The following is a 98,179-nucleotide window of genomic DNA, read 5'->3' as shown; positions in this document are numbered from 1 at the left end:
CTTCAAAAGTTTCAAAGTCTTTTCTGCTTGATGTTATCGAATGTTTCGCCGACAACTTCATTAGTTTATCAGGTTTGTTGTTATTTGTCAACAAGTATTTTCCTGATTTCTCAAGATATTTTAGCTGTTTTGAATTAACAACTTTGTTATTCTATCATGATTGCAATACATTCGTCAAGAAGAAAAATAAGATATTTTTTTGTTAGTTCATTTCACCAAAAAACAATCATCAGAACATTTATAAATATAACAATACTTATCATAAAATGCAACTATAAAATAACTAATTTTGATTCTTTTTTTTCATTGCGAACAAATTACTTATACTTCATTTTAGTATTCGTTTTTTCTATATCATTTTTCGCTATAGCAAACAGATTATTCGTTTAAATATCAAAAAAAGAATAGGAGTCTTTTGCTCCTACTCTACTATTTCATTTTTTTCTACTATTGGGATATAAATTCTAAAAATCGTCCCCTGATGAACAACACTTTCAGCATCTATTCTTCCTTTATAGTTTTCTACTAATTGTTTAGCAATCGATAACCCTAAACCATTTCCGCCTTTATTGCGGGCACGTGCTTTATCTACTCGATAAAAACGATTAAAAATTTTATCTAAATCTTCTTCTGGAATTCCTTCACCGAAGTCTTGAATAGCAATTTCAAATTCATTTAATGTTTTTGAAATAGAAATATGAACTTCTTTTCGACTGGTTGAATATTTTACTGCATTATCTAAGATAACGATCAATAGTTGCTCAAAGTGATTGCGATAAATTCCAAGCGTTACTTCATGTAAAAGATCATCATCTAATGTAATAACAAAATCTGGATATAAGATTTTAAAGTTATTAAATACTTGATAAACAACTTGCTTCGCATTTGTTGTATGATTTGAATATTGAACATCTACCTGTTCTGCTCGAGAGAGGTCCAGCATTTCTTGAACAAGGCTCTTCATACGTACAATCTCTTGTAAACTTGCTTCCAAAGATTCATCTAGTACTTCTGGATCTTCTTTCCCCCAGCGATTCAGCAAGTTCAAGTGTCCTTCTATAATCGCAACTGGCGTACGAAGTTCATGAGAAACATCTTCCACAAATTGCTCTTGCTGCTCAATATATCGTCTCATCCGATCCAACATTTCATTAAAGATTTCCGCAAGATCTGCTAACTCATCATTAGAATGAATATTCGGCATATGAATGTCGGACTGCGGATCTTTTCTAATCGTATCCATTGTATCACGTAAAACTTTTAATGGTTTTAAAAAGTATGATGACAAAATAAAGCCTAATATACTACTTAAGATCAATGAAATGACCTCTAAAACAATTAGTGTGAGTAAAAGTCGATTTCTAATTTCATAAAATGATGACAATTCATAAAAGCCTTGTATATATCCGACCTTTTCTCTATTTTCTTTCGAGTAGACCGGTTGAATAATCAAAAAACCTGTCTTATCATCAAGTGTTCTGATTTCAGCATCTTGCTTTTCCTTTTTTATTAGTTGACTTTGTACCCTTTGCGTCTCGAAGATCAACGTTCCTTTTGTATCATAAATGGATAAAAATAAAGCCGGCTGTCCTAATTCAGAAATCATACTATCCATTTCCATCAACGAACCTTCTACAGTAAGTTTTTTACTGTTCAAATCATTTTCGTCCACACTAGGTGATTTCAATTTGTCATAGACATCTGAAACTGTTAAATTCTCTTTTGCATTAGCTAAACGATTACCAACTTCAGCAACGGTTCGTTCTGCATTCTCACGTTCTTTTTCAACAATAAGATTAACGGAGGATTTATATGTAATCACTGCAAAAATTGTGAATACCACAAATATGAAGAAAGAACTTGCAGAGGCCCACTTGATTGTCAAGGAAGGCCCCTTCAGTTCTTTTTGTGCTACTTTTTTCATTTTTATTGTTTTCACGAGCGCATCACATAACCTGTTCCACGAACAGTTTGGATGTAGCTCTCTTCACCTGGAACATCGATTTTATTACGTAAGTAGCGGATATAAACATCAACAACGTTGGTTTCAACTTCTGTCTCATAACCCCAAACTTTATTAAGTAACACATCACGAGCCAACACAACATTTACATTTTCCATTAACGTTAATAATAATTCATATTCACGTTTCGTTAGTTCAATCATCTCAGAATTACGACGAACAACTCGATTTTCTTTCTCAATCGTTAAATCACGATATGTAATAGTTGTTTGTTTCGCTACATTTTTATCCCCTTCGATATCAATTCGACGAAGTAATGCACGCAAACGTGCTAGTAACTCTTCTATTGCAAATGGTTTAACAATATAATCGTCTGCCCCATGATCCAAGCCAGAAACTCGATCGATCACAGAATCACGTGCAGTCATCATAATGATTGGTGTGTTTTTCACTTGACGTACACGTCGACAAACTTCAAGCCCATTCAACTCAGGCAACATCAAATCTAAAAGGATAGCATCCCAATCATTATTTAAAGCCGCTTCCAAACCAGTGCGTCCGTTGTAGTGAACTTCCGTAGTATAGCCCTCATGTTTCAGTTCCAGTTCTACAAAACGCGCTAAGTTTTTTTCATCTTCAATAATTAGAATATTACTCATTGGTTATTTGTCCTTTCTCTTTAAAAGCTATCTTAAAGCTTACCTATTATACCCACTTTCACTCCAAAAAGCTAGTAACAACCTATATTTCACAATAGCAGAGAGAAAACCATGAGAATTTATTTGAATCTCATGGTTTTCCAACATATTATTCTTCGTTATACCAACTATAGTGGTAAGTTCCTTCTTTATCAACACGTTGATATGTGTGGGCGCCAAAGTAATCTCTTTGAGCCTGAATTAGATTTGCTGGCAAACGCTCTGAACGGTATGAATCATAATAAGCAATCGCTGAAGCAAATGTTGGAACTGGAACACCTGCTTGAACAGCAATGGATACAACATCACGGACAGATTGTTGATATTTTTTTGTAATATCAATGAAGTACTCATCTAATAGTAAGTTCTCGATGGTTGGATTTTTATCGTATGCGTCTGTGATTTTTTGTAAGAACTGAGCACGAATGATACAACCTGCACGCCAAATTTTAGCGATTTGACCAAACGGTAAGTCCCACTCATAATCTTCTGAAGCGACACGTAGTTGAGCGAATCCTTGCGCATAACTCATGATTTTACTGAAGTAAAGGGCTTCTCGAATTTTTTCGATCAATTCTTTTTTATCCCCTTGATAGGCTGGTGCTTCAGGTTTCGCTAAAACTTTGCTTGCTTTCACACGTTCATCTTTATACGCAGAAATAAAACGAGCAAATACAGATTCTGTGATCAATGGTAATGGTACACCTAAATCCAAAGCACTTTGACTTGTCCATTTACCTGTTCCTTTATTACCAGCAGCGTCCATAATAACATCAACGATGGGTTTCCCCGTTCCTTCATCATCTTTACGAGTTAAGATATCCGCTGTAATTTCTACAAGATAACTATCAAGTTCGCCATGATTCCATTCTTTGAAAATTTCAGCCATTTCATCAACTGAAACGCCTAGAATATTTTTCATTAAGTCATACGACTCAGCAATTAGTTGCATGTCTCCATATTCGATTCCATTATGCACCATTTTAACATAGTGACCCGCACCATTTGGACCAATATAGGTAACACAAGATTCGCCATCCTCAGCCTTAGCTGAAATTTTCTCTAAAATTGGCGCAACTAATTCATAGGCTTCTTTTTGACCACCAGGCATGATTGAAGGTCCTTTTAATGCGCCTTCTTCACCACCGGAAACACCTGTTCCAATAAAGTTGATGCCTGAGTTAGCTAACTCTTCATTTCTACGAATCGTATCTTTAAAGAAAGTATTCCCACCATCGATCAAGATATCTCCTTTATCTAAATGAGGCAATAACTCTTGAATCGTTGCATCTGTAGCAAAACCAGCTTGAACCATCAGCATAATGCGGCGTGGTTTTTCAATAGAGGCTACAAACTCTTCAATTGTATAAGTCGCTTTAAAATTTTTATTTGGATGTTCTTCAACAACATCCGTTGTTTTTGAACCCGTACGATTGAATAAAGCTACTGTGTACCCTCTGCTTTCGATATTTAAGGCTAAATTTTTTCCCATTACGGCCATTCCGACTACGCCAAATTGTTGTTTTGTCATCTTGTATCCTCCCACTAACTTTGAAAAGAAGTTCATTAGAAATTCCTTATAATCTACATCATTATAACGTAGAATGCTTGATATGAAAACAAAATAGTTCCATTAATTTTATTTATTCTTGTTTATTTGATTGAATTTAGACAATTGCAGATAGTTGTCACTCTAATTAGAGAATCCTAACAAAAAATAAATCCCCTAGGCTCCATGGTTAGCCTAGGGGATTTTAACATTTTCAAAAAATGTTTTATGCTTCTTTAGAGATTACGTCTTTTCCATCGTAATGTCCACATGCTGGACATACGTGATGGCTCTTTCTCATTTCACCACAATTTGAACATGCATTCAAACCTTTGATTGTTAATTTGTAATGAGTACGGCGTTTGCCCTTTTTAGCTTTTGAAGTTCTTCTAGCTGGTACTGCCATTGGTGTTCCACCTCCTTGTAAAGATGTGTGCATAAAATGCACGATATATTCCAATCTTACTGCTTATCTTCCTCTTCAGTCGTTTCACCGAATAATTCAGATAGTTTAGCAAGACGAGGATCCATTGTTTGTTGTGCTTCTATTTGTCTTTTCTGTTCGTATTCTTCTTCTGATAAAACTTCCCAATCATGCCCTTTTGGCATATCTTGATTGGCTTGTTCTTCGTCTGACAGTACTTGGATCGGAATTGACAAAAGAATGTTATCTTCGACTGACTCATCTAAATCAATTGTTGGTTTTTCCAACAAGATGATCTCTTCATCCGCCAAACGTCCATCTTTTTGCTGATACTGTTCAGGAGTCATGAAAACTTCATCAACATCAATCATTAGCTTTAATGGAACAGGTGTTAAGGAACGTGAAGATGGGACTGTTACAATAACATCAATTCTATAATGAAGCAAATACTCTTCTTTACCAACTGTTAAAATCCCTGTTGCTTTTACAGGACTAACATCTAGAATCAGATTATCTCTTTTAATCAAGGACGCTTTTAAATCCAGTGTCTCTGAAAATTCACATGGTTCATCTTTGTATTTGTTTAACTCTAGTAAAGACCATTTCATATTCATCACCTCATAACGTAACAAAAGCAATTATACAAGGCTTTGAAAGCTTTGTCAATGAAATTTTCTTGACAGTGTTTTCTTCTTTCATTTTTTTAAGCCTCACTATTCTATTCTTGTTTATTAATGGTAAAATAAAGCAAAGGAGGAGTTAGTATGAAAGCTTTTGAATTTAATAATGTTTCTTTTATTCGAGATAAAAAAAGCCTGTTAAATAACGTAAGTTGGACAGTAGAATCTTCTGAAAACTGGGCAATTCTTGGATTAAATGGTGCTGGGAAAACATTACTTTTACAATTGATTTGTGGCTATCTTTGGCCATCGAAAGGTCGTTTGGCAGTTTTAGACCAAGTGTTTGGTCAGGCTTCTATTCCAGAGTTGCAAAAACGAATCGGTTGGGTCAGTACTGCTTTACAGTACCGTATGAAAAATTGGGAATCGGCAGAAAAAATTGTTCTTTCAGGAAAATTTGCAAGTATCGGCATCTATCAACACTATACCCAAGAAGAACTAGATCAAGCCAAAGCAATTCTAAAAAATGCTGGCGGCGAATCCTTGATCGGTAAAAAATATGAAGTTTTATCTCAAGGGGAACGTCAATTGGTTTTGATTTCTAGAGCTTTGATGGCGAATCCAGAACTATTAATTTTAGATGAACCTTGCAACGGTTTGGATTTATTTGCTAGAGAAAAATTATTGACTCAAATCCAGCAGATTGCCGAACAAGACAATCACCCAACATTGCTTTATGTTACTCATCATACTGAGGAAATTCTGCCGTGTTTCAATCATTTGATGCTGCTAAAAGAGGGTGAAATTTTCGCGAAAGGAACACAGTCTGAACTTTTTAACGAAGAGACATTTGCAGATTTTTATGCTGAACCAATTCAAATCATCCCATTGAAGGATGGACGTTTTGCCGTTTATCCTAAATAAAGTAATCCTGACAAAAGTACCTTGCTTCGAGAATTTTAGGCTTATTCCAAAGTAACTGCTTTATCACTACCATTTATTCGGATTTAAGGGGCTGGGATATAACTCTTTGAGTTATATCCCAGCCCCTTAAATCCATCTGTATTGAATACCTTCTAAGTAATAGCCTTTTTTTCTTCTTCATTGTATTCAAATTTTTCAATGGCTGCTAAGAATTTTTCACCATACTTATCTAATTTGTTTTGTCCGACACCTTTCACTTGTAATAATTGAATAGAATTTTTCGGAAGTTTTTCACACATTTCCTTTAAAGTACTATCTGAGAAGATCAAGTATGGCGGTACACCTGCTTCTTGAGCTAAGTCCATTCGTAGTTCTCGCAATGTTTCAAAAAGAATATCATTGACAACAACTTTACGAACTCGTTGATCTTCTTTTCTAAATACCGTCTGTTTCCCTAATAACACTTGAACACCCGTGGGCGAAACAGATAACAATGGATATTGTCCATCTGAAGGATTTAAATATCTTTCAGCCGTTAGGTAATCAATCAATTGATTGACTTCCTTTTGTGTGCGATCTTTCATCAAGCCGTAGGTCGGCAAGCGATGGAAATGCCATTGATCAATCTTTTGATCTTTTGAACCTGTTAATACTTTACCAACTAAGCCTTTACCAAATTTTTCTCCCATCCGTTTGACACACGATAAAACTTTCTGAACATCTACTGTGATATCTACCAGTTCCCGCTCATCTAAACAATTAGAACATCGTCCACACTCAGAACCGTTTTCACCAAAATAGCGCAAAATAAATTTTTGTAAACACATTTGGGCACTTGCATATTGTGACATTTCTCTTAATTTCATATATTCTTTTTGCTTGTAATCAATCGTCATTTCTGACTGATCAATAAAAAATTGTTGAATTTGAAGATCTTGAGGTGCATATAGTAAAACAGCATCACTTGGCAGTCCATCTCGTCCCGCACGTCCTGCTTCTTGATAATACGACTCAATATTCCCAGGAATCTGTGCATGGATAACAAATCGAACATTACTTTTATTAATGCCCATGCCAAATGCATTGGTCGCAACCATTACTTGAAGCTTATCGAATAAAAACTCTTCTTGATTATGATTGCGATCCTTCTCATTCATGCCGCCATGATACATACCGACATTGATTTTTTTACTCTGTAATAAATGATAAATCCGCTCAACTTCTTTTCTAGTACTGGCATAAACAATACCAGATTGTCCTTGATTCAACTTTAAATACTCTAGAAGGAAAACATCTCGATTTTGGTCTTTAACAACTTGAAAAGACAAATTCTCCCGAGCAAAACCAGTCTGTACTTGATTTTCTTTTGGGATATGCAACTGTTTCAGGATGTCTTCTGCTACTTGTGGAGTCGCAGTGGCTGTAAGCGCAATAACTGAAGGCTGCTGATGAAAGTGTTCAATAATCTCAGCTAAACGTAAATAACTTGGGCGAAAATCGTGCCCCCATTGAGAAATACAGTGGGCTTCATCAACTGCTAATAAATCAATCGGTACATGTAATAGCAATTGCTGAAAATCAAAAGATTCCAAGCGTTCTGGTGCAATGTACAGTAGCTTTACCTCACGATTAACAGCCATTTGAACACGTTTATTCATTTCTAATTGTGAAATTGTACTATTGATGAATGTAGCTGGAATCCCCATCATATTAAGTGCATCAACCTGATCTTTCATTAAAGAAATCAAAGGAGAAATCACTAAAGTCAGATTTTCTAACAGAAGGGCTGGTAACTGATAACAAATCGACTTACCTCCACCTGTCGGCATGATACCTAAAACATTTTCTTTATGTAAAACATGATTGATAATTTCTTCTTGTCCTTGACGAAATTCATCGTATCCAAATTTTTCTTTTAGTAAACCTTTGATGTCAATCATGAAATTCTCTCCGTTCTTTGTGTATGCTTGTTATTTTAGCATGCGTCATAGGGCAATTCAAGGGAGGATTTTTTCCTGCCCGTGAAACAATTTGATTTATGTGAAACATACAACTCTTTATATTAATAATTAAAAACTCTATTTACCAAGGTTTCTATAATAAGATACGCATTTTTTTAACAGATTCTGCAAAAGTTATCCACATTAAATAAAAAAACTGGCACATAACTCTGTGAGTTACATCCCAGTTTAATTGTTTATTCGGCTACTTTTCTCTTTTTACTTGCTTTTTCACGTTCGTTTTTATTAAGAATTTGCTTTCTTAAACGAATGCTTTCCGGTGTTACTTCACAATATTCATCATCATTCAAGAATTCTAAGGATTCTTCTAATGTAAGGATTTTTGCTTTTTTGATTACTGAAGTTTGATCTTTGTTAGCAGAACGAACGTTAGTCATTTGTTTTGCTCTTGTGATATTTACAGTTAAATCATTATCTCGGTTATTTTCACCGATGATCATGCCTTCATAAACGTCAGTTGTAGGTTCTACAAAGACAGTTCCACGTTCTTCAATACTCATGATACTGTAAGTTGTGGCTTTACCTGTATCGATTGAAACCAACGCACCTTGATGACGTCCGCCGATTGTTCCTTGGATCATTGGTAGATATTGGTCAAAGGTATGGTGCATGATACCATATCCGCGAGTCATTGATAAGAATTCAGTTGTATAACCGATCAAACCACGAGCGGGTGCTAAGAAGATCAAACGGATTTGACCATTACCAGTGTGGATCATATCTTGCATTTCACCTTTGCGCAAGCTTAATGATTCGATCACGCTACCCATATATTCTTCTGGCGTATCAATTTGAACACGTTCAAACGGTTCACATTTTACACCTTCTATCTCACGTTCGATAACTTCAGGACGAGAAACTTGTAATTCGTACCCTTCACGACGCATATTTTCAATCAAGATTGATAAATGTAATTCGCCACGACCAGATACCGTCCAAGAATCCGGACCAATTGGTTCAACCCGTAAGGAGACATCGGTTTGTAATTCAGACATCAAACGCTCTTCGATTTTACGAGAAGTGACATATTTCCCTTCACGACCAGCAAATGGAGAGTTATTTACTAAAAATGTCATTTGTAATGTTGGTTCATCGATGTGCAAAATCGGCAAAGCTTCTTGGTTTGCCACGTCAGCAACAGTTTCACCAACGAAGATATCTTCCATACCGGAAACAGCAATCAAATCGCCTGCTTTTGCTTCATTGATTTCAACACGTTGTAAGCCAAAGAAACCAAAGATTTTCGTGACACGGAAATTCTTCACGCTGCCATCTAATTTCATTAAGGCAACTTGGTCGCCGACTTTCATTGTTCCGCGGAACACACGGCCAATACCAATACGGCCAACGTAATCATTGTAATCTAACAATGATACTTGGAATTGTAATGGTTCGTCTGAGTTATCAACTGGTGCTGGTACATGTTCAATGATTTGATCAAAAATAGGTGCCATTGTTGGTTCTTGATCTTCAGGGTTATCTGAATCACTTGACGTTCCGTTTAATGCTGATGCATAAATAACTGGGAAGTCTAATTGATCATCATCTGCACCTAATTCGATAAATAATTCTAATACTTCATCAACAACGTGCTCAGGACGTGCTGATGGTTTATCAATTTTATTTACAACAACAATCGGTGTTACTTTTTGTTCCAATGCTTTTTTCAGTACGAAACGTGTTTGAGGCATTGTTCCTTCATACGCATCCACAACTAAAACGACACCGTCTACCATTTTCATGATACGCTCAACTTCACCACCGAAATCGGCATGTCCAGGTGTATCTAAAATATTGATACGAGTGCCCTTGTAATCAACTGCTGTATTTTTAGCTAAGATCGTGATTCCACGTTCGCTTTCAATCGCATTTGAATCCATCGCACGTTCTTGTAATTGTGTGTGGCCATCTAAAGTATCTGATTGTTTTAAAAGTTCATCTACTAATGTTGTTTTACCGTGATCGACGTGGGCGATGATTGCCACGTTTCTAATATCTTCTCTGTATTTCAATGTAATTGCTCCTTATCCTTTTGCCTTACGTCACTTGTTCATTAAATCCGACTTTTTATTATAACAAATTTTTTTCATGAAATATAGTCTAAAGCTTTCAAAAGTTGTGAAAACTTCATATTTTATTGCCTTTTTTTGAAAAAATAACATATTTACAGAAAAAAAGCAATGGTTTCTTTTAGCCATTGTTCATTTTATTAGGTAAATTTTAGCTTCCTACACTACTATAAAGAACCACTACTTGCTGTTTTGGATAAAATGTTCTTGAATTTCAGTATATGCTTTTGGCGTGGCTGCTAAAAAATATTCGCGCTTGGAAAATGCTAAGGGTTTTCCTTCTATATTAGAATATCTAAAACCAAACTCATCCATTAAGACTAAGCCTGCGGCGTAGTCCCAAGGACTTAAATTCGAAATATAGCCAATATGATTGCCTTTGAGCATCGCAATTAGTTCTACCCCGGCACAGCCGCTCACTCTAATCCCCATACTGGCGTGACCAATTTCTCCTGCAGAATGAATATTTTTTCCGTACATATAAGCATTCATTCCTAGTAACCCTTCAGATAAAGAAGCATCTTTTGGCCGCACCATCGGTTGATCATTAAGAAAAACACCCCGATTTTTACCGCCCCAATATAACTCCTCTTTCATTACATCATAAATAAAGCCAAGTTGACCGATTCCATCTTCAAAAACAGCTAGCATAATACAAAAATTCTCTTGCTCAAGTACAAAATTCATCGTACCGTCGATTGGGTCAATGATCCAGACCCGGCCATTTAAAGACTCAATCTTGTCAAAGCCTCTTTCTTCTGCTAAAATTCGATCATCTGGATAGTGTTGCTTAATTTTTTTAACAAGAAATGATTGCGTTTCTTCATCGATATTTGTGACTAAATCAGTTCGGCCTGACTTTTGTGAAACTCTAAGTTTCTGCGTTAGGCTTACTTGTATAAATCCAGCGGCTTCTTTAAGCCATTCTTTGATTTCAATAATCATTTTTTCTGAAGTCATTTTAGACAACTCCTAGTTTTAATTTACCTGAGCCTTGTTTTTTGGCTTGCTGAACAGTGCGGTATAGTGAATAACCTGACGCCTTTTCGAACTCATTTCCTAAACGTTTTTCTTCCCCAATACTTTTCACTACCGTTTTAAACTCTTTATGGGTATTTAAAAAACGTACGGTATCGATTCCTGATTCGTATGCTTCTTCAACGGCAGACCACATATCGGTAACGATCACCATTTCATCTGTTGTCCAATCTAAATCCAACGGATACTGATACTCTTTCATGTCTTCACCTCATTTAATTAGTTTATCATAGGTTAAGAATATTGTTCTATAAAACGTTATTCCTTATGTTCTTTTTGCCACTTATTCCAAATCGGTAAAAATAACACCCCTTTTTCTATCTCTACTTTTTGAGCAGAATAAATACCAGCATTTCCCGAGCACATATAGCTGATCAAACAAATCATAAAGAAAAATAAAGCTGCTTCACTACCAAATAATTCGATGCCCATAATGAAGCAGGCAATCGGTGTATTCGTCGCACCAGAAAATACACCAATAAAGCCTAATCCAGCTAAAAACGGAACAGACAGCTGAAGAATCACGGCTAAACTACTTCCCAGCGTTGCACCAATTTCAAATAGAGGCGTTACTTCCCCACCTTGAAAGCCTGCGCCTAATGATAACACCGTAAAAAAAAGTTTTCCAATAAAATCAAACCTATAGCTATCGCCATTAAAGGCATCCTTTAATAGCGACAGGCTTAAGCCTAAATAACGTTGTGTTTGCAAAATAAATACGGCAGCTACTACAACTACTCCACCAATAAAATTACGTAAGACAACATTTTCAAACCAACGCGCATATATTTTCTTAAGCAACACAATTGAACGACTAAAAAGCCAGCCAACTAAACCAAAACAAATGCCAGCCAACAGTAATTTAGCAAATAATGACAGGCTCCAATTTGGGATGGACCCCATATTATAATGTGTATGTGTCACACCAAGTAACTCCGTTACACTATTAGCAAAAAAAGCGGCAAAGAAACTTGGAAAAAGCCCCTCTGATCTTAGTCGACCGACTATAAGCACTTCCAATCCGAAAATCGTACCTGCCAAAGGTGTGCCAAAAACAGAACTAAACCCAGCACTGATTCCACTAATGATCACGATTTCTCGTTCGATTTTGTCTAATCGGAAGAGGCGACCAATTGCATTTGCAACTGTTCCACCCATCTGAACCGCTGTTCCTTCACGACCAACTGAACCACCGAACAAATGTGTCGTGATAGTCCCAAACAAGGTCAACGGAATCAAACGTAATGGAATATTTTCCTGCTCTCCATTGGCCTGCTCGATCACAAGATTATTACCTCGGATTGCGTTCTTCCCATATTTTTTATATAAAAAAGCAAAAACAGCTCCACTAATCGGTAATAAAAAGAGCAACCATGAGTGTTCCAATCTAATTCGTGTCACTGCGTCCAAACTTTTTAGAAAAAAAGCAGAGAGCACTCCCATGACTAATCCAATCAATGAAGTAATCAACAGCCATTTGATCATATAAATGCTGATTTTCACTGGCCTATTTAGTTTACTCTCCATTTAGTCAACTCCTTATAAACATCTCAACTATTCCATAATACCACTTCTCAAAACCATGTTGCTCCATTATATCAATTTTTCCTAAAAGAAACGAGAAATAAAAATAATTCTATCGTAGTAAAGCACTTGCAAAACCCTAATAATGTGCTACTATAAATAGGAAATTTTTATTATAATTGCTCTATTTATTCCATTTGACGTTAAATTTTAGAGAAAATCTGCCTATCGATTATTCTCTCCTAATGAAAGGATGTTTTCATTGAAAGAATTAACACATGGCAATCCCGCAAAATTGATTTTTTTCTTTACGATCCCTTTATTAATCGGCAATATTTTTCAACAATTTTATAATATGGCTGATATGATCATCGTTGGACAAACTTTAGGAAAGGATGCACTAGCAGCTGTTGGTTCTACTGGAAGTATTACCTTTTTAATCATTGGTTTTGCTCAAGGTTTGACGGCTGGTCTTTCGATTCTAACATCCCAACGCTTTGGTGGACAAGATTATCGTGGTGTCAAGAAAAGTTTTGCGACAGGCATTCTCATCAGTGGTGGTGTGACGATTATCTTAACGGCCGTAAGCTTATTATTTGTTCGTCCGATGTTGAAACTTATGCAAACACCACCAGAAATCATTGACGATGCTCAGACGTTTATCTCAATTATCTTTATCGGTATTTTTGCAGCTATGGCTTTTAATCTGTTATCCAATGTCATCCGCGCACTAGGAGATAGTCGGACGCCTTTGTTGTTTTTGATCATTGCAAGTATTATCAATGTTGTACTTGATTTAATTTTGATCATCAACTTTCATATGGGGGTTGCCGGAGCTGGTATTGCGACTGTTACAGCGCAAATCGTATCCAGTCTATTGTGTGTGATATACATTCGCTTAAAGATTCCTAATCTTCAATTGCGTAAAAAAGATTTTTTAATTGATAAAGATGAATTTCGTGTCCATCTTAATATCGCACTGCCCATGGCCTTTCAATCGTCAATTATTGCAATTGGTGCGATTATCTTACAAGCGGCTTTAAATAGTTTGGGAACGGATGTTGTTGCGGCGCAAGCGGCTTCTGGAAAAATTGAACAGTTTGCAACACAACCTATGATGTCCTTTGGGATTGCTATGGCAACTTTTACTGCTCAAAATTATGGGGCAAAAAAATACAAACGAATTCTTCAAGGTGTAAATCAATGTCTTGGGATGAGCATTGGTTTTAGCTTATTAGCCGGAGGAATCGTGATTCTTTTTGGTCAGAATCTGGTTACTCTTTTCGTTAGTGGAAAAGAAACGGAAGTGCTTAATTTGTCTCAAACTTACTTTAATGTGAACGGTAGTATGTACTGGTTATTAGCAATCTTATTTATTTTGCGTTATACCTTGCAAGGTCTTGGTCAAAGTATGATTCCAACACTCGCTGGAATCATGGAATTGATCATGCGTTCATTTGCGGCAATTATTTTGACCGCTTCTTTAGGATTTGTCGGTGCTGCATTGGCTTCACCACTTGCTTGGGCTGGTTCTGTTATCGTTTTATTGGCTTCTTATTTTAAATCAATCAAGCGATTGAAAAAATTAGAGCACGAACAGATAATTGAAACACAACAACTTTCCCATTAACTTAAATACAAAAAAACGACCGATTTTCTTTTTGAAAATCGGTCGTTTTTTTATACAGATTGTTTTCTTGGAAAATATTGACGCCATTTTGCTTTCACCGAATTCGTCATCGGTTCAGATGCTTCTTTAACGGCACAATATTTGTCAACCATTGTCACAATATAGCTTTCTTTGTATTTGGGCGGAGCAATTGTTGCACCCCACATATGTTTAATGATAATATCACGTTCTAAGTCTGAAAGTTCTGTTAGTTTTTCAGCATTTTTCACAGCAATTCTCGGATGCATATACGCATGCGACCCTTCATCGAATTTCGTTGTCCGCCAATCGTAATAGAATAAATCATGTAAAAGCCCAGCACGAGCCGTTGCTCTAGCATCACCATTCCACTTTTTAGCTAACTTATAACTAAAGTAAGAAACGCTGATTGAATGATCTAAACGAGTTGAGTGAACATGCTGTGTATAGTTACCTAAACGCTGTACTTCTTCGGTTTCCAACAAATCTTCCACATAAGACATATATTCTTGATCTTCACGCCATTTTTCAGTCATTAATTCTGGTTCCACCTTTTTAGAGACTTAATGTTTGTTAGTGTTTATTTTGAGAAAAGTCTTTTTTTGAACTTGATGAAAGTATAGCACCTTGATTTTATAAATACTAGGATTTTTAAATTCCGTAACTAAACTTTAATATTTGCTTTATAAATGACGAATAGACTGTTCCGTTCTTCATTGCTATTTTTCATTTTGATGCTTAGCAAATTCTGCTTTAATCTCTATGAATGTTTGAAATACTTGTAAAAACTGAAATAACTGTGCTCGATTTTCAAACTCATCTCTTGTTTTGGGTAATTCTTTGTTGCGATAAATTTCATACACTTGTGTGATTTTATCTAAGATATCTTTGCCATCGTTATTTTCAGCAAATGTTTCAGCAGTATATTGCAATAGTTCTTGAATATTGCCTACTTGTTCTGGTTCAACGGTAATATTTTCTAAAATTCGCAGCATATCTTTTAAACGATTGCTTTGTAGCCGTCTCATGGTAAAGTATTCAATATAATAGTGATTAGATGCAATCAATTGGTTTTCCGCATGATTTTTTGCCCAATTTTCTCCTGTTTGAATAAACGCTTTTAAATCATCACATTTTTCAAACAGATTGCGCTCTTTACCATGCTGATTTAGATAGGCAGCCATATTGTTTAAAATTTTACGAAACATGGTTTCAATGACTTCTTGATCTTCTTTTAAACGCTTTTCAGTATCTGGCATATAAAGATTCATCAATAAAGCAAAACCAACTCCGATCGCCATCAATAAAAACTCATTGCCAATGATTGACCAAGATAAATCCTTTTCTACTAAATACTGGGACACTAAAACTGAACTTACAACGATCCCGTCTGAAAGCTTGAAGTAAACGGCTCCAGGGATAAATAACAGTAAGTAAACCCCAAATGCAATCGCATTAAAACCTAAAATCGAAAAACAAAGAAACGCAATAATTGTAGCCAAAGCTAAAGAAAGCAGACGATAAAATCCTGTTAATAAAGAAGTTTTTTTTGTATTTGTCACACTCAATACAGAAATGATTCCCGCTGAAGCAGGGTATAATAACCCCAAGCTACTTGCCACGATCATGGACAACGTCGCACTTACCGCGGTTTTTACTGTTCGTAATCCAATTTTCATTTGTTTGCTCCTCATAAAATGTTTAATTCTTTGTATTAATACTAGTAATTTTACCTCTATTTCGGTTATCATGAAATAGAAAACTGATTAAATCTTGATTATAGGAGAGAAAGCTCATGGAAGTCGGTCCTTTTCGTTTGGGTATGCGGACATTGAAAACGGCATTAGCTGTTATGATATGTATTATTTTATTTAAAGTATTGGATAGAGGGGCACCGATGATTGCAGCTCTAGCCGCTGTTTTTTCGCTTCGGCAAGATTTAACAACTAGTCTGACTTTTGGTAAATCCAGGATTCTAGGAAATACCCTAGGTGGCGGTTTAGCTATTGTGTATTTTTTAGTGAAGGATCTTTTTTCTAATGATTTTATGGTAGAATTATTTTTTCTGCCTTTTTTGGTGATAATCGTGATCGTCGTCTCTGATGGTATGAACAATAATTCTGGAATCATTTCTGCGATTGCAACATTGTTATTGATTTCTTTAAGTATACCACAGGGTGAGTCCTTTTATTTTGCTCTATCTAGAGTAATCGATACGTTCATTGGTACGTTTATTGGTATTGGCCTAAATTTCTTTTTCAAACCAAAACCAATCGAAGAAAAACATGAAATCGAGGAAGATCTTGCTGAGCTGGCAAAGAAGGAAAAAGAATTAGAAGAGCTTAAAAAGAAAGTCCAGGAACGTGTTAAAGTCGAAAAAAAAACTGATGAAAATAAAAAATAGAAAAAGCGAGTCTGGGACATAACTCTACGAGTTATCTCTCAGACTCAAGGAATTCGTATAAACGGTGGGAGCAGAAGCAATCACTACGCTTCGATCACATCAAATTCTAAGTGCTAAAGCACTAAGATTTGAAGGCTTCGGAAATAAGCCGAAATTCACAAAAATTTGAAGAGCAGTTTTCGTGAATTCCTTCTTATTTCTCGGGATTAAACACTCCTGTCCCAGCCTCGCTTTTTATTATTCTTTTTCGCTAGATGAATCTTCGCCATAGAAATTCACATTGCTGTTCGTTCCTTTTTTAGAGAAGTTTTCAATCAATTCTTTCACATCTAAGCCGGTTGTTTCTTTTAAAGTTTCTTGTGTTCCCGCTAATAAATTCGTTGCGTAATTGGTAATGCGGTTCGCTCCTGCATTTTCACCGCCGCCTCCTGTATCGACAACAGAGATTTTATCAATGTTGCTAAGTGGTTGGGCAGCTTCTTTCATCAATTGCGGTAACATTTCCATCACCATGCTTAAGACAGCCGCTTCGCCATATTCCTTGAAGGCGTCCGCAATTTTTTGTTTCGCTTCCGCTTCTGCTGCACCGCGAGCTAAAATTGATTCAGCTTCGGCTTGACCTGCTAGTCGAGTTTGGTTTGCTTCCGCTTCTGCTAAGGATTCCACACGGAAACGTTCGGCTTCGGCTTCGGCTACTTCGCGAGCTTTTTGTGCTAACGCTTCTTGTTCTTTCGCATAACGATCAGCATCGGCTTTTTTCTTCACTTCCGAATCGTATTGTTTCTCACGACGAACGATTTCTTTTTCTTCTAATTCAATTTGTTTTTGACGCTCGATGACTTTAACTTCCATCTCTTGGGCAATAACTTCTTGTTGGGCTTTAGCCGTTTCTAGATTGTAAGCTTGGTCGGCTTTGGCTTTAGCGATATCTTGCGCTTCTTTATACGTAGCCAACTTCAATTCTTTTTCTTTAGACGCTTCAGCAATTTCTGTTTGACGTTGTAATTCAGCTTGTTGCGATTCTTTTTCTGCTTCGGCTTTCTTGATACGTGTTTCCTTCCAAGCCTCGGCTTCAGCAATATCTGCATCACGTTTTACTTGTGCAATTCTAGGTTTACCTAAAGAATCCAAATAACCATTTTTATCGCGAACTTCTTTGATAGTGAACGATACGATGATCAAACCCATTTTCGCTAAATCTACACTAGCAACTTCTTGGACGCTTTGGCTAAATTTATCACGATTTTGATAAATTTCTTCTACAGTCATTGAACCTAAGATCGAACGTAAATGCCCCTCTAGTACTTCGCGGGCCTCATTCTCCAATTCTTCACGTGTTTTACCTAAGAATTGTTCTGCAGCTGTTGCTATTTCTTCTACTGAAGAACCGATTTTAATGATCGATGTTCCATCACACATTACAGGAACCCCTTGTTCTGTGTACACCTCGGGAGTTGATACATCCAGCTTACTTGATAGTAGGCTGATCCGGTTTGATCGCTGGAAAACAGGAAGTACAAAAGCTCCTCCACCACGAACAATCTTGATTTTATTACCACTCTCATCTGCATGAACATTTTTACTGCCTAAGTAACTCCCACTAATAATCAATGCTTCATCTGGTTTAGCTGTTTGATATTTTGAAATAAAAACGATCAATAACATCAATAAGATAAATACAACCAGAGCAATTGGTCCCAAAATTCCTAACTCCATTCTCTTCTACCCCTTCTTTTTTATAATTGTAAACTTCCCTTGTAAGGAACCACATAACACACACGCTCTCTGATTTCGATGATCAGCACTTGTTCCCCTTGTTCAATCGGTTGATCTTGAGCCGAATAGAAAGCCGCTGGTCGACTTATCGAACCTGTGACACTCTTTAATTGAATCTCACCCATTCCACCAACTGGAATCGGAGTGATAACAGTTGCTGTATTGCCTTCCATATCTTTTTCAGAAATCGAAATTGTTGCTTCGGCATTTTTCATCGGCATCAGCACATAAAAATTCAAGAAAAAAACTAGTATTGAAGCAATCACACCACTTGCTAAAAATAATAGCAAATGATCCCACTCAAACAATCGTTCTCCTAGATAACCAAATAGCGAAGTAAAAGCCAACCAAGGAATCAACAACATAGGATCGATTGGTCCATCAAAATCAAATATATCTCCAAAAATGACAAGTAAAACAGCAATTACAGCACAAACAATCAAAACATAAAGATAAATCGTTTCAATTGGAATACCTTGGATCATGTTCTCACTTCCTTTCACTTATAGGTCCGTCCTTCAACTCTTAGTGCTTTAGCACTTAGAATTTGTTACGATCGAAACATTCGTGTAGCGTTCGCTATTTCTACATCACTTTGTATCTAGATTTAGTGTCACTTCCCAACTTATTCCACTATCTCCCGAATTTTTTTTGAACGTACTTATATTTTACCAATACTTTGTACAAAATGACAGCAAATCTTAAAATATTAACCGAATGATAGCTCTGTTCTCGCAAAAAAATAAAACGAAACAGCCACAAAGTAAAAGGCTTGTTCGTTTTATTTTTCAAACTATTTATTCATTGGATTTCAACGCTTCGATCATATCAACCTTCATCAGTTTTCGATGCATAAAGATCATCACCAGCAAAGTAAAGAACAATGTGATCAAAGCTGAATAAAGATAACTTAGCCAATGGATCGTTGGTGAAAACATCAGCATATCTACTTCCACTGTTGTTAGCACATAGCTGTGAACAATTTTTCCAAAGAAACAACCAAAAAAGATACCAATTATTGTCAAAATTATATTTTCACGATACACATACATTGTAACCTCTTTATCATAAAAGCCTAAAACTTTGATTGTTGAAAGTTCTCTGATCCGTTCTGAAATATTGATATTTGTTAAATTATATAACACAATAAAAGCCAATAAACCAGAAACCGTGATCAAGACCCACACCACAATATTCAAACTATGAATCGTGTCATCTAAAGCATCACTCGATAGAGATAGAAACGAAACATTTAAAACGTTTTGGTTTTCCATCAATTCTTTTCCAATTTTGTTTTCTACTTTTTCACTAGGCGCTTTGTCAAAAAGTAAAAAGTCTGTATTGTAGCTAGGGGCTTTTTTAAAGATTTTTTCATAATAATCCGGAGACATGTACGCAAAGTGTCCTGTATAATTTTCAGCAATAGCATTGATTTTAAGCTTGTATTCCTGATTTTCACTATTTTTCAAAACAAGTGTGTCACCCGTTTTATAGTGGAATAGATTCGCTAATTTTTCGTTAATGATCACACCATCATTGGTTAGCTGGTACTTTTCACCTGATTGTCGATCATTGAATAAAATAAATTGGTCGATTTCTTTTGGCTTTTCAGGTACATAGATAGAAACATCTTGTTTAGCATTAGACTTTTTCGTAGTTTTTAAAGATTCAGTGTATAACGGCATCGTCTCTTTCAAACCATCGACTTTATCCAATACAGCTTGGTAGTTTTGCTCATTTTTTTCGGATTTATCTTCTTTAAACGTCACGATTGCCTGATAGTGCCAAATTTTATTAAATTGGACATCTACGATATCTGAAATAGAATCTTTTAAACCAAAACCTGTGATGATCAAAGCCATACAGCCTGCTATACCTAAAACGGTCATTAACATTCGTTGTTTATAACGGAACAAATTTCGTGCCGTAACTTTTTGTATAAAACTTAATCGATTCCATATCGGTTTAATCCGCTCCAGCCAGATTCTTTGTCCGGCTTTAGGTGCCTTAGGACGGAGTAAGATCGCAGGTGTACTGAATAAGTCAATTCGTAAAACCACCATCGCAGCGCCTGCCGTACAGATAACCGACACGACTATTCCGATCAGACTATAACTTAAATACCATGGCGTAACAAAATCTGGCACATTGTATAATTGTCCGTACGCATCAAAGATGATCGTTGGGAATAAATAATAGCCAACGAATAATCCTAAAACGGCACCACATAGACTTGCGAATGCTGCATAAACTAAAAATTTAAACGCAATTTCTCCATTTCTATACCCTAATGCTTTGAGGCTACCGATTTCCATCCGTTTTTCCTCAACCATTCGCGTCATTGTTGTTAAACTCACTAATGCTGCAATCAAGAAAAAGAAAATTGGGAAAACAGTTGATAAGGAAGAAATTCGATTGGCATTATCTTCATATTCAGAATAACCAGGATTGTCATCTCTTGTAAAATAATAATAATCAGCCGCTTTTAGGTCTGCTAATTCTTTTTGTTTTTTTTCTAATTCTGTTTTTGCGTCATTTAGTTTTGTTGACGTTTCTGCCTTTTTCTTTTGAAACTCTGCCAACCCTTCTTCGTAGGCTTTTTGCCCTTCATCTATTTTTGCTTGCGCCTCGTTTAATTTTGCTTGACCGTCAATTTTGGACTGTTCCAATTGCGCCCGCCCAGCTGCTAGTTGTTCTTTCCCAGAAGTTAACTGCGCTTCGGCTTGATTGATTTGCGTTTCAGCCACTGCAAGTTGTTGTTGCCCTTCTGTATATTGTGCAATCGATTGATTGATCGTATTGATATTTTGATCAAGGGTTTGTAGACCTTGAGCAACCTGAGCTTGTTGCGACGCTAGATTGGCTAAAGCACCATTGATTGTTCCCATAACAACAGCAATATTGGCTCTTTCAGGTTGAGAGATTAACTGATTAGTCGCGGCAGTGATCTCTCCTGGCGATCCTAAAGCTTGTACAGCTGCTTGTATTTGTGGTGCTGCATCTGCAATACTTTCTGCTAATGTATCATCTGGTACTCGATCTAAAAGAGCAACAGTGGCGGCTAAACTTTGGTAACCATTGACTAACTGATTTAATGATTCGCTCGATCCTGCTAACTCATTCCGTTGTTGTTGTAATCCTGGTAAAGCATTTTGACCTTGCGCAACTTGAGTTTGGGCTTGCGTTAATTCATTTTGCTTTTGTTCAAGTACACTTTTTTGTGTAGCAAGTTCATTTTCACCCGTTATGATTGTTGCTTGATTTGCTACGAGTTCGTTCTCTGCCGCTGCGATTTGTTCCGTGTAGGTCGCTTGTGCTTGTGTTAGTTCTTGCTTGCCTGCTGCTAATTCCTGTTCGCTCGTGTTAAGGTTATTTTCAGCATCTTTCAGCGCGTTTTCCCCATCTGAAATCTCTTTTTGCGCTTTTTCAAATGACGCTTTTGATTCTTGACGAATTTCTTCTGCTCGTTGCTCTGGACGATTTTTTAGTGTTTGTTTGACTGACGTGAGTGCTTTTTGTCGTTTGTCTTTGTACTCTTTGGAATAGCTGTCTAAATCATTTAGACCTTTAAACGATAAAAGAATCTCTGTATAAGCGGAAAGAGCCATATCTTCTTTAGGCACTACAGCAAAAAAATCTAGTGATCCTTTGCCAATTGTCGTATTTCCTCGAGAGGTATTCTCGATATATTCCGGTGATTGCACAAAGCCAACGATTTTAAAGGTTTGTTTTTTTAGTGACTTGTCTTTGTCATCTTCCTTTGAAAGGGTCAGTGTTTCACCTAGTTTATAGTGTCCTCGCGATTGAGCTAAATCATCTAGAACGATTTCGCCACTCTTTTTAGGCATCCGACCTTCAATCACTCGATAATCAATCATTGGCTGCTTTTCATCTAAGTCATAACTAACAAATTTTACTGCTACATTTCGCTCACTGATGGCAATATCCTTTGTGTATCTAGGAAAAACGGTCGCCACATCTTTATCCTGTTTAGCTTGTTCAACATCTTTTTCCGTTAAACCCTGTGTAGAGACAATTCGTGCATCCGGTAGTTTTTGGTTTTGATAATAGTTTGATGCAGTTTGGGTCATGTCCGGTCCTGTTGCTTTTAGTCCGACAAAAACCATGACACCAAGAAAAATGATCCCCATAATTGATATAAACCGGGTTTTTGATTGTTTGATTTCACGAAAACTTGTTTTAAGTAACGCTGTTTTTTTCAATGTAGCCACCTACCATTCTATCTCAGATACAGGTTTTGGTTCATCGTTGATCGTCACACTTCGAACTTTGGCATCATTGATACGGATTACGCGGTCAGCCATTGGGGCAATGGCTGAATTATGTGTGATTATGATGACAGTTGTTCCTGTTTTACGAGCAGTATCTTGTAAGATCGTTAGGATTTGTTTCCCTGTTTCATAGTCTAATGCTCCCGTAGGTTCATCACACAATAATAATTTAGGTCGTTTAGCAATCGCTCTAGCAATCGTTACTCGTTGCTGTTCACCTCCAGATAATTGTGCTGGAAAGTTATCTAGTCGAGCTCCTAAACCAACTGATTGCAGTACTTCTTCTGGATTCAAGGCATTAGAAACGATTTGAGATGCTAGTTCAACATTTTCTTTAGTCGTTAGATTAGGTACTAAGTTGTAGAATTGAAAAACAAAGCCAACGTCATTTCTACGATAGGTAGTCAATTGTTTTTCGTTGAATTTTGCAATATCAGTTCCATCGATTACGATTTGTCCTTCGTCACAAGAATCCATTCCACCTAAAATATTCAACACAGTGGATTTCCCTGCACCACTTGGTCCTAGAATAACAGCAACTTCGCCTTTTTCTACTGAAAAACTGATCCCATCATTTGCAGCGATTGTGGTATCTCCCATATGATATCGTTTATATTCATTTATTACATCTATATAAGCCATTTTTTTCAATCCCCTCTCAAAAGAATTTTATCATAAGAAGACAAACAAGTCCTCTTACAAGTCAAAAGCGTTTTGATTTTTGCTTTTTTTTTCGTATAATAGAGAAATGAGCGTAATCTTAAAGAGGCGCAAAATAAATACTAAATTGTTTTGATTAAATTGATTCCTCTACCATAGTTACTAGTTAGGAGAAAAAATATGGCAAGAAAAAAACAAAAACCGCCTTTTAGTCCGGCAATTATGCTTGTGGCAGTTTTACTTATTTTAGTTTTAGGTGTATTTGGTGTTCAAGTTCCAGACACTATTCAAGAAATGTTTGGTGTTCATACCCAACAGCAATCAAAACCGACCACAACAACGTCTGTCTCTTCAACGAATCCAGGTCCAAAAGAATTGGGACCAGCTACTTTTTCAACAAATGAATTGACAGATAGCAAATCAGGCTGGATTGACTACCACTCTCTAGACTCACTTGGCCGAGCAACAGGCGCTGAAGCTCTATTAAAACCCGCAATGGTGAATACTGGTACCTCTGCAAATAAGGATATTCGGCCACCTGGTTTTATTTCCGGCTTAGATCCGACGAACCATTCTCGAGGACATTTGATTGGACGCCAATTAGGTGGTTCAGGTGATGATGCCAGAAATCTTACCACCCTCTATCAAACACCGGTCAATACACCTTTCATGACAAAATATGAAAATCAAGTTCGTCAAGCTCTCGACAAAGGTGAAACAATTCGTTATCGCGTTACACCGGTTTATGAGGGAACAGAATTGTTATGTAAGCAAATTGATATAGAAGCAAAGGGTTTGAACAAAAATACAACAGTTGATTTTCGCGTGACAATTTTAAATGAAAAATAGCAATTGGCTATGAAGGAGGCAAAATGATGGATTTTCAAAAAGTGAAAAATCAACTAACTATGTATACTCCGCAAAAGTTTTTAACAGCCGTGTTAACGAATGAGCAAGATGAAGATAGTTCAATAATTTTCAGTCAACAATTAGAAAAACAGTTTGAGCAAAATATTCAATACCTTGCCTCTGAAGAAACAATTTCTTCAGAGGATGTCGCTACTTGGAAAAAATCCGAATTCTTAGTCATAGCACAAACAATCGATGGTGATTATATTGCAGGAACTATTCACCAAACATTAGTCATCCCGGCGTCCCTTTATAAAACGGATATAGAAGTTTTCGATTTAAAATTGCCTGATTTTTTCATTGAATACACTAATAATACGTTGAAATCGGCACTGTTACCAAAATAAGCAGAATAAAAAAGATTTCAGCAAAGTTTGCTGAAATCTTTTTTATTAAACACGATAACGTTCTACGCCATCTAAATAAGTTGCTTCTAAGTCCATATTTGGATTCAATACGATAAAATCAGCATCTCGTCCATTCGCTATCAGCCCACACTTATCATCGATTTTACAGCTAATAGCAGGAACCAAAGTTGCCATCATGATTGCTTGTTCAGGTGTCGCAATTTCCCAATCCACAACATTTTTGATAGCTTCTTTTAATTTTAGAATACTACCAGCTAGATTGCCAGACTCTAAGCGAGCAGTCCCATCTTTTACGACCACCGGAAATTCACCCAAGTTATAATCACCGTCTGGCATACCACCAGCCATCATACAATCAGTGATCAATGCTACATGATCATGGCCTGCTTTTTCCATTAAAATATCTGCTGCGTTTGGATGAACATGATGACCATCACAAATCAATTCAGAAAAAACATGCTTTAATGACATCAAAGCACCAACCATGCCCGGCTCACGATGATTTAATCCGCGCATTCCATTGTAAGCATGAACAAAGACACTAGCTCCTGCTTCAACAGCATCCGTTGCTTGCTCTAAAGTTGCATCACTATGTCCTAAAGCAACAACAACGCCTTCATCTGTGACAGCTTTTACAAATTCTTTTACTCCATTACGTTCTGGCGCTAAGGCTATTTTTTTGATCAAGCCGCCGGATGCTTCTTGCCATTCGTTAAAAGTCGCCAAATCTGGATCACCAAAATAACTTGGATTTTGTGCACCTTTATGCTCTTCTGTAAAAAATGGTCCTTCAAAATAAATTCCTTGGACTTTTGCTCCTGGAACTTCTTGATACACACCACCAATGGTCTTAGCAACATCCTTCAAACGTTCCTTACTTGAAGTTAGAGTCGTAGGTAAAAATGAGGTAACACCACAAGAGAGCAGCCCTTCAGACATAACTTTTAATCCGTCTGCATCACTGTCCATCACATCATGATTCATATAACCATGAATATGCGTATCTACTAAACCAGGTGCGATCCATTTTCCTTCTTCTTTAATTATTTTAGCCTCATTGTCGGGAACCTCTTTATAAAAATCCCCAAATAGACCATCTGTGATTTCTAAATAGCCAGGTCCTTTTACATCACTTTTTAAAAAGAACTTTTCAGCAAAGATAAACGTTCTCATCTTCATCCTTCTTTCTTTAATTTTCTACTTTAAACGTACTCTTAAAATCAGTCAAAGTCAAGAATGGTGTAGACCTTTTCTAAAAAAATTTACTTAACTTTCTTTAGATTCTAATCGTCTCAATGCGACGGATTTGTTCGGATAAAGTTTGGTATTCTTCTGCTTTTTCTGTACTTCCTTTAACATGCATCAACTGACTTTTCAGCTGAAATAACTCACTTAAATAGTAGTAACTATTTTTATGCCTCGACCAAACAATTCCTTGATCGATATAAATTTGCGCTTCTTCTAAACGATTTTGATCAGTTAGAAATTTGGAATAGTTATAAAATATCTTTGTCAATTCAGCTGTTACGCGTCCGTTAGGTAATTTATGAAAATAATGAATGCTCAATTTTAAGTATTTTTCTGCTTCGGTGATTTTCCCAATACTGCTATAGGTACTTCCAATACAGCTAATCACTTGAATTTCAAAATCTGATAAATTAACTTTATTGGCTTGATAAGTATAAGAAAGTCCTTTTTTCAAGTCGATGATTGCCTGCTCATAATCATTACAAAGATAAAATTTGCAGCTACCTAAATAATAATAGTAGCGTTGCCAATCTGTATCTAAATGTAATCGCTCTTCGATTTGAGTGTCTTTCATATACGTCATGATTTTTTTATATTCTTTATGGCGAAAATAATCAGCTATCTTTTCAAATATCTGCGTGATCAATCGAACTTCATCCGATTTGAACTGCATAATTTGATCCATCGTCACACCTAAGCGCTGACAAATCTGCTGCATCACTACTACATTTGGTAACTCTTCATTATTTTCGATTCTGCTCAATACACTTTGTGAACAAATGTCTTCTGATAACATTTTTTGTGTTAATTTTCTATTCTTACGAATTTCCTTAATAACTGCTCCAAAAGAATCCATGCCTTCACTCCTAAACCGATTTCATTTATCTTTCAATAGTAAAAAGTCGTGTTCTATGAAAAAATCAAAATATGCGAATTCGCATTATGCATTTATTGTACTTTAATGCATAATATACTGCAAGAACATTACCTACTACTAGACCGAAACGATTTAAAATAATTTTACTTTACAAATAAGGGGTGTTACTCATGACACAGGAGAAACGAATTAGCTTTAGTTGGGATAAAAATAGTTACATGGGCTATGTCGAAAAAGAATATGAAAATGCTTATTTGGTTGTTGTTTCGGACCCCAGTCCGGATATGGAAGAAAAATATACAAATCGTATGGTAATTAGTAAAAAAGATTGTCAAACGACAGAATAATCTAATTTTTTAGACTTATTTTGATTATTGCATTCTTACAAAAAGAGTGACTCAAATGTAGTGACCCCAAAAAGTTAGACTTTTTTCGGAGTAGAGAAATCTACTCCGTTTTTTATTCGTTATTAAGCTGCTTTACTTTCGGCTATTCGAAACTGTACAGGACTTTTCCAGTTCAGTTTCTTTTTCATTCGTTCGTTGTTGTAATAATAGATATAGTTATCAATTGCCATTTTTAGTTCTTCAAAACCAGAATAGGTTTTCCCGTGATAAATTTCTTGTTTTAAAAGACTAAAGAAGTTCTCCATGATTGAGTTATCTAGACAATTGCCTTTTCGAGACATACTTTGAAAAATGTTCTGTTTCTTCAGTTTATAGCTGTAAGCTTTCATTTGATACGCCCAACCTTGATCTGAGTGAAAGGTGCGACGATAAGGACAATCATTCGTCAGTCTGATTGCTTCTTCTAATCCTTCCATTATTGCCAGTGCATTTGGTTTTTCTGAGATACGATAAGAAAGAATTTCACTATTATACATATCCATAAAAGGATCTAAGTATAACTTTCTTTGACGAATGATTCCTTTGGGATCACAATCAAAATACTTTAATTCTGTTGTATCTGTCGTTATTTTTTGATGACAAACACTCGTGTAAAAGCGACGTTGGATTCGGTTCTTGGCAATCGTTCCAACTTTTCCACGATACGAGCTATAGCGACGGGATTTCCGTGTATAAGAGCGGACTTCAATCCTTAGCTTTCGAATTAAGCGTTGAACTTTCTTTTTATTCACGTGGAATCCTCGGCTCCTTAGTTCGTTCGTCATTCGTAAACAGCCGTAATCTTTATGCTTTTGACGAATATGAAGCATCTCTGTTTCAATTTCCTGATTTGGATTTTTTCGGTCAAATCGTTTTTGCCAATATATAAAGGTTGATTTAGAAAAATTCAATGCTTCAAGAAGCTCAACTAATTTGAACTGTCCTCGGAGGCTTGCGATGATTCGCGCGATTGATTCACTCGTCGTTGTTGAGCTTCCTGTTTTCGCAGCTTCCTCAGTTCTTTTAAAAAGGCATTTTCAATTTGAAGAGTACGAACCTGCTTTTCTAATTCTTTGATGCGATTCTGTTCTTCTAGCGTTTCTTTCATTAAATGCTTCTTTGTCTGTTCTTCTTTTTTTTGCACGGTAGATAGACGCCCTTTCTCTTTTGAGAGCCCATCGATTCCTTCTTTTCGGAATTTTCGCATCCAGTTGGCAATAAGAGTTGGATTATTCATTTCAAGAATATTGGCAACTTCACGATAGGAGAGCTCACTTGTTTGATATAACTCTATCGCATTTAGCTTGAATTGAACAGAATAATTCTGATTTTGACGTTTTCGTAAAAGACCTTCTTCACCAAATTCTTGATAAGCATTGATCCACCTATGGACTTGTTCCGCCGCTTTAACCCCATGCTTATTTGCTAAAGCTTGTATTCCTCCTTTCCCTACCAGATATTCTTGAACAATTTTTAGTTTAAGTTCAAAGCTATATTTAGACATAAAAATACCGACCTCCAAAAAATTAGATTTTTGGTCTAACTTTTTGGGGTCGGTTCAAAAGCTTTCCAGTTTTGAGTCACTCTTTTTCTATTCAAATGTCATCCGTTTTATTTTTGCTTATACGTACTTAAAAACTCTCGCATTTTTTTCGTTGTAAATTTCAAGTCTTCCATTTTTGGTAAATAGACGATTCTAAAATGATCTGGCTGTGTCCAGTTAAATCCACCACCATGTACCAGCAAGATATGATGCTCATGAAGAAAATCTAAAACAAATTTTTCGTCGTCATAGATATTAAATCGAGCGGTATCGATTTTAGGAAATATATAAAAAGCGGCTTTTGGTTTTACAGCTGAAAGTCCTGGAATATCATTGATCGCATTGTAGATATACTCCCGTTGCTCATAAATCCTTCCACCTGGCAGTAATAGATCATCGACACTTTGGTAACCGCCTAAAGCTGTTTGAATAATTTGTTGTGACAATACATTAGAGCATAAACGCATCGAAGCTAACATATTCAATCCTTCGATATATCCTTTGACATGTTTCTTATTGCCGCTCATTACCATCCAACCACAACGGAACCCAGCAACTCTATGTGATTTAGATAACCCATTTAGTGTAACTACAAACAAATCAGGAGCGAGTGTAGCAATTGGAATATGTGTTAAGCCATCCATCACTAAACGATCATAAATTTCATCTGAGAAGATGATCAAATCATTTTGTCTTGCCACTTCAACGATTTGTTCCAAGATTTCTTTCGGATACAATGCTCCTGTTGGATTATTTGGATTAATCAAAACAATTGCTTTTGTATTAGTTGTCACTTTCTCTTTGATATCTGCGATATCTGGATACCATTCTGATTGTTCATCACAAATATAATGAACAGGATTTCCACCAGCTAATGAAACCGAAGCCGTCCATAAAGGGTAATCTGGCATTGGTACTAGCACTTCATCCCCATTGTTCAACAGTCCTTGCATGCACATTGAAATTAGTTCACTTACGCCGTTGCCTGTATAAATATCATTGATTGTCACATTAGGAAATCCTTTGACTTGGCAATACTGCTCAATTGCTTTACGGGCCGAGAAAATTCCTTTTGAATCCGAATACCCTTCTGAATTACGAACATTCATGATCATATCGCGGACTACTTCATTTGGTGCATCAAAACCAAACGGAGCGGGATTACCGGTATTAAGTTTCAAAATACGAATGCCCTCTTCATGCATTCTGTCCGCTTCTTCTAAAACCGGACCACGCACATCATAACTGACACCATCAAGTTTATTAGATTTCTCAAAATTTCTCATACAGTATCCCTCATTTTCAAAATTTATATCTTTAAAGTTACGCTACGTACAAAAAAAAAGCAATGAAAAATTAGCAATTTTCTAAAAATTTTTTCCCATTTTCTTTCAGCTCGATTTTTCAACTGAAATTTATGCTATGATAAATAGGAAAAAGTTATTAAAGGAGCGTACTATGAAAGAAGAATTTGTTGTGTATCGAAGTAAAGGAAAACAGTTTTTATTGGTTATGTTAGCGATTATGATGACTATTGTATCTATTTTCTTGATTTTTACTAAGGATTTTGAAATCGATTTTTTAGGCTCAAGTTCTACTTATATTATTACGTTGATTGGCATAATCGGCGTTACTTTATTTGGTTTTTTTTCTATCTATTCTATAAAGCAATTATTTTCGGAAAAGCCAGTTGTCGTCTTAACAAAACAAGGTTTTTATGATTATTCTAGTGCTATGGCTACAAAAGATCATTTGATTCCTTGGGACGACGTCTCTGATATCGGTATTTTTACTATTTCTGGTCAAAATTTCATCACGATTAGACTTAAAAATAGAGAAGCATTCTTAGCGTCGTTAAGTCCAATCGCACGAAAAGCCACCCAAGCAAACTTAAAGTTAGGTTCATATGAAATCAACATCACAATGCAAAGTGCTAAGGACGTTTCTTTAGAGGAATTACTTGAACGAATGTTTACGTTTCTTGAAGCAACTGAATAAAAGCGAGTGTAAAACAAAAATAAAATTCACTTTTGTTTTACACTCGCTTTTTATTTGTGTTTATATACCCTTGCTTCATATGGAGCAAACATTGTGTGTTGGTGAATCGGATGATCATCTAAATTACACAATTGCAGCACCCAGTCTTCAATCTGAACATTGTCTGGTAAATCAGCCGAAGCAAATTCATTGGATAAATTGATGATGACAACATATCGTTCATCAGCTAAATAACGACCATACACAAAAAGCTGAGGGTGGTCAGGCAAATATAATGTATATCCACCATAAATTAATGCGTCGCTATGATTTCTCAGCTGAATTACTTCTTTATAAAAATTTATAACAGATGCTGGATCTGTTAATTCATCCAACACATTGATCACTTGCTTATTTGGGTTGATCACCATCCATGGCTCTCTTTTTGAGAAACCAGCGTATTCTTCTGCTGTCCACTGCATGGGTGTTCTTGCATTATCTCTAGCCGTTTTACGAATCACATTCATCGCTTTTTGCGGTGTAACCCCAGCTTGAATCATTTCATGATAAAAGTTTTTAGTATCAACTGCATCGATATCATCGATCGAAGCAAATGGCATATTGGTCATTCCAATTTCTTGCCCTTGATAAATAAACGGGGTTCCCTGCAACAAAAGAAACGTTAAAGCTAACGCTTTAGCAGACGCTTGCCAGAAAACGGCCTCCTCACTGCCAAAACTAGATACTGAGCGTGGAATATCATGATTTTCCATATAAAGAGCGTTCCAGCCTTTTCCATCTGCTAAGGCATTTTGCCAAGCAGTGAGCGCTTGTTTAAACTGGATAACATCTAAGCCTTCTTGTTCCTCTTTGTTCCAGAGAGAAATGTGGTCAAATTCAAAAAGCATATTGAAATACCCTTCTGACTCGCCTACCCAGTTATGCGCTTCAGCCGCACTTACGCCATTGGCTTCTCCTACTGTTAGAATGTCCCTTTTTTTAAAAATATTCCTTAACTCTTCTAAATGTGTTTCAATTCCTGGAACATTTTTAAATACCGCAAAAGGATCTTCCGTTAAGCTTGTTGTAAATGGCGCCTTTTTAATATGAGAAATAGCATCGACACGAAATCCATCGATTCCTTTATCTAACCACCAATTGACCATAGTAAATAAATCTCTTTTGACACGAGGATTTTCCCAATTCAGATCGGGCTGTTCCTTGGCAAAAACATGGAGATAATACTGCTTAGTTGTTTCATCATATTCCCAAGCAGATCCTCCAAAAATAGATAACCAATCATTTGGCGGTCCATCTATTGTACCATCTGCCCAAATATAGTAGTCTCGATAATCATCTTTTACAGAAGATCTTGATTCAATAAACCAAGAGTGTTGATTAGAAGTATGATTAATCACTAAATCCATGATTACCTTGATTCCATATTCGTGGGCTTCTGATAACAATAAATCAAATTCTTCCATTTTACCAAATAGTCCCATAATGTTTTGATAGTCACTGATATCATAGCCATTGTCCACATTAGGAGATTCGTAAATAGGGGTAATCCAGATAAAACCAATGCCCAAATCCTTGAGATAATCTAGTTTTGAACGAATCCCATTTAAATCACCGATCCCATCGTTATTTGTATCCATAAAACTAGCCGGATAGATCTGATATCCAACAGCTTCCTTCCACCATGTTCGTTTGATTACCATATCATACCCTCCTAACTATATTTTCTTCATTATATAAGATGTATAGAAAAAACGTATCTGAAATGCACACAACGGCAATGCCTTTAGATAAATTTATAGTTCACTCTTTTAAAGAAAAAACTTGAGTCTGGGAAATAACTCTACGAGTTATCTCTCAGACTCAAGGAATCCGAATAACCGGTGGGAGCAGGAAGCAACTCCTTCGGAAATATGTTGATATTGTACAGTACTTACTTGGTCACAAAAATTTGAAGAACAACAATTAGGAATCAGCTCGCATCGAAATTGAAAATTCCGTGTTCTTGTCATTTTCGTAAATTTCCTCTTATTTCTTGGAGTTAAACACTTCTGTCTAAGCCTCAAGTTACAATTGAATAAAATCTAATGATTAAGCTAAAATCCCACCATCTGCTATAAATTCACTGCCTGTTGAATAGGAAGAATCATCCGAAGCTAAAAATAAAACTAATTTTGAAATTTCCTTTGGCTCTGCCATTCTTTTCATAGGAATTGTTTGTTCGAATTGTTCAATAGCTTTTTTTTGTTCTCCAGTCGCTTGGGTCACCATTGGTGTGATAACGCCGCCTGGATGAACAGAATTTACTCGAATATTCTTATCTGCAAATTCTAACGCAGCACATTTTGTTAGTCCCCTAACTGCAAATTTCGAACTGACGTAACCGTAACCGCCAATACTCCCTTCAAATCCTTCAATCGAAGATATATCAATAATCGAAGCAGAACGACTTTTTTCCATAAGTGATACAGCTGTCTTCATTCCTAAAAAGACAGATAATTGATTAATCTCTATCGTTCTCATAAATTCTTCTTGACTGGTATTGATCAATTCATTAAATACACTAATTCCTGCATTATTAACAAGAATATCTAAAACACCTTTTTCTTTTTCAATTTGCTCTATTGCAGCTTGCCATTGCTCTTCTTTGGTAACATCTAAATGCAGAAAATGGGCCTTGTCTCCTAACGCAGCAGCGGTCTTACTTCCTTTTTCGTCATCAATGTCTGCAATATAAACGGTCGCACCTTCCTTGCTGAATAAGGTAGCATGTTCTTTCCCCATCCCCATTGAAGCACCAGTGATCAACGCAATTTTGCCTTCTAATCTCATTAAATAATCCTCCAATCCTAAAATAGAATAAAACTAAAAATGTCAAAAAACATTTACACTCATTATAACGCTAAATATACTTTTGTAAATGGTTCTTAGCTACTATTAGACAAAATAAAAAATACTCTTTAGCCAAGACTATTTTAATCTGTAATCATTTTAATTGGAATGACATACTGTGTAATCTTTCTACTATATAAAAAAGAGTATAATGTAATTAATTGATGAAAAATATTTAGTTTTTTAACTATACGTCGTATTTGGAGGATCAGAAATGTATCACTTACTCTACTCTATTGAAAATGCTATAAAAAATTTAGTTCGAACAAAAGAATTACTTTTTACTATACTTATCATTTTTTTAATTGGTTCTTTTACTTTTACAAGTTACTACTTATTCAGTCTTTTTAATTCTTGGAAAAACATGCTGATGAATGAAGATAATTTTATTACATTGATTCCTGTTAATATTTTTCATTTTTTAATTGCTATTATCTTTTTTACGTCATTTCTTTTTTTGATTTTCTATACCAGAAATGCTTTTCGTTCATTTTTCTTCATGCAAAAAGATGATATTCGCACTATGAGTTTTATTGGGCTTCCTTTTTCTATCCTGAGTTTTGAATTTGCCATTCAACCTGTCATTTGTTTAAGTATACTTTTACCACTATCTGCTGTTGTTGGAAAAATAATCGTTAATCAATTTATTTCAGATTTTATGAGTACTCTTGAGTTAAATTTAACTCAATTAAATGATTTGTTTTTTATTATTTTACTAATCTTCTTCTCTTGTGTGGTTATATTTTTTTCAACATTCTTCTTTATTCGACGAATGATAGAGCAGGTGTAGTATTAGTTGTAGCACACTATGTTACCTTGTCTTATTTCTTAATGGATAAAAAAGAACCTTGATCTTGATTATCTGGTTGTTGCGTATTACATCACACTCTTTTCTAAACGATACAAAAAAATGATGAACTTTTAGAAGCTCATCGTTTTCCTTCTTCTGTGATAGTTGTTAGTTTTTTTGAGGTATTTTCAAACGTTGTCTTTACTTTTGTTACCCACGCCCCTTTAGCTGAGGATTGAAAGTTTGAAATATAGTTTGCACTACTATTTTTTAATCGTTCTACTCTAGCTTGTCCCATGCTTTTAACTAGTTGCTTTTTCGTTTCTGCCGTTTGAACACATGGCGGAGCAACCATGCCACGTATCAGTGCTTTTTCCAATTCTTTTCTTAATCTTTTTAACTCCATTTTCATTTTTTCACTACTCATTTTCTTTTTTTCTCTCCTTCTCTTTTAAAAGAGTAAGTTCATCTTCTATTAATCGGGTTTGTTTCTTATAATGAATCGTATTTTCTTCTTGTTTATCTTCTAATTCTTTCATTGTTTGATTAACAACCCTATCCCCATCATCTTTGCATTGTTCTAACAGATGGTATACTCTACTCATATTTACTGGTTCACTATATTCTGCTTGCTGATAATGATAGCAATAATTTTCTGAAAGATTTTCTAACTCACGACCAAACTTTTGTTTTTCATAGAACACTTCTTCTAACTCATCTTCAATCTTTCTTTGGCTCTTTTCATACTCTGATTCTAAATCTGCTAGTTGATTTATATATGTTCTTTCCATAAATATTTATCCCCTTATTTGTTGGGCTAACTCTTGGTCTGTTTCTACTTGTTTGTTGATAGATGTTTGTATTTGCCCGATTAATTCATGATATTCTTGTTGAATTGCAGTGAGTTCTGAAATCTTTTGTTCAAATTCTTCTTTTGGTTCTATTCGGACAAATGGTTCTGTTGCTCCACCTGCATTTAAAGAATCAACTACTTCGCCTTGAACTAATGTGGCCCCCACAGAATCTCCCATTTTGACTGTATTCGTCCATAACTTATCAAAATCTTTCTTTGCTTCTTGATACATTTTTTTGATATCATCTATCTCAATTTGCAGTGTATCTCTCATTCCTTTAGTTAAAATCAATGCTTCAGATGCATCTAAATAAATTTCCTCTGAGGCAGATAATCCTCCTCCACTTTTCAAGAATTTTAAACGTAAATTTACTAGGTCATTCAATTGTTTGCTTGTATTATCATGAACTTTTTTTATAGCAATATTGATTTTGTTTAAGTTTGGTGTATGTTGACGAATAAATTCTTGTTCTTTTTTTGTCAAAAATCCCGTAATATCATGCGGTTTTCCGTTTTTTAACACGTAAATTTTCCCAGGATACAAACTTGAGTTTCCTATCCCAGCAATGTTATTTAAAATATCTTTTTCTGAAACAAAATAGATAACTTCTCCTTTATATCCTTTTAATAAATTTTCTAGCTCATTTACATTGGCTAGCGCCCTCGGTGTAGGTATTCCTACTAACATATTCATTAGAGGTGCAGAGTTATAAAGGACAATATGGGGTACTCCATGAGACATTCCCATAATTGCTCCATTTCGACCGCCCAGAGAATGACCTGTAACTGTTCCTACATCATACCCAGCTGCCTTTAAGTCATTCATAAATGTATGACTTGCGTTAAAATATGAAGAAGAGGGGCCATCCCCTTCTAAAGCAATATTAACCCACTGCGCTCTATCTTTGTTTTCATCTTGTTTTCCATTTTCCCCATTTGTTCCTGCAAAACCTACAACTACCTTTCCAGTATTGTTATCTAGAAAAGCTACACCACTTGAACTTGTTTTAGGGTCGTAGAATGAGTCTACATAGTCTAAATTTGATGGAAATTTCCCCTTCTTTTTTAAATTTTTAATTTGCGTTTTAATTTTTTTAGGTGGCACTTTATGGAAGTGTGCATTCTCAACTTCATAAGCTATCGTGGATATCGCACTAGTATTTTCACTATTACTATTTAACTTTTCTATTTTATCCTTATTAAATTCATAACTATCCATTTATGATGTCCTCCTGTGATAGCGGTTGAAAATCAATTGAATCACTAAAAAATATATCAATTTTCTTATCAAAAGTGAACTCTATTTCCTTATATCCTACAGAACTTCCATCTAAATCTCCTCTTCCCTTTAATAATAGAGTTGGAGCTTTTTCTGTTGAAATATCATATCTTTCTCGTAATGATTCAACATTTTTATCAGTATTTGTTAATTGATATTCTAATTCGTACATTGGTACTTCTGAATTATACATTTTCCGCAGATTTTTATAAGTATCTAACTTAGAAAAATTTCCATATTGAACAAAGAATTGAAAATTATAGATTTTTTCTTTCAAATTGGCATCATTAGTATCTTTTACTAGATGGAAACCTCGTCCATCATACATAACTGGATATCTTTTTTCTTCTGTATTTTTACTTAACTCATTCCATGTTGTATCGGTATAATAATATCCCTTCGCTGTTTTAGTATTGCGATTCATTCGTAAAACCATTCCTTCTGTAACTAATCCTGAATCTTCCGATTCACTAATAGACATACTGGAATGCAGTAACCAAACGCCCATATCATCCTTAGCGAATTCATCATCTCGATAGCCTTCCATATCATAAAAACTCTCTAAATTCGGTGTTGGATACATTGCTAATACTTTATCAAAACTTTGTTCAATTTCTGCTTTATTTTTTGTTTCACATCCAGTTAATCCACTCATTATAATTAGTCCTCCTATAAATAAATATAATTTTTTCAAAATATTTTCTCCTCCTTGACAGGATGAAATTTATTTACACCTTAATCAATATTTATTTTACCAAAACTAGACTGTAATAGATAGTTATATATTACATTTTCGTTATTTAATTTTAAATAATGTTACTGATTTATGGATAAAAAAGAGAAAGTTTGTTTTGCAACTGATTATCTCCTATATTAATATTTTGATATTATACTAACTTATTAACTACTTCTTGCACTGCAATAGTGCATTATCAATAGCCAACTGATTAGCATATACTAAATTATAGACTTCTAGCAGTTAGCTTTTATTTACTGTTGCAATTTCTGCTACTTGCTCTTCAACTTCTTGTTTTGTTTCAGTATCAAAGGTTATTGACATACCTACATTTTCGGCAAATGAATTTGAATTTATAATCACTCATTTATGATATCCTCCTGCGAGACAGGTTGGAAATCTATAGAATCTGTGAAAAATATGCTTAACTTCTTATCAAATCTAAATTCTAACTGTTTATAGCCAATTGAATTACCTTCTAAGTCCCCAGTTCCTTTCAGCAATAAAGTAGGAGATTTATCCGTAACAATATCGTACTTACTTCTCAATGCTTGAACATTTGAATCTTCATTCATTAATTGATATTCTAATTCATAAAATGGAACTTCTGGATTATACATTTTTTTTATATTTTTATATTTATCTAATTTATCAAAGTTTCCATACTGAACAAAGAACTTGAATTTTTCAACCTTCTTTTTAGTTTCTTCTCCTTGGACATCTCCTAATAAATGAAAACCACTATCATCATATATAACTGGATACTTTTCTTTCTCAATAGGCTTACTTAAATCATTAGAAGTTTTTCTAGTATAATAAAATCCTTTTGCTTTTCTTGTATTTCTATTGATTCTTAGTAACATGCCTTCTGTGAATAAACCTCCTTCTTCTGTTTTACTCAATGAAAAGTCAGAATTTAACACCCAAACTCCCTTATCAACTTTATCAAATTCATCATCTCGGTACCCTTCCATATCGTAGAAACTTTCCAGATTTGGTGTTGGATATATTGCTAATATTTTATCAAAACTTTGTTCAATTTCCGCTTTATTTTTTGTTTCACAACCAGTTAATCCACTCATTATAATTAGTTCTCCTAAAAATAAATATAATTTTTTCAAAATATTATCTCCTTCTGAACAGGATGAAACTTATTTAAACCTTAATCAATATTTATTTTACCAAAAGCAGATATATATAGATAGTTATATATGATATTTTCGTTATTTAATTTTATATAATGTTACTGATTTATGAATAAAAAAGAGATAGTATGCTTTTAAACTTACTATCTCTTACATCAATATTATACTAGCTTATTAATTGCTTATTTTCAGGCGATAATGACATTATTAATAGCCTACTGATTAACATATACTAAATTATAGACTTCTAGCAGTTGGCTTCTATTTACTTGCTACTTACTCCTCAACTTCTTATTTTGTTTCAGTATCAAAGGTTATTGACATACCTATATTTTCTATAAATCATTGTTTCACTAGGTGCATCAGAACTTTTATACAGTTGTAAAAAAAGTGGTAAACCTTATTATAACAAGGTTTACCACTGAACTATGCGGCCAAGAAGACTCGAACTTCCACGGGGTTGCCCCCACCAGCCCCTCAAGCTGGCGCGTCTGCCATTCCGCCATGACCGCATAAGATACTTCATAATAGCTATCTTAATCTATGATAAAATAGGTCCTTCATTTTGTCAATATTTCAATAAGGAGATGATGCTTTTTCTTTTAAATGACTGCTTAATAAGCTTTGATCGCCTATCTCTGATATTCATAATCATAAACTTGACATAATTTTTCGTAGGACTGATTGACGCTTTCTGGGATTTCAATTGCATCAATATAGTTAGCCCCGTTAGGTCCATAACCAAATTCGTCATTTCTTAGTCGAGGAATCTCACCTAAAACTAAAGACAGAAAATACTCTTTACTCCACAATCCGTTCAGCTGATCGTCTTCGAATAGAAGCGGATCAGAAAATGATTGAATGAATGGTACGATCGGCACATAATTGGTAAAGAGCGTATCAGTGTTTTGCCATTCTTTTTCAAAAGTTGCTTTGATTCTTCTTTGTAATAATGGATCTTGCAACAGCAAAACCTTCTTAGGATTTAAACCAGCAGCTTTTATTATATTTAGTGAAAAAACAGCATTTTCACCTGAATTGGTTGATGTCTGCTCTGTTAAAAATAACATCTTATCTAAACCGTACTTTAACTTAAAGTATTCTAAGTACATCTCAGTTTCACTAGCAGCCGCTAACTTAATTCCCTTACGTTGGAAATTGTGACGCAAAAATGGCGTAGCATGACCAATGCCTCCAACTAACATAACAGCAGACACCATTTCTTGTTTATATAAATGGATCAGCTCATCTGCTAAATAAGGTAAACTATTTCCAGCTAGAATGGCCAAATCATATTTCCCAGTTACTTTTTCTTTAGCTGACAGAAAGTTGATAACCGTATTCCAATGTGTGATCATCTCAATTCCCTACCTTTTTTACTTGTTTCTATAGTAATACCGCCTTATCTGCTAAAAGAAAAGACGGTATAGTCTAGCTACATTTTCTAATTCAATTCCACTAATTTTCCGCTACATTTTCCGCAAACATAACGTTGCGTGTTGATTCTTCTTTTGCGTAAAATCAATGTTTGACATTTTTTACACTGATATTGATGATACGATTGCGCTTTTTGGTCTACCAAAGGGCGAACATAACGACTACCACCTGTTTTTTTTAACAGCGATTTAAACTCTGCATCTTTATGTTGGTACCCTTTACCTTCTAAGTGAAGGTGATAGTGACACAATTCGTGTTTGATAACATTGATCAATTCGATTTCACCATAACGTTCAAACACTTTCGGATTAAAATCAATGTTATGGGATCCTAAATGATAACGTCCTCCAGTTGTTCTCAGACGTCGGTTAAAAAAAGCTTTGTGCTGAAACTTTTTCCTGAAAAAGCTCAATGAAATTTCTTCTACCAATACTTGTAATTGATCATCTGTCAACACTTGTTTGGTTGGTTTTTCTTCTTTAGAAAAACTGCTCAAGACTATTCTTTCCTTTCAGCTTGTGGCAGCATCGTTAAACTGATGCGCCCTTTCTTCGTATCAAGATCTTCCACCCAAACGGTCACAACGTCTCCTACCGCAACAATGTCTGTCGGATGTTTCACAAATTTTGTGCTAAGTTTTGAGATATGCACTAAACCATCTTGCTTCACACCGATATCAACAAACGCGCCAAAATCGATTACATTACGTACGGTTCCTTGTAGCTCCATACCCGATTTAAGGTCTTCCATAGATAAAACATCTTTTCTTAAAAGAGGTGCAGGCATTTCATCACGCATATCTCTTCCTGGTTGCACTAGCGCGGCAATAATATCTTTTAGTGTTTCACGACCGACGGCAAACTCAGTTTCTAACTCGGTTAAGGGTAATGCCTTCATCTTTTGGATTGCTTCATTTGTTCCAAGCTCTGCTAATTGAACGTTTGCTTTTTCTAAAATTCCTTTTGCTACGTCATAACTTTCAGGGTGAATACCGGTATTGTCCAAAATATTCTTTCCATTTGGAATTCGTAAGAAACCAATCGCTTGCTCATAGGCTTTTGGTCCTAAACGCGGTACTTTTTTTACTTGATTACGAGCAGTAAAAGCGCCATTTTCATCACGATAAGCCATTAAATTTTGGGCTGTCGTTTTGTTTAACCCAGAGATGTGTTGCAATAATTGTGGGCTAGCGGTATTTACGTTGACGCCAACTTGGTTAACCGCCGTTTCTACAACGAAATCTAATTGTTCTGCTAAACGTTTTTGTGACACATCATGTTGATATTGACCTACACCAACGGCTTTAGGATCGATTTTTACTAATTCAGCTAGAGGATCTTGCAAACGACGAGCGATGCTGACGGCACTTCTTTCTTCGACTTGTAGTTCTGGAAATTCAGCTCTTGCTACATCACTTGCCGAATAAACAGAAGCTCCGGCTTCATTGACGATCACATAAAAAACTTCTCGTTTGATTTGTTTAAGCTGTTCAGCAACAAATAATTCTGATTCACGACTAGCGGTTCCATTTCCGATTGCTACCATTTCAACTTGATGCTCTTCGATCAATTTATTGAAAGCAGGTCCTGCTGCGGCACGTTTTTCTCCAGATGCTGGTTTATGCGGATAAATCACTTGAATGGCTAAAACTTTTCCAGTCGCATCGACGATTGCTAATTTACAGCCTGTACGATAGGCTGGGTCAAATCCTAAAACCACTTTGCCTTTCAATGGTGGTTGCAGTAATAGATTACGTAAGTTTTCTCCAAAAATATTGATGGCTTGTTCATCTGCTTTTTCAGTTAATTCATTACGAATTTCGCGTTCGATGGCTGGACCGATAAAGCGTTTATAGCTATCTAAATAGGCAGCTTCAACATAAGGAACAGTAGTCGATTGTTTATTGTTCCCAATCAATTGACGTTCCAAATAAGAGCTGATTTTTTCCTCGTCGACTAAAATTGCTACCTTTAAAATATCTTCTTTTTCACCGCGATTTGTGGCCAATACTCTGTGGGAAACCATTTTGCTGACCGGTTCGGAAAAATCATAATACATTTCATAAACTGATTTTTCATCTTTTTCTTCATTTTTTACTGTGCTGATGTATTGTCCTTGTTTGAACGTAAAATCACGAATCCAACTTCTAAATTTAGGCTCATCGCTCACACGCTCAGCGATGATTTCATGTGCCCCTTGGAGTGCAGCCTCAGCGGAAGCGACTTCTTTTTCCAAATCGATATATTTTTCCGCTTCTAACAAAACATCTGCTTCTACAGGAAAACTTTGTAGCCAATCTGCCAAAGGTTCAAGTCCTTTTTCTTTTGCAATGGTTGCTTTGGTCCGGCGTTTTTGTTTGTAAGGACGATATAAATCTTCTACTTGCTGCATTTTTGTGGCTTTTTGAATAGATTTGGCTAAGTCTTCTGTTAGTTTATCTTGTTCTTCGATCAAACGTAAAACTTCTTCTTTACGTTTTTCTAGATTGCCTAAATACGTATACCGTTCTTCGATTTCACGAATTTGTACCTCATCTAAACTACCTGTCATTTCTTTACGATAACGTGCAATAAAAGGAACAGTGTTTCCTTCATTTAATAAAGTCAGCACTGTCGTTAGTTGTTTTGAACGATATTCCGTCAATTCTTTTTGAAGTAAATCAACTACTTCTTGACTATAAGCTTCTGCCATATATAGATACCTCTTTTCATTAACATACCTTTTCATTTTAGCATATTTTTGACTTGAAATATAGGACGAGGAAAAGCTTAAACAAGGTTTTACATTCCTGTGATACAAATAAAATTCACATCAGTTTAAAAATCTGGCTGCCATGGCCCAGTTAAATTTTGATATTCAATATCCTGTACAATACCATTTTGATCAAAAATCACGCCATGAACAGAGCCACCAAACACGGCACCGCCATCAATCCCAATTTTATTATCTGAAAGCCACAGATTAGTTGTCTCCATATCACCATGAAGCATCGGTGTGATCGTATGACCAAAAACGATTGTTTTGCCTGTATTATTTTTTTCTTGATGAAATGCTTCTCTAATCCAAATAAAATCATGAGGACTTGTTTGATGCCAATCCTTCTTGGTTAAATCCACTCCAGCATGAACAAATACGTATTTCCCCCATTCAAAATACAATGGACGTTCGACTAAAAAATCAATCAACTCTTTGTATCGACTACGGATCATCATGCTCATTTCAGTAGGGGAATACTCCTCTAATGCCCCCTTATGTAATAAACTTTCAAGCGTTTCTTTCCCTCCATTACGAATATAACTAGGAAACCAATCTTCTGGACTTTGCAAAAATCGCAGAAAGTATTCTTCATGATTTCCTCTTAAATACACAGCACCATATTTTTCAGTCAGCTCTTTCCCTAATAGAAAACACTCTTTCGTTTTTGGTCCGCGGTCATTAAGATCACCGATCAATACCAATTGATGCAGCGCTGGATCATAATATCGCGTCAACGCTTGGAACAGATCATATTCCCCATGAATATCACTGATTGCATAGACATAGTCTTTCATTATCAGCTCTCCTTACAGTCTTTTTTTCTTTATTATAACGCAAATAGTAAAGACTGTTAAAAAAGACCAGTTATTCGTTTTTTTCGATAATGCTTATAAAAAATTGAAATAAATCTTAGACTTTTCATAAAAAAAAGGGTAAGCTTACATAAATGACATCTTGTCAGAAAATTAATAGAAAAGAGTTGACACTCATGAAGAAAAAAACAATTTTTAGTATCATTGCACTTCTTGCTGTTGTGATCATTATTCTCTTGTTCGTTCAAGGAAATTCTGGAAAAACGAATGCAAGTAAAGTCCGAACTGGTGAAGTCAAAACAGAAACCATTGTCGAGACCCTTTCTACAACTGGCACCTTGATTCCGAATCAAACCCAATCTTTAATGGGGACGGGCAACGTTATCGAAGTCAGCGTATCTGTTGGTGATCATGTGGACAAAGATAAAGTTTTAGCAACGTATGATAACGGATTGCAATTAACGGCGGCTTTTAGCGGGACCATTACCCAAGTTAATATTGTCGCAAAACAGGCGGATACAAATGCCCAACAAGGGAAACCCTCTATTCAATTAGATGACCTTTCTACTTTAAAGGTTCAATTATCCTTAACAAATTCTGAAGCTTCTGCTGTAACGATCGATCAGAAAGCGAACATTATAAGCGGCAATCAAACATTTTCAGGGAAAGTTGCTGAGAAAGATCCTGTAGCACTAAGCACTCAGTCAACTGCAGGAACCTCTACTAGCCTAGGTGCAATTGTGACATTTGATCAAGCACCTGAAAATCTGTTTTCGGGATTCGATGTTGATGTTGATATCACGACAAACACCGCAGAGAATGTACTTGCTTTACCAATTGAGGCACTAACTTACAATAGTAAAAATGATCCCATAGTCTATCTTATTAAGGATGGAAAAGCCAAAGAAACAAAAATCACTATTGGAATTCAATCGGATAAATTGATTGAAATCAAAAGTGGTCTAAAAGAAGGCGAAACAGTTATCCTCTCTCCTAGCTCTGATATCAAAAACAATACTGCAGTAACCAAAGAATAGAAGGTGAAACAATGATTGATTTAAAAAATGTAGTAAAAATTTACCAGACTGGTGGCGAAGAGTTGATCGCTTTAAAAAATATTTCTTTACATATTGCCCAAGGAGAATTTACTTCTATTATGGGTCCTAGCGGTTCTGGTAAATCAACAATGATGAATATTCTTGGTTTATTGGATCGTTTCGATGAAGGGACTTATTTTTTAAATGGAAAAGACGTCACTAACCTTTCTAGTAATGAAAGTGCTCATGTCAGAAATAAAGAAATAGGTTTTGTTTTTCAATCGTTCAACTTAATGCCGCGGATGTCTCTTTTAGATAATGTTGCGTTGCCTATGGTTTATTCTGGTATCTCAGCAAAAGATCGGAAAGAGCGAGCTTTAGAAGCCTTAAAAAAAGTTGGCTTGGCTGATCGTGTCACCCATCGCCCAAACGCTATTTCGGGCGGACAAAAACAACGTGTGGCCATTGCTCGCGCCATAGTGAATGATCCTGCTGTTTTGATGGCAGATGAACCTACTGGTAATTTAGATTCAAAAACAACCTTGGAGATCATGAAAATCTTCCAAGATTTAAATGATGCAGGCACAACTGTTGTAATGGTTACTCACGAACCAGATGTGGCGCAATATACAAAACGAATCGTGTCTTTTAAAGATGGTGAGATCATTAATGATCAGCCTGTAACTGACCGAAAAACAGTCTAGAAAGGAGCCTTCTTATGGGCATTATTGAAAGTTTCAAAATGGCGATCGATAGTATTTTAGCCAATAAAATGCGTTCATTTCTAACCATGCTGGGAATCATTATCGGAATTGCCGCCGTTATTGCTATTTTAGCTGTGGGGAATGGTGCAACGAGCCAAATTACTGGTACTTTTAGTGATTTAGGGGCTTCCACGATTTCCGTTTCAACCAGTCGAGATGCAACAGATAGCCAAAAAATCACGAGTCAAGATATCAAAGCTTTAAAAGATGGTATCCCGCAAATTGATCATCTTTCACCTGTTGTTTCGATTCAAGCTGTTGGCGCAGCCAATGAAAAATCCAAAGCAACTTTGATCATGGCTGGAACCCCAGATTTGCAATATACGAATCAAACAATGGATAAAGCGATCGTTTATGGGCGCTATTTTAATACAACTGAATATTCAGAAGGCAGTAAAGTCGCTGTCATCAGTGCTGATACAGCGCGTTATTTTTTTAATGGACGTGAAAATGTGGTTGGCGAGAAGATAAATTTACGTGGGCAAAAAGGGCAAATCAGCGTAAGAATCATCGGTGTTACCAAAAGTACTGTAGAAAAAATGGTCGGCTCCTTTGACGAAGAGGAAATGATGGGGTATATCTCGATTCCACTCACAACAGCGAACAATCTAAATCCGGATGCAACTAAAATCACTAGTTTGACCGTCATTGCTAAATCAAAAGATGATATCGACTCTGTTTCTAAGCAAATCGTCAATATTCTTTCTGTACGTCATAACGCTGTTGGTGAAAAAGTTTATACCGCAACAAACTTCTTACAAGCACTTGATCAAGTAAATAATGTTTTAGGCTTATTTATCAACTTCATAGCTGCTGTTGCCGCAATTGCGCTACTCGTAGGGGGAATAGGCGTGATGAACATTATGCTCGTTTCAGTTACAGAACGAACAAGGGAAATCGGCACAAGAAAGGCCTTGGGCGCAACAGACAGCAATATTTTATTCCAATTCCTAACAGAATCTGTGATTTTATGTTTGATCGGCGGCTTGATTGGTCTGACATTGGGTGCACTCTTGGCCCTAGGTGTTGCTAGTGCGTTAGATATTTCCGCTCAATTTACATTAAGTTCGATTTTAGCTGTTCTCTTATTTTCTAGTGCTATTGGGATATTCTTTGGTGTTTATCCCGCACGAAAAGCGGCTAAACTTGATCCTATTGAAGCATTACGTTACGAGTAATTAGTCAAATTAGGGTACGAAAAAATCAGGACAAAGAACATTTCTTCTAGTCCTGATTTTTTATTTAATCTGATTGTTTCATACTGGAAGCAATAAATTCAAACAACTCTTTTGGAATTTGAAAATGACCAAATCTTAAACGGGATCGATACTTCTGCCACAAGGGAAACTCTGATACAATACGTAATGGAACCGATCTGATATTTTTTAAAAAAGCTATGTCTTTTCTAAAAGGGACAAAACCTGGTGCCATTTCAAATGAATACGTATCTCCTGGTAAAACCTGACCGATTGCAATGAATTCCTGGCATGCTTCTCTTGTTTGTAAACTCAGCTTTGGCGCATAATAAATTAGCCAATCTCCTGCTTTCATTTTATTCAAAGGTGCCGATTTACCATGACATAACTGACAAAAGCCTCCAGCTACTCCAAGCTCTACATGATCTTTAGATGCAACACCAATCCAATAATTCATATTAACCTCTCCTTTTCAACAGTATAATTCGAGCGTTTCTTTACTATTCATACCTAAAATCACAATCACTTTTGAAAAATGAATTTCGTATAGCTCAAGCATTGGACCTGCTTGTCTAATATTTTCCTCATAACTTGGAATTTTTTTAATCCATTGTTCTGCAACGTCATATACAGTGAGGTCACTCTTTTTGACTTTGGCATAGTGAACACGAACATGATTCGTATTATCAGTTGGAATCGTTGTAAATGAGACGTTTGAATTCTTTTGAAACTCAATGATTTTGTCGTTTCCTTTAAATGTTGAGAAAAATAGACATTTCTTGGCTTCATCGTAAATAAAGTTAACGATTCGGACATTGGGCATTTCCTCTACACTTGTTGCTAAGGCAATTTCTGTTTGTTCATTCATGATTTGCTTAAATGCTTCTGTTGTTTTCATCATTGTCTGCTCCTTTATTTTTCAATTATTTATCTGACAAATTCATTCTAACAAACAAACCCTGACAACTGATTGTCAGGGTTTGTTTCATTCGTTTATATTTTATTCAATGTCCAAGTAACAGTATCGCCATTTTTCAGAAAATATTCGACCGCACCTACATCTGGTTGTTTACCATTAACATCATACAGCCAATATTTACTGTCTTTAGCATCTTGCAAGTGACCATCAATACCACTGATAAAATCTTTCTCCATTTCAATTGTATAGTTTGTCTCCATGACCGTTTGAAGTGACTCAGATTTTTTTATGTCCAATTCTTTTTTATCAAATTCTTTGTCATCTTCTTTTAAAATAATCATCACCTTAATTGATTCTTCACTTGTGTTCGTTGTATTTTTTTTATCCGTTATTTTACCACAAGCGCCTAAGAAAAAGAGTAGTATTACTATCAGCGATGCTTTTATCATTTTTTTCATTAATAGTTCCACCTTTAATTTGAATTATTTTATATCATACTTAATTAAAATCCGTTGAAGTTTTGTTTGGATAGATCGAAAAAGTAAACATGAGAAAAAAGCATTTGAAAAACAATAAGAAATTGTATAGGGCGCAGCACTTAATAGGAGTGCCAGATACCTTTGCCAGGAAAAAAAACGATCGATGGAAAAGACCGTCCATAGATCCATGAAAAAGGAAAAGAAAAAACCGGCTGCTATTCCATAAAGGACTAAAAACAAATAACTTTTTTTTAGTATGGTTTGCATCCAAGGCAATCCAGCCACCAGACCAATTAGTCCCCAAGAAAACATTTGAAATGGTGTCCACGGACCTTGACCAAATAACATATTTGAGGTGATTGCTGACAATGAACCTACTAAAAAACCGACTTCAGCACCTAAACAAATACCTGAAATTATGATAATCGCTGTCATTGGGGTGACTGCCGGAATCATATAAAATAAAAACCTACCTAGCACAGCAAGCGCTGTTAATATAGCGATCAAGACTAATTCTTTAATATTGATCTGCTTTCTTTCATATCGGTAATAAATTGGCAAACAAGCAGCTATCACTAACAGCATAGAAATTATCTGGTATTGACTCGCTTGAAATAGCACAAGACCAATAATCAACAAGAACAGCATAGTCGCTATTCTAAACACAACTCGTTTAATCTCTTCTTGGTTCATCTGAAGCTCCTTTGACTAGCCTACATGCCTTGATAACTTGCTCAGTCGTGACTAAGCCCTCAAAATTATCCCGTGATATGCGACTAGCTGCCGTTGTGTAAAATGTATGATGACTAAAAAATGCTGTTGGTTCGGCTGTCGTCACTAACTTATTTTGGAACAATAACCCGCAGCGGTCTGATAATTCTGCAGCAAAATCTAAATCGTGGGTTACGACTAAAATAGTTTTCCCTTGTTTTGATAGCTCCTTTAATAATTTTATCAGTTGCTTCTTCTCAAAATTATCGATGCCTTTTGTTGGTTCATCTAATAATAAAATTTTTGAATCAGTTAAAAATAATTTCCCTAATGCTGCCCTTTGACACTCCCCTCCACTTAAATCTAGTGGATGTTGCGTTAAAATCTTCGTTAAATCAAGTAGCGTTGTAACGTTTTTAATGCGTATTTTTTGGTCTTCCTCAGCCACATTTTGGTTCTGTAAATACATTTTGTACTCTTCAATTACCGAGTCTTTCAGAAAAAGCATTTGAGACTCTTGCGGTAAATACCCTACTACTCCCTTATTCTTTTTAATCGATTGCTCAAAAAGTGAGAGTTTCCCGTGGTAACAGTCCAAAATACCAGCGATTACTTTCAACAATGTCGTCTTCCCTGACCCATTACCTCCAACTAAAGAAAAAATTTCTCCTGTATACACCTCAAAATCAATGCCAGCTAAAATATCTCGACTCTTTTTTTCATAACGGAACCAGCAGTTTTTTAACTGAATACTTTTTACCATTTTCTTTTTGGTTAAGGTTTCTTTCTGCAAAAATGATCTGAATGGAAAATAACGCGCCAAAAATCGTTTCCCTTCAACCACAGTTAGCGGGCAGTCATCATCTACACTACTATTGAGATATATTTGGACAGCACTGGGTAGACTATAAACAAAACGGTCAACGTTTTTGTTCTTCTTCATTCCATTAGAAATAGACCTTGGCTCACCCGCAAAAATCACTTGTCCATCATCCAAAATAATGACTTGATCAGCCAAAGCAAATACTGATTCTAAGCTATGTTCAACTAATAAAATTGTGAGACCCATTTCTCGATTTAATCGTACTATTAGATCGATAAATTTTTGTGAAGTTATCGGATCAAGCTGTGTTGTCGGTTCATCCAAAATCAAGATATCTGGTTTCATGAGCAAAACTGAAGTTAGATTTAATAACTGCATTTGACCACCAGATAATTCACTCGTTTGATGTTCTAGCAGTTCCTCAATACCTAGAAAATTAACCATTTCTGCAATCCGACTCTTGATTTCTGAAGGAGGAGTGCCTAGATTTTCTAGCCCAAAAGCTAATTCCTGCCAAACACTTTCCGTCACGATCTGGTTTTCAGGATTTTGCATGACATAGCCGATTTTACCAGTCGAAAAGTCTGCTGGCAGTGCGTCGATTGATTCATTATTTAGATAAATTGTCCCAGTCTGCTTCCCGTTTGGTGCCAATTGTGGCTTTAATAATTTCAATAACGTGGACTTTCCACTACCAGAAGTGCCGCAAATCAAAATAAATTCACCTTGAGTGATTGATAACGACAGGTTGTCCAAAACCAAGTTATTGCTTCCGGCATATTGAAATGTTAGATCTTTGATTTCAAGATATTCCATACTATTACCTCCTTTAAGCGCTTCAATAAGGGGAGCCATGCTACTCCAAAAAGAAATAAGTAACTCAACCAATTTTTTTGCATCAGTCTATAAACGTTATCGTGATAAGGATAATAATTAAACTGATAAAATCCTTTTATCATACTAACCATAAAAAAAAGGCATGCTAGGACAATCGCTGTCAAAAATAAGGTATCTTTTTTCTGCCAACGATAGGTTAAACAACTGCTTCTAGTAGAAACACCATATCCGCGTGCTCTCATCGAATCGGCTGTGTCCATCGCATTTTCCAACGACCATGAAAATAAATGACCAAATAAATCTAACCCATACCTAGCGCGCTCAAAAAAATGCCGCCTATGTGTTTGCTGAAAATTTTTTTGTATCTGATTCAACTCTTGATGGTATTTTTGTAGTAAGGGGAGCAAGCGCAAAACCAATACTAAAATCAACCCAGATTTTGGAAATCGTTTACCAAAAAGATAGAAAAACTGTTCTGAGTCAACAGCCTTTTGAAAATTTTGAAATAAATAAATCACTGTAGCAATCGTCATTCCCATAAAAAAACCATAAATAAAAGCTTCCACAGTAATCGGCTTATTCAGAAAAAAGAAAATAACTGTGGCTCCTCTATGAACAAATAGTGGATTCGTCACAGTGATCATTCCTATAAAAAACAACGGATACAACATCGACTTTTTCGATTTACCATTTAAGTCAAGTAGCCGAAGTAATACATTACTCAAAAAAAAGCAAGTAATGATCACAGGGTTTGTTGTACTCATAACGATCAATAATGCCGCTATATAATAACTGGACGTAGCAAACGGATGAGTTTGTCTAAAAAAAGATGGATGCATATTAGACTTCCTTTCTCAACTAAATTTTTACATTAGATTAATAAAAATAGTTGCTATCATCATTTGCCAATTTTAAATATTAGTACAAACTCTCAATTAATTAGCACGTTTTTACGCAACAGTAACATTATATAAACCAAAATTACTAAAGTCAATCATTCAAAAATTTGGAATTTTACAACATTATTCAACATAATTTTTGTTCATTTTCACAAAGCGATCCCATTTTTCGTTATAATAAGATAATTAACTCCCAATGAAAATCAAAGAAGGTGCTTTTATGAAAACAGAACGACTACTTGCAATCATCATGATATTATTAGATCGAAAACAAATTAGCGCTTCAAGATTAGCCAACATACTAGAGGTCTCTGTTCGGACTATTTATCGAGACATTAACTCATTAAGCGAAGCGGGAATACCCGTAACTTCATCTCCTGGTGTCAATGGTGGCATCCAAATCATGGATAATTATAAAATAGATAAACAATTTTTTACTTCATCTGATATTACTGCTTTGTTGATTGCATTAGAAAGTTTGTCTAACACCATCTCTCCGATTCAGATTAGCCAAACAGTTGAAAAAATAAAAACTCTTGTTCCAACTCAATTTTCAGAAGAGATTCAGTTTAAAACAAATCAAATTGTAATTGATTTAACACCTTGGACTAGTAATCATACCTTGCAGCCATTTTTGGAAATCATCAAGACAGCTATGGATCAACAACGATTACTTTATTTCGAGTATGAAGACAATCTGGGACGAAAGACTAAACGGTATGTAGAACCGTATCGTCTTGTTTTAAAAGAGATCAGTTGGTATTTACAAGCCTACTGTTTAAACAAAAATGATTTCAGAATATTTAAGATTTCTAGAATAGTTGATTTGCAGTTATCGACTGAAGCGTTTATTCCTAGAGCCTTCCAAGCAAAACCATTAGGGAAAGAGCCGTTTTTCGGTAGTGACTTTACACTTACAACTTTAAAAGTGACGCATAAAGTCAAAGAACAATTAATAGACAAATTTGGGCAGCTGACCTTTTCTCCTTCAAATGATCCTGATAAACAAATCGTTCACTTTCCTTTTATGGAAGATGAGTTTGGGTACAATTTACTTTTAGGCTTTGGCAACCAGTGTGAGTGTCTTGCCCCGATTCATGTTAGAGCAGAACTGAAAAGGCGGATTGAAAAGTTACTGGAGCAGTATCAAGCATAATCATTATAAGCAAAAAGGCTTCTCAACCTATACTACTCTGTAGTGACCCCAAAAAGTTAGACTTTTTATAGAGTGGATTTTTCTACTCTATTTTTTATGCAGTTTTTTGATCGAACTGTCGAAACTCTACTGGACTTTTCCAGTTAAGTTTTTCTTTGATTCGATGATTATTATAATAATAAATATAGTTTTCAATTGCTCGTCTTAACTCATTTTGACTCCGATAGACTTTGCCATAATACAATTCTTGCTTTAGAATACTGAAGAAATTCTCCATAGGAGAATTATCTAAACAGGTTCCTTTCCGAGACATACTTTGAAAGATACGGTTGTCCTTTAATGTCTGTACATAGGTATTCATTTGATAAGCCCAGCCTTGATCAGAGTGGAAGGTGCGGCGATAAGGACAATCATTTGTTTGAGAAATTGCTTCTGCTAACCCTGCCATAACTGTTTTACCGTTTGGTTGAGTAGAAAGGCTGTAGCTTAGAATTTCACTGTTATACATATCCATAAACGGATCTAAATATAGTTTTTTCAGTCGAAGAATGCCCGCGTCATCTGTTTCATAGTATTTAAATTCAGTTGTATCCGTCGTGATTTTTTGATGAGAGACCGAAGTGTTGAATCTTCGATGAATCAAGTTTTTAGCTACTTTCCCAACGGTTCCCTTATATGAATTATATTTCCTAGATTTCTTGGTAAATGCGTTGACTTGTAACTGTAGCTTTTGAATTAATCGCTGTACTTTCTTTTTATTTACTTGGTATCCACGTCGTTTTAATTCTTGTGTCATTCTTCTATAGCCATAATGTTGATGTTCTTTACGAATTGCTTGAATTTCTTCTTCAATCATTTGTGTTGAAGTTGTTCTGTCGAGGCGTTTTTGCCAGTACATGTAAGTGGATTTTGGAAACCTTAGGGTTTCCAGAATATCTTTTAATCGAAAGTATCCTCGGAGGCTGTGAATGATTCGCGCGATTCGTTCATTTTTTGTTCGTCCTCTATACGCAGCCTCCTCAATTCTTTTAAATAGGCATTCTCAATTTTTAACATTCTATTTTCTTTTTCTAGTTTATCTAATTGAGATTGTTCACTTGGTAATGGTTGGATTTCATTTCGTTTCTTCTTAAACATTGTAGGTGGACGTCCTTTCTGTTTAGAGAGTCCATCTATACCAATCTTACGATAGGTTTTAAGCCAATTCGCAATCAATGATGGATTGTTCATTTTGAGAAGATTGGCTACTTCTTGGTAGGACAACTCTGTAGTTAAATACAACTCTATCGCATCTAACTTAAATTGAACAGAGTAATTCCTACATTTCCGACTACGAAGTAGTCCTTCTTCGCCTAATTCATTATACGCATGGATCCACTTTCTTATTTGAGTGTTAGAATTAAATCCATATTTTTTTGCTAAGCAATTTATTCCTCTTTTTTCTTCAAGATGCTCTTGAACAATTTTTAATTTGAATTCTAAACGATATTTTGCCATACAAAAAGACCTCCAAAAGTTAGATTTTTGGGTCTAACTTTTGGGGGTCGGCTCACTCTAGTACAAGTTGAGAAGTCTTTTATTTTATTTTTTTTTCTTTCCGCCAAAGGCATCTTTCATTTTATCAAAGAAACCTTCTTCTTGCTGCTCACTTACAGTTTGACCGCCAGCTTTAGCAAATGTGCGTAAGGCTTCTTTTTGTTCCTCATTTAAGTTTTTCGGCGTAATGATTTTAACCTTGACATGCTGGTCACCATTAGCTCCGCCACGTAAGCGCGGTGCCCCTTTACCGCGTAAACGGAAATTCGTTTCTGTTTGAGTACCAGCAGGGATTTTTAATTTTACATCTCCGTGAACAGTTGGTACTTTGATTTCATCACCAAGTGCTGCTTGAACAAAGCTTAATGGTAAATCATAGTAAATCTCTGAGCCTTCACGGTCAAAAATGTTGCTATCTTCTACGCTGAATACAACATAAAGATCCCCGTAAGGTCCGCCATTTACACCAGCTTCTCCTTGATTAGCTAAACGCATTTGTTGTCCATCTTCTACTCCAGCTGGAACATTAACTTTGACTTTATGCGCTTTTTTCTCATGTCCCGTTCCGTGACAGGTTGGGCAAGGATCTTTGATTTCTTTTCCAGTACCATGACACACATCACAGGTTTGACGACTCATCACTCGGCCAAGTGGAGTTTGACGTTCCACATTGATCGAGCCAGAACCATGACACTTGTGGCAAGTTTCAGGATGAGTTCCTGGTTTGGCACCATTTCCTCCACAGGTTTCACAGTTATCTTCACGGTTATATTTGATTTCTTTTTCAACACCAAATATCGCTTCTTCAAACTTAAGGTTGACAGTATATTGTAAATCAGCCCCTTGTCTTGGTGCAGTTGGATCGACACTACGTGAGCCGCCGCCAAAGAAAGAATCGAAGATATCTTCAAAACCACCAAAACCACCGCCACCACTGAATCCGCCGCCGCCAAAACCACCGAAACCACCAGCGCCACCGCCATAATTGGGATCAGTGCCTGCATGTCCATATTGATCGTAGGCTGATTTTTTTTGTGGATCACTTAATACTTCATAGGCTTCTGAAACTTCTTTGAATTTTTCTTCTGCATCTGCTTCTTTATTGATATCTGGGTGATATTGTTTTGAAAGCTTACGATACGCTTTTTTTATTTCATCATCTGAAGCGCCTTTGGCAAGGCCAAGCACTTCATAATAATCTCTTTTCGTAGCCATTAGTTCCCCTCCAACTATTATTCCATTTATTCTAAAATAGGATCGACGCCAACTTATTTGTATAAAAACATCGTTGTAATCATACCACAAATTAAGTAAAAGCAAAATAGCTTCCCTTGATTTGCCTATCTTTATCTAGAAATAAAGATAGGCAAAGACCAAAGCGATGACTTTGGTCTTTGCCAGCTTGTTAACGATCAAGGATTATTTGTCGTCGCCTTCTACTTCTTCAAAGTCAGCATCTACAACATCGTCTGCTCCACCTTGTGCAGCTTCTGGATTTTCTTCTGCTTGTTGTTGCGCTGCTTGTTCATAAAGTTTTACAGTTAAGTTTTGAACGATCTCGTTTAATGAATCACGTTTTTCTTTCATTTGTTCGATATCGTTTGCTTCAACAGCTGCTTTTAACTCATCACGAGCATCTTCTGCTTTTTTCACTTCGTCTGCGTCTACTTTACCTTCTAATTCTTTCAATGTTTTATCAACAGTGAATAATAAAGCGTCAACGTCGTTACGTAAATCAACTTCTTCTTTACGTGCTTTATCAGCTTCAGCATTTGATTCAGCATCTTTCACCATACGTTCGATTTCATCGTCTGATAAACCTGAAGAAGATTTGATTGTGATTGTTTGCTCTTTTTGCGTTCCTAAATCTTTTGCACGTACGTTTACGATACCATTTTTATCGATATCAAAACTTACTTCGATTTGAGGCACACCACGAGGAGCCGCTGGAATATCTGTCAATTGGAAACGACCTAATGTTTTATTGTCCGCAGCCATTGGACGTTCACCTTGTAATACATGAATATCTACAGCTGGTTGATTGTCCGCTGCTGTTGAAAATACTTGTGATTTACTTGTTGGGATCGTTGTATTACGATCGATCAACTTAGTAAATACGCCACCCATTGTTTCGATACCTAATGATAATGGTGTTACGTCTAATAATACAACGTCTTTCACATCACCTGTAATAACCCCACCTTGGATCGCAGCTCCCATTGCAACTACTTCATCTGGGTTTACTGATTTGTTTGGTTCTTTGTTTGTTTCTTTACGTACAGCTTCTACAACAGCCGGGATACGTGTAGATCCACCAACCAAGATTACTTCGTCAATTTCAGATGGGTTCAAACCAGCATCTTTCAACGCTTGGCGTACTGGAGTTTTTGTACGTTCTACTAAATCACTTGTTAATTCATCGAATTTCGCACGAGTTAAGTTCATTTCTAAGTGCAATGGACCAGCATCTCCTGCTGTGATAAATGGTAAGCTGATTTGTGTTGATGTTACACCTGATAAATCTTTTTTCGCTTTTTCAGCAGCATCTTTCAAACGTTGAACAGCCATTTTATCTTTAGATAAGTCAACACCGTTTTCTTTTTTGAATTCTGCTACCATATAGTCGATGATTTTGTTGTCAAAGTCATCTCCACCTAATTCATTATCTCCGGCAGTTGATAATACGTCGAATACGCCATCCCCTAATTCAAGGATCGATACGTCAAATGTACCACCACCAAGGTCAAATACTAATACTTTTTCGTCTTTATCTGTTTTGTCTAAACCATATGCTAATGCAGCAGCTGTTGGTTCGTTTACGATACGTTCTACTTCTAGACCAGCGATTTTACCAGCGTCTTTTGTTGCTTGACGTTGTGCATCGTTGAAGTAAGCTGGAACTGTGATAACGGCTTTATCCACTTTTTCACCAAGATAATCTTCTGCGAACCCTTTTAAATATTGCAAGATCATTGCAGAAATTTCTTGCGGTGTATAAGATTTGCCATCAGCTTCTACCTTATAGCCAGCTTCGCCCATATGACGTTTGATTGAGGCAATTGTATGTGGATTTGTCACGGCTTGACGTTTTGCGACTTCACCAACTTGGATTTCACCATTTTTGAATGATACGACTGAAGGTGTCGTACGATTTCCTTCTGGATTTGCAATGATTTTTGCTTCTCCGCCTTCTAATACTGCAACTGCTGAGTTTGTTGTTCCTAAGTCAATACCAATAATTTTACTCATAATTAATGATCTCCTATCTTCATTTTAATTTTTGATTTTTCAATTTATATAATACAAGCATTTTATCTTGTTGTTTACTGCGCAACAATTACCATGCTTGCTCGTAAAACGCGGTCATGTAATTTGTAGCCTTTTTGTAAGACTTCAACGATTGTATCAGCTGGTGTTTCATCACTCGCTGGAATCGTTTGAACTGCCTGATGTAAATTAGGATCGAAAACTTCACCCATCGTTGGAATTTCTTCGATGCCTTCTTCTTTCAAAGCAGCCTGTACACTTTCTAAAACCATCGAGATGCCTTTTTTCAGGCTTGCACCTTGTTCATCATCAACTTCGATTGCCATCGCACGTTCTAAATTATCAAGTGAAGGTAATAATTTTTTACCTAAATCTTGTGAACGATAGCGAACTAAAAGTTCACGCTCATTTTTGAAACGATTGCTCATATTAGCAATTTCGGCACGCGCTCTTAAGAATTTATCTTCCATTTCAGAAAATTCTGCTTTGGCATTCTCTAACTCTGTCATTTCGGCTTCTACCTCTGAAACACCGGAATCATCGATTGCTTCCATGTGTTCTTCCTGTAATTCCTCATTCGTTTCTTCTTTATTACTCACTCTGGCAACTTCCCTTCTCAATTTCGTAGAATTAATTAGAATTCTATATTTTCAACTTATGGCTATTCATCAAGGAAACGATAATAAGCACCAAGTTTTGAAGCTAGCTCATCGCGGAATACATCCACTAAACTAAACATTTTTGAATATGGCATACTTGTTGGACCTAATAGAGCAATCGTTCCTTTACCGTGTCCAGATACTTCATATGTCGCCGTGATCATACTCATGTTATCCAGTAAATCATTTCCGATTTCCGATCCGATTCGAATAGCAATCGCTGAATCCTCTTGATCTTCAGTCGTTAACAAATGTGTAAGCGCATCTGTATTTTTCATAAATGAGTAAACTGACTTTAATTGATTGATGTCTTCTTTTAAACCAAAATCTAGCACGTTCATGCGTCCGCTAACAAATACTTTTTCTTCAAATGCATGACCTAACATTGCATCGAATAAACGCATCATGCCGTCTGGTGTTTGAAAATAACGATGTAAAATCATCGGGATTTCCGTTCGCAAACGATGATATACGGTCAGTAAAGGCTGACCAACAAGCTTATCATTGATAATTTGCGTCATTTTTTCCAAATCTTGACTGGAGACTGATGCTGGAATTGCAAATACTTGGCTTTCAACATTGCCTTTATCTGTGACAATCACCGCAATGATTTGCCGCTCATTCAGCGGAACAATTCGAAAACCTGTTAGCTTTCGTTCTTTCACTTCTGGTCCTAAAGAAAAAGCGGTATAACTAGTCAAATTAGAAAGAATTTCAGCAGATTGCTCAATGATATCATTGATCTCATGAAACTCTCTTCCAAAAGAATGACGAATCGTTTCTAATTCATCATGCTCAACTTCTGTCGGACTTAGTAGATGATCCACATAGTAGCGATAACCATCCATTGAAGGTATTCTACCTGAAGAAGAATGTGTCTTTAATAGCAACCCATGTTCTTCCAAGGCTTTCATGTCATTGCGGATCGTTGCAGAACTTGACTTGATTCCTTCTTCCATCAACTTCTTTGATCCTACAGGTGTCCCTGTATTCGTGTATTCTTGGATGATAAGTCGCAAAATATTCTTTTGTCTATCTGTTATCATAGTTACCACCCTTCATTAGCACTCATGTTATTCAAGTGCTAATACAATTATTAATATAGCAAGTTCTGTTAGAATTGTCAAGAGAAAAACACATTTTTTAGCACTCTTTGTATACGAGTGCTAAAAACCGTAAAAAGAACGAAACTAAAGCAGACTAATGCTTAGTTTCGTTCTTAAACATACAGCTTAAGCTTATTCTTCTTTATCAATAAGAAATGCTTCAAATACGTCATTCCCTATGAAAAGCCCTTGTTCAGTCAATTTTATATGTCCGTCACTTTCCAGCAACAAACCTTTTTGAACCAAGTCAGGAATCGTCTTTTTGTAGACTTGATTTAACGCTCGTCCAAATTTTTCTTCGAATTTTCTCTTTGACACACCATTCATTTTTCGCAAACCCAAGAACAGCTCTTCTTCCATTTGATTATTCAATGTCAGGATTTCTGTTTCAACAGTGGGTAGCTGGTTTGCTTTTAATGGTTTTAAATAATGCTGAATCGGTCCATGATTTCGATAACGAGTATGACCTAAGTAGCCGCTTGCTCCTGCGCCAAAACCATAGTAGTGATCATTATTCCAATAAACTAAATTATGCTGACTTTCCTGGCCTTTCAAAGCAAAATTGCTTACTTCATATTGATGACGTCCGGCCTTTTCCATTGCAATAATTGTTTCTTCAAACATTTGGGCTTCCACATCTTGATCTGGCAACTGTAGGCGACCTTGGCGAACCCAATTCATAAACATTGTTTTATTTTCCAAAATCAAAGAGTAAAGTGAATAGTGTGGTAAGTCAAGTTCGATTGCCCGCTTCAAGGTATCTTGAAAACCTTTTAGCGTTTGACCAGGTAAGGCATAGATCAAATCAATACTCACATTTAAAAAATTTTCTTTTTCTAAAAATTTCATAGTCTCATAGACATCTTCTGCAGTATGTTTGCGTCCAATTTTTTTCAACAGCTGATTATCAAAAGTTTGAACCCCCATGGATAACCGATTTACCCCATATTCTTTCATCACTTGTAGCTTTTCTTGGGTTAGATCACCTGGATTAGCTTCTATAGTAAATTCATTTGCTGGGTCGATCGGCAGTAATTCACGAACACCTTTTAATAATACATCTAACTGTTTAGCTGATAAAGAAGTTGGCGTACCGCCTCCTATGTAAATCGTTTCGGTCGTCTTGCTGGGATATTGCTCTTTGGTCAGACGAATCTCTTTCAAAAGGCTTTGGATATATTCATCAACTGGTTGACCTTCCAGAAAAACTTTATTAAAATCGCAGTAGAAACAGATATGTTCACAAAACGGGATATGTATATAAGCTGAAATCTTTGTATTTTTGTTTTTCAATTTTTATTCCTCCAATTTACAAGTCCTCTAATTTATAGACTATTCTATAGAAGACGCCTCTTATCTTAACATATTCAGCCATAAAATAGTTTAAATTGAGTCAATAATCACTCATTACCCATTAGAGACAAACAAAATGGCAATTTAATTCTTTAAAGAGCTCAAAATGCCATTCATTCGTTATACTATTTTGCAAATAAACATTATTTTTTCTATAACAATTCTCGATATTTTTTCATATAGATTTTTTTGACCAATCTGACTAAAAATAAATACGTTACGATATCAAAAATCGAACTTGTCCGGCCAAAGCATCTTATGAATGAACCCATCGATTTAGCTTCCCATTTTTTAGTTTTTTCTACATACTCAGCACCCGCGATATCCCACGAGCCACACATGTCTGACGTATCATGAACCAAATTTAAAAAGAGTGATTGGATTGATGCTACTGGTAGAAACGGTAAAAAGATACTTGCTGGAATAACAAAAAACACATTACCAAAATTAGAACTTGCGGTTATTTTGATATATTTCATTGTATTGCTGAAGACTCGTCGACCTGATATAATACCTTTTTCTAAAACCATCAAGTCTTTTTGTAATACAATAACATCTGACACTTTCATCGCTCCAGCATCGTTGATTCCGTCTCCCATAAAGCCAACTGTTTGTTCATTCTTTTTCAACGCTTTAACGATTTTTGTTTTTGATCAGGGGTTACTTTTGTAAAGCCTCCCACTTCGAGTCATGTCTATTTATTCCTAAAATACGTATATGTCTTCTCATTTACAGAAAATTCTATCATCACTAACTAAACTCTCTTGTCAACGAACAAAACAAAAAGAAACAAGTTCTACATTGTTCCGCTCATTATCACTAATGTAAACTAAAAGACTAAATAGTTAGCCTTGAAAATCGGCTGACTATTTAGTCTTTTTATTTAAAACTGGTAAATATTAAACCAGTCTCTAAAAGCTTATAAAAAATAATTTGCTGCATCTTGTTCATCTTGTTTCAGCTGTACAATCAAACTTTCTGCTCCATCAAATTTAACCTGATCGCGTAAATAATGAGTCCACCTAACAGTGACCTGTTCCCCATATATATCTTGATGAAAATCTAAAATATATACTTCAACTGTGAGATCACGACCATCACCAAACGTGTCATTATGCCCAATCGATCCCATACCAACATACCATTTATTGCCTATTTGAATTTGCACAGCATAAACACCGATTCGCGGCAGGCGCACAGTACTTTTCACCTTGATATTTGCAGTAGGAAATCCTAATAAACGACCTCTAGCATCACCGTGAACAACCGTTCCGTCTGTTTCATAGACGTAACCTAATAACTCAGTGACCTCCTCCATCTTGCCAGCTTCCATTAATTCACGAATCCGTGTCGAACTAATTTTTGCACCGTCAAGCTCTTCTTTGCTCACAGTAACAATCTCAAAACGCTCTTTAGCATAATCTGGTAAGTGAGCAACATCGGCAATCTCTTTAGGACCGTATGTATAATCAAAACCAGATACTGCCACTTTGGCATGTAAGCCGACAATGTATTGATCCACAAATTCTTGTGGCGCTAAATGAGCAAATGCGGAAGTGAATTCAATTACATATAAAATATCTACACCCTTACTTGCCATCAATCGTTCTTTTTGTTCTAAGCTGTTTAAATATTTCATATTTTCAGGCAAGACTTTTTGAAAAACGATAGACGGATGCTGATTAAAGGTCATTACAGCTAATTTCAGGCCTTTTTCTTGCGCGATTTGTTTTCCTGTTTCAATCACTTTTTGATGTCCACGATGAACACCATCAAAAAAACCTAAGACCATTACGACTTCATCCGTTGGAATTTGGTCTATAGTGTACGGATGTCTAATTGGAATGATTTGCATGATAAAACTTCTTTCTATTAATTATTTCTTAGCACCTTGCTAGGTTTTAATACATTGGGTTTCGTTGGATGGGCCATATACAAGCTTACCACTTGCTCTTGATAAAATAATGCTACTAAATCGCGTGGCATTTCTTTTAAGCCGAGTTCATCAGGGGTAAAACGGACCCCATTTTTCACTTTTTGATAAAGTTTTTCAGATAAATCAATTCTTGGAAAACGCTCGATTGCTATTTCGATTGGAAGCAATGTCTCATCGATCGTCTCTTTTTCCACAATTTCTGCCACTTGCGCTAACGTTAAACTTTGCTCTGCTGTTAAGCCGCCACTTGCAGTTCGAGTTAAGTCAGACATATGTGCGGGCACTCCTAAAATAAGTCCTGTATCCACAGACAAGGTTCGAACATAGGTCCCTTTACCACAGACCACTTTAAATCGCCAGCTTTGAGTTCCTTTTATGGCATCGAATTCAGGTTCATTTAGACGTTCAAAAGAATAAATCATCGCTTTTCTGGTTGGGCGTTCAACCTCTTCACCATTTCTAGCATACTCATAAAGACGCTTACCATTAACTTTGACTGCAGAAAACATAGGTGGAATTTGCGTAATCGTACCAGTCATATTTTTCATTGCGGCGTCGATTTCTTCGTTTGAAAAAGGTTGGGCAAGTGTCTCTTGTTCAACGATTTCTCCACTTGCATCCTCCGTTGTCGTAGAAAAACCTAATGTAATCTCGCCTTCATATGTTTTCCCAGAATCCACCATATATTCGATTACCTTCGTTCCTTTGCCGATACAAATAGGTAGCACTCCAGATACATCTGGATCTAATGTACCGCCGTGACCGATTTTTTTCGTATGTAAAATTTTTCTTAGTTTAAAAACACAGTCATGACTTGTCATGCCAGCTTCTTTCCATAAAGGTAAAATACCGTCCATTGTTTTCCTCCATTAGATTATTAACTTATTTATTATAGCACAGAAGAACTCAGAAATTCATTTTTTAAAAGTAAGTTCTAGTTAAAGCATGACTGTTTTTGTCCATTGAATAGTCTATTTTTTCTAAAACTAAAAAAGCATAAAATAAAACTAAGTAATAGTCTTATCTTACGCTCCGATCGTGTGTTTTTTGCTTGAATTCATTTGTAGTAAAGAGTAAGGACTAAGCAGAATGTCCCACAATTACATCTCCTACATAACCAAATCCAACTCGTGTCATATTAGGATTCATTTCCCAGTCTCTGTGACCTGTTCCTGATGGTGATGACATATTCGTTTCATTATACCAAGCCATGATCACAGAATTTCCTGGGGCGAACATGAACGCAATCACTTCGTCTCCTCTATTCCAGTGATCTGAAGGCACTTGATAGTTTTGCATGATTGCCGCTCGACTAGTCGCTGCAGCTGCAAGTCCTGCATCCCAACTAACTGGATTTAATCCGTTAGCTGTACGTAAGGCATTTAATGCTTGGAATGTTGCGTCACCAGAAGTAACAGGTGGTACCACTGGCTGCTTAGGTGTTTCGGAAGGTTTTGTCACTTCTTGATTGTTTGAATTACTTCCACTTGAATTGGTATCTCCTGTATTATTTGTGTCTGTTGTATTGTTAGTAGTTGTTGTCGTCTGCTCATCTGTTACTTGACTTTGAGCAGCTTGTTTTTCAGGTTGACTAGATGCTGTTGCTTTTTTCTCCGTCTTCTTTTTTGCTTCACTTTCAAGTTGCGCTTTTAGTGCTTCTTGTTGTTGTTTCAGCAAGGTATTTTTTGAGCTTTCCGCTCCGGATGTTTCTGAATCTACCTCTGCCTTCAATACATTCAAATCTGCTTGCTTTGCCACAAGATTTTCTTTTTCTTTTTCAAGCTGAACCGTTGCTTCTTCAATATCAGCTAAGTTTTTTTGAATATCTGATTTTTTAGTTTCAACAAGTGTTTTGTCTTCTTTTTGTTGTTTCACTAAGTCATTATTCGCTGTTAAAATTGATGAAATCGCTTGGACGCGACCAACTGCGTCTGAAATTGATTCAGCGTTTAAAAGCATATCAAGAATTTGTGTACCTTGTCCATTTACTTGAACATTTCTACCTTGTTTTTGAATTGCTTCGGTACGTTTGTTAATACGTATATCTAATGCTTCAATATCTTTTTTTAGTTGTTCAGATTCTTCGGTTAAAGCTGTTTTTTGTTTATTTAGAGCAATTCCATCATCAAAAATCGAAGAAATTTCATTTTCTAAGGTTGTAATTTGTGCTGCTACACCTTTTTGTTTTTCTTTTAAAGCAGAAATTTCTTTATCTTGCTGTTCTATTTTTTTATCAGTCGTCTCAGCTAATGAACTGATTGGCGCTATTGTGCCTCCAACTGTAACCAAACTAACAATTAATAATGACAAGCTTTTTTTCTTCACTATTGCCCCTCCATTTTCTTCAACAATTTCTTAACGATACTCGTATTCTAATATGATAGCACAAATACGTCTTATTTAATTGTTAAATTTGTTACATTTTCTTTCAGTTTAATTACAAAAAATAAGTCTATTACAAGAAAATCTTACTCTCTTGCTATTCTTTTTAGAAATAGACTAAAAAAGCTGAAGAGGATCATCCTCTCCAGCTCTAGTGATACACAATTTCACTGCGTTTTTTATTCTCCTTGATTCAATTTACGAATCAATTCATCAATATGATTACCATATTGAACAGACTCATCCTTTTCAAAAATCAGTTCCGGCGTTTTATACAATGTTAAATGCTGTCCTAATTCTTTACGGATCAATCCTTTGGCTTTATCTAATCCTTGTTGCGCTTTTTGGTGATCAGAAGCTAGATCAGATAACAAACTGTAATAAATCGTCGCTTGTTGCAGATCGCCAGTTACTCGAACATCGGTAATTGTAATATCTTGCACACGTGGGTCTCTGACACGTTTTCTCAATATATCATTGATTTCACGCATGATTTCTTGACCTACTCGGCGGTCACGATAATTTGCCATACTGTTTCTCCTTCTTTCTTACTTTATTTGGTGTTATTGTTTGATTTCTTCCATAACAAAGCCTTCAATTACATCGTCAACTTTAAGATCATTGAAGTTTTCAACCATCGCACCACATTCAAAGCCAAGTTTCACTTCTTTGGCATCATCTTTGAAGCGTTTCAAGCTAGAAAGTTTGCCTTCAAAGATAACGATTCCGTCACGAATCACACGAACACCACTATCACGACGGATAGAACCTTCTGTGACATAACAACCAGCAATCGTTCCAACTTTAGATACTTTGTAAAGTTCACGAACCGTCATTTGACCAGTAATTTTTTCCTCAAATTCAGGATCAAGCATCCCTTTCATCGCTGTTTCGATTTCTTCGATTGCTTTATAGATGATACGGTGTAGACGAATATCAACTTCTTCTTGATCTGCTTGTTGTTTTGCTTGCGGTGTAGGACGAACGTTAAACCCAATAATGATCGCATTACTTGCTGCAGCAAGTGTCACGTCACTTTCATTGATTGCACCAACAGCCGAGTGAACGATTTTCACACGAACACCAGCAACTTCGATTTTTTGTAAGCTTGCTGCAAGAGCTTCAGCCGTCCCTTGTACATCTGCTTTGATAATCACGTTAACGTCTTTCAATTCGCCTTCTTTTAGACTTTCAAACAAGTTATCTAATGTTACACGATTATTTGATGAACGTTGTTCAAGTTGTGCACGTTTGCCACGTTCTTCACCTGCTTGACGAGCTGTTTTTTCATCTTCAAAGACTACGAAACGATCGCCTGCTTGCGGCACATCATTCAAACCAGTGATTTCGACTGGTGTTGCAGGTCCTACTGCTTTATCACGACGGCCGATATCATTAGTCATCACACGGACACGTCCGAATGTATTTCCGACAACAATCGGATCACCAACGCGTAATGAACCTTGCTGAACAAGTAATGTCGCAACAGGTCCTTTTCCTTTATCCAAACGAGCTTCGATTACTGTACCAATCGCACGTTGGGTTGGATCAGCTTTCAAGTCTTCTACTTCAGCAATTAATAGAATATTTTCTAGTAACTCGTCAATATTTTGATTGAATTTAGCTGAAATGTTTACGAAGATCGTATCTCCGCCCCATTCTTCTGGAATCAAGCCGTGTTCACTTAATTCTTGTTTTACGTGATCAGGGTTAGCACCTGGTTTATCCACTTTATTGACTGCCACAATAATTGGCACTTCTGCCGCTTTCGCATGGTTGATCGCTTCGACAGTTTGTGGCATAACACCATCATCTGCTGCAACGACTAAAATCGTAATATCTGTGATACCAGCTCCACGAGCACGCATACTTGTAAACGCAGCATGTCCTGGTGTATCTAGGAATGTAATTGGTTTACCGTCGATATCGATTTGGTAGGCACCAATATGTTGCGTGATCCCACCTGCTTCGCCTGAGGTTACACGTGAATTACGTAATGTATCAAGCAATGTTGTTTTACCATGGTCAACGTGACCCATGATGGTTACAACGGGTGGACGTGTTACAAGATTTTCTTCAACTAACGCTTCTGGCTCGAAGAATTTGTCGATATCAGCGACATCAACTTGAACTTTTTCTTGTGGTTCCATGCCATAATCTACGGCTAATAGTTCAATTGTTTCTTTATCTAGTGATTGGTTTTGGTTGACCATAACGCCCATCATAAATAACTTTTTGATAATTTCAGCTGGCTCGCGGTGAATTTTCTTTGCGATATCAGCTACGTTCATTCCTTCTGTATATTCTAATACATCTGGCAATTCACGGAATTTACGAGCAGGAACTGCTGGTTTTGTTGATTCTTGGTATTTCCCTTTTTTGCCTTTTTTATTGAATCTGTTGCGGTTTTGGTTATTGTAGCCGTTACGGTTACGATTTTGACCACCGCCTCCTCCGCCAAAACTATTGTTGCGGTTTCCAGAGTTTGTATTATTACGGTTTTGATTTCCTTGTGCATTAGTGTTGCCTTGTCCTTGTTGCGGACGGTTTTGTTGTCCTGTTTGTGCAGGACGATTTTGAGTTGTACTTTGGTTTGGACGATTTTGGTTCGTATTTTGCGTATTGCTTTGCGCTGGACGATTTTGATTATTGTTACGGTTTTGATTATTTTGTTGTCCTGTTTGAGCTGGACGGTTTTGATTGTTTTGCTGCGGACGATTTTGTTGTCCTTGGTTTGAACGGTTTTGAGTCATATTTTGGCTGCTTCCTTGCATGTTACGATTTTGGTTGTTACGGTTTTGATTGTTTTGTTGTCCTTGTTGCGCTGGACGGTTTTGATTGTTTTGCTGCGGACGATTTTGTTGTCCGTTTTGATGTTGCGGTCTTTGTTGAGTTTGGTTTGGTCTATTTCCATTTTGGTTAGCTGGTTTTGGATTTGCTGGTTTTGTTTGTCCTTGACCACTTTGTGCTGCTTGTGGTTTTGCTGCTGTTTTTTGTTGTGTTGGTGCAGGCTTGTTTCCTCCAAATGAGTTGCGAAGTTTTGATTCGTCCTCAGAAGAAATTGCGCCCATGTGATTTTTCACATCCATACCTAAAGCATGTGCTTTTTCAACAACATCTTTACTCGATTGATTGATTTCTTTTGCTAATTCATAAATTCTTTTTTTCCCCATGCAATCACCTTCCTAACCTTTGATTAGTTCCTTGAACTTGGTCGCAAAGCCTTGATCATTGATGCCGATCACCATACGCGTTCTACCGATTGCGTGACTTAATTCTGCATGTAAAAGCGACTCATTGTATGGAACATTGTAATAAGAACATTTATCCTTAATTTTCTTTCTTGTATTTTCACTAGCATCTGAGGCAACAAAAACAAATTTTGCTTTATTACTACGGATATCACCGATTGTCAATTCTTCACCGGTCACTAGTTTTCCAGCTCTCATAGCCAAACCTAATAAATTTAATATTTTTTCTTTATTCATTGCCAAACAGCTCTTTACGTGCTTTTTGGTGTTCAACATAGTCTAATAATTCTTGGTAAAAAACATCCGTTAATGTTGTCTCCAACACACGATCTAAAATTCGTTTGTCCCATGCAGCTTGGACTTCTTTAGGTTCAAGTGAAACATAAGCACCTCGACCCGGCATTTTACCTGTGGGATCGATTGCAACTTCACCTTCTTTAGAGCGTGTGATTCGAACTAATTCTTTTTTCGGTTTCATTTCACCTGAAACAACAGATTTACGCATCGGGACTTTTCTTTTTTTCATTTCATTCCCTCCAAATCGTTAAACTTGTTCTTCGTCTTCTACTGTTTCTTCTTCAAATGCCACATTTTCATAATCATCTGCAGTCATGTCAGATGCCACGATTGCCTCGTCAAATGCATCTTCTTCAACGGTTGCTTGATTTTCTGCTTGTTCAGCATAATAAGTTTCCATTTCAGATTCAGGTTTGATATCGATCTTAAAGCCAGTTAATTTTGCTGCTAGACGTGCATTTTGACCTCTTTTACCGATAGCAAGTGATAACTGATAGTCAGGAACCACAACTGTACAAGCTTTGCTGTTGTTTGGATCAAAGATAACATCGACTACTTGGGCCGGATTCAGTGCGTTGCTGATGAAAACAGCTGGGTCTTCACTCCATTCAACGATATCCATATTCTCCCCTTTTAATTCGTTCACGATAGCTTGAACACGTTGTCCTTTTGGTCCTACACACGTTCCAACAGGGTCAATATTGGAATCAGTTGAACGGACAGAAACTTTAGAACGGTCACCCGCTTCACGAGCAATACTGACGATCTCTACTATTCCATCATACACTTCTGGGATTTCTTGTTCAAATAATCGCTTCAATAAATCAGGATGACTACGGCTAACGAAAACTTGCGGACCTTTTGAGGTATTTTCAACTTTTGAAACGTACACTTTGATACGATCATGTGGTTGATAAAATTCATTTGGCATTTGATCTTGTTTAGATAACACTGCTTCGATCTTGCCTAAGTTTACATAAATATAACGACGGTCTTGTCTTTCGACGATTCCTTGCATAATGTCATTTTCATATGCACTGAATTCGTTGTAGATAATGTTTCTTTCTGCTTCACGAACGCGTTGTAAAATAACTTGTTTTGCTGTTTGCGCTGCAATGCGGCCAAAATCTTTGGGTGTTACTTCAAACCGAATTTTGTCACCCATTTCATACGCTTTATTGACTTCCATTGCTTCTTTCAACGATACTTCAAGCTGTGAGTCAAATACTTCTTCTGTTACTTCTTTAACGGCATAAACATGGATGTTTCCTTTTTTTCCATCAAATTCGACTTCAACGTTTTGTGCTTGTCCATAATGTCTTTTATATGCGGAAACTAAGGCTGCTTCCAATGCGTCAATCACAATCTCTTTAGAAATACCTTTTTCAGCTTCTAATGCATCCAGTGCATTTAACATTTCTTTGCTCATTTTTTTATCATTTCCTCCTACTGTCTAAATGAAAGGTGAACGGAGCGGATCAACTTCTTATGAGTCGATTCTTGCATCCTGTGATAAGCAAAAACTGGAACGTTCTGCTTTTTATTTTTACTGATTAAAACTGAATTGCCAAACGAGCTTTTGCAATGTTTTTTCGTTCAAATGTATAATCTTTGACTCTTGTTTTGATTTTGACTGTCAAGGTCAACTGATCTTTATCAACTGATTTTAAGACACCTTCAAATTGTTTTTCACCATCAATTGTTTGATAAAGTGAAACATGAATGTATTCTCCAACTGCTTGTTCATAGTCGCTTTCCTTCTTCAACGGACGTTCAGCTCCCGGAGAGGACACTTCCAGAAAGTACGCTTGAGGAATCGGATCTGGATCCATAGCATCAAGCTTTTCATCTAGCTGCTCACTGACAAGTGCGCAATCTAAGATATCAATACCGCCTTCTTTATCAATAAAGACACGGAGAAACCAGTCTCTTCCTTCCTTGACAAACTCGACTTCTACAAGTTCAAAATTTTGTTTTTCTAAGATTGGTGTGACTAACTCGGTAACAGTTTCCACAACACTACTCAAAATTTTCGCCTCCTTCGAGATTTATGTAACGTACTAGTTTTTAGAAAAGAAGAATGAATCGTGCCGAGGTGTTGCTTAAAAACGGCTTCATACAACTAGACAATAGAAAAGCGGAGTATATATTGCAGCTCTAATAAAAAACAGGTATTTTGACTTTCGACATTTCTTTGTCGAGTGCTCTATTACTCTGATTGAAAAGGGCTGATTCACATAACTGAATATTGAAAAGTGAACTAAATCAACGTTTCAACAACTATTATTTTATGTTACTCCATTAAAAAGAGTGAGCAGAAATCCGCTCACTCAAACTAGTATCATTACTTATAATGTATTCTATCATAGATTGACTGAAAACTCAAATCTAGGTTATTAAACTGGCTTTTCTCTTCATTTACTTTTTCAAATTATCAAAGAATCTTACTTCACTTTTCTATTTTTTTGTTTTACTATGAATAGGAAGATTTGAAAGGAGTACCTCCATGTCACAAACACAGGTAATTAAAGTTACGAAAGATACGATAAAAAAAATGCACGCCTTTTATAAAAATAATCTACTAAATAAAACTGTTCCTTATACTGATTTTGTAGCAAAAGTCGGAAGCACCACTATTACCGCCTACACCTCAGGTAAAATCGTTTTTCAAGGACCTGATGCTGAAAAAGCTGCCGCTAGATGGGGAAACGCTGTGCCCGGTAAAAAAGCGCATAACGCCTCTTCAAAAAAGACAACGATATTGCCTGCCAACTTTAGTCAGCTTTCTGTCTTAGGTAGCGACGAAGTTGGTAACGGTAGTTATTTTGGACCTGTCACAGTCTGTGCTGCTTATGTAGATAAAACAATGGTTACAAAGTTAAAAGCACTTGGTGTTAGAGATTCAAAAGAGTTGACTGATCCACAGATCGTAAAGCTTTCTGCAGTTATTAAAGAGCTGATCCCACACAGATTGCTAATTGTTGAACCAGAAAAATATAATCAAATCCAGCCTAAATACAATGCAGTCCATATGAAAGTCGCTCTTCATAATCAGGCTATTTATTTATTATTGAAAGAGATTGCCCCTATAAAACCAGAAGCCATCTTGATCGATCAATTTACACCAGAAACCAATTATAAAAAGTATGTTCGCAGTGAACAAAATCAGGTCACTGAAAAGCTGTACTTTATTACCAAAGGCGAACAATACCATGTCGCAGTTGCAGCTGCGTCGATTATTAGCCGAGCAGCCTTCTTAGAAGAACTAGACAAAGAATCAAAAGAATTAGGAATGAACGTTCCTTCTGGAGCTGGCGCCACTTCGGATAAAGTTGCAGCTGCCATATTAGCCAAAGGCGGAATCGAATTACTAAGTAAATATGCCAAACTTCATTTTGCGAATACTGAAAAAGCGAAAAAAATCGCTGCCAAATAAAACTTGCCTAAGACGGTTTGACCAACTGTCTTAGGCAAGTTTTACTCTGCTTCTTGAATTTCCTTATCCAAATCAGCATAATCGATTTCAGTATGAATAAATGTCTCATCATTTTTGGGAAAATGCTGCAATAAAGAATCCATTGATTCGATTTCAATTGTTCCAGATTCCAATTCAAAATCCATCAAATGACCACCAAACGTCTCCTCATCGTCAATAAAGTGCAAATGAAAATCCGCTGCCGCAACGCCTTGAAACAATTCAGGAGTAAAGAAGCCAATGATCGTACCAGAAACATCTCTTTTAACAAACTCAGGTTGTTCTTTAGACACTTCAACTAATCGTTTATATGGTTTTTCTTGCTTAGGCATTGCTCGTATACGTACTTCTTTAAATTTCCCATGAATTTTGATTGCGTGAAAAAGGTTTTCACTCTTTAATTGTTCACGAATCAACGTATTGATTTGCAGGTTATTTGCAGAGTGTTCAATGGGAAACTTGATTGTCGGCTTAAAGTTCGTTACTGCTGCATAAGGGGTCTTTTGTTCTTCATTAATGGCGATCAAAGCACCATCTTCTCTCCCTTGATACGCTTTTCCATCTAGAATAATCAGTTCTCCATCTAGGCCAGCTAAAGTGCCAATCCCAAAATCACCTTTTTCCAAAATATTAGCAATTGTTTCCGTACCATCCATTAAACCAGCCATTAATGCACCTAGCGTCCCATGCTGGTATAAAATTGCTTCTTTTGTCATTGCTATCACCTTTCTAATAAAACTGATCCGGCAAAATCGTTTCACCAAGTTTTTCGTTGTCTTGGTAATCAATTGGAATATCGATCACGACTGGACCTTCTGTTTTGATACCAGTTAAAATTGCCTCTCTTAGTTCATCACTATTTTCTGCTCTTATGCCTTTTGCACCAAAAGCTTCAGCGTATTTCACAAAATCGACTGGTCCAAAGTCTACACCCGAAATCCGATGGTATTTTAGCTGTTCTTGAAATTCAACCATATTATAGCGCCCATCATTCCAAATCAAATGGATGATTTTCAATTTTTTACGAACTGCTGTTTCAAGATCTTGGGCAGAAAATAAGAAACCCCCGTCTCCTGACACAGAGATGATTTGTGTATTCGGACGAACTAACGCAGCAGAAATCGCCCATGGAAGTGCCACACCTAGTGTTTGCATACCATTACTAAAAAGTAAATGTCTCGGTTCATAGCTTCTAAAATGACGAGCCATCCAAATATAATGACTGCCTACATCCACCGTAACCGTCATCTCGTCCGTCACAATAGTTTGTAACGTTTCAATAACCTCCAAAGGATGAATCAAGCCATTCGTCGCTCGTTCTTTGATATCATCTCGTTTAACTAATTTCTCATGTAAGACATTCAAATAGTCTCTTGTTTTCTTTGACAACGTTTTAGCCTCGATATTTGGTAAAAGAACCGTTAATGTTTGTGCAATATCGCCAATCAATTCTCTTTCTGGTTGGAAATATTGATCGATTTCAGCTGGTGTATCATCAATTACTATAATTTTAGATTCCCCTTCTGCGTTCCAATTTCTAGCCTCATACTCAATCGGATCGTACCCAACCGCAATGACTAAATCACTACGTTTTAATAGCATATCGCCAGGTTGATTACGGAACAAGCCGATTCGTCCAAAGAAATGATCTTCTAATTGTCTAGAAATCACACCTGCTGCTTGGAATGTTTCCACCACTGGAATTTTGGTTTTGGCAACAATGTCACGAATTGCTTTTGCTTCTTTTGCAGTTGATGCTCTCATGCCAACTAATAAAACAGGTAACTCAGCTCCTTGAATTAATTCAGACAGATACTGAATGTCTTCAGGTGAAGCTGATCCAATTTTTGGATCACTTAGCGGCTTGATACTAGCTGATTCAACTGAACTATCCACTACATCTTGAGGAATACTGATAAAACTGGCTCCCCTTTTTGACGATTTCGCCAACCGATAAGCATTTGCTAACACTTCAGAAATAGTTTCTGGATCTTGAATTTCTGCACTATATTTTGTAATTGGCTCAAATAAGGCAGCGTTGTTCATACTTTGATGCGTTAATTTTAACAAGTCACGCCGTTTCACTTGACCGCCAATCGCCAATACAGGATCACCTTCTGCTGTTGCTGTGACTAAACCTGTTGCAAGATTACTGGCACCTGGACCACTTGTTGCAACTACTACGCCAGGATGTCCGGTCAAGCGTCCAACCGCTGCCGCCATAAATGCAGCATTTTGCTCGTGCCGCGTTACGATTAATTCTGGGCCGTCATCAACTAATGCATTAAACAAGCCGTCGATCTTTGCTCCTGGAATCCCAAAGACATAATCAACTTGATGATTTTTTAAACTTTCTACAATCACTTCAGCACCATTTCTGCTTTTATCCGCCACGTGTTACACTCCCTATTCAATAGTGTTTCATTACATATAAATAACCTTAAGAAAGAATTTTTCATTGAATAAAATCACTAAATACAAAATTTTATAATACAGTTTTAAAACCTGTATCATTTTTTATGATTATAGCATGGAAGCTTCTTTTTGTTTAACGATTTGTTTGGCAAAAAGGAAAAGTGACTGAGACATAACTCTGCGAGTTACACCTCAGTCACCTAGAATGCGAATAAACGGTGGGAGCAAAAGCAACCTCTCAACCATTTCAGTTTCGATAATTCAAGCGCTTGTCTTTAATTTGATGCTCAAAATCCATGCCGTAACCAAAATCATATACATGACCTAGTTCATCTTTGTAGCAAATCATGTCAAATGGAACATCTTCTTGTTGTTGTTCAACCGTTTCCATATTTGCAGGCATCTGAAACGGCAATAATCCGGAAGGCGTAGCCTCACCACTCAAAACACTCAATATCGCTTGTGTTTGGACACCAAAATCTGCGATAATTCCATCCACAAGCTGCTCGAATTCTTTCACTATTGCGGGATTTTTCATCATGAGAGAAACGACAATCGGTAAGTCTGGAAAATCTTTTCTTATTGTCATAATCGTTTCAATATCTTGATTGTTAGCTGCTATATTGCTTTTATCAAAATAGGAACGGTCTTCACCAGCCAAACTTTCTTTCCGAGCGTATTTAGCAGTATAAGGTAAATATTGTAAGCTAATCGGCAAATAGCCATTTCCCTCAGCATCACTAGCATAACCAACTGTTTTCGGTGAGTCTAAGAAAACAAGCACAACATCCGCTCTATCTGGAGATTCTACTACTTGAAAATACTTTTCTATGATAGCAGGATTAACCGGTTTTTTTTCACAAGCAGGCTGAACATTACCAAACCAATCTGAGGATTCACCAATTTTTTGTTTAGGAATATACACTTTTGTTTGTTTTTTTAACGGCAACAAGTGATGTTTATTTTTTAGTAAAACTAAAGATTTTTGCTGTGCCTTGTAGCCACGTTCCATAAATTCAGGATTACCTACTATTTCTTCTGATTGCTTCGGTATCAAATAGGGATTTTCAAATAGACCTGTTTGAAAAACATTTTTCAATATTCGACGAGCTGAGATACGAAATCTTTCTTTCATCACTTGCTCGCTATGTTCAGCGATACCTAATTCATAAGCAGCCAAAACCGGCGCTATCTCATTATTTCCACCGAACTGATCAACACCTGCTGCCAGTGCTTTATAATGACGTTCTTCCACCGTTAAGCTTTCTACGCCCCAGCTTTTTCCACCAATAAATTGATCTAATTTGACCGCGTCTGCTGTAATCGACCAATCTGTACAAACAACTCCGTCATAGGCATACTTTTTACGCAATAAATCATTGATGATATATTCACTAAATCCATTTCCGACATCTTCGTGATTTTTTTGATCTTGATCATAAGAAATTGTGTAATAAGGCATCACAGCAGAAGCTTTTTTGGTTCCTGCTTCTAGATCAAATGCACCATGAAGAAATGGTTTTAAATGTTCACTAAAATTATTACCAGGATAAACTGCATATTTACCATAACCATAATGACCATCACGACCAGCTTCACCGCTTCCGCCACCAGGCCAGTGCTTGACCATTGCATTGACGCTTTCACTGCCCCAGCCATCCGTTTCATATTCAGTTGTTTGAAAACCATCACAATAAGCTTTAGCCAAATCGGTGACTAATTTGACCCCTTCTCCAAATGTTCCAGAAAAACGCATCCAGCGTGGCTCTGTCGCTAAATCAATTTGCGGAGATAAGGCAGTTGTGATGCCAAGTGCCCTGTATTCTTGACTTGCGACTTCACCAAATTGCTTTACCAAGCCAGGATCGAATGTTGCAGCTAAGCCCAATTGCTCTGGCCATTTTGAAATATCCCCACCAGCACCTGCATTAAATTCTGTATCATCACTAGTGCTATGTCTTGGATCTGAGCTGACGTTTACTGGAATACCCAAATCTAACCTTTCAGCCATTGCTTGTAAATTATTCGACCACTCAGCAGCAATTTGAGGAGCATCCACCAGAGTTAATAAGACATGACAAATATGATCTTTTTCTAAAAATTCTTTTTGCTGATCCGTTAAATTCGCAATAGATCCGCTATAATGATCTAGCGATTTTCCGTCATACGTTCCTGAGAACATTTCCACAAAATGATTCTGACTTTTAGAAACCGTTTGATGCCTACTATACAACATTAATCCAGCAATCTGATCGATCGTCAATTTTGCAGTTAAATCTTCAATTCTCTCCTCAAGCGGCAAGCGCCAATCTTCATAAGGATCTAAAAGTCCATTCTTATTTAAATCTTTAAAAGCAAAACCATCTTCTTCTATCAAAGTAACACCTGAAGCCGTTGAATAACCCAGAGTTGCACCATTTTCATTCTCGACCAGTATCCAATTTCCTTGAGAAGTCTTTTTGTAGCCCATTTTTTTTCCCCAATTCATTATGCCGTAAACGCATTCTTTCACTTCTTTCTATCTTACAATAAATGTTAACCCGATGCGATGTCTATTTGGGATTTTATTTGCTTCTGTTTTACAAACGTGTGTATTTTGTCTTTATATGTTTAAGAAAATGTAAAGAAATGACCATTAAACTTTTCCAAATCAAAATCATATAAAAGTAGAACCTTATCAGATAAGTGAAAACCGTGCCCTTAATGGTTAAAGTGCTATTTTAGTTGAGATAAAATAACACCTGTCAGTATATTTCACAACGTTTTATTATAAAAAATTTAATATTCACTTTATTGACTTTAGTCAAGATCTTCACTATATTTAAGGCGATCTGAATAACTTGTTAGGTGAGGCTCCTATGAAAACACAGGCTACTGCTCAAAAATGTCGAAAGACAGGCATGGGTAGGACAGGAATTGTCGAATTAAGGCTTTTCACAAAGTAGCTAAAAGCTCAGCTTTTTACGTTTCATAGTGCTAAAACTCAACGATGAGAATGATGAAAAGCTCTATTTGTGCTGCAATCAATCCACCTTCGCTGAGTTAGTTAAGCGAAGGTTTTTTGTTTTAATAAATAAGGTATTTCTCAGCTTTTTAATTAGCAGGAGGTGAATAAGCAGAGATATCAACGTTTTTTTGATATAAAGCTGTTAATACCTTTTATATGTAGCACAACTATCTTTTTATACCGACATCTAAGTCGATTTCCTAATGCACACTTTATTTGATGATCAATTAAAATGATTAGCGAGGAATAAAAAATGAAACTAGTGAACAAAATCGTAATTTGTACGCTGCTTTGTATTGTTCTCCTTTTTGCAGCAATCGGCAGTTACACTGTAATCAGCTTCCATAATGGAAAAAAAGCAGCACAATCTCAAGTAAATCCTACGAAAAACAAAGATTTTTCCGGTGATCAACAAACAAATATGAAAGAAATCACCATTATGCTGATTGGTGATGATGGTCGTGAAGATGATGAAGATGGCGGTCGAGCAGATACGCTGATGGTCGCTCATTATAATAGCGAGACCAAACAACCAAAACTTGTTTCGATCATGAGGGATTCTTATGTCAAAATCCCAGAATATGGTTTAGAGAAAATCAATGCCGCTTATGCGTTTGGTGGAGCAGAGTTAACTAGAAAAGTCCTTAACGATTCTTTCGGCTTACCGATCAATTATTACATTTCAGCCGACTTTAATAATTTTATCCGTTTGATCAATGAGCTTTATCCTAAAGGAATCGAAATTGACGCAGAAAAAGATATTAATTTAGACAATGTTGATATCAAAAAAGGTATCCAAGTCATGGATGGCAATACGTTGTTACAGTATGCTCGTTTTAGAATGGATGAAGAAGGAGATTTTGGTCGAGTGAGGAGGCAGCAGCAAGTGATGGATGCATTAGCAAAGCAGTCTAAAAATGCCGTTTCGTTCTTACAATTACCTAAAATTGCTGGTGAAGCTGTTGGCTACTTGGATACAAACATTCCAGCAGATGTCCTTGTCGATTTAGCAAAAGATTTTCTAACTGGTAAAGTCAAAAATCTAGAGACCCTTTCCATCCCAGTCTCAGGTAGCTGGGCGTTTAATGATTATACCGAAGCTGGCAGTGTCTTGGAAATTGACGAGGAACAAAATCAACTTGCCATTCACGATTTTTTGAATGATGGAGCAAAAAGATGAAACGGCTTAGCAGACCATCCAAACTACAGTATCTAGATTTTTATATTTTACTTCCGTATCTGATTCTTTGTATCATCGGCATTTTAATGGTTTACAGTTCTAGCTCTTATCACTTGTTAGACAGTGAGTTAGGCACTGCTAGTAAAGCCATCAAGCAAACCATGTATTTCCTTTTTAGTTTACTTTGCATGAGTATTGTTTATCGGATTCACTTAAATGTACTGCGCAAACCTAAACTATTATTCATGTTACTTTTTCTCACCTTTCTTTCAATCGCTGCTTTGCCATTGATTGGAACTACTGTAGGTGGAGCAAAACGGTGGATCAATTTAGGTGTCCTTTTATTTCAACCCTCTGAATTAGTCCCGTTGATCCTAGTTCTTTATCTAGCAGCAAACTTAGCCAAAGATAATGTTTTACGTCCTTTCACAATCAAAAATCACAAACGATCCCTTATGGTGTCGCTTTTCTTTATGTGTTTTGTTGCGATTCAACCCAATATAGCTGGGGCATCAATGATTTTCATTCTGGTTTTAACCTTATTTTTATCCAGCGGGCTATCCCCACTATTTATGTCATTGGCTTTGATTAGTTTTATGGCACTCAAACGTTTGGGAACTGTTCTTTTATTAGCCATACCAAAAAACTGGATGCCGCAAAAGTTTAGTTATCTCGTCACACGTTTTGAAGTGATGCAAAACCCTTTCATCGATCCTACAGGTAAAGGGTTTCAAACGTCAAATGCTTATTACGCTATACACAACGGCGGATTTTTCGGGCGTGGTTTAGGTAATAGTATTCAGAAAAAAGGCTTTTTACCTGCAGCAGATACAGATTTTATCTTTGCTATTTGTATTGAAGAATTGGGCCTGATTGTTTCTTTAGGTATTTTATTTTTGGTTTTCTTTATTGTGGGTCGTTTATTTTTGTTAGCAATAAAGTCAAAAACACTTTATTATTCTTATCTTTATATTGGCTGCGGTACGCTGCTTTGTCTGCAAGTTTCTGTGAATGTCGGTAGTCTTTTAGGCTACATTCCAATGACCGGTCTGACCTTCCCTTTTATTAGTTACGGCGGCTCTAGTTTGCTGATATTAAGCGTGACACTCGGACTAGCTTTAAATGCACGCGCCACAGAAATCAGAGAGACATTCCAAGCACAAGGAGGGACAACATGAAACGAGCCTTGCCTTCTAAAAGGGAACCTGTAAATTATGCATTACTTTTACCTGTTTTTCTTCTAATCTTAGTTGGGTTTATTGCACAATACGGTGCATTTCAAGCTGACCCAACGGTGGATTCTGTATTTCCTTTATTGAAAAAACAACTTTTATGGACAGTATTGGGCATTTTTTCAATGTTTGCCACAATGTTTATTCCAATCAACTATTTATGGAAATTGACCCCTGTCTTTTACAGTCTCTCTTTGCTTTTAATGAGCTTACTGATAAAATTTCATGATCCCGTTATGGCCGCTGCTACAGGTACCAAGCGTTGGATTCGTTTAGGTCCTTTTTCATTTCAACCATCAGAATTCATGAAACTTGGCTATATTTTAATGCTAGCATACATTATTACCAAAAAAAGACAACAAACACAAACGTCCTCTATTCTAAAAGATGATTTTCGTTTATTAGGCGCAATGAGTCTGGTTAGTTTACCAATATTGGCATTAATGTTTTATCAAAAAGATTTTGGAACAAGTTTAGTCTTTGTCTCCATTTTTTTAGGCATGGTTGTCGTTTCTGGCTGTTCGTGGAAAATTTTAACAGTTGGATTCGCTGGGCTAAGCATCGTCGGGATTAGCGGAATTCTACTGGTTTTAACTGAACAAGGTCAAAAACTACTTTCTTATCTCCATTTTAAACCTTATCAATTTAATCGAATCCACGCTTGGCTTAATCCCTTTGAATACGCTGATTCTATTTCTTTTCAGCAAGCGCGCGGACTGACAGCGATCGGTTCTGGTGAATTAGTCGGAAAAGGACTGACAAATTTGCAAGTTTATGTACCAGTTAGGGAATCGGATATGATTTTTACAGTGATTGGAGAAGCTTACGGCTTTCTTGGAACTTGTTTATTGATTTTACTTTTCTTCTATTTGATTTATCAAATGCTGATATGTACGTTACACGCTAAGCGAGAGTTTTATGCTTATATTACAACAGGAGTGATCATGTATTTCTTGTTCCATATTCTTGAAAATATTGGCTCTAATATTGGTTTGCTGCCCTTAACTGGTATTCCACTGCCTTTTATCAGCCAAGGCGGAACTGCTTATTTAGCTAATTTCATTGGAATTGGGTTGATTCTTTCTATGTATTATCAAAAAGAAAAAAATGAAATCGAGACTTGATTATTATGCAGAAAAGAGCTGAAACTCGATACCGAATTTCAGCTCTTTGTTTTAGAGAAAAAACAACTCAACCATTTAATTATGATTTACTTGGTTATTTTTCAATGTCTCAATCAATTCCCTTGCCTCTTTAAGTGTTGTTGCTCTAGGATCTGTTGAGGGATTGTCTTCCCGAATTGTATTGCCGCTTTCATCTTTAACAACCGCTGCGGATTCTCCGTTATCAGGACCACTAATAAAACTATACCCATCACTTTCTTGAATTGCTAATACTTTAAAATCATCATCATCAAAATCTAAATCCTTTTTGAACATCTCAAAATCCCCAGTTTTTTCTACTTCTTCTTTGATAGCTTGTAAAGTAAAATTAGCTGCTCCTTTATTGTTTTTTGGCTTTTCGTCCGTAGTATCTTTTACTTTCTTATATGCCATCGGTTTACTTTCCCCTGTCATTTCAGCATTAGTTGTGCCTCGGTTAAGGATTATCGTTCCGTCTGCTTTTAAATCAATCATATAGGCCGTTTCATCATTTTTGTTTTCAAATCTGAAATAGCTGCTATTTTTTTCTGATTTTTTTTCGATAAATTCTGTCACGGTCTCCTCTTCACCAGCATATTGAATCGTTAATCCATCATCGTTTTGTTTGATAGATACTTGATCACCAATTGCTGCTTCATCTAAACACGCCCACAGTCCAACAAGTGACGTGTAATCCTTTTGGGAAATACTTACTTGTTCTTTTTCAGAAGTAGTCCGTGTATCATTGGAAGAATCGATAGATGGATTCGTTTTTTTATCCAAAGAACAACCTGTCAGTGTAATTATTAAGAACGTACTGAATAAGATAATCATTTTTTTCATAGTGAAACTCCTTTTTTTATCTGGGTAATGTAGTGACCCCAAAAAGTTAGACTTTTTATAGAGTGGATTTTTCTACTCTATTTTTTATGCAGTTTTTTGATCGAACTGTCGAAACTCTACTGGACTTTTCCAGTTAAGTTTTTCTTTGATTCGATGATTATTATAATAATAAATATAGTTTTCAATTGCTCGTCTTAACTCATTTTGACTCCGATAGACTTTGCCATAATACAATTCTTGCTTTAGAATACTGAAGAAATTCTCCATAGGAGAATTATCTAAACAGGTTCCTTTCCGAGACATACTTTGAAAGATACGGTTGTCCTTTAATGTCTGTACATAGGTATTCATTTGATAAGCCCAGCCTTGATCAGAGTGGAAGGTGCGGCGATAAGGACAATCATTTGTTTGAGAAATTGCTTCTGCTAACCCTGCCATAACTGTTTTACCGTTTGGTTGAGTAGAAAGGCTGTAGCTTAGAATTTCACTGTTATACATATCCATAAACGGATCTAAATATAGTTTTTTCAGTCGAAGAATGCCCGCGTCATCTGTTTCATAGTATTTAAATTCAGTTGTATCCGTCGTGATTTTTTGATGAGAGACCGAAGTGTTGAATCTTCGATGAATCAAGTTTTTAGCTACTTTCCCAACGGTTCCCTTATATGAATTATATTTCCTAGATTTCTTGGTAAATGCGTTGACTTGTAACTGTAGCTTTTGAATTAATCGCTGTACTTTCTTTTTATTTACTTGGTATCCACGTCGTTTTAATTCTTGTGTCATTCTTCTATAGCCATAATGTTGATGTTCTTTACGAATTGCTTGAATTTCTTCTTCAATCATTTGTGTTGAAGTTGTTCTGTCGAGGCGTTTTTGCCAGTACATGTAAGTGGATTTTGGAAACCTTAGGGTTTCCAGAATATCTTTTAATCGAAAGTATCCTCGGAGGCTGTGAATGATTCGCGCGATTCGTTCATTTTTTGTTCGTCCTCTATACGCAGCCTCCTCAATTCTTTTAAATAGGCATTCTCAATTTTTAACATTCTATTTTCTTTTTCTAGTTTATCTAATTGAGATTGTTCACTTGGTAATGGTTGGATTTCATTTCGTTTCTTCTTAAACATTGTAGGTGGACGTCCTTTCTGTTTAGAGAGTCCATCTATACCAATCTTACGATAGGTTTTAAGCCAATTCGCAATCAATGATGGATTGTTCATTTTGAGAAGATTGGCTACTTCTTGGTAGGACAACTCTGTAGTTAAATACAACTCTATCGCATCTAACTTAAATTGAACAGAGTAATTCCTACATTTCCGACTACGAAGTAGTCCTTCTTCGCCTAATTCATTATACGCATGGATCCACTTTCTTATTTGAGTGTTAGAATTAAATCCATATTTTTTTGCTAAGCAATTTATTCCTCTTTTTTCTTCAAGATGCTCTTGAACAATTTTTAATTTGAATTCTAAACGATATTTTGCCATACAAAAAGACCTCCAAAAGTTAGATTTTTGGGTCTAACTTTTGGGGGTCGGCTCATAACCCTCATTAGGATAGAGCCTTTTTTGATTTTATCATCCTTCACTTAGCCGTAATAATATCGACTCGTTCAGCTAGAATCCAGCCATTTAATCCATAAGAGGACGTGAGTACATGATAATGTAAGGAAGAATTTTTTATCTGTACTTCTAACTCTTGTAATGAATCGTACATTATTGGCCATGCATATCTTTGCCCTTGGATTAGCAACTCCTTATTCTCGCTAAAGAAATTTTCTATTGGTCTTTTCTCCAAATCAAAGAAGATACTATACGGCATTTCTTCGTAAAATCTATAGCAAAAAACATCATAAAATATGAGCTGTTTTTTGTCTTGATTATAAGATATATCCAATATTATTGTATTCTTTTTGAAATCAACACGGTAGCTCTCTATTTCATAGTCATGAATTGAACGTATTTATTTCTTCACCATCTACTTTTAGGTTTTATATTATTTATAAATATTTACAATAAAATCATGTGTAACTATCCTTGCTTAATTGAATCTATTGAATCTATTGATTCACAGTCCTTTGAATCAGATTTTAAGAATTTATTTCTATCTTCTGTTTTTTTATATTTTCTTATTCAGTTTAACATATACCGAATAAAATATGAATATGAGGAAATGATTAAAGGAAACTATGAATATATGTAGAATTACTTTTGAATTGTTTTTCTTTAGATTCGTTGGTAAAATAAAAAAGCTGAACCCCTATGTCTCAAGGGTTCAGCTCACTTTTTAGCTTTATTCTTCTTCTTCCGCCATGAATGTATTGAAAACTTCTTCAATCATATCCCATTCAGCGTCTGTTTCGATTTGTTGTAATTCGCCTTCTGTTCCTTCGTTGTTTTCGATGTAAGCATATGCTTGTAATTCAACATCTTCTTCCTCTGGAACGCCAGCTGGATATAGCAGTACGTAATTTTTACCAAATTCTTCTTGCCCATCAACGGTTAAAAGAATTTCGTATAGTGTTTCGTTGCCTTGTTCATCAACTAGTGTAATGTGTTCATGCCCTTCATGATCGTGGTTATGCTCTTCTGTCATTGTTATGCTCTCCTTTTATCTGACACTTGTTTTTCAACAAGTCGTTTAAATTTTATTGCTAGCACCATCTAGATAATTTTGTAAAATCATGACAGCTGCTACTTTATCGATTACTTTTTTTCTTTTCGCTCTTGAGGTGTTCGCTTGTTCAACTAACATGCGTTCTGCCTGAACTGTCGTCAAACGTTCATCTTGATACGTAACAGGAATGTGAAACATGTCTTCGATTTTTTTGCCGTAAGCTATTGATGCTTCCGCTCTTGGGCCGATCGAATTATTCATATTCTTGGGTAAACCCACCACAAAGCGCGTTACCTCATATTCTTTCACTAATTCTGCTAACCGTTCAAAACCAAATTCTTCCTGAACTTCATTGATCCGAATGATTTCCACACCTTGTGCTGTCCAGCCAAAGGGATCACTAACAGCAATTCCTACCGTTTTTGACCCTACATCAAGTCCCATTACTCTCATCGAATAGTGATCCCATGATCAGATAAGTAATATTTAACTAGCTCTTCCATGATTTCATCTCGTTCGTGACGACGAATCAAATTTCGAGCGTCTTGATAACGAGGAATGTAGGCCGGGTCTCCAGAAAGCAAATAGCCCACAATCTGATTGATCGGATTATATCCTTTTTCCTCTAAAGCCTTGTATACAGTAGCCAGAGTTTCACTTACTTCCTTCTTACGGCTGTCATCAAAATCAAAACGTACAGTTTCATCTGTAAAACCCATTTATCTACACCTCACTTTTATTCTATTCATACAGTTCCATTCTACTAAAAACAAGGCAAAACTACAAACAAAACTTAATATTTCCTGCCATATATTAAAGATTTCCTTTAATTTTGACAGAATTGACGTAATAGTAAGAGGATAATTCGATTTTAGGCGTAATTATAATGGATATTGATCATTCTTTTTTCTGAAAGCTGTTTTTTTATTGTATACTATTTGAAAGAGTAAAAGATAAAACAAAGGAGTTTTTTGATGTTTATTTTGGGACTAGTCATCGTTATGTTAGTATTGATTTTTCTGTTTTGGTTTTTATTAAGTCAATCAAAAAAACCTACTGGTTTGATTGGAATTTTAATGATGCGTCTTTGGAATGGTGTTTATCTGCCTTTAGTTGAGTGGGCAATAAACAACGTTAATTTAAATGATTATTCCGCTATTTTGGATATAGGCGTCGGCAATGGGGCTTCAAGCGCCTATCTTTTACAACGAAAAAATTCCCTATCCATTACAGGCATTGATCTTTCTGAAGCTGCTATTTCGCAAGCTTACAAAAAATACCCAGACAATAAAATTAACTTTGAATCAATGGATGTTCATCATCTTACTTTTACCGCTGAAACTTTTGATTTAGTGACGGCTTTTCAAACGCATTTCCACTGGAGTGATTTAGACCAAGCTTTACGAGAAATTTATCGAGTACTTAAACCAAATGGTGTTGTCATCTTTGCCTGTGAGACTGCTAAAATCAATTACTTTTTACCTAAATTAAAAAACTCTGCAGATTTCCAAAGATATTTATCTACATTTGATTTTTCCTTGATCAATCAGCAGACCACAAGTCAATGGACTATGTATACCTGTAAAAAAAATAAAATGACACTTTAACGAAAATCGTTCAGTGTCATTTCAACTTCTATAGATTAGCCATCACTTTGACTAGTAAGGCTTTTTGTGCATGGAGACGATTAGCTGCTTCTTGATAAATTGCTGAATGGGTTCCATCGATAATATCTGCCGTTACCTCTTCCCCTCGGTGAGCTGGAAGGCAATGCAAGAATAGATAATCTTTCTTTGCTTGGACAGCCAATCGATTGTTGACTTGGAATGATTTAAAAATTTTTGCCCGTTCTTTCTGCTCGGCTTCATCTCCCATACTTGCCCAGACATCAGTCACTAGAACATCTGCATTCTTTACAGCTTGAGTCGGATCATTTAAAATTTCGATCTTACTGCCGCTTGTTTCTGCATTTTTTTGAGCCTGTTCAACGAATTCAGATCGGGGTTCATATCCTTTAGGTGTTGCAATACTTATGTCCATACCCACTAAACTTCCGCCTAGCAAAAAGGAATGAGCCATGTTATTGCCATCACCAATATAGGCTAATTTAAGGCCCTCAAGTTTCCCCTTTTGTTCATAAATGGTTTGAAAGTCCGCCAAAATTTGGCAGGGATGATGATCATCTGTCAAGCCATTGATAATTGGGATAGAGGCTTCTTTTGCTAATTCTTCGACCATCTGATCTGAATAGGTTCGGATCATGATTGCATCTACGTAACTAGACAGCACGTTTGCTGTATCTTTGATTGGTTCCCCGCGCCCCATTTGTGTGCTTTTAGAGTCTAAAACAATCGCCTGTCCACCTAATTGAATAATTCCTGCTTCAAAAGAGACCCGTGTACGTGTACTATTTTTTTCAAAAATCATCGCTAAAATCTTTCCAGCTAAAACACCACGATAAGCCTCTGGATTCGTTTTTATCGCTACAGCTAATTCAATGATTGCTAGAAATTCTTCTTTTGTTAACTCTGTCAGATTTAAAATGCTTTTACCATACAAGGAATTAATCATCTACTTTTCTCACTTTCAATTTTTATCTTTTTTCTGTGCTGTTAGGTTGTCTATTACTTTTTCTACTATCAGCAATGCTTGATTGATCTCCTCATAGGTGATTGTTAATGGGGGTAAGAGACGTAAAACGGTTTGACCTGCTTTCAAGGTGAGTAGGCCTTCTGCTTCTAATTGTTCCATAGCTTGTTTCAATACTTCTTGATCTGAAAACACTAGCCCCAACATCAATCCTTTACCGCGGACAGCTTCAATCAGCAGATTATTTTTTGCGATTTCATTTAAACCAATCAGTAACGCTTCTCCCTTTGCTTGAACCTCTTCTAAAAAATCAGGCTGGTTGATTCGATCGATTACTTTGCTCGCCACACTCATTGCTAACTTATTCCCGCCGAAAGTCGACCCATGACTACCTGGTCCAAAAAAACTAGCTAATTCAGTCTTACCAACCATCGCTCCAACTGGTATCCCATTCCCTAACCCTTTTGCTAATGTGAAAATATCCGGTTCGATTTGATACTGTTCATATGCATAAAAAGTACCAGTACGTCCGATTCCTGTTTGAATTTCATCAATGATCAGTAAAGCGCCATATTCCTGGCAAAGAGCCTGAACAGATTGAATCCATATTAAATCTGCTGGCAACACGCCTCCTTCTCCTTGAATCAGCTCTAGCATGACTGCAGCTGTTTGATGATCTATTGCACTTTCTAAAGGAGTTAATTGATTAAAAGGGACATAAATAAAATCCGGAACTAAAGGCGTAAAGCCTGTATGAATACTTGCTTGGCCAGTTGCACTCATTGCTCCATAGGTTCGACCATGAAAAGAATTAGTGAACGTTATGATTTTACTTTTACCTGTAGCTTTACGAGCTAATTTTATTGCCGCTTCATTGGCTTCAGCTCCACTGTTACAAAAATAGCTGATATACTCTTTTCCATTCGCCAATTTCTTCGCCGTGATTTCTTGTAAATGATTTTCATATAGATTTGGCGTGTGCCATATAAGATTCGCTTGATCAGATAACGCTTGATTCAATTCAGGATCATTGTAACCTAAATTCATCACCCCGATCCCACTCGTGAAATCAAGATAATTTTTCCCCTCCTTATCAGTCAGTGTATTACCTGCTCCTTTGAGCAATTCTATGGCTTTTCTTTGGTAGTTAGGAAATAAGTAGCTCATGCATAAACCCCCTTTGATTTGATGATCGTTCCTGCATATTGAAGTCGGTTTGTGATATGAACTTCTTTTACCCCACCTTTGATTGCGGAAACGGCACTTTCTAATTTTGGCAACATCCCACCTTTGATGATGTTTGCCATTTTTAGTTTTGAGACTTCACTGGTATAAATTTCTTTTAACCACTGATCTTCCTTCTTTACTCCTGGAACATCTGTCAATAGGTATAGTTTTTCAGCTTTTAATTCCTCCGCTACTTTACAAGCGACATGATCCGCATTAATATTCAACCACTCACCTGTTTTAGTTAAACCTAGAGGCGCAATGATCGGAATGTGTTTGGTTTCAAGTAAATGCTCCAGTAATTCAGTATCCACTTGCTGAACTTCACCAACAGCACCTAGAGTATTTTTATCTAGAAAAGTTCCCGTGATGATTTGGCCACATGATGCATTTAGTCCAACGACCGAAAAACCTTCTTGCTGAAAATGAGTTGTGATCATTGGTTGAACTTGACCAATCAAAACCATTTGCGTGATCTTTAACGTTTCTTCTGTTGTTACCCGCAAACCATCTTGAATCATTACCGGCACATCTAAACGCTGCATCATCTCGGAAATATAGTGTCCACCGCCATGAATAATCACAACTTTTTTGCCTTCTTTTTGCCACTGATCAATTTGATCAAAAAATGATTTTGTTAGGTTGTCACTGGCTACTCCGCCCATTTTTATAACAATAACCTTCTTCATGTTTGCCGCTCCCTTTGTATTTAAAACTTTCTATTTGTTATTTCGTCATTATTTATGGATAAATCGGTAATTGATCCAATCCGCATCGCTCATCGTAGCCTGCAAAAATATTCAAATTCTGAACAGCTTGTCCAGCTGCCCCTTTCCCTAAATTATCAATCACACATACAATCGTGATGCAATTCGTTTTGGGATTGTAAGCAAGCCCCATATCACAATAATTAGAGCCTATTACTTGCTTGAGTGCAGGGTAATGTCCAGCCTCTTGAATGCGAATAAATGAATTTTTTTCAAAATGATTTTGATAAAGTTGGACTAATTTCTCGTCAGAAATCGGTTCCGTCGATTTTGCATAAGCGGTTAAAAAAATACCTCTAGTGACTGGGATCAATGATGTTGAAAACTGAATCGCTGAAAGATTAGGCTGCCATTTGTTCAACTGCTCCATGATTTCTGGAATGTGTTGATGACTATTCATTTTATAAAGTGTCATATTATCATGTGCCTCTGAAAAATGGGTTGTTTGCGAGAGGCTTTTACCAGCGCCAGAAATTCCCGATTTAGCATCGATAATAATTGAATCTAATTCAATTTTTCCATCTTTCAATAATGGTGCTAATGACAACTCTGCTGCTGTTGCATAACAACCTGGATTTGCGATCCATTTTGACTTAGGATTTTCTCTATATTCTGCTAATCCATAATCAAATTTTTTGACACTTTCCATTGGTGGAGCTGTCGATCCATACCATTTTTCATAGCTACCTGGATTCTTTAAACGAAAGTCACCTGATAAATCGATCACCGGAAAATCTGCTTCAATGAAAGGTAAGGCTAACTCTTTGGCTACTCCAGATGGTGTTGCTAATAAAACTAGCTCACTTTTTTGCATGATTTTTTTAGGATCAATCACTTCTAGAGGTAAAGAAATCAGCTGCTTCAAATGCGGATTGATTACCTCTAATGATTTTTTATTCATTGAATGACTATGAATCGATACAATCTCAACGAATGGATGTTGCCGGAGATATCTTAAAAGTTCTAACCCACTATATCCAGTCACACCAATAATCGAAACCTTCATCCACTTCACTTCTTTTCTGCTTATTTTTTATTAAACACTTGTTATTGATCCTAGTATAAGTTTTTTCTTTTTACAAGTCAACGGTTTTTTATTAATTTATTCAACAAAAATAAATATTTATACATAATATACATAAAAAAAGAGTCTGGGACATAACTCTACGAGTTATCTCTCAGACTCAAGGAATCCGTATAAACGGTGGGAGCAGAAGCAATCCCTTCGGGTTTAAACACTCCTGTCCCAACCTCATTTTCTAAATCGGTTAAATTTTTTATCTACAGTATAGCTGATTTCAAACAGAAAGATAAATCATAATTGAACCATCTTCTTGGTAATGTTCTATGTCTGACAAATAAGTACGTCTTTTTTCTAAAGCTTCATCTTTCCAAATTTTCTGCCAAGCGGCTCCCACACCTTCGGGACTAGCAACTTCAACTTTAATTGCGACATACTCTCCGCCTTTGATTTGTGACTGGTCAGGATAATCCGCCTGTTCATTACCAATCAACAAATCATATTCTCCTTTAAAATTACTTTTATAGTTTGAATACACAGCAAAAAACTCTCCTTTAAGTTGCATTGTTGGCACTTGATTCCATAAAGCGATAATCTCATCTATACGATTATTATTCGTACGGATTTTCTTTCCTCTGATATTTTTTTCGATTAATTGAATCGTCATTTAGACCACTCCTTTGATTTGTTAAATTGACTTTATCATATTAATAATGACAACAGTGTGTCACAATTTATCCTCATTTTTACTTAAAAGTAAAATAATACTGTTACGATGAGGATCAAAATAGGAATGCCTGGCAGATAGTTAGACACTCTGATTTTGGTGATTCCCATAATATTCAGCCCAATCCCTAATATCATCAACCCACCGATTGCACTTAATTCCTCCATTAACACGTCCAAGAGTTCTTTAGGAATATAACGCATCAAAATACTAGCAGCTACGGCGATGATTCCTTGATACAGAAAAACAGGCACCGCTGAAAACAGGACACCGACGCCTAAAGTTGCGGTTAACATGATCGACATAAACCCATCCATGACGGCTTTTGTAAATAGCGTTTGATGATTATTCGCCACACCGCTTTCGATTGCGCCAATGATCCCCATTGAGCCAATCAGAAAGATCAAGGCGGCAGTTATAAACCCCTCAGCAAAATTACTACCTGGTTTAGCATATCGCTTTTCTAATTCCAAGCCAAAAACGTTCATTTTATCTTCAATTCCCACCCCTTCGCCGACCATTGCCCCAACACATAAACTAATCAAGATCACAATAAAAGAGGAAGTTTTAAATGCCATTTGAACCCCTAAGACCAAGACACCTAAGCCAATTCCCTTCGTGACTGTTTCTTTCATTTGTTCTGAAATATTTCGCAAAACTGCTCCTAGTAAACTTCCTAATACAATGGCTAACCCGTTGATCAAAGACCCCAGTAAGATCATTTTTTATCATCCCAATCCTCTTATAGTTTCATACTTTTTTATTATTATACGCTAAGAAGTTCTAAAGCGATATCAAATTATCGAAACATTCTTACAATTGAGAATATATCATAGAACACCAATCGTTTTGATCTTTGTGCATAATGTTGAGGGATATTTATATTTTTACTGTTCCGTGCTATTTTTTCAGGCTATAATCAACTATACTAATCTTAGATAAGTAGGATAGAACGGTAAAGTGAGGAAAATAAATGGCAACGTTAGATATAGAAAAAGTCTTAGAAACATGTTTATTAGCAGGCAAGCTCATGCTAGAAAGTGATGCCGAAATGTATCGTGTGGAAGATACAATGAGCCGTATTGCTTTGGCGTCCGGCGATTATCGCTTAGTCAGTTACGTCACCCAGACAGGGCTTTTTGTAGGGCTTGACGGGACTTCCACAATTCGCATGGTGCAAATTTTGAATCGTTCGATCAACTTAGAAAAAGTCTCTAGGATCAACCAGCTTTCTAGAGAATATGTAACTGGTATTTTTACCCTTGATGAATTATTAGAGCAATTAAAAATAGTAGAACAAGAACGAAAATTCTTTCCTTTATGGTTGAGATTTGTCAGTGCGGCGGTCGTCAGTGGTACGATCATGATTTTATTCGGCGGTGTTTGGGCAGATTTATTTTTGACCTGTTTGATTGGAGGCGTGGGCTATATGCTTTATTATTCCAGTTTAAAAATCTTGCGTATTAAATTTCTCTCTGAGTTTTTAGCAGCCCTTTTTATTGGCTGTGCAGCGCTTTTAAGTAGTCAAAGCGGATTAGGTATCAATCAAGATATGATCATTATTGGTTGTGTGATGCCCCTTGTTCCCGGTGTTCAGATGACTAATGCCCTGAGAGATTTGCTTGCAGGTCATTATCTTTCAGGTGTTTCAAGAGGAACAGAAGCGATGATGACCGCTTCTATGATTGGTTTTGCAATTGCTTTTGTTTTTCAATTATTTTATTAAACTGTCGCTGTAGCGTTTGTTCCATATAGTAAGAAGAATTTGGAGGGTTTAAAATGTTTGATCTATTCGTTCAATTTATCTTTAGTTTCCTAGCCTCTGCTGCATATGCGATCATCACCAATGTTCCTAGACGCTCTCTTATCGCTTGCGGCTTATCGGGTGCATCAGGTTGGATGATTTATTGGTTTGCCGTTCAATTTGGTGCTAATGCAGCTTTAGGCTCCTTATTGGGTGCTTTGAGTGTAGCGGCAGTAAGTTTTATCTGTTCAAGAGCGCTCAAATTACCTGTTACGATTTTTAATATTCCTGGGATGGTTCCTTTAGTCCCTGGAGGGCTTGCTTATCAAGCTGTCAGAAACTTGGTCATCGGCAATTATGAAACGGCGATCAATTCTGCTGTTCAAGCGATCATGATCGCAGGTGCGATTGCTTTAGGTTTGGTTTTATCTGAGGTGTTAAATCACAATATACGTAACTTTAGAGAAAAACGAGAGATTTTGAGTTTAATCAGAAAAAATGAAGAGAAATAACAAGGCTTTTTTATACTATCAATGTAAGGGGTGAATAAATGAGTGCACTAGCGATTCTTTCATACGTTCAAAAAGAAAGGATAAACAATCATGATCAAAAAAATCGATCATCTAACGGTCTCAGAGTTAGAGACTATTTTAGGCATTTGGCTGACAGCCAACTGTGAAGCCCATCCCTTTATTCCAAAGTCTTATTGGCAAAAGAATCTTAGTTCTGTAAAAGAACAACTACCTCAAGCTGATCTTTATACTTATAGTGAGAGCGATCAAATTAGTGCATTTTTAGGGATGACTGGCACATATATTGCTGGAATTTTTGTAAAAAATGACTACCGCGGTCAAGGAATCGGTTCAAAACTTTTAACTGAAGCAAAATGTTCGACTACTTCATTAAGTCTTTGCGTTTATGCAAAAAACAAGCAAGCCCTTCATTTCTATCAAAGGCAAGGCTTCCAAAAGGTGCATGAACAATTTGACAGCACTGGTGAGCTAGAATATCAGTTGGTCTGGGAAAAATAAGAAAGGTGGGAGAGAGAAAACGATGCATTCGTTTTCTCTCTCCCACTAAAATTAATTGATTACTTCGTTTTTTAAAACGAACGATAAACATATTGATTTTTGGGTTCTTCTATTGATGTCACCTTTGTCACATCCACCATTGGGATTTCTCGCTTAAACGGTGCATAATAGCCAGAATGAATGGTTCCTGTTAGCTCCAACCACTCGTTATTTTCGAAAGTCTGACCATCGGGCATTTTTGTTAATAATCCAAATACACCGGAATCCGCCACACAATGAATGATCCCAAAACGAAAAACAAATAAATCAGACTGCTCTTTTTGTGCTGCATTAAAAGCAAAGCCTTTGTAAGTAATTGTTTTTCCAATAAATTCACTCGGATAATTATAAATCAGCTCCATCACTTCTAAATAATTTTCCTCCGTTACTTTCACATGATCGTCTTTGATATAATGAGATAATGCTTGTTTCATCTGTTTATCATAATCTGTTTTATCAAAATAAATGCTCGTATCTGGCTTTAAATACTGCGTTTCTACATCTGGGTCCCCTACTGATTCTTTACTTAATGGAAAATTAAAACCCTTTGCTTCCACGATAGACGTATCCAGGCTAACTGTCGGAAACAAAAAACCAACCATTAACGGCAAAGCTAACAAAAGATAAGCTATTCCTCTTTGATACGGTTTATCCAACCCGTGATCATGCTCATCATGGTGATGGTGCTCTGTGGATTCTTTATCTTCCTCCTTATTCCAAAGGATCAACTGAACGATTGCTAAGATAAAAGAAAGAGCCATCGAAATAATCGCCAAGTAACGATAATGAACATTTATATATTGATTCAACCTACCCGATACTTGCAAAAACATCATCAATGTCGTGTAGCCAATCAAGATTAAAAATCGAATCATCTACTCTTTCCTCCTTAAATCGCTAATGCATAGAGACTGACGACAACCGTGACAATTCCTACAAATTTCAACATAAATGACGTTTTAAAATAACGCTTCATCATCAAAAGATTCTTGATATCTACCATCGGCCCAAAAACAAGAAAACCAACAACTGGTCCATTGCCAAACAAGCTCAATAACGAGGACCCAATAAATGCATCTGCCTCAGAACATAACGACAACGTCGCAGCTAAAACCAACATAACTAAAATTGCTAAAATTTTGGTATGACCTAATTGCAACATTGCACCAGTTGGTAAATAGGTTTGCATTGCAGCAGCCATCAAAGAACCGAAAATCAAGTAACGACCCGTATCGAAAAACTCATCAATTCCATGAGTTAAAACAGACCAGCACTTATGCCAAAAGGTTTCTTTTTCATGTGTATGCTCAGTTTCTTCAAGAGTGCAATCCGCCTCAAAAGTTGTTTGTTGTAAAATGTTTTCCTTATTGATATACGCTAACCAAACACCAACAACTAGCGCTACCAACATACTGCCGACAACACGCCAAACAACAAATTTTATCGAATTTCCAAATGCAATATAGGTTGAGAAAAGAACGATCGGGTTAATGATCGGTGCTGTTATCATAAAAGCGAATGCTGTATAGGTCGGAACATCTTTTTTGACAAACTGATGAACGATTGGAACAATCCCACACTCACAAGAAGGGAAAAAGAACCCTAAAAGACTCCCAACAATAATCGATAACACTTTATTTTTCGGTAATAATTTTTTGACCCGCTCAGGTGTTAGAAAAACGTGTAACGCACCCGATATCACACAACCAAGCATAACAAACGGTAATGCTTCAATCACGATCGATAAAAAAATAGTGCCCATTTGCAATACTGAATGAGGTAAAAATTGAAACATCAAATTCCTCCCACTGCTAAAAATAACACCAGCAATTCTATACCAGTATCTGTTTTTTTAACATTCAAAAATATAGTTAACTATACTGCACCCCTTGCAAAAATTCAAGAGCTGCCAAAATTTATTAAAACAACTATAAGATATTCATCGAATCCTAAAAAAAATGAGACAAAAACTGAGCAACAGTTCTGCCTCACTCTTATTTAAATTGAAAATAATTCTGATGCTGATTCTGGATCTGTATCATAGACATTAAAATCAAAATTGACACCTAAGCCTTTTTCAGCCAAAATCGATTCCATAGCCATCCTAGCATGTTCTTTGGTATTATTTTCCTTACTTAAATGTCCTAAATAGATACGTTTAGTATGGTCACCAATTACATCCACCATTGTTAGAGCACCATCATCATTCGACAAATGACCTTTATCCCCTAAAATGCGTTGTTTCAAACTCCATGGATAAGGGCCCATGCGTAAAATCTCTAATTCATGATTGCTCTCAATTAAATATGCATCCGCATCCTTGATTGTACCACGAACATGATCACTACAATAGCCTGTATCTGTCAACATAACAAACGAACGGTTATCTTTGAAGAAACGATAAAACTGAGGAGCTGCTGCATCATGAGAGACACCGAAACTCTCAATATCCATATCACCAAACGTTAAAACCTTTCCCATATCAAAAATATGCTTTTGCTCAACAGCAACATTTCCGATCAAAGGATCCATCGCGGCCCAAGTTTTTTCATTTGCATAAACATCTAATTTATATTTTCTAGCTAAGACCCCCACACCATGAATATGATCCCGATGCTCATGTGTTACTAAGATAGCATCTAAATCTTCTGGTTTTCGATCGACCTCTGCCAGCAATGAAGTGATTTTTTTCCCACTTAATCCTGCATCAATAAGCAACTTTTTGTTCTCAGTTTCAATAAAAAGGGAATTGCCTGTGCTGCCGCTGGCAAGAATGCTAATGTTAAATGCCTTATCTTGACTCATTTTTTCTATCCGCTTCCCTTCTAGTCTACAGCTCCTTATTATACAACCATCCCTGCTAATTTTCTACCTTTGGCACAATATTATTTGTAATGATTGTATTGCTCATCGCATTAACTTGTTCAATCTGCAGATTACTGCCGCTAGATTTGATTCCCACAAACCAGACTGGTACATAAACATTCTTCTCACGAATTTTGTAAATTCTAGTATATGCTAATTCTATAAAAGTAATTTTCGCATTACTAGGAATCTTGTTATTGATATATAAGGTTTCGACTGCATCACGTTCAGAAAATAGATCACTCTTATCCCGCAACTCTTCAATTCCTTGAATATGAGTTTGAGTATACTTGTAAATCTTGTGTATACTAGCAGATTCATCTGATTTTTCTAGCTTTAATGAAATTTGCGCTGTATCATCTTTAAAAGGAATATTCTTATAATTTTGAGACACAACGACTTCCGGAAATTCACCATCTAATGAAGAAAAATCAGGTAAATATTGATATTGACTACCAAATAATACACTATCTTTATCCTTTAAGAATGCTTCTAAAGATTTTTCAACGTTTTTCTCATCGATAAAGTAGCTAGTTTGAGCATAATTCATCTGCGGATATACCGTTAATGAATAATCCACTAACTCAGTGCCATTCTTAAAAAAATTACGATCTCTTGTTTCACGTTCAGTTTGGATGGCATCATAAAAATTCGTTTGTTCTCCACTTAAATAATAACCCTCTCTTTTCTCATTAGAAAGCGTTCCTTTATATGTGATTCCATCTTTGTCGAGTCTTTTTTCGATACTATCCGTTTGATCAGAAAAGGAGACATTATTTTCTTCTTTAAGTCCTTCTTGATAGATTCCAAACAAAAACATGTTCAAGCCTAAAAAAACCAAAAAGAAAATCCACTCGATTCGTTTGAAGTCCATTATTCCACCTCCAAATTCGCTAATTTTTCCAGTAATTCACGTTCTGGATACCATTTACTATCATAGCGAATATACCACTCTGGAGTGAGATCGACCACTTGTGTCACTTCTTCAATTTTGTGCCAAGTATACCCAATAACCATTGAATTGATTTTCGACAAATCAGCACCATTGAGTGTTAGTTGCTCTAACAAACTTTCAGTACTTTTCAAAACAATTTCTTCTTCTGATGGAATAGGAACTTGAATTGTATCTACACTGGTTTGGATCGCTACACTTGATTGTTCAACTTGATCATTACCGATCGTGATCCGAACCTGACCTTTATCATTTTCACTAAAAACAGGAAATCCTTCTACAAAGGTCCGATAATTCATCTCAGCATTTGTCCGATCAAAATAACGGATATTCCCCATACTAGTGCCTAATTTTTTTATATAACTAAAACTGTCCGAATAAATATTGTCTTTAGCACCTCTAGCACTTAATTCTCCAGTAAAGTGGATCGTGCCTAGTTTTTCATCCGCTGTCAATCGTTCACTACCGCTAGTATAAGACAAATCTTGACTATCTTCATTGGTTTGAACATTCTCAACATTGGAGAAAAAAGCGTTTCGAAACTTAGTCACAGGCTGAGACGCTAAAATGTAACTGTACTTTTTCATTTTTAAATCTTCTGATAGATAATAATGCTTGCCCGCAACAACTTGTTGTTCTGAGATTGGGTTGTATTGCACACCAACCTTATTCATTAAGCTCAAGACTTTTTCACGATCGATCGTGATCTGAGCTTCATAAACATCTTTGCGACTAAAATCCAAGAAACGAATCTTACTTTGATCTAAATCAACTTGGATACAGGTAAAGAAAATTTCATCTGCATTGAGTTCTGTCGTTTTAAGATCTAAATCATAAACAGAGAGATATTCACTCAGTAAAAATGGACCTTCATACAGCAATTCAAATCCTTGATTGATTAATAGATGTTTGTCAAACTGCTCGCCGTCTCCTTGCACAGTCTGGGTCAAGAGACCAAATGTACTATGTTTAATTTCATTTTGAACATTAGTAATCAAATTTTCACTATTATTCATTTCTGATGTTCCATTCTGCATACGCACTAAACGTAACGGTAAAAAT

Annotated in this window: 92 protein-coding genes, 1 tRNA gene, 3 pseudogenes and 1 riboswitch (1 of these 97 only partly in view); of the genes and pseudogenes, 21 read left to right on the top strand and 75 right to left on the bottom strand. The window is 36.2% G+C overall.

The features are described from left to right. Window positions 1–421: 421 nt before the first annotated feature. From IGJ50_RS13865 to IGJ50_RS13845, 5 genes are all read right to left on the bottom strand, one after another. Window positions 422–1,924 carry a sensor histidine kinase gene (locus IGJ50_RS13865; RefSeq protein ID WP_069638820.1) on the bottom strand — a complete coding sequence of 501 codons (1,503 nt, stop codon included), beginning with the start codon at window positions 1,922–1,924 and terminating at the stop codon, window positions 422–424. Between the two features lie 11 nt (window positions 1,925–1,935). After that, window positions 1,936–2,622 (bottom strand): response regulator transcription factor, encoded by a 687-nt coding sequence (locus IGJ50_RS13860; RefSeq protein WP_010765234.1) that lies wholly within the window; start codon window positions 2,620–2,622, stop codon window positions 1,936–1,938. A 148-nt stretch (window positions 2,623–2,770) separates the two neighbouring features. Then, the gene (gene gndA / locus IGJ50_RS13855; RefSeq protein ID WP_069638514.1) at window positions 2,771–4,192 is read right to left on the bottom strand and encodes an NADP-dependent phosphogluconate dehydrogenase; all 1,422 of its coding nucleotides are present in this window, start codon (window positions 4,190–4,192) and stop codon (window positions 2,771–2,773) included. Window positions 4,193–4,436: 244 nt separating this feature from the next. Next, on the bottom strand, window positions 4,437–4,616 hold the full coding sequence (rpmF, locus tag IGJ50_RS13850; RefSeq protein WP_010763436.1) for a 50S ribosomal protein L32: 180 nt from the start codon (window positions 4,614–4,616) through the stop codon (window positions 4,437–4,439). A gap of 56 nt (window positions 4,617–4,672) precedes the next feature. Beyond that, entirely contained in the window at window positions 4,673–5,242 is a 570-nt protein-coding gene (locus IGJ50_RS13845) for a YceD family protein (RefSeq protein WP_429950957.1), read from the bottom strand. Between the two features lie 156 nt (window positions 5,243–5,398). On the opposite strand from IGJ50_RS13845, the gene IGJ50_RS13840 reads away from it, so the two are divergent. Next, window positions 5,399–6,178 carry an ABC transporter ATP-binding protein gene (locus IGJ50_RS13840; RefSeq protein ID WP_429950955.1) on the top strand — a complete coding sequence of 260 codons (780 nt, stop codon included), beginning with the start codon at window positions 5,399–5,401 and terminating at the stop codon, window positions 6,176–6,178. A gap of 152 nt (window positions 6,179–6,330) precedes the next feature. Here the strand turns inward: IGJ50_RS13840 and recQ are convergent, their stop codons facing one another. The 5 genes from recQ to IGJ50_RS13815 all read right to left on the bottom strand — a co-directional run bounded on the left by recQ (window position 6,331) and on the right by IGJ50_RS13815 (window position 12,833). Then, entirely contained in the window at window positions 6,331–8,118 is a 1,788-nt protein-coding gene (recQ, locus tag IGJ50_RS13835; protein WP_429950953.1) for a DNA helicase RecQ, read from the bottom strand. A 257-nt stretch (window positions 8,119–8,375) separates the two neighbouring features. Further along, entirely contained in the window at window positions 8,376–10,211 is a 1,836-nt protein-coding gene (typA, locus tag IGJ50_RS13830) for a translational GTPase TypA (RefSeq protein WP_069638518.1), read from the bottom strand. 237 nt (window positions 10,212–10,448) lie between these two features. Next, window positions 10,449–11,228: an inositol monophosphatase family protein gene (locus tag IGJ50_RS13825; RefSeq protein ID WP_429950951.1), complete on the bottom strand. Its 780-nt coding sequence runs from the start codon at window positions 11,226–11,228 to the stop codon at window positions 10,449–10,451. 1 nt (window position 11,229) lies between these two features. After that, window positions 11,230–11,508 carry a UPF0223 family protein gene (locus IGJ50_RS13820; protein ID WP_429950950.1) on the bottom strand — a complete coding sequence of 93 codons (279 nt, stop codon included), beginning with the start codon at window positions 11,506–11,508 and terminating at the stop codon, window positions 11,230–11,232. Between the two features lie 56 nt (window positions 11,509–11,564). Beyond that, complete coding sequence (locus IGJ50_RS13815) at window positions 11,565–12,833, bottom strand: voltage-gated chloride channel family protein (RefSeq protein WP_429950948.1); 1,269 nt, start codon at window positions 12,831–12,833, stop codon at window positions 11,565–11,567. A 259-nt stretch (window positions 12,834–13,092) separates the two neighbouring features. Here IGJ50_RS13815 and IGJ50_RS13810 point away from each other — a divergent pair, with 259 nt between their 5' ends. Further along, a complete protein-coding gene (locus IGJ50_RS13810; RefSeq protein ID WP_429950947.1) occupies window positions 13,093–14,460 on the top strand; it encodes an MATE family efflux transporter in 1,368 nt (455 codons plus the stop codon). 50 nt (window positions 14,461–14,510) lie between these two features. Here IGJ50_RS13810 and IGJ50_RS13805 read toward each other — a convergent pair whose 3' ends face one another. Then, window positions 14,511–15,014 carry an HD domain-containing protein gene (locus IGJ50_RS13805; RefSeq protein ID WP_069638522.1) on the bottom strand — a complete coding sequence of 168 codons (504 nt, stop codon included), beginning with the start codon at window positions 15,012–15,014 and terminating at the stop codon, window positions 14,511–14,513. Window positions 15,015–15,197: 183 nt separating this feature from the next. Further along, entirely contained in the window at window positions 15,198–16,157 is a 960-nt protein-coding gene (locus tag IGJ50_RS13800) for an aromatic acid exporter family protein (RefSeq protein WP_429950945.1), read from the bottom strand. A 116-nt stretch (window positions 16,158–16,273) separates the two neighbouring features. On the opposite strand from IGJ50_RS13800, the gene IGJ50_RS13795 reads away from it, so the two are divergent. After that, the gene (locus IGJ50_RS13795; protein ID WP_429950943.1) at window positions 16,274–16,882 is read left to right on the top strand and encodes an FUSC family protein; all 609 of its coding nucleotides are present in this window, start codon (window positions 16,274–16,276) and stop codon (window positions 16,880–16,882) included. Window positions 16,883–17,119: 237 nt separating this feature from the next. On the opposite strand, the gene IGJ50_RS13790 is transcribed toward IGJ50_RS13795, so the two are convergent. From IGJ50_RS13790 to IGJ50_RS13775, 4 genes are all read right to left on the bottom strand, one after another. Next, a complete protein-coding gene (locus IGJ50_RS13790) occupies window positions 17,120–18,598 on the bottom strand; it encodes a flotillin family protein (RefSeq protein WP_069638525.1) in 1,479 nt (492 codons plus the stop codon). A 20-nt stretch (window positions 18,599–18,618) separates the two neighbouring features. Further along, on the bottom strand, window positions 18,619–19,143 hold the full coding sequence (locus IGJ50_RS13785; protein ID WP_207121797.1) for an NfeD family protein: 525 nt from the start codon (window positions 19,141–19,143) through the stop codon (window positions 18,619–18,621). Between the two features lie 312 nt (window positions 19,144–19,455). Then, window positions 19,456–22,890: an FtsX-like permease family protein gene (locus tag IGJ50_RS13780; protein WP_429950941.1), complete on the bottom strand. Its 3,435-nt coding sequence runs from the start codon at window positions 22,888–22,890 to the stop codon at window positions 19,456–19,458. Continuing rightward, window positions 22,891–23,592, bottom strand: coding sequence for an ABC transporter ATP-binding protein (locus IGJ50_RS13775; protein ID WP_069638528.1), 702 nt, complete (start codon window positions 23,590–23,592; stop codon window positions 22,891–22,893). Window positions 23,593–23,790: 198 nt separating this feature from the next. Here IGJ50_RS13775 and IGJ50_RS13770 point away from each other — a divergent pair, with 198 nt between their 5' ends. Together IGJ50_RS13770 and IGJ50_RS13765 are read left to right on the top strand one after the other, a co-directional pair. Next, entirely contained in the window at window positions 23,791–24,459 is a 669-nt protein-coding gene (locus IGJ50_RS13770; protein ID WP_069638529.1) for a DNA/RNA non-specific endonuclease, read from the top strand. 26 nt (window positions 24,460–24,485) lie between these two features. Continuing rightward, on the top strand, window positions 24,486–24,866 hold the full coding sequence (locus IGJ50_RS13765) for a hypothetical protein (RefSeq protein WP_429950938.1): 381 nt from the start codon (window positions 24,486–24,488) through the stop codon (window positions 24,864–24,866). A gap of 45 nt (window positions 24,867–24,911) precedes the next feature. Here IGJ50_RS13765 and nagA read toward each other — a convergent pair whose 3' ends face one another. Both nagA and IGJ50_RS13755 read right to left on the bottom strand, forming a co-directional pair. Further along, window positions 24,912–26,060: an N-acetylglucosamine-6-phosphate deacetylase gene (gene nagA, locus IGJ50_RS13760; RefSeq protein WP_069638531.1), complete on the bottom strand. Its 1,149-nt coding sequence runs from the start codon at window positions 26,058–26,060 to the stop codon at window positions 24,912–24,914. 103 nt (window positions 26,061–26,163) lie between these two features. Further along, window positions 26,164–26,991, bottom strand: a complete 828-nt coding sequence (locus tag IGJ50_RS13755) for a helix-turn-helix domain-containing protein (protein WP_069638532.1) — start codon at window positions 26,989–26,991, stop codon at window positions 26,164–26,166. Window positions 26,992–27,182: 191 nt separating this feature from the next. Between IGJ50_RS13755 and IGJ50_RS13750 the strand changes: the two genes are divergently transcribed. Next, entirely contained in the window at window positions 27,183–27,359 is a 177-nt protein-coding gene (locus IGJ50_RS13750) for a hypothetical protein (protein WP_167351657.1), read from the top strand. Window positions 27,360–27,481: 122 nt separating this feature from the next. On the opposite strand, the gene IGJ50_RS13745 is transcribed toward IGJ50_RS13750, so the two are convergent. The 3 genes from IGJ50_RS13745 to IGJ50_RS13735 all read right to left on the bottom strand — a co-directional run bounded on the left by IGJ50_RS13745 (window position 27,482) and on the right by IGJ50_RS13735 (window position 30,227). Then, window positions 27,482–28,357, bottom strand: coding sequence for an IS3 family transposase (locus IGJ50_RS13745; RefSeq protein WP_429950983.1), 876 nt, complete (start codon window positions 28,355–28,357; stop codon window positions 27,482–27,484). Beyond that, on the bottom strand, window positions 28,327–28,902 hold the full coding sequence (locus tag IGJ50_RS13740; RefSeq protein WP_429949255.1) for a transposase: 576 nt from the start codon (window positions 28,900–28,902) through the stop codon (window positions 28,327–28,329). Before IGJ50_RS13740 ends, IGJ50_RS13745 begins: the two co-directional genes overlap by 31 nt. A gap of 107 nt (window positions 28,903–29,009) precedes the next feature. After that, on the bottom strand, window positions 29,010–30,227 hold the full coding sequence (locus IGJ50_RS13735; RefSeq protein ID WP_429950933.1) for a pyridoxal phosphate-dependent aminotransferase: 1,218 nt from the start codon (window positions 30,225–30,227) through the stop codon (window positions 29,010–29,012). A 172-nt stretch (window positions 30,228–30,399) separates the two neighbouring features. Between IGJ50_RS13735 and IGJ50_RS13730 the strand changes: the two genes are divergently transcribed. Next, entirely contained in the window at window positions 30,400–30,939 is a 540-nt protein-coding gene (locus IGJ50_RS13730) for an STM3941 family protein (RefSeq protein WP_429950932.1), read from the top strand. Window positions 30,940–30,989: 50 nt separating this feature from the next. Here the strand turns inward: IGJ50_RS13730 and IGJ50_RS13725 are convergent, their stop codons facing one another. Then, window positions 30,990–32,639 (bottom strand): glycoside hydrolase family 13 protein, encoded by a 1,650-nt coding sequence (locus IGJ50_RS13725; protein ID WP_429950930.1) that lies wholly within the window; start codon window positions 32,637–32,639, stop codon window positions 30,990–30,992. Between the two features lie 388 nt (window positions 32,640–33,027). After that, window positions 33,028–33,768 (bottom strand): glucose 1-dehydrogenase, encoded by a 741-nt coding sequence (locus IGJ50_RS13720; RefSeq protein WP_429950928.1) that lies wholly within the window; start codon window positions 33,766–33,768, stop codon window positions 33,028–33,030. 274 nt (window positions 33,769–34,042) lie between these two features. Here IGJ50_RS13720 and IGJ50_RS13715 point away from each other — a divergent pair, with 274 nt between their 5' ends. Further along, window positions 34,043–34,618, top strand: coding sequence for a hypothetical protein (locus IGJ50_RS13715; protein ID WP_429950926.1), 576 nt, complete (start codon window positions 34,043–34,045; stop codon window positions 34,616–34,618). A 139-nt stretch (window positions 34,619–34,757) separates the two neighbouring features. Here the strand turns inward: IGJ50_RS13715 and IGJ50_RS13710 are convergent, their stop codons facing one another. From IGJ50_RS13710 to IGJ50_RS13665, 10 genes are all read right to left on the bottom strand, one after another. Beyond that, window positions 34,758–35,045, bottom strand: a complete 288-nt coding sequence (locus IGJ50_RS13710) for a hypothetical protein (protein ID WP_207121278.1) — start codon at window positions 35,043–35,045, stop codon at window positions 34,758–34,760. Beyond that, window positions 35,038–35,409 carry a hypothetical protein gene (locus IGJ50_RS13705; RefSeq protein WP_429950924.1) on the bottom strand — a complete coding sequence of 124 codons (372 nt, stop codon included), beginning with the start codon at window positions 35,407–35,409 and terminating at the stop codon, window positions 35,038–35,040. Before IGJ50_RS13705 ends, IGJ50_RS13710 begins: the two co-directional genes overlap by 8 nt. A 6-nt stretch (window positions 35,410–35,415) precedes the next feature. Beyond that, window positions 35,416–36,690, bottom strand: coding sequence for a hypothetical protein (locus IGJ50_RS13700; protein WP_429950923.1), 1,275 nt, complete (start codon window positions 36,688–36,690; stop codon window positions 35,416–35,418). Next, window positions 36,683–37,444, bottom strand: coding sequence for a tandem-type lipoprotein (locus IGJ50_RS13695; protein WP_429950921.1), 762 nt, complete (start codon window positions 37,442–37,444; stop codon window positions 36,683–36,685). Before IGJ50_RS13695 ends, IGJ50_RS13700 begins: the two co-directional genes overlap by 8 nt. Before the next feature lie 401 nt (window positions 37,445–37,845). Continuing rightward, window positions 37,846–38,607 (bottom strand): tandem-type lipoprotein, encoded by a 762-nt coding sequence (locus tag IGJ50_RS13690; RefSeq protein ID WP_429950919.1) that lies wholly within the window; start codon window positions 38,605–38,607, stop codon window positions 37,846–37,848. Window positions 38,608–39,060: 453 nt separating this feature from the next. Then, window positions 39,061–39,143: transfer RNA gene (locus IGJ50_RS13685), tRNA-Leu, on the bottom strand. A 120-nt stretch (window positions 39,144–39,263) separates the two neighbouring features. Beyond that, window positions 39,264–39,989: an ElyC/SanA/YdcF family protein gene (locus IGJ50_RS13680; protein WP_207121283.1), complete on the bottom strand. Its 726-nt coding sequence runs from the start codon at window positions 39,987–39,989 to the stop codon at window positions 39,264–39,266. Between the two features lie 86 nt (window positions 39,990–40,075). Continuing rightward, window positions 40,076–40,564: a SprT family protein gene (locus IGJ50_RS13675; RefSeq protein WP_069638543.1), complete on the bottom strand. Its 489-nt coding sequence runs from the start codon at window positions 40,562–40,564 to the stop codon at window positions 40,076–40,078. Window positions 40,565–40,566: 2 nt separating this feature from the next. Further along, the gene (locus IGJ50_RS13670) at window positions 40,567–42,759 is read right to left on the bottom strand and encodes a Tex family protein (RefSeq protein ID WP_429950917.1); all 2,193 of its coding nucleotides are present in this window, start codon (window positions 42,757–42,759) and stop codon (window positions 40,567–40,569) included. A 125-nt stretch (window positions 42,760–42,884) separates the two neighbouring features. Next, a complete protein-coding gene (locus IGJ50_RS13665) occupies window positions 42,885–43,619 on the bottom strand; it encodes a metallophosphoesterase (RefSeq protein WP_429950915.1) in 735 nt (244 codons plus the stop codon). Between the two features lie 194 nt (window positions 43,620–43,813). Here IGJ50_RS13665 and IGJ50_RS13660 point away from each other — a divergent pair, with 194 nt between their 5' ends. The 4 genes and pseudogenes from IGJ50_RS13660 to IGJ50_RS13645 form a co-directional block, all read left to right on the top strand. Further along, window positions 43,814–44,674 carry an efflux RND transporter periplasmic adaptor subunit gene (locus tag IGJ50_RS13660; protein ID WP_069638546.1) on the top strand — a complete coding sequence of 287 codons (861 nt, stop codon included), beginning with the start codon at window positions 43,814–43,816 and terminating at the stop codon, window positions 44,672–44,674. Window positions 44,675–44,685: 11 nt separating this feature from the next. Beyond that, on the top strand, window positions 44,686–45,378 hold the full coding sequence (locus IGJ50_RS13655; protein ID WP_069638547.1) for an ABC transporter ATP-binding protein: 693 nt from the start codon (window positions 44,686–44,688) through the stop codon (window positions 45,376–45,378). Window positions 45,379–45,392: 14 nt separating this feature from the next. Further along, a pseudogene (locus IGJ50_RS13650) lies at window positions 45,393–46,076 on the top strand (ABC transporter permease); the annotation flags it as partial. A 168-nt stretch (window positions 46,077–46,244) separates the two neighbouring features. Next, a pseudogene (locus IGJ50_RS13645) lies at window positions 46,245–46,616 on the top strand (ABC transporter permease); the annotation flags it as partial. A gap of 64 nt (window positions 46,617–46,680) precedes the next feature. Here the strand turns inward: IGJ50_RS13645 and IGJ50_RS13640 are convergent. The 6 genes from IGJ50_RS13640 to IGJ50_RS13615 all read right to left on the bottom strand — a co-directional run bounded on the left by IGJ50_RS13640 (window position 46,681) and on the right by IGJ50_RS13615 (window position 51,242). Continuing rightward, on the bottom strand, window positions 46,681–47,091 hold the full coding sequence (locus IGJ50_RS13640; RefSeq protein WP_429950912.1) for an EVE domain-containing protein: 411 nt from the start codon (window positions 47,089–47,091) through the stop codon (window positions 46,681–46,683). Window positions 47,092–47,106: 15 nt separating this feature from the next. After that, on the bottom strand, window positions 47,107–47,535 hold the full coding sequence (locus IGJ50_RS13635; protein ID WP_242551042.1) for a pyridoxamine 5'-phosphate oxidase family protein: 429 nt from the start codon (window positions 47,533–47,535) through the stop codon (window positions 47,107–47,109). Window positions 47,536–47,627: 92 nt separating this feature from the next. Next, a complete protein-coding gene (locus tag IGJ50_RS13630; protein ID WP_429950910.1) occupies window positions 47,628–48,011 on the bottom strand; it encodes a DUF4430 domain-containing protein in 384 nt (127 codons plus the stop codon). Window positions 48,012–48,035: 24 nt separating this feature from the next. Beyond that, entirely contained in the window at window positions 48,036–48,725 is a 690-nt protein-coding gene (locus tag IGJ50_RS13625) for an ECF transporter S component (protein WP_083244266.1), read from the bottom strand. Further along, window positions 48,706–50,382 carry an ABC transporter ATP-binding protein gene (locus tag IGJ50_RS13620; RefSeq protein WP_429950908.1) on the bottom strand — a complete coding sequence of 559 codons (1,677 nt, stop codon included), beginning with the start codon at window positions 50,380–50,382 and terminating at the stop codon, window positions 48,706–48,708. The genes IGJ50_RS13625 and IGJ50_RS13620 overlap by 20 nt, the downstream gene beginning before the upstream one ends. Next, window positions 50,355–51,242 (bottom strand): energy-coupling factor transporter transmembrane component T, encoded by an 888-nt coding sequence (locus tag IGJ50_RS13615; RefSeq protein WP_429950906.1) that lies wholly within the window; start codon window positions 51,240–51,242, stop codon window positions 50,355–50,357. The genes IGJ50_RS13620 and IGJ50_RS13615 overlap by 28 nt, the downstream gene beginning before the upstream one ends. A gap of 280 nt (window positions 51,243–51,522) precedes the next feature. On the opposite strand from IGJ50_RS13615, the gene IGJ50_RS13610 reads away from it, so the two are divergent. Further along, entirely contained in the window at window positions 51,523–52,458 is a 936-nt protein-coding gene (locus tag IGJ50_RS13610) for a helix-turn-helix transcriptional regulator (protein ID WP_069638554.1), read from the top strand. 94 nt (window positions 52,459–52,552) lie between these two features. Here the strand turns inward: IGJ50_RS13610 and IGJ50_RS13605 are convergent. The 16 genes and pseudogenes from IGJ50_RS13605 to rimP form a co-directional block, all read right to left on the bottom strand. After that, a protein-coding gene (locus IGJ50_RS13605; RefSeq protein ID WP_429949650.1) for an IS3 family transposase occupies window positions 52,553–53,955 on the bottom strand; the annotation gives its coding sequence in 2 pieces (ribosomal slippage) (window positions 52,553–53,409 and window positions 53,409–53,955; 1,404 coding nt in all). Window positions 53,956–54,039: 84 nt separating this feature from the next. Next, on the bottom strand, window positions 54,040–55,209 hold the full coding sequence (gene dnaJ / locus IGJ50_RS13600) for a molecular chaperone DnaJ (RefSeq protein ID WP_069638555.1): 1,170 nt from the start codon (window positions 55,207–55,209) through the stop codon (window positions 54,040–54,042). A gap of 204 nt (window positions 55,210–55,413) precedes the next feature. Next, window positions 55,414–57,243 (bottom strand): molecular chaperone DnaK, encoded by a 1,830-nt coding sequence (gene dnaK, locus IGJ50_RS13595; RefSeq protein ID WP_069638556.1) that lies wholly within the window; start codon window positions 57,241–57,243, stop codon window positions 55,414–55,416. Between the two features lie 74 nt (window positions 57,244–57,317). Beyond that, window positions 57,318–57,860 carry a nucleotide exchange factor GrpE gene (gene grpE, locus IGJ50_RS13590; RefSeq protein ID WP_069638557.1) on the bottom strand — a complete coding sequence of 181 codons (543 nt, stop codon included), beginning with the start codon at window positions 57,858–57,860 and terminating at the stop codon, window positions 57,318–57,320. A 62-nt stretch (window positions 57,861–57,922) separates the two neighbouring features. Then, window positions 57,923–58,966 (bottom strand): heat-inducible transcriptional repressor HrcA, encoded by a 1,044-nt coding sequence (gene hrcA / locus IGJ50_RS13585; protein ID WP_207121288.1) that lies wholly within the window; start codon window positions 58,964–58,966, stop codon window positions 57,923–57,925. A 192-nt stretch (window positions 58,967–59,158) separates the two neighbouring features. Next, entirely contained in the window at window positions 59,159–60,319 is a 1,161-nt protein-coding gene (hemW, locus tag IGJ50_RS13580) for a radical SAM family heme chaperone HemW (RefSeq protein ID WP_429950902.1), read from the bottom strand. 251 nt (window positions 60,320–60,570) lie between these two features. Continuing rightward, window positions 60,571–61,052 (bottom strand): annotated as a pseudogene (locus tag IGJ50_RS13575) (magnesium-translocating P-type ATPase); the annotation flags it as partial. 246 nt (window positions 61,053–61,298) lie between these two features. After that, window positions 61,299–62,234, bottom strand: coding sequence for a riboflavin biosynthesis protein RibF (ribF, locus tag IGJ50_RS13570; protein WP_069638561.1), 936 nt, complete (start codon window positions 62,232–62,234; stop codon window positions 61,299–61,301). Between the two features lie 17 nt (window positions 62,235–62,251). Beyond that, entirely contained in the window at window positions 62,252–63,172 is a 921-nt protein-coding gene (gene truB / locus IGJ50_RS13565; RefSeq protein ID WP_429950900.1) for a tRNA pseudouridine(55) synthase TruB, read from the bottom strand. A 223-nt stretch (window positions 63,173–63,395) separates the two neighbouring features. Then, a complete protein-coding gene (locus IGJ50_RS13560; RefSeq protein WP_429950898.1) occupies window positions 63,396–64,640 on the bottom strand; it encodes a PcsB-like coiled-coil domain-containing protein in 1,245 nt (414 codons plus the stop codon). A 236-nt stretch (window positions 64,641–64,876) separates the two neighbouring features. Next, window positions 64,877–65,227 carry a 30S ribosome-binding factor RbfA gene (rbfA, locus tag IGJ50_RS13555; RefSeq protein ID WP_069638564.1) on the bottom strand — a complete coding sequence of 117 codons (351 nt, stop codon included), beginning with the start codon at window positions 65,225–65,227 and terminating at the stop codon, window positions 64,877–64,879. Between the two features lie 33 nt (window positions 65,228–65,260). Continuing rightward, on the bottom strand, window positions 65,261–67,870 hold the full coding sequence (gene infB / locus IGJ50_RS13550; RefSeq protein WP_429950894.1) for a translation initiation factor IF-2: 2,610 nt from the start codon (window positions 67,868–67,870) through the stop codon (window positions 65,261–65,263). A 12-nt stretch (window positions 67,871–67,882) separates the two neighbouring features. Further along, the gene (locus IGJ50_RS13545) at window positions 67,883–68,185 is read right to left on the bottom strand and encodes a YlxQ-related RNA-binding protein (protein WP_069638566.1); all 303 of its coding nucleotides are present in this window, start codon (window positions 68,183–68,185) and stop codon (window positions 67,883–67,885) included. Further along, window positions 68,178–68,474, bottom strand: coding sequence for an RNase P modulator RnpM (rnpM, locus tag IGJ50_RS13540; protein ID WP_069638567.1), 297 nt, complete (start codon window positions 68,472–68,474; stop codon window positions 68,178–68,180). Before rnpM ends, IGJ50_RS13545 begins: the two co-directional genes overlap by 8 nt. An 18-nt stretch (window positions 68,475–68,492) precedes the next feature. Then, complete coding sequence (gene nusA / locus IGJ50_RS13535; RefSeq protein ID WP_429950892.1) at window positions 68,493–69,674, bottom strand: transcription termination factor NusA; 1,182 nt, start codon at window positions 69,672–69,674, stop codon at window positions 68,493–68,495. Window positions 69,675–69,798: 124 nt separating this feature from the next. Then, window positions 69,799–70,272 carry a ribosome maturation factor RimP gene (rimP, locus tag IGJ50_RS13530; RefSeq protein WP_429950889.1) on the bottom strand — a complete coding sequence of 158 codons (474 nt, stop codon included), beginning with the start codon at window positions 70,270–70,272 and terminating at the stop codon, window positions 69,799–69,801. 479 nt (window positions 70,273–70,751) lie between these two features. Between rimP and rnhC the strand changes: the two genes are divergently transcribed. Beyond that, the gene (rnhC, locus tag IGJ50_RS13525) at window positions 70,752–71,681 is read left to right on the top strand and encodes a ribonuclease HIII (protein WP_429950887.1); all 930 of its coding nucleotides are present in this window, start codon (window positions 70,752–70,754) and stop codon (window positions 71,679–71,681) included. A 41-nt stretch (window positions 71,682–71,722) separates the two neighbouring features. Here rnhC and budA read toward each other — a convergent pair whose 3' ends face one another. From budA to IGJ50_RS13510, 3 genes are all read right to left on the bottom strand, one after another. After that, the gene (gene budA / locus IGJ50_RS13520; RefSeq protein WP_429950885.1) at window positions 71,723–72,436 is read right to left on the bottom strand and encodes an acetolactate decarboxylase; all 714 of its coding nucleotides are present in this window, start codon (window positions 72,434–72,436) and stop codon (window positions 71,723–71,725) included. 13 nt (window positions 72,437–72,449) lie between these two features. After that, window positions 72,450–74,114: an acetolactate synthase AlsS gene (alsS, locus tag IGJ50_RS13515; RefSeq protein ID WP_429950883.1), complete on the bottom strand. Its 1,665-nt coding sequence runs from the start codon at window positions 74,112–74,114 to the stop codon at window positions 72,450–72,452. A 268-nt stretch (window positions 74,115–74,382) separates the two neighbouring features. After that, window positions 74,383–76,605 carry a glycoside hydrolase family 3 N-terminal domain-containing protein gene (locus tag IGJ50_RS13510; RefSeq protein WP_429950881.1) on the bottom strand — a complete coding sequence of 741 codons (2,223 nt, stop codon included), beginning with the start codon at window positions 76,603–76,605 and terminating at the stop codon, window positions 74,383–74,385. 362 nt (window positions 76,606–76,967) lie between these two features. Continuing rightward, window positions 76,968–77,137: riboswitch (M-box (ykoK) riboswitch) on the top strand. Window positions 77,138–77,395: 258 nt separating this feature from the next. On the opposite strand from IGJ50_RS13510, the gene IGJ50_RS13505 reads away from it, so the two are divergent. From IGJ50_RS13505 to IGJ50_RS13495, 3 genes are read left to right on the top strand one after another with little or no spacing between them, the layout of a single operon-like run. Then, a complete protein-coding gene (locus IGJ50_RS13505) occupies window positions 77,396–78,322 on the top strand; it encodes an LCP family protein (protein ID WP_429950879.1) in 927 nt (308 codons plus the stop codon). Then, a complete protein-coding gene (locus IGJ50_RS13500) occupies window positions 78,319–79,500 on the top strand; it encodes an FtsW/RodA/SpoVE family cell cycle protein (protein WP_207121290.1) in 1,182 nt (393 codons plus the stop codon). Before IGJ50_RS13505 ends, IGJ50_RS13500 begins: the two co-directional genes overlap by 4 nt. After that, on the top strand, window positions 79,497–80,678 hold the full coding sequence (locus IGJ50_RS13495) for an FtsW/RodA/SpoVE family cell cycle protein (protein WP_429950876.1): 1,182 nt from the start codon (window positions 79,497–79,499) through the stop codon (window positions 80,676–80,678). Before IGJ50_RS13500 ends, IGJ50_RS13495 begins: the two co-directional genes overlap by 4 nt. 75 nt (window positions 80,679–80,753) lie before the next feature. Here the strand turns inward: IGJ50_RS13495 and IGJ50_RS13490 are convergent, their stop codons facing one another. From IGJ50_RS13490 to IGJ50_RS13465, 6 genes are all read right to left on the bottom strand, one after another. Beyond that, the gene (locus IGJ50_RS13490; protein WP_429950875.1) at window positions 80,754–81,539 is read right to left on the bottom strand and encodes a hypothetical protein; all 786 of its coding nucleotides are present in this window, start codon (window positions 81,537–81,539) and stop codon (window positions 80,754–80,756) included. A gap of 84 nt (window positions 81,540–81,623) precedes the next feature. Further along, a protein-coding gene (locus tag IGJ50_RS13485) for an IS3 family transposase (RefSeq protein ID WP_429949650.1) occupies window positions 81,624–83,026 on the bottom strand; the annotation gives its coding sequence in 2 pieces (ribosomal slippage) (window positions 81,624–82,480 and window positions 82,480–83,026; 1,404 coding nt in all). A gap of 97 nt (window positions 83,027–83,123) precedes the next feature. Beyond that, complete coding sequence (locus tag IGJ50_RS13480; RefSeq protein ID WP_429950873.1) at window positions 83,124–83,360, bottom strand: hypothetical protein; 237 nt, start codon at window positions 83,358–83,360, stop codon at window positions 83,124–83,126. A 471-nt stretch (window positions 83,361–83,831) separates the two neighbouring features. Then, window positions 83,832–84,134, bottom strand: coding sequence for a DUF1292 domain-containing protein (locus IGJ50_RS13475; protein WP_069638579.1), 303 nt, complete (start codon window positions 84,132–84,134; stop codon window positions 83,832–83,834). Window positions 84,135–84,179: 45 nt separating this feature from the next. After that, the gene (gene ruvX, locus IGJ50_RS13470; protein WP_429950871.1) at window positions 84,180–84,608 is read right to left on the bottom strand and encodes a Holliday junction resolvase RuvX; all 429 of its coding nucleotides are present in this window, start codon (window positions 84,606–84,608) and stop codon (window positions 84,180–84,182) included. Then, window positions 84,605–84,874 carry an IreB family regulatory phosphoprotein gene (locus IGJ50_RS13465; RefSeq protein ID WP_010760982.1) on the bottom strand — a complete coding sequence of 90 codons (270 nt, stop codon included), beginning with the start codon at window positions 84,872–84,874 and terminating at the stop codon, window positions 84,605–84,607. Before IGJ50_RS13465 ends, ruvX begins: the two co-directional genes overlap by 4 nt. A gap of 255 nt (window positions 84,875–85,129) precedes the next feature. Between IGJ50_RS13465 and IGJ50_RS13460 the strand changes: the two genes are divergently transcribed. After that, the gene (locus IGJ50_RS13460) at window positions 85,130–85,762 is read left to right on the top strand and encodes a class I SAM-dependent methyltransferase (protein ID WP_429950868.1); all 633 of its coding nucleotides are present in this window, start codon (window positions 85,130–85,132) and stop codon (window positions 85,760–85,762) included. 28 nt (window positions 85,763–85,790) lie between these two features. On the opposite strand, the gene argF is transcribed toward IGJ50_RS13460, so the two are convergent. The 6 genes from argF to IGJ50_RS13430 all read right to left on the bottom strand — a co-directional run bounded on the left by argF (window position 85,791) and on the right by IGJ50_RS13430 (window position 91,208). Continuing rightward, the gene (gene argF, locus IGJ50_RS13455; protein WP_429950866.1) at window positions 85,791–86,726 is read right to left on the bottom strand and encodes an ornithine carbamoyltransferase; all 936 of its coding nucleotides are present in this window, start codon (window positions 86,724–86,726) and stop codon (window positions 85,791–85,793) included. A gap of 15 nt (window positions 86,727–86,741) precedes the next feature. Then, complete coding sequence (locus tag IGJ50_RS13450) at window positions 86,742–87,911, bottom strand: acetylornithine transaminase (protein ID WP_429950864.1); 1,170 nt, start codon at window positions 87,909–87,911, stop codon at window positions 86,742–86,744. Further along, entirely contained in the window at window positions 87,908–88,660 is a 753-nt protein-coding gene (gene argB / locus IGJ50_RS13445; protein ID WP_069638584.1) for an acetylglutamate kinase, read from the bottom strand. The genes IGJ50_RS13450 and argB overlap by 4 nt, the downstream gene beginning before the upstream one ends. Before the next feature lie 52 nt (window positions 88,661–88,712). Further along, entirely contained in the window at window positions 88,713–89,744 is a 1,032-nt protein-coding gene (gene argC / locus IGJ50_RS13440) for an N-acetyl-gamma-glutamyl-phosphate reductase (protein WP_207121297.1), read from the bottom strand. 292 nt (window positions 89,745–90,036) lie between these two features. Further along, window positions 90,037–90,426 carry a GyrI-like domain-containing protein gene (locus IGJ50_RS13435; protein WP_429950863.1) on the bottom strand — a complete coding sequence of 130 codons (390 nt, stop codon included), beginning with the start codon at window positions 90,424–90,426 and terminating at the stop codon, window positions 90,037–90,039. 83 nt (window positions 90,427–90,509) lie between these two features. Next, window positions 90,510–91,208, bottom strand: a complete 699-nt coding sequence (locus IGJ50_RS13430) for a DUF554 domain-containing protein (protein ID WP_207121299.1) — start codon at window positions 91,206–91,208, stop codon at window positions 90,510–90,512. Window positions 91,209–91,459: 251 nt separating this feature from the next. Between IGJ50_RS13430 and IGJ50_RS13425 the strand changes: the two genes are divergently transcribed. From IGJ50_RS13425 to IGJ50_RS13415, 3 genes are all read left to right on the top strand, one after another. Further along, window positions 91,460–92,212 (top strand): threonine/serine exporter family protein, encoded by a 753-nt coding sequence (locus IGJ50_RS13425; protein WP_069638588.1) that lies wholly within the window; start codon window positions 91,460–91,462, stop codon window positions 92,210–92,212. A gap of 53 nt (window positions 92,213–92,265) precedes the next feature. Continuing rightward, window positions 92,266–92,742, top strand: coding sequence for a threonine/serine exporter family protein (locus IGJ50_RS13420; RefSeq protein ID WP_069638589.1), 477 nt, complete (start codon window positions 92,266–92,268; stop codon window positions 92,740–92,742). A 90-nt stretch (window positions 92,743–92,832) separates the two neighbouring features. Then, window positions 92,833–93,261: a GNAT family N-acetyltransferase gene (locus tag IGJ50_RS13415; protein WP_429950859.1), complete on the top strand. Its 429-nt coding sequence runs from the start codon at window positions 92,833–92,835 to the stop codon at window positions 93,259–93,261. Between the two features lie 71 nt (window positions 93,262–93,332). On the opposite strand, the gene IGJ50_RS13410 is transcribed toward IGJ50_RS13415, so the two are convergent. The 5 genes from IGJ50_RS13410 to IGJ50_RS13390 all read right to left on the bottom strand — a co-directional run. Continuing rightward, window positions 93,333–94,175, bottom strand: a complete 843-nt coding sequence (locus tag IGJ50_RS13410; protein WP_429950857.1) for a TIGR03943 family putative permease subunit — start codon at window positions 94,173–94,175, stop codon at window positions 93,333–93,335. A gap of 14 nt (window positions 94,176–94,189) precedes the next feature. After that, on the bottom strand, window positions 94,190–95,095 hold the full coding sequence (locus tag IGJ50_RS13405; protein ID WP_069638592.1) for a permease: 906 nt from the start codon (window positions 95,093–95,095) through the stop codon (window positions 94,190–94,192). Between the two features lie 203 nt (window positions 95,096–95,298). Beyond that, window positions 95,299–96,105 carry an MBL fold metallo-hydrolase gene (locus tag IGJ50_RS13400; protein ID WP_069638594.1) on the bottom strand — a complete coding sequence of 269 codons (807 nt, stop codon included), beginning with the start codon at window positions 96,103–96,105 and terminating at the stop codon, window positions 95,299–95,301. A 55-nt stretch (window positions 96,106–96,160) separates the two neighbouring features. Beyond that, window positions 96,161–97,039, bottom strand: a complete 879-nt coding sequence (locus IGJ50_RS13395; RefSeq protein ID WP_069638595.1) for a two-component system regulatory protein YycI — start codon at window positions 97,037–97,039, stop codon at window positions 96,161–96,163. Then, on the bottom strand, window positions 97,039–98,179 hold the 3' portion of the coding sequence (locus IGJ50_RS13390) for a YycH family regulatory protein (RefSeq protein ID WP_429950854.1). 167 nt of this gene lie beyond the right edge of the window; 1,141 of the gene's 1,308 nt are visible here — the last part of the coding sequence; its start codon lies off the right edge, out of view; it ends in the stop codon at window positions 97,039–97,041. Before IGJ50_RS13390 ends, IGJ50_RS13395 begins: the two co-directional genes overlap by 1 nt.

The sequence above is a fragment of the Enterococcus sp. AZ101 genome (assembly GCF_050499005.1).
In the GTDB taxonomy this organism is placed as follows: domain Bacteria; phylum Bacillota; class Bacilli; order Lactobacillales; family Enterococcaceae; genus Enterococcus_L; species Enterococcus_L ureilyticus.
The sequence above is the reverse complement of the archived record's forward strand: the minus strand, read 5'-3'. Positions and strand labels throughout refer to the sequence as shown.

Coding starts and splice junctions, on each gene's coding strand:
- IGJ50_RS13865 (WP_069638820.1), bottom strand. CDS start 1,924: ATGAAAAAAGTAGCACAAAAAGAACTGAAGGGGCCTTCCTTGACAATC.
- IGJ50_RS13860 (WP_010765234.1), bottom strand. CDS start 2,622: ATGAGTAATATTCTAATTATTGAAGATGAAAAAAACTTAGCGCGTTTT.
- gndA (WP_069638514.1), bottom strand. CDS start 4,192: ATGACAAAACAACAATTTGGCGTAGTCGGAATGGCCGTAATGGGAAAA.
- rpmF (WP_010763436.1), bottom strand. CDS start 4,616: ATGGCAGTACCAGCTAGAAGAACTTCAAAAGCTAAAAAGGGCAAACGC.
- IGJ50_RS13845 (WP_429950957.1), bottom strand. CDS start 5,242: ATGAAATGGTCTTTACTAGAGTTAAACAAATACAAAGATGAACCATGT.
- IGJ50_RS13840 (WP_429950955.1), top strand. CDS start 5,399: ATGAAAGCTTTTGAATTTAATAATGTTTCTTTTATTCGAGATAAAAAA.
- recQ (WP_429950953.1), bottom strand. CDS start 8,118: ATGATTGACATCAAAGGTTTACTAAAAGAAAAATTTGGATACGATGAA.
- IGJ50_RS13825 (WP_429950951.1), bottom strand. CDS start 11,228: ATGACTTCAGAAAAAATGATTATTGAAATCAAAGAATGGCTTAAAGAA.
- IGJ50_RS13820 (WP_429950950.1), bottom strand. CDS start 11,508: ATGAAAGAGTATCAGTATCCGTTGGATTTAGATTGGACAACAGATGAA.
- IGJ50_RS13815 (WP_429950948.1), bottom strand. CDS start 12,833: ATGGAGAGTAAACTAAATAGGCCAGTGAAAATCAGCATTTATATGATC.
- IGJ50_RS13805 (WP_069638522.1), bottom strand. CDS start 15,014: ATGACTGAAAAATGGCGTGAAGATCAAGAATATATGTCTTATGTGGAA.
- IGJ50_RS13800 (WP_429950945.1), bottom strand. CDS start 16,157: ATGAAAATTGGATTACGAACAGTAAAAACCGCGGTAAGTGCGACGTTG.
- IGJ50_RS13795 (WP_429950943.1), top strand. CDS start 16,274: ATGGAAGTCGGTCCTTTTCGTTTGGGTATGCGGACATTGAAAACGGCA.
- IGJ50_RS13790 (WP_069638525.1), bottom strand. CDS start 18,598: ATGGAGTTAGGAATTTTGGGACCAATTGCTCTGGTTGTATTTATCTTA.
- IGJ50_RS13785 (WP_207121797.1), bottom strand. CDS start 19,143: ATGATCCAAGGTATTCCAATTGAAACGATTTATCTTTATGTTTTGATT.
- IGJ50_RS13775 (WP_069638528.1), bottom strand. CDS start 23,592: ATGGCTTATATAGATGTAATAAATGAATATAAACGATATCATATGGGA.
- IGJ50_RS13770 (WP_069638529.1), top strand. CDS start 23,791: ATGGCAAGAAAAAAACAAAAACCGCCTTTTAGTCCGGCAATTATGCTT.
- IGJ50_RS13765 (WP_429950938.1), top strand. CDS start 24,486: ATGGATTTTCAAAAAGTGAAAAATCAACTAACTATGTATACTCCGCAA.
- nagA (WP_069638531.1), bottom strand. CDS start 26,060: ATGAGAACGTTTATCTTTGCTGAAAAGTTCTTTTTAAAAAGTGATGTA.
- IGJ50_RS13755 (WP_069638532.1), bottom strand. CDS start 26,991: ATGGATTCTTTTGGAGCAGTTATTAAGGAAATTCGTAAGAATAGAAAA.
- IGJ50_RS13750 (WP_167351657.1), top strand. CDS start 27,183: ATGACACAGGAGAAACGAATTAGCTTTAGTTGGGATAAAAATAGTTAC.
- IGJ50_RS13740 (WP_429949255.1), bottom strand. CDS start 28,902: ATGTCTAAATATAGCTTTGAACTTAAACTAAAAATTGTTCAAGAATAT.
- IGJ50_RS13735 (WP_429950933.1), bottom strand. CDS start 30,227: ATGAGAAATTTTGAGAAATCTAATAAACTTGATGGTGTCAGTTATGAT.
- IGJ50_RS13730 (WP_429950932.1), top strand. CDS start 30,400: ATGAAAGAAGAATTTGTTGTGTATCGAAGTAAAGGAAAACAGTTTTTA.
- IGJ50_RS13725 (WP_429950930.1), bottom strand. CDS start 32,639: ATGGTAATCAAACGAACATGGTGGAAGGAAGCTGTTGGATATCAGATC.
- IGJ50_RS13720 (WP_429950928.1), bottom strand. CDS start 33,768: ATGAGATTAGAAGGCAAAATTGCGTTGATCACTGGTGCTTCAATGGGG.
- IGJ50_RS13715 (WP_429950926.1), top strand. CDS start 34,043: ATGTATCACTTACTCTACTCTATTGAAAATGCTATAAAAAATTTAGTT.
- IGJ50_RS13710 (WP_207121278.1), bottom strand. CDS start 35,045: ATGAGTAGTGAAAAAATGAAAATGGAGTTAAAAAGATTAAGAAAAGAA.
- IGJ50_RS13705 (WP_429950924.1), bottom strand. CDS start 35,409: ATGGAAAGAACATATATAAATCAACTAGCAGATTTAGAATCAGAGTAT.
- IGJ50_RS13700 (WP_429950923.1), bottom strand. CDS start 36,690: ATGGATAGTTATGAATTTAATAAGGATAAAATAGAAAAGTTAAATAGT.
- IGJ50_RS13680 (WP_207121283.1), bottom strand. CDS start 39,989: ATGATCACACATTGGAATACGGTTATCAACTTTCTGTCAGCTAAAGAA.
- IGJ50_RS13670 (WP_429950917.1), bottom strand. CDS start 42,759: ATGGCAGAAGCTTATAGTCAAGAAGTAGTTGATTTACTTCAAAAAGAA.
- IGJ50_RS13665 (WP_429950915.1), bottom strand. CDS start 43,619: ATGAAAGACTATGTCTATGCAATCAGTGATATTCATGGGGAATATGAT.
- IGJ50_RS13660 (WP_069638546.1), top strand. CDS start 43,814: ATGAAGAAAAAAACAATTTTTAGTATCATTGCACTTCTTGCTGTTGTG.
- IGJ50_RS13655 (WP_069638547.1), top strand. CDS start 44,686: ATGATTGATTTAAAAAATGTAGTAAAAATTTACCAGACTGGTGGCGAA.
- IGJ50_RS13640 (WP_429950912.1), bottom strand. CDS start 47,091: ATGAATTATTGGATTGGTGTTGCATCTAAAGATCATGTAGAGCTTGGA.
- IGJ50_RS13635 (WP_242551042.1), bottom strand. CDS start 47,535: ATGATGAAAACAACAGAAGCATTTAAGCAAATCATGAATGAACAAACA.
- IGJ50_RS13630 (WP_429950910.1), bottom strand. CDS start 48,011: ATGAAAAAAATGATAAAAGCATCGCTGATAGTAATACTACTCTTTTTC.
- IGJ50_RS13625 (WP_083244266.1), bottom strand. CDS start 48,725: ATGAACCAAGAAGAGATTAAACGAGTTGTGTTTAGAATAGCGACTATG.
- IGJ50_RS13620 (WP_429950908.1), bottom strand. CDS start 50,382: ATGGAATATCTTGAAATCAAAGATCTAACATTTCAATATGCCGGAAGC.
- IGJ50_RS13615 (WP_429950906.1), bottom strand. CDS start 51,242: ATGCATCCATCTTTTTTTAGACAAACTCATCCGTTTGCTACGTCCAGT.
- IGJ50_RS13610 (WP_069638554.1), top strand. CDS start 51,523: ATGAAAACAGAACGACTACTTGCAATCATCATGATATTATTAGATCGA.
- dnaJ (WP_069638555.1), bottom strand. CDS start 55,209: ATGGCTACGAAAAGAGATTATTATGAAGTGCTTGGCCTTGCCAAAGGC.
- dnaK (WP_069638556.1), bottom strand. CDS start 57,243: ATGAGTAAAATTATTGGTATTGACTTAGGAACAACAAACTCAGCAGTT.
- hrcA (WP_207121288.1), bottom strand. CDS start 58,966: ATGATAACAGATAGACAAAAGAATATTTTGCGACTTATCATCCAAGAA.
- ribF (WP_069638561.1), bottom strand. CDS start 62,234: ATGCAAATCATTCCAATTAGACATCCGTACACTATAGACCAAATTCCA.
- truB (WP_429950900.1), bottom strand. CDS start 63,172: ATGGACGGTATTTTACCTTTATGGAAAGAAGCTGGCATGACAAGTCAT.
- rbfA (WP_069638564.1), bottom strand. CDS start 65,227: ATGGCAAATTATCGTGACCGCCGAGTAGGTCAAGAAATCATGCGTGAA.
- infB (WP_429950894.1), bottom strand. CDS start 67,870: ATGGGGAAAAAAAGAATTTATGAATTAGCAAAAGAAATCAATCAATCG.
- IGJ50_RS13545 (WP_069638566.1), bottom strand. CDS start 68,185: ATGAATAAAGAAAAAATATTAAATTTATTAGGTTTGGCTATGAGAGCT.
- rnpM (WP_069638567.1), bottom strand. CDS start 68,474: ATGAAAAAAAGAAAAGTCCCGATGCGTAAATCTGTTGTTTCAGGTGAA.
- nusA (WP_429950892.1), bottom strand. CDS start 69,674: ATGAGCAAAGAAATGTTAAATGCACTGGATGCATTAGAAGCTGAAAAA.
- rnhC (WP_429950887.1), top strand. CDS start 70,752: ATGTCACAAACACAGGTAATTAAAGTTACGAAAGATACGATAAAAAAA.
- budA (WP_429950885.1), bottom strand. CDS start 72,436: ATGACAAAAGAAGCAATTTTATACCAGCATGGGACGCTAGGTGCATTA.
- IGJ50_RS13510 (WP_429950881.1), bottom strand. CDS start 76,605: ATGGGCTACAAAAAGACTTCTCAAGGAAATTGGATACTGGTCGAGAAT.
- IGJ50_RS13505 (WP_429950879.1), top strand. CDS start 77,396: ATGAAACTAGTGAACAAAATCGTAATTTGTACGCTGCTTTGTATTGTT.
- IGJ50_RS13500 (WP_207121290.1), top strand. CDS start 78,319: ATGAAACGGCTTAGCAGACCATCCAAACTACAGTATCTAGATTTTTAT.
- IGJ50_RS13495 (WP_429950876.1), top strand. CDS start 79,497: ATGAAACGAGCCTTGCCTTCTAAAAGGGAACCTGTAAATTATGCATTA.
- IGJ50_RS13490 (WP_429950875.1), bottom strand. CDS start 81,539: ATGAAAAAAATGATTATCTTATTCAGTACGTTCTTAATAATTACACTG.
- IGJ50_RS13480 (WP_429950873.1), bottom strand. CDS start 83,360: ATGCCGTATAGTATCTTCTTTGATTTGGAGAAAAGACCAATAGAAAAT.
- IGJ50_RS13475 (WP_069638579.1), bottom strand. CDS start 84,134: ATGACAGAAGAGCATAACCACGATCATGAAGGGCATGAACACATTACA.
- ruvX (WP_429950871.1), bottom strand. CDS start 84,608: ATGAGAGTAATGGGACTTGATGTAGGGTCAAAAACGGTAGGAATTGCT.
- IGJ50_RS13465 (WP_010760982.1), bottom strand. CDS start 84,874: ATGGGTTTTACAGATGAAACTGTACGTTTTGATTTTGATGACAGCCGT.
- IGJ50_RS13460 (WP_429950868.1), top strand. CDS start 85,130: ATGTTTATTTTGGGACTAGTCATCGTTATGTTAGTATTGATTTTTCTG.
- argF (WP_429950866.1), bottom strand. CDS start 86,726: ATGATTAATTCCTTGTATGGTAAAAGCATTTTAAATCTGACAGAGTTA.
- IGJ50_RS13450 (WP_429950864.1), bottom strand. CDS start 87,911: ATGAGCTACTTATTTCCTAACTACCAAAGAAAAGCCATAGAATTGCTC.
- argB (WP_069638584.1), bottom strand. CDS start 88,660: ATGAAGAAGGTTATTGTTATAAAAATGGGCGGAGTAGCCAGTGACAAC.
- argC (WP_207121297.1), bottom strand. CDS start 89,744: ATGAAGGTTTCGATTATTGGTGTGACTGGATATAGTGGGTTAGAACTT.
- IGJ50_RS13435 (WP_429950863.1), bottom strand. CDS start 90,426: ATGACGATTCAATTAATCGAAAAAAATATCAGAGGAAAGAAAATCCGT.
- IGJ50_RS13430 (WP_207121299.1), bottom strand. CDS start 91,208: ATGATCTTACTGGGGTCTTTGATCAACGGGTTAGCCATTGTATTAGGA.
- IGJ50_RS13425 (WP_069638588.1), top strand. CDS start 91,460: ATGGCAACGTTAGATATAGAAAAAGTCTTAGAAACATGTTTATTAGCA.
- IGJ50_RS13420 (WP_069638589.1), top strand. CDS start 92,266: ATGTTTGATCTATTCGTTCAATTTATCTTTAGTTTCCTAGCCTCTGCT.
- IGJ50_RS13415 (WP_429950859.1), top strand. CDS start 92,833: ATGATCAAAAAAATCGATCATCTAACGGTCTCAGAGTTAGAGACTATT.
- IGJ50_RS13410 (WP_429950857.1), bottom strand. CDS start 94,175: ATGATTCGATTTTTAATCTTGATTGGCTACACGACATTGATGATGTTT.
- IGJ50_RS13405 (WP_069638592.1), bottom strand. CDS start 95,095: ATGTTTCAATTTTTACCTCATTCAGTATTGCAAATGGGCACTATTTTT.
- IGJ50_RS13400 (WP_069638594.1), bottom strand. CDS start 96,105: ATGAGTCAAGATAAGGCATTTAACATTAGCATTCTTGCCAGCGGCAGC.
- IGJ50_RS13395 (WP_069638595.1), bottom strand. CDS start 97,039: ATGGACTTCAAACGAATCGAGTGGATTTTCTTTTTGGTTTTTTTAGGC.